General features: G+C 66.0%; 120 protein-coding genes, 1 tRNA gene and 4 pseudogenes (2 of these 125 cut by a window edge). 46 read left to right on the top strand and 79 right to left on the bottom strand.

Translation table 11 applies throughout. From position 1 onward, the window contains the following. Together ACQ858_RS19870 and ACQ858_RS19865 are read left to right on the top strand one after the other, a co-directional pair. Positions 1 to 236, top strand: partial view of a hypothetical protein gene (locus tag ACQ858_RS19870; RefSeq protein ID WP_431274278.1) — the 3' portion only. 16 nt of this gene lie to the left of the window's left edge; 236 of the gene's 252 nt are visible here — the last part of the coding sequence; its start codon lies beyond the left edge, outside the window; the stop codon is at positions 234 to 236. A gap of 33 nt (positions 237 to 269) precedes the next feature. Continuing rightward, positions 270 to 1,358, top strand: coding sequence for a serine endopeptidase (locus ACQ858_RS19865; RefSeq protein ID WP_431274277.1), 1,089 nt, complete (start codon positions 270 to 272; stop codon positions 1,356 to 1,358). Here the strand turns inward: ACQ858_RS19865 and ACQ858_RS19860 are convergent. Beyond that, positions 1,331 to 2,110, bottom strand: coding sequence for an SDR family NAD(P)-dependent oxidoreductase (locus ACQ858_RS19860; RefSeq protein ID WP_431274276.1), 780 nt, complete (start codon positions 2,108 to 2,110; stop codon positions 1,331 to 1,333). The two genes, ACQ858_RS19865 and ACQ858_RS19860, sit on opposite strands and share 28 nt — an antisense overlap. Positions 2,111 to 2,237: 127 nt before the next feature. Between ACQ858_RS19860 and ACQ858_RS19855 the strand changes: the two genes are divergently transcribed. Further along, on the top strand, positions 2,238 to 3,158 hold the full coding sequence (locus ACQ858_RS19855) for an aldose 1-epimerase (RefSeq protein ID WP_431274275.1): 921 nt from the start codon (positions 2,238 to 2,240) through the stop codon (positions 3,156 to 3,158). On the opposite strand, the gene tgt is transcribed toward ACQ858_RS19855, so the two are convergent. Next, positions 3,155 to 4,327, bottom strand: a complete 1,173-nt coding sequence (gene tgt / locus ACQ858_RS19850) for a tRNA guanosine(34) transglycosylase Tgt (protein WP_431274274.1) — start codon at positions 4,325 to 4,327, stop codon at positions 3,155 to 3,157. The genes ACQ858_RS19855 and tgt overlap by 4 nt on opposite strands. 82 nt (positions 4,328 to 4,409) lie before the next feature. Continuing rightward, positions 4,410 to 5,453, bottom strand: coding sequence for a tRNA preQ1(34) S-adenosylmethionine ribosyltransferase-isomerase QueA (gene queA, locus ACQ858_RS19845; RefSeq protein ID WP_431274273.1), 1,044 nt, complete (start codon positions 5,451 to 5,453; stop codon positions 4,410 to 4,412). Positions 5,454 to 5,633: 180 nt separating this feature from the next. Between queA and recG the strand changes: the two genes are divergently transcribed. The 3 genes from recG (at position 5,634) to ubiA (ending at position 9,740) form a co-directional block, all read left to right on the top strand. Beyond that, complete coding sequence (gene recG / locus ACQ858_RS19840) at positions 5,634 to 7,742, top strand: ATP-dependent DNA helicase RecG (protein ID WP_431274272.1); 2,109 nt, start codon at positions 5,634 to 5,636, stop codon at positions 7,740 to 7,742. A gap of 41 nt (positions 7,743 to 7,783) precedes the next feature. Further along, positions 7,784 to 8,749, top strand: a complete 966-nt coding sequence (locus tag ACQ858_RS19835) for a LysR substrate-binding domain-containing protein (protein WP_431274271.1) — start codon at positions 7,784 to 7,786, stop codon at positions 8,747 to 8,749. Between the two features lie 100 nt (positions 8,750 to 8,849). Next, on the top strand, positions 8,850 to 9,740 hold the full coding sequence (gene ubiA, locus ACQ858_RS19830) for a 4-hydroxybenzoate octaprenyltransferase (RefSeq protein ID WP_431274270.1): 891 nt from the start codon (positions 8,850 to 8,852) through the stop codon (positions 9,738 to 9,740). Between the two features lie 18 nt (positions 9,741 to 9,758). Here the strand turns inward: ubiA and proC are convergent, their stop codons facing one another. Continuing rightward, positions 9,759 to 10,616 (bottom strand): pyrroline-5-carboxylate reductase, encoded by an 858-nt coding sequence (proC, locus tag ACQ858_RS19825; protein ID WP_431274269.1) that lies wholly within the window; start codon positions 10,614 to 10,616, stop codon positions 9,759 to 9,761. Positions 10,617 to 10,803: 187 nt separating this feature from the next. Between proC and rplN the strand changes: the two genes are divergently transcribed. From rplN to ACQ858_RS19730, 19 genes are all read left to right on the top strand, one after another. After that, entirely contained in the window at positions 10,804 to 11,172 is a 369-nt protein-coding gene (gene rplN / locus ACQ858_RS19820; protein WP_068674584.1) for a 50S ribosomal protein L14, read from the top strand. A 13-nt stretch (positions 11,173 to 11,185) separates the two neighbouring features. Then, positions 11,186 to 11,503 carry a 50S ribosomal protein L24 gene (gene rplX, locus ACQ858_RS19815; RefSeq protein WP_431274268.1) on the top strand — a complete coding sequence of 106 codons (318 nt, stop codon included), beginning with the start codon at positions 11,186 to 11,188 and terminating at the stop codon, positions 11,501 to 11,503. A gap of 11 nt (positions 11,504 to 11,514) precedes the next feature. Beyond that, entirely contained in the window at positions 11,515 to 12,054 is a 540-nt protein-coding gene (gene rplE / locus ACQ858_RS19810; protein WP_286371087.1) for a 50S ribosomal protein L5, read from the top strand. A gap of 8 nt (positions 12,055 to 12,062) precedes the next feature. Then, positions 12,063 to 12,368 carry a 30S ribosomal protein S14 gene (rpsN, locus tag ACQ858_RS19805; RefSeq protein WP_088954788.1) on the top strand — a complete coding sequence of 102 codons (306 nt, stop codon included), beginning with the start codon at positions 12,063 to 12,065 and terminating at the stop codon, positions 12,366 to 12,368. Positions 12,369 to 12,388: 20 nt separating this feature from the next. Beyond that, on the top strand, positions 12,389 to 12,784 hold the full coding sequence (gene rpsH / locus ACQ858_RS19800) for a 30S ribosomal protein S8 (protein WP_093162403.1): 396 nt from the start codon (positions 12,389 to 12,391) through the stop codon (positions 12,782 to 12,784). Positions 12,785 to 12,807: 23 nt separating this feature from the next. Continuing rightward, a complete protein-coding gene (gene rplF / locus ACQ858_RS19795) occupies positions 12,808 to 13,341 on the top strand; it encodes a 50S ribosomal protein L6 (protein WP_431274267.1) in 534 nt (177 codons plus the stop codon). A 61-nt stretch (positions 13,342 to 13,402) separates the two neighbouring features. Further along, the gene (rplR, locus tag ACQ858_RS19790; protein WP_431276908.1) at positions 13,403 to 13,720 is read left to right on the top strand and encodes a 50S ribosomal protein L18; all 318 of its coding nucleotides are present in this window, start codon (positions 13,403 to 13,405) and stop codon (positions 13,718 to 13,720) included. Between the two features lie 18 nt (positions 13,721 to 13,738). Beyond that, positions 13,739 to 14,257, top strand: coding sequence for a 30S ribosomal protein S5 (gene rpsE / locus ACQ858_RS19785; RefSeq protein ID WP_431274266.1), 519 nt, complete (start codon positions 13,739 to 13,741; stop codon positions 14,255 to 14,257). Between the two features lie 15 nt (positions 14,258 to 14,272). Further along, the gene (rpmD, locus tag ACQ858_RS19780; RefSeq protein WP_130366860.1) at positions 14,273 to 14,455 is read left to right on the top strand and encodes a 50S ribosomal protein L30; all 183 of its coding nucleotides are present in this window, start codon (positions 14,273 to 14,275) and stop codon (positions 14,453 to 14,455) included. A 24-nt stretch (positions 14,456 to 14,479) separates the two neighbouring features. Next, on the top strand, positions 14,480 to 14,911 hold the full coding sequence (rplO, locus tag ACQ858_RS19775) for a 50S ribosomal protein L15 (RefSeq protein ID WP_431274265.1): 432 nt from the start codon (positions 14,480 to 14,482) through the stop codon (positions 14,909 to 14,911). 25 nt (positions 14,912 to 14,936) lie between these two features. Further along, on the top strand, positions 14,937 to 16,247 hold the full coding sequence (gene secY, locus ACQ858_RS19770) for a preprotein translocase subunit SecY (protein ID WP_431274264.1): 1,311 nt from the start codon (positions 14,937 to 14,939) through the stop codon (positions 16,245 to 16,247). Positions 16,248 to 16,254: 7 nt separating this feature from the next. Continuing rightward, positions 16,255 to 16,473: a translation initiation factor IF-1 gene (gene infA, locus ACQ858_RS19765; protein WP_086919801.1), complete on the top strand. Its 219-nt coding sequence runs from the start codon at positions 16,255 to 16,257 to the stop codon at positions 16,471 to 16,473. A 32-nt stretch (positions 16,474 to 16,505) separates the two neighbouring features. Further along, entirely contained in the window at positions 16,506 to 16,619 is a 114-nt protein-coding gene (gene rpmJ, locus ACQ858_RS19760; protein WP_068641696.1) for a 50S ribosomal protein L36, read from the top strand. Between the two features lie 24 nt (positions 16,620 to 16,643). Beyond that, complete coding sequence (rpsM, locus tag ACQ858_RS19755; protein WP_093162412.1) at positions 16,644 to 17,009, top strand: 30S ribosomal protein S13; 366 nt, start codon at positions 16,644 to 16,646, stop codon at positions 17,007 to 17,009. Between the two features lie 12 nt (positions 17,010 to 17,021). After that, positions 17,022 to 17,426, top strand: coding sequence for a 30S ribosomal protein S11 (gene rpsK / locus ACQ858_RS19750; RefSeq protein WP_009124825.1), 405 nt, complete (start codon positions 17,022 to 17,024; stop codon positions 17,424 to 17,426). A 127-nt stretch (positions 17,427 to 17,553) separates the two neighbouring features. Beyond that, positions 17,554 to 18,177 (top strand): 30S ribosomal protein S4, encoded by a 624-nt coding sequence (gene rpsD / locus ACQ858_RS19745; RefSeq protein WP_431274263.1) that lies wholly within the window; start codon positions 17,554 to 17,556, stop codon positions 18,175 to 18,177. A 125-nt stretch (positions 18,178 to 18,302) separates the two neighbouring features. Continuing rightward, a complete protein-coding gene (locus ACQ858_RS19740; RefSeq protein ID WP_088954779.1) occupies positions 18,303 to 19,292 on the top strand; it encodes a DNA-directed RNA polymerase subunit alpha in 990 nt (329 codons plus the stop codon). A gap of 108 nt (positions 19,293 to 19,400) precedes the next feature. Next, on the top strand, positions 19,401 to 19,799 hold the full coding sequence (gene rplQ, locus ACQ858_RS19735) for a 50S ribosomal protein L17 (RefSeq protein WP_431274262.1): 399 nt from the start codon (positions 19,401 to 19,403) through the stop codon (positions 19,797 to 19,799). Positions 19,800 to 19,817: 18 nt separating this feature from the next. After that, positions 19,818 to 19,894: transfer RNA gene (locus tag ACQ858_RS19730), tRNA-Met, on the top strand. On the opposite strand, the gene ACQ858_RS19725 is transcribed toward ACQ858_RS19730, so the two are convergent. The 22 genes from ACQ858_RS19725 to ACQ858_RS19620 all read right to left on the bottom strand — a co-directional run bounded on the left by ACQ858_RS19725 (position 19,851) and on the right by ACQ858_RS19620 (position 34,027). Beyond that, complete coding sequence (locus tag ACQ858_RS19725) at positions 19,851 to 21,449, bottom strand: recombinase family protein (protein WP_431276907.1); 1,599 nt, start codon at positions 21,447 to 21,449, stop codon at positions 19,851 to 19,853. The two genes, ACQ858_RS19730 and ACQ858_RS19725, sit on opposite strands and share 44 nt — an antisense overlap. A gap of 165 nt (positions 21,450 to 21,614) precedes the next feature. Further along, positions 21,615 to 22,196, bottom strand: a complete 582-nt coding sequence (locus ACQ858_RS19720) for a hypothetical protein (protein ID WP_431274261.1) — start codon at positions 22,194 to 22,196, stop codon at positions 21,615 to 21,617. Continuing rightward, a complete protein-coding gene (locus ACQ858_RS19715) occupies positions 22,193 to 22,357 on the bottom strand; it encodes a hypothetical protein (RefSeq protein WP_431274260.1) in 165 nt (54 codons plus the stop codon). The genes ACQ858_RS19720 and ACQ858_RS19715 overlap by 4 nt, the downstream gene beginning before the upstream one ends. Next, positions 22,354 to 23,553 (bottom strand): hypothetical protein, encoded by a 1,200-nt coding sequence (locus tag ACQ858_RS19710; protein ID WP_431274259.1) that lies wholly within the window; start codon positions 23,551 to 23,553, stop codon positions 22,354 to 22,356. Before ACQ858_RS19710 ends, ACQ858_RS19715 begins: the two co-directional genes overlap by 4 nt. Beyond that, the gene (locus ACQ858_RS19705; protein WP_431274258.1) at positions 23,553 to 24,053 is read right to left on the bottom strand and encodes a hypothetical protein; all 501 of its coding nucleotides are present in this window, start codon (positions 24,051 to 24,053) and stop codon (positions 23,553 to 23,555) included. Before ACQ858_RS19705 ends, ACQ858_RS19710 begins: the two co-directional genes overlap by 1 nt. Further along, positions 24,044 to 24,844: a DNA-methyltransferase gene (locus ACQ858_RS19700; RefSeq protein ID WP_431274257.1), complete on the bottom strand. Its 801-nt coding sequence runs from the start codon at positions 24,842 to 24,844 to the stop codon at positions 24,044 to 24,046. The genes ACQ858_RS19705 and ACQ858_RS19700 overlap by 10 nt, the downstream gene beginning before the upstream one ends. Then, a complete protein-coding gene (locus ACQ858_RS19695) occupies positions 24,841 to 26,679 on the bottom strand; it encodes a DNA cytosine methyltransferase (protein ID WP_431276906.1) in 1,839 nt (612 codons plus the stop codon). Before ACQ858_RS19695 ends, ACQ858_RS19700 begins: the two co-directional genes overlap by 4 nt. Before the next feature lie 566 nt (positions 26,680 to 27,245). Continuing rightward, the gene (locus ACQ858_RS19690) at positions 27,246 to 27,446 is read right to left on the bottom strand and encodes a hypothetical protein (RefSeq protein ID WP_431274256.1); all 201 of its coding nucleotides are present in this window, start codon (positions 27,444 to 27,446) and stop codon (positions 27,246 to 27,248) included. A 97-nt stretch (positions 27,447 to 27,543) separates the two neighbouring features. After that, on the bottom strand, positions 27,544 to 28,221 hold the full coding sequence (locus tag ACQ858_RS19685; protein ID WP_431274255.1) for a DUF4406 domain-containing protein: 678 nt from the start codon (positions 28,219 to 28,221) through the stop codon (positions 27,544 to 27,546). 5 nt (positions 28,222 to 28,226) lie between these two features. Continuing rightward, positions 28,227 to 28,499: a hypothetical protein gene (locus tag ACQ858_RS19680; protein WP_431274254.1), complete on the bottom strand. Its 273-nt coding sequence runs from the start codon at positions 28,497 to 28,499 to the stop codon at positions 28,227 to 28,229. Further along, on the bottom strand, positions 28,496 to 28,735 hold the full coding sequence (locus ACQ858_RS19675; RefSeq protein ID WP_431274253.1) for a hypothetical protein: 240 nt from the start codon (positions 28,733 to 28,735) through the stop codon (positions 28,496 to 28,498). The genes ACQ858_RS19680 and ACQ858_RS19675 overlap by 4 nt, the downstream gene beginning before the upstream one ends. Beyond that, the gene (locus ACQ858_RS19670; protein WP_431274252.1) at positions 28,732 to 28,878 is read right to left on the bottom strand and encodes a hypothetical protein; all 147 of its coding nucleotides are present in this window, start codon (positions 28,876 to 28,878) and stop codon (positions 28,732 to 28,734) included. Before ACQ858_RS19670 ends, ACQ858_RS19675 begins: the two co-directional genes overlap by 4 nt. Beyond that, positions 28,875 to 29,210, bottom strand: a complete 336-nt coding sequence (locus ACQ858_RS19665; protein WP_431274251.1) for a hypothetical protein — start codon at positions 29,208 to 29,210, stop codon at positions 28,875 to 28,877. Before ACQ858_RS19665 ends, ACQ858_RS19670 begins: the two co-directional genes overlap by 4 nt. Next, positions 29,207 to 29,380, bottom strand: coding sequence for a hypothetical protein (locus ACQ858_RS19660; protein WP_431274250.1), 174 nt, complete (start codon positions 29,378 to 29,380; stop codon positions 29,207 to 29,209). Before ACQ858_RS19660 ends, ACQ858_RS19665 begins: the two co-directional genes overlap by 4 nt. Then, positions 29,377 to 29,649 carry a hypothetical protein gene (locus ACQ858_RS19655; protein WP_431274249.1) on the bottom strand — a complete coding sequence of 91 codons (273 nt, stop codon included), beginning with the start codon at positions 29,647 to 29,649 and terminating at the stop codon, positions 29,377 to 29,379. Before ACQ858_RS19655 ends, ACQ858_RS19660 begins: the two co-directional genes overlap by 4 nt. A gap of 24 nt (positions 29,650 to 29,673) precedes the next feature. Further along, entirely contained in the window at positions 29,674 to 31,803 is a 2,130-nt protein-coding gene (locus tag ACQ858_RS19650) for a replication endonuclease (protein ID WP_431274248.1), read from the bottom strand. Positions 31,804 to 31,811: 8 nt separating this feature from the next. Then, complete coding sequence (locus tag ACQ858_RS19645; RefSeq protein WP_431274247.1) at positions 31,812 to 32,174, bottom strand: hypothetical protein; 363 nt, start codon at positions 32,172 to 32,174, stop codon at positions 31,812 to 31,814. A gap of 4 nt (positions 32,175 to 32,178) precedes the next feature. After that, positions 32,179 to 32,790 carry a hypothetical protein gene (locus ACQ858_RS19640; protein WP_431274246.1) on the bottom strand — a complete coding sequence of 204 codons (612 nt, stop codon included), beginning with the start codon at positions 32,788 to 32,790 and terminating at the stop codon, positions 32,179 to 32,181. A 104-nt stretch (positions 32,791 to 32,894) separates the two neighbouring features. Then, on the bottom strand, positions 32,895 to 33,305 hold the full coding sequence (locus ACQ858_RS19635; RefSeq protein ID WP_431274245.1) for an ogr/Delta-like zinc finger family protein: 411 nt from the start codon (positions 33,303 to 33,305) through the stop codon (positions 32,895 to 32,897). Continuing rightward, a complete protein-coding gene (locus ACQ858_RS19630) occupies positions 33,302 to 33,511 on the bottom strand; it encodes a hypothetical protein (protein ID WP_431274244.1) in 210 nt (69 codons plus the stop codon). Before ACQ858_RS19630 ends, ACQ858_RS19635 begins: the two co-directional genes overlap by 4 nt. Positions 33,512 to 33,557: 46 nt before the next feature. Further along, positions 33,558 to 33,767 carry a hypothetical protein gene (locus tag ACQ858_RS19625; RefSeq protein ID WP_431274243.1) on the bottom strand — a complete coding sequence of 70 codons (210 nt, stop codon included), beginning with the start codon at positions 33,765 to 33,767 and terminating at the stop codon, positions 33,558 to 33,560. A gap of 35 nt (positions 33,768 to 33,802) precedes the next feature. Further along, on the bottom strand, positions 33,803 to 34,027 hold the full coding sequence (locus tag ACQ858_RS19620; RefSeq protein WP_431274242.1) for a hypothetical protein: 225 nt from the start codon (positions 34,025 to 34,027) through the stop codon (positions 33,803 to 33,805). 71 nt (positions 34,028 to 34,098) lie between these two features. On the opposite strand from ACQ858_RS19620, the gene ACQ858_RS19615 reads away from it, so the two are divergent. Next, the gene (locus ACQ858_RS19615; RefSeq protein WP_431274241.1) at positions 34,099 to 34,509 is read left to right on the top strand and encodes a helix-turn-helix domain-containing protein; all 411 of its coding nucleotides are present in this window, start codon (positions 34,099 to 34,101) and stop codon (positions 34,507 to 34,509) included. A gap of 198 nt (positions 34,510 to 34,707) precedes the next feature. On the opposite strand, the gene ACQ858_RS19610 is transcribed toward ACQ858_RS19615, so the two are convergent. The 23 genes and pseudogenes from ACQ858_RS19610 to ACQ858_RS19500 all read right to left on the bottom strand — a co-directional run. Further along, complete coding sequence (locus tag ACQ858_RS19610) at positions 34,708 to 35,859, bottom strand: contractile injection system protein, VgrG/Pvc8 family (protein ID WP_431274240.1); 1,152 nt, start codon at positions 35,857 to 35,859, stop codon at positions 34,708 to 34,710. 16 nt (positions 35,860 to 35,875) lie between these two features. Further along, positions 35,876 to 36,358, bottom strand: coding sequence for a phage tail protein (locus ACQ858_RS19605; RefSeq protein ID WP_431274239.1), 483 nt, complete (start codon positions 36,356 to 36,358; stop codon positions 35,876 to 35,878). A 9-nt stretch (positions 36,359 to 36,367) separates the two neighbouring features. Next, entirely contained in the window at positions 36,368 to 39,040 is a 2,673-nt protein-coding gene (locus ACQ858_RS19600) for a phage tail tape measure protein (RefSeq protein ID WP_431274238.1), read from the bottom strand. 9 nt (positions 39,041 to 39,049) lie between these two features. Next, on the bottom strand, positions 39,050 to 39,175 hold the full coding sequence (locus tag ACQ858_RS19595) for a GpE family phage tail protein (protein ID WP_431274237.1): 126 nt from the start codon (positions 39,173 to 39,175) through the stop codon (positions 39,050 to 39,052). 8 nt (positions 39,176 to 39,183) lie between these two features. Then, positions 39,184 to 39,543 (bottom strand): phage tail assembly protein, encoded by a 360-nt coding sequence (locus ACQ858_RS19590; protein WP_431274236.1) that lies wholly within the window; start codon positions 39,541 to 39,543, stop codon positions 39,184 to 39,186. Between the two features lie 56 nt (positions 39,544 to 39,599). Continuing rightward, positions 39,600 to 40,124 (bottom strand): phage major tail tube protein, encoded by a 525-nt coding sequence (locus ACQ858_RS19585; RefSeq protein ID WP_431274235.1) that lies wholly within the window; start codon positions 40,122 to 40,124, stop codon positions 39,600 to 39,602. Positions 40,125 to 40,158: 34 nt separating this feature from the next. Next, positions 40,159 to 41,355 carry a phage tail sheath protein gene (locus tag ACQ858_RS19580; protein WP_431274234.1) on the bottom strand — a complete coding sequence of 399 codons (1,197 nt, stop codon included), beginning with the start codon at positions 41,353 to 41,355 and terminating at the stop codon, positions 40,159 to 40,161. Positions 41,356 to 41,417: 62 nt separating this feature from the next. Then, a complete protein-coding gene (locus ACQ858_RS19575) occupies positions 41,418 to 41,909 on the bottom strand; it encodes a tail fiber assembly protein (protein ID WP_431274233.1) in 492 nt (163 codons plus the stop codon). Next, entirely contained in the window at positions 41,910 to 43,481 is a 1,572-nt protein-coding gene (locus ACQ858_RS19570; protein ID WP_431274232.1) for a hypothetical protein, read from the bottom strand. Beyond that, complete coding sequence (locus ACQ858_RS19565; RefSeq protein ID WP_431274231.1) at positions 43,481 to 44,062, bottom strand: phage tail protein I; 582 nt, start codon at positions 44,060 to 44,062, stop codon at positions 43,481 to 43,483. The genes ACQ858_RS19570 and ACQ858_RS19565 overlap by 1 nt, the downstream gene beginning before the upstream one ends. After that, positions 44,055 to 44,957, bottom strand: coding sequence for a baseplate assembly protein (locus ACQ858_RS19560; RefSeq protein WP_431274230.1), 903 nt, complete (start codon positions 44,955 to 44,957; stop codon positions 44,055 to 44,057). Before ACQ858_RS19560 ends, ACQ858_RS19565 begins: the two co-directional genes overlap by 8 nt. Continuing rightward, positions 44,954 to 45,298, bottom strand: a complete 345-nt coding sequence (locus tag ACQ858_RS19555; RefSeq protein WP_431274229.1) for a GPW/gp25 family protein — start codon at positions 45,296 to 45,298, stop codon at positions 44,954 to 44,956. Before ACQ858_RS19555 ends, ACQ858_RS19560 begins: the two co-directional genes overlap by 4 nt. After that, on the bottom strand, positions 45,295 to 46,092 hold the full coding sequence (locus ACQ858_RS19550; protein WP_431274228.1) for a phage baseplate assembly protein V: 798 nt from the start codon (positions 46,090 to 46,092) through the stop codon (positions 45,295 to 45,297). Before ACQ858_RS19550 ends, ACQ858_RS19555 begins: the two co-directional genes overlap by 4 nt. 105 nt (positions 46,093 to 46,197) lie before the next feature. After that, positions 46,198 to 46,662, bottom strand: a complete 465-nt coding sequence (locus tag ACQ858_RS19545; RefSeq protein WP_431274227.1) for a phage virion morphogenesis protein — start codon at positions 46,660 to 46,662, stop codon at positions 46,198 to 46,200. After that, positions 46,659 to 47,147, bottom strand: a complete 489-nt coding sequence (locus ACQ858_RS19540) for a phage tail protein (protein WP_431274226.1) — start codon at positions 47,145 to 47,147, stop codon at positions 46,659 to 46,661. Before ACQ858_RS19540 ends, ACQ858_RS19545 begins: the two co-directional genes overlap by 4 nt. Positions 47,148 to 47,150: 3 nt before the next feature. Then, positions 47,151 to 47,681 carry a hypothetical protein gene (locus ACQ858_RS19535; protein WP_431274225.1) on the bottom strand — a complete coding sequence of 177 codons (531 nt, stop codon included), beginning with the start codon at positions 47,679 to 47,681 and terminating at the stop codon, positions 47,151 to 47,153. Continuing rightward, positions 47,678 to 48,304 carry a glycoside hydrolase family 19 protein gene (locus ACQ858_RS19530; protein WP_431274224.1) on the bottom strand — a complete coding sequence of 209 codons (627 nt, stop codon included), beginning with the start codon at positions 48,302 to 48,304 and terminating at the stop codon, positions 47,678 to 47,680. The genes ACQ858_RS19535 and ACQ858_RS19530 overlap by 4 nt, the downstream gene beginning before the upstream one ends. Before the next feature lie 7 nt (positions 48,305 to 48,311). Further along, on the bottom strand, positions 48,312 to 48,818 hold the full coding sequence (locus ACQ858_RS19525) for a hypothetical protein (protein WP_431274223.1): 507 nt from the start codon (positions 48,816 to 48,818) through the stop codon (positions 48,312 to 48,314). A 41-nt stretch (positions 48,819 to 48,859) separates the two neighbouring features. Then, entirely contained in the window at positions 48,860 to 49,072 is a 213-nt protein-coding gene (locus ACQ858_RS19520; RefSeq protein ID WP_431274222.1) for a tail protein X, read from the bottom strand. 2 nt (positions 49,073 to 49,074) lie between these two features. Continuing rightward, entirely contained in the window at positions 49,075 to 49,572 is a 498-nt protein-coding gene (locus ACQ858_RS19515) for a head completion/stabilization protein (protein WP_431274221.1), read from the bottom strand. Between the two features lie 108 nt (positions 49,573 to 49,680). Continuing rightward, positions 49,681 to 50,568: a phage terminase small subunit gene (gene gpM, locus ACQ858_RS19510; protein ID WP_431274220.1), complete on the bottom strand. Its 888-nt coding sequence runs from the start codon at positions 50,566 to 50,568 to the stop codon at positions 49,681 to 49,683. A gap of 85 nt (positions 50,569 to 50,653) precedes the next feature. After that, complete coding sequence (locus tag ACQ858_RS19505; RefSeq protein ID WP_431274219.1) at positions 50,654 to 51,673, bottom strand: phage major capsid protein, P2 family; 1,020 nt, start codon at positions 51,671 to 51,673, stop codon at positions 50,654 to 50,656. 157 nt (positions 51,674 to 51,830) lie between these two features. Next, positions 51,831 to 52,568, bottom strand: a pseudogene (locus tag ACQ858_RS19500) (GPO family capsid scaffolding protein); the annotation flags it as partial. A gap of 320 nt (positions 52,569 to 52,888) precedes the next feature. Between ACQ858_RS19500 and ACQ858_RS19495 the strand changes: the two are divergent. After that, positions 52,889 to 54,640 carry a terminase large subunit domain-containing protein gene (locus ACQ858_RS19495; RefSeq protein ID WP_431276905.1) on the top strand — a complete coding sequence of 584 codons (1,752 nt, stop codon included), beginning with the start codon at positions 52,889 to 52,891 and terminating at the stop codon, positions 54,638 to 54,640. Beyond that, positions 54,637 to 55,704 (top strand): phage portal protein, encoded by a 1,068-nt coding sequence (locus ACQ858_RS19490; protein WP_431274218.1) that lies wholly within the window; start codon positions 54,637 to 54,639, stop codon positions 55,702 to 55,704. Before ACQ858_RS19495 ends, ACQ858_RS19490 begins: the two co-directional genes overlap by 4 nt. A gap of 400 nt (positions 55,705 to 56,104) precedes the next feature. Here ACQ858_RS19490 and ACQ858_RS19485 read toward each other — a convergent pair whose 3' ends face one another. From ACQ858_RS19485 to ACQ858_RS19440, 10 genes are all read right to left on the bottom strand, one after another. Beyond that, the gene (locus tag ACQ858_RS19485; RefSeq protein ID WP_431274217.1) at positions 56,105 to 56,665 is read right to left on the bottom strand and encodes a hypothetical protein; all 561 of its coding nucleotides are present in this window, start codon (positions 56,663 to 56,665) and stop codon (positions 56,105 to 56,107) included. A gap of 2 nt (positions 56,666 to 56,667) precedes the next feature. Next, positions 56,668 to 57,777 carry a glycosyltransferase family 2 protein gene (locus ACQ858_RS19480; RefSeq protein ID WP_431274216.1) on the bottom strand — a complete coding sequence of 370 codons (1,110 nt, stop codon included), beginning with the start codon at positions 57,775 to 57,777 and terminating at the stop codon, positions 56,668 to 56,670. After that, positions 57,774 to 58,865: a DegT/DnrJ/EryC1/StrS family aminotransferase gene (locus ACQ858_RS19475; RefSeq protein WP_431274215.1), complete on the bottom strand. Its 1,092-nt coding sequence runs from the start codon at positions 58,863 to 58,865 to the stop codon at positions 57,774 to 57,776. The genes ACQ858_RS19480 and ACQ858_RS19475 overlap by 4 nt, the downstream gene beginning before the upstream one ends. 92 nt (positions 58,866 to 58,957) lie before the next feature. After that, positions 58,958 to 59,599 (bottom strand): acetyltransferase, encoded by a 642-nt coding sequence (locus ACQ858_RS19470; RefSeq protein WP_431274214.1) that lies wholly within the window; start codon positions 59,597 to 59,599, stop codon positions 58,958 to 58,960. A 169-nt stretch (positions 59,600 to 59,768) separates the two neighbouring features. Beyond that, positions 59,769 to 60,164 (bottom strand): RidA family protein, encoded by a 396-nt coding sequence (locus ACQ858_RS19465; protein WP_184530114.1) that lies wholly within the window; start codon positions 60,162 to 60,164, stop codon positions 59,769 to 59,771. Beyond that, a complete protein-coding gene (locus tag ACQ858_RS19460; RefSeq protein WP_431274213.1) occupies positions 60,161 to 61,780 on the bottom strand; it encodes an AMP-binding protein in 1,620 nt (539 codons plus the stop codon). The genes ACQ858_RS19465 and ACQ858_RS19460 overlap by 4 nt, the downstream gene beginning before the upstream one ends. Next, positions 61,777 to 63,054, bottom strand: coding sequence for an acyl-CoA dehydrogenase family protein (locus ACQ858_RS19455; RefSeq protein WP_431274212.1), 1,278 nt, complete (start codon positions 63,052 to 63,054; stop codon positions 61,777 to 61,779). Before ACQ858_RS19455 ends, ACQ858_RS19460 begins: the two co-directional genes overlap by 4 nt. A 3-nt stretch (positions 63,055 to 63,057) precedes the next feature. Beyond that, positions 63,058 to 63,912, bottom strand: a complete 855-nt coding sequence (locus ACQ858_RS19450; RefSeq protein ID WP_431274211.1) for an enoyl-CoA hydratase family protein — start codon at positions 63,910 to 63,912, stop codon at positions 63,058 to 63,060. Then, positions 63,909 to 64,385, bottom strand: a complete 477-nt coding sequence (locus tag ACQ858_RS19445) for a MarR family winged helix-turn-helix transcriptional regulator (protein ID WP_431274210.1) — start codon at positions 64,383 to 64,385, stop codon at positions 63,909 to 63,911. The genes ACQ858_RS19450 and ACQ858_RS19445 overlap by 4 nt, the downstream gene beginning before the upstream one ends. Further along, positions 64,385 to 66,745 (bottom strand): bifunctional salicylyl-CoA 5-hydroxylase/oxidoreductase, encoded by a 2,361-nt coding sequence (locus tag ACQ858_RS19440; protein WP_431274209.1) that lies wholly within the window; start codon positions 66,743 to 66,745, stop codon positions 64,385 to 64,387. Before ACQ858_RS19440 ends, ACQ858_RS19445 begins: the two co-directional genes overlap by 1 nt. Before the next feature lie 107 nt (positions 66,746 to 66,852). Here ACQ858_RS19440 and ACQ858_RS19435 point away from each other — a divergent pair, with 107 nt between their 5' ends. Together ACQ858_RS19435 and ACQ858_RS19430 are read left to right on the top strand one after the other, a co-directional pair. Next, a complete protein-coding gene (locus ACQ858_RS19435; RefSeq protein WP_431274208.1) occupies positions 66,853 to 68,121 on the top strand; it encodes a class I SAM-dependent methyltransferase in 1,269 nt (422 codons plus the stop codon). Positions 68,122 to 68,134: 13 nt separating this feature from the next. After that, positions 68,135 to 68,458, top strand: a complete 324-nt coding sequence (locus ACQ858_RS19430) for a DUF1840 domain-containing protein (protein ID WP_431274207.1) — start codon at positions 68,135 to 68,137, stop codon at positions 68,456 to 68,458. A 105-nt stretch (positions 68,459 to 68,563) separates the two neighbouring features. On the opposite strand, the gene ACQ858_RS19425 is transcribed toward ACQ858_RS19430, so the two are convergent. From ACQ858_RS19425 to ACQ858_RS19410, 4 genes are all read right to left on the bottom strand, one after another. Further along, positions 68,564 to 69,580: a Bug family tripartite tricarboxylate transporter substrate binding protein gene (locus ACQ858_RS19425; protein ID WP_431274206.1), complete on the bottom strand. Its 1,017-nt coding sequence runs from the start codon at positions 69,578 to 69,580 to the stop codon at positions 68,564 to 68,566. Positions 69,581 to 69,667: 87 nt separating this feature from the next. Then, the gene (locus ACQ858_RS19420; protein ID WP_431274205.1) at positions 69,668 to 70,132 is read right to left on the bottom strand and encodes a MarR family winged helix-turn-helix transcriptional regulator; all 465 of its coding nucleotides are present in this window, start codon (positions 70,130 to 70,132) and stop codon (positions 69,668 to 69,670) included. 2 nt (positions 70,133 to 70,134) lie between these two features. Then, positions 70,135 to 71,142 carry an alpha-ketoacid dehydrogenase subunit beta gene (locus ACQ858_RS19415; RefSeq protein ID WP_431276904.1) on the bottom strand — a complete coding sequence of 336 codons (1,008 nt, stop codon included), beginning with the start codon at positions 71,140 to 71,142 and terminating at the stop codon, positions 70,135 to 70,137. Continuing rightward, complete coding sequence (locus ACQ858_RS19410) at positions 71,139 to 72,155, bottom strand: thiamine pyrophosphate-dependent dehydrogenase E1 component subunit alpha (protein WP_431274204.1); 1,017 nt, start codon at positions 72,153 to 72,155, stop codon at positions 71,139 to 71,141. Before ACQ858_RS19410 ends, ACQ858_RS19415 begins: the two co-directional genes overlap by 4 nt. A gap of 192 nt (positions 72,156 to 72,347) precedes the next feature. Between ACQ858_RS19410 and xylF the strand changes: the two genes are divergently transcribed. From xylF to ACQ858_RS19385, 5 genes are all read left to right on the top strand, one after another. Beyond that, a complete protein-coding gene (xylF, locus tag ACQ858_RS19405; protein WP_431274203.1) occupies positions 72,348 to 73,370 on the top strand; it encodes a D-xylose ABC transporter substrate-binding protein in 1,023 nt (340 codons plus the stop codon). Positions 73,371 to 73,494: 124 nt separating this feature from the next. Further along, positions 73,495 to 74,685, top strand: coding sequence for a sugar ABC transporter permease (locus ACQ858_RS19400; RefSeq protein ID WP_431274202.1), 1,191 nt, complete (start codon positions 73,495 to 73,497; stop codon positions 74,683 to 74,685). Further along, on the top strand, positions 74,682 to 75,449 hold the full coding sequence (locus tag ACQ858_RS19395; protein ID WP_431274201.1) for an ATP-binding cassette domain-containing protein: 768 nt from the start codon (positions 74,682 to 74,684) through the stop codon (positions 75,447 to 75,449). Before ACQ858_RS19400 ends, ACQ858_RS19395 begins: the two co-directional genes overlap by 4 nt. Before the next feature lie 18 nt (positions 75,450 to 75,467). Further along, a complete protein-coding gene (locus tag ACQ858_RS19390) occupies positions 75,468 to 76,118 on the top strand; it encodes an ROK family transcriptional regulator (RefSeq protein ID WP_431274200.1) in 651 nt (216 codons plus the stop codon). Continuing rightward, positions 76,040 to 76,621 carry an ROK family protein gene (locus ACQ858_RS19385; RefSeq protein WP_431274199.1) on the top strand — a complete coding sequence of 194 codons (582 nt, stop codon included), beginning with the start codon at positions 76,040 to 76,042 and terminating at the stop codon, positions 76,619 to 76,621. The genes ACQ858_RS19390 and ACQ858_RS19385 overlap by 79 nt, the downstream gene beginning before the upstream one ends. Before the next feature lie 5 nt (positions 76,622 to 76,626). Here the strand turns inward: ACQ858_RS19385 and ACQ858_RS19380 are convergent, their stop codons facing one another. Beyond that, complete coding sequence (locus tag ACQ858_RS19380; protein ID WP_431274198.1) at positions 76,627 to 77,850, bottom strand: helix-turn-helix domain-containing protein; 1,224 nt, start codon at positions 77,848 to 77,850, stop codon at positions 76,627 to 76,629. A gap of 131 nt (positions 77,851 to 77,981) precedes the next feature. Here ACQ858_RS19380 and ACQ858_RS19375 point away from each other — a divergent pair. Then, positions 77,982 to 80,089, top strand: a pseudogene (locus tag ACQ858_RS19375) (PQQ-dependent dehydrogenase, methanol/ethanol family). Between the two features lie 72 nt (positions 80,090 to 80,161). Here ACQ858_RS19375 and ACQ858_RS19370 read toward each other — a convergent pair. Together ACQ858_RS19370 and ACQ858_RS19365 are read right to left on the bottom strand one after the other, a co-directional pair. Continuing rightward, on the bottom strand, positions 80,162 to 81,139 hold the full coding sequence (locus ACQ858_RS19370; RefSeq protein WP_431274197.1) for a tripartite tricarboxylate transporter substrate-binding protein: 978 nt from the start codon (positions 81,137 to 81,139) through the stop codon (positions 80,162 to 80,164). Between the two features lie 103 nt (positions 81,140 to 81,242). Beyond that, complete coding sequence (locus ACQ858_RS19365; RefSeq protein ID WP_431274196.1) at positions 81,243 to 82,571, bottom strand: NAD(P)/FAD-dependent oxidoreductase; 1,329 nt, start codon at positions 82,569 to 82,571, stop codon at positions 81,243 to 81,245. 164 nt (positions 82,572 to 82,735) lie between these two features. On the opposite strand from ACQ858_RS19365, the gene ACQ858_RS19360 reads away from it, so the two are divergent. Next, positions 82,736 to 83,479: an SIR2 family NAD-dependent protein deacylase gene (locus ACQ858_RS19360; protein WP_431274195.1), complete on the top strand. Its 744-nt coding sequence runs from the start codon at positions 82,736 to 82,738 to the stop codon at positions 83,477 to 83,479. A 112-nt stretch (positions 83,480 to 83,591) separates the two neighbouring features. Beyond that, entirely contained in the window at positions 83,592 to 84,032 is a 441-nt protein-coding gene (locus ACQ858_RS19355; RefSeq protein WP_431274194.1) for a CBS domain-containing protein, read from the top strand. Positions 84,033 to 84,140: 108 nt separating this feature from the next. Here the strand turns inward: ACQ858_RS19355 and ACQ858_RS19350 are convergent, their stop codons facing one another. From ACQ858_RS19350 to ACQ858_RS19340, 3 genes are all read right to left on the bottom strand, one after another. After that, positions 84,141 to 84,734: a hypothetical protein gene (locus ACQ858_RS19350; protein ID WP_431274193.1), complete on the bottom strand. Its 594-nt coding sequence runs from the start codon at positions 84,732 to 84,734 to the stop codon at positions 84,141 to 84,143. Between the two features lie 153 nt (positions 84,735 to 84,887). Beyond that, positions 84,888 to 86,225 carry a cytosine deaminase gene (locus tag ACQ858_RS19345; protein ID WP_431274192.1) on the bottom strand — a complete coding sequence of 446 codons (1,338 nt, stop codon included), beginning with the start codon at positions 86,223 to 86,225 and terminating at the stop codon, positions 84,888 to 84,890. A gap of 40 nt (positions 86,226 to 86,265) precedes the next feature. Beyond that, positions 86,266 to 87,135 (bottom strand): penicillin-binding transpeptidase domain-containing protein, encoded by an 870-nt coding sequence (locus tag ACQ858_RS19340; RefSeq protein ID WP_431274191.1) that lies wholly within the window; start codon positions 87,133 to 87,135, stop codon positions 86,266 to 86,268. Between the two features lie 81 nt (positions 87,136 to 87,216). Here ACQ858_RS19340 and ACQ858_RS19335 point away from each other — a divergent pair, with 81 nt between their 5' ends. Then, positions 87,217 to 88,275, top strand: coding sequence for a DnaJ C-terminal domain-containing protein (locus tag ACQ858_RS19335; RefSeq protein WP_431274190.1), 1,059 nt, complete (start codon positions 87,217 to 87,219; stop codon positions 88,273 to 88,275). A gap of 124 nt (positions 88,276 to 88,399) precedes the next feature. Here ACQ858_RS19335 and ACQ858_RS19330 read toward each other — a convergent pair whose 3' ends face one another. The 7 genes and pseudogenes from ACQ858_RS19330 to ACQ858_RS19300 form a co-directional block, all read right to left on the bottom strand. Further along, positions 88,400 to 89,647, bottom strand: a complete 1,248-nt coding sequence (locus tag ACQ858_RS19330; RefSeq protein ID WP_431274189.1) for a phenylacetate--CoA ligase family protein — start codon at positions 89,645 to 89,647, stop codon at positions 88,400 to 88,402. Positions 89,648 to 89,782: 135 nt separating this feature from the next. Next, positions 89,783 to 90,595, bottom strand: a complete 813-nt coding sequence (locus ACQ858_RS19325) for an ABC transporter ATP-binding protein (RefSeq protein WP_184530051.1) — start codon at positions 90,593 to 90,595, stop codon at positions 89,783 to 89,785. 30 nt (positions 90,596 to 90,625) lie between these two features. Then, the gene (locus tag ACQ858_RS19320) at positions 90,626 to 91,951 is read right to left on the bottom strand and encodes an ABC transporter substrate-binding protein (protein WP_431274188.1); all 1,326 of its coding nucleotides are present in this window, start codon (positions 91,949 to 91,951) and stop codon (positions 90,626 to 90,628) included. A 182-nt stretch (positions 91,952 to 92,133) separates the two neighbouring features. Beyond that, positions 92,134 to 93,198 (bottom strand): branched-chain amino acid ABC transporter permease, encoded by a 1,065-nt coding sequence (locus tag ACQ858_RS19315; RefSeq protein WP_431274187.1) that lies wholly within the window; start codon positions 93,196 to 93,198, stop codon positions 92,134 to 92,136. Between the two features lie 134 nt (positions 93,199 to 93,332). Beyond that, entirely contained in the window at positions 93,333 to 94,262 is a 930-nt protein-coding gene (locus tag ACQ858_RS19310; RefSeq protein ID WP_431274186.1) for a branched-chain amino acid ABC transporter permease, read from the bottom strand. 330 nt (positions 94,263 to 94,592) lie between these two features. After that, the gene (locus tag ACQ858_RS19305) at positions 94,593 to 95,378 is read right to left on the bottom strand and encodes an ABC transporter ATP-binding protein (protein WP_431274185.1); all 786 of its coding nucleotides are present in this window, start codon (positions 95,376 to 95,378) and stop codon (positions 94,593 to 94,595) included. Continuing rightward, positions 95,375 to 97,334: pseudogene (locus ACQ858_RS19300) on the bottom strand (AMP-dependent synthetase/ligase). The gene ACQ858_RS19305 and the pseudogene ACQ858_RS19300 overlap by 4 nt, the downstream one beginning before the upstream one ends. Before the next feature lie 85 nt (positions 97,335 to 97,419). Here ACQ858_RS19300 and ACQ858_RS19295 point away from each other — a divergent pair. After that, complete coding sequence (locus ACQ858_RS19295; protein ID WP_431274184.1) at positions 97,420 to 98,154, top strand: Crp/Fnr family transcriptional regulator; 735 nt, start codon at positions 97,420 to 97,422, stop codon at positions 98,152 to 98,154. Here ACQ858_RS19295 and ACQ858_RS19290 read toward each other — a convergent pair. Then, positions 98,151 to 98,765, bottom strand: coding sequence for an SOS response-associated peptidase family protein (locus ACQ858_RS19290; protein WP_431274183.1), 615 nt, complete (start codon positions 98,763 to 98,765; stop codon positions 98,151 to 98,153). The genes ACQ858_RS19295 and ACQ858_RS19290 overlap by 4 nt on opposite strands. A gap of 107 nt (positions 98,766 to 98,872) precedes the next feature. On the opposite strand from ACQ858_RS19290, the gene ACQ858_RS19285 reads away from it, so the two are divergent. Continuing rightward, positions 98,873 to 99,631, top strand: coding sequence for an SDR family NAD(P)-dependent oxidoreductase (locus ACQ858_RS19285; RefSeq protein WP_431274182.1), 759 nt, complete (start codon positions 98,873 to 98,875; stop codon positions 99,629 to 99,631). Between the two features lie 121 nt (positions 99,632 to 99,752). Here the strand turns inward: ACQ858_RS19285 and ACQ858_RS19280 are convergent, their stop codons facing one another. Next, on the bottom strand, positions 99,753 to 100,718 hold the full coding sequence (locus ACQ858_RS19280; protein WP_431274181.1) for a Bug family tripartite tricarboxylate transporter substrate binding protein: 966 nt from the start codon (positions 100,716 to 100,718) through the stop codon (positions 99,753 to 99,755). Positions 100,719 to 100,833: 115 nt separating this feature from the next. Then, positions 100,834 to 101,097, bottom strand: coding sequence for a hypothetical protein (locus ACQ858_RS19275; protein ID WP_431274180.1), 264 nt, complete (start codon positions 101,095 to 101,097; stop codon positions 100,834 to 100,836). Between the two features lie 346 nt (positions 101,098 to 101,443). Between ACQ858_RS19275 and kdpF the strand changes: the two genes are divergently transcribed. From kdpF to ACQ858_RS19250, 5 genes and pseudogenes are all read left to right on the top strand, one after another. Further along, positions 101,444 to 101,542, top strand: coding sequence for a K(+)-transporting ATPase subunit F (kdpF, locus tag ACQ858_RS19270; RefSeq protein WP_093162476.1), 99 nt, complete (start codon positions 101,444 to 101,446; stop codon positions 101,540 to 101,542). 2 nt (positions 101,543 to 101,544) lie between these two features. After that, positions 101,545 to 103,347 carry a potassium-transporting ATPase subunit KdpA gene (gene kdpA, locus ACQ858_RS19265; RefSeq protein ID WP_431274179.1) on the top strand — a complete coding sequence of 601 codons (1,803 nt, stop codon included), beginning with the start codon at positions 101,545 to 101,547 and terminating at the stop codon, positions 103,345 to 103,347. 8 nt (positions 103,348 to 103,355) lie between these two features. After that, the gene (gene kdpB / locus ACQ858_RS19260; protein WP_431274178.1) at positions 103,356 to 105,449 is read left to right on the top strand and encodes a potassium-transporting ATPase subunit KdpB; all 2,094 of its coding nucleotides are present in this window, start codon (positions 103,356 to 103,358) and stop codon (positions 105,447 to 105,449) included. A 10-nt stretch (positions 105,450 to 105,459) separates the two neighbouring features. Continuing rightward, a complete protein-coding gene (gene kdpC, locus ACQ858_RS19255; protein WP_431274177.1) occupies positions 105,460 to 106,038 on the top strand; it encodes a potassium-transporting ATPase subunit KdpC in 579 nt (192 codons plus the stop codon). 158 nt (positions 106,039 to 106,196) lie between these two features. Further along, positions 106,197 to 108,223: pseudogene (locus tag ACQ858_RS19250) on the top strand (DUF4118 domain-containing protein); it runs 708 nt beyond the window's last position.

Raw genomic sequence — 108,223 nt, 5'->3', positions numbered from 1 at the left:
CGAACTTCGGCCCCTACGAGCGCGAATTCCAGGCCCGCGTTTCGCGCTTGCGCCGCCTGCTGAAGGGGGTGGTGCAAGCGATCCTGGCGGCGGCCGCGGTCACCCTGGCCGGCGTGTTCCTGTTTCCGCTCAACGCGCATGCGCAGCAGGTGCTGGGGTCGCTCGACGGGCCCCCGGCGCGCATTGCCCGGCTGCACACCGAGGGCTATGCGCCGGTCGTGCTCGACAAGCGCTAGACCAGAATCTGCAAACTTCAGAGAAGGACCTCCATGAGCAAATCCCTGCGTCTGTCCGAAAAGTGGTTTCGCCGCGGCCTCTGGGTGGTGGCGGTGGTCTTCGCGAGCTTCCTGATCGGACTGGGCAGCACCATCGTCGGCGACCTGCCGCGGGTCGAGCACCGGATCGAACTGGACGATTTCATCGACCGCGCCGCCGCCGAACCGCTGCGCAACACGGTGCGCAGCGCGGAGCGCGCCGAGCAGGAAGCCGTACGCGATCGCGAACAGGCCGACCTCAAGCTGCTCGCGGCGCGGCAGGCCAGCCGCGCGGCCAGGGAGACCTTCTCGAACTGGCTCGCGACGCGCCATGCAACGGCGCAGCCGGACCAGGACGCCGAGCTCATTGCGCGCACGAAGGCGCTCGACGCGCTCAAGCAGAAGGAGGACGAGGCCGAGCGGGCTGTCGGCGCGCAGCGGCAGATCGCGCTCGACGCGCGCCAGTCGCGCCAGCGTGCCGCGGAGCAGCTCGCCAAGCTGGAGGACGAGGCGCGCGCGCGGATGGACACGGAGAACCGCCGCGTCGAGTTGCGTGTCTTCCTCTATCGACTCGCGCTCACGCTGCCGCTCCTGGTGATCGCGGGCTGGCTCTTCGCGAAGAAGCGCAAGAGCACCTGGTGGCCCTTCGTCTGGGGCTTCATCTTCTTCGCGCTGTTCGCGTTCTTCGTCGAGCTCGTTCCGTATCTGCCGAGCTACGGCGGTTACGTGCGCTACGCGGTGGGCATCGTGATCACGGTGCTCGTGGGGCGCTATGCGATCGTCGCGCTCAACCGCTATCTCGAGCGCCAGAAGGCCGCGGAATCACAGCCCGACACGGTGCGCCGCAACGAGTTGAGTTACGACACCGCGCTCGCGCGGCTCGCCAAGGGCGTGTGTCCGGGCTGCGAGCGGCCGGTGGATCTGAAGAACAGCGAGATCGACTTCTGCCCGCACTGCGGCATCGGCCTCTTCGACCACTGCCACGCCTGCAAGACGCGCAAGAGCGCATTCGCGCGCTTCTGCCACGCCTGCGGAACCGGTGCGACGGCGCAGGCGCCGCGCGATCCTTCGTTGCCTCAGGTCCAGCCGGCGTCCACCACGTAGTCCTGCGCGGTGCACATCTTCGAATCGTCGGCGGCAAGGAACAGCGCCATGCTGGCGATGTCCTCGGCCATCACGCGGCCGGGGAGGCACTGCGCCGCATCGATCTCCGCATGCGACTCGGGCTTGACCCAGAGATTGAGCTGCCGCTCGGTCATCACCCAGCCGGGCACGAGCGAGTTGACGCGGATGTTCTCTTTGCCGAGATCGCGCGCCAGGGCCCGCGTGAGCCCGCGCGCGGCCGACTTGCAGGCCTGGTAGACCGGGTAGCCGCGGCCCTTGATCATCCAGCTCACCGAGCCGAAGTTGATGATCGATCCGCCGCCGGCCGCGCGCATGTCCTCGGCCACGGCCTGCGCGGCAAAGAACTGGTGCTTGAAGTTGACCGCGGCGAGCCGGTCGAAGTCCTCGCTGGTCACGTCTTCCATCTCGTGGCGACGGTCGTTCGCCGCGTTGTTGAGCAGTACGCGGATCGGGCCGAATTGGGCGCGCACCGCGGCGATGGTGGCTTGCAGCGCGGCCACGTCCGTGACGTCGCATGGCAGGAAGAGCGGCGCGTTCTCGCCACCCAGCACGGCGGCCAGCGCGCGGCCGGCATCCGCGTCGATGTCGCAGAACCCGACGCGCGCGCCCTGCGCGTGAAAGGCGCGCACCAGCGCTTCGCCGATCCCCGTCGCGCCGCCGGAGATGAAAACGGTACGGCCCATCAGGGACGGATAGCGCGCCGAAGGCGAGGGAGAGGTCGAGTCGGTCATGTCGGGTTCCCATGAAAGATGAGCCCGGACGATGGGCCGGGCTCGCGCGATTTTGACGCGCGGTTGTGCCCTGTGTCACCCGTGTGAACGAGAATGCCGCGATCCCGGCGTACCGTGGTGCGATTCGATGAATGACAACGAGACAGAACGTGTTCGGCTCGAAGCAGGCGCTTTGCGCCTGGAACTGGCACCTGCGATCGGTGGGGCGGTCACCGCGCTTTACGACGTCGAGGACGGTGCCCGCTTCGACTGGCTGCGTCCCGCGACCGACGACGCGCTGTCACGCCGCGATCTCTTCGCGATGGCGAGTTTTGCGCTTCTGCCGTGGTGCAACCGCATCCGCGAGGGCCATGCGCATTTCGGCGGCCGTGGGATCGCGATTCGTGCAGGGCATCCGGCCGGGCCCTCGGGCAGGCATCCGCTGCATGGCATCGGCTGGATGCGCCCGTGGCGTGTCACGCAGGCCTCGGCGACGCGGGCTTTGCTCGAACTCGCCGTCGACGCCGACGCGCAGTGGCCCTGGCGATTCGAGGCTTCGCAAAGTTTCGAGCTCGATCCGTCGGGACTTCGCTGCAACGTCACGCTGACCAACCGCGATGCGGCGCCCATGCCCGCGGGGATCGGGCATCACCCGTACTTTCCCCATCGCACCGGCACGCGGCTCCAGACCGCGACCGCTGCGATGTGGCGCGGTGATCCGGAAGTGATGCCCGTCAGCCTCGAAGCCACTGCCGAGGTGGCCAAGCTTCGCCATGGTGTGCGCTTGTCCGAACTCGACCTGGACAACAACTTCACCGGCTGGCAGCACGCCGCGCGCATCGACTGGCCCGCGTCCTCACGCGCGCTGGTGATGTCGGCCGAACCGCCGCTCGATTTCTTCGTGCTGTACTGTCCGAGCGGCGCGGATCACTTCTGCGCCGAGCCGGTCAGCCAGTGCACCGATGCGATCAACCTCGCGGACCGCCATGGCCCGGCCGAGTTGGGCGGCGCGGTGCTGGCGCCCGGCGAAACGCTCTCTGGAACCTGGGCCTTGCGTTCCGTGCGCTAGACGCCGCGTGCGCGGTCGGCCTTGAACTGCGCGCGGAATTCGCCGAACCGTCCCGCGTCGAGCGCCTCGCGGATCTCGCGCATCAGGTTCAGGTAGTAGTGCAGGTTGTGGATGGTGGTGAGCATCGGCCCGAGCATCTCGCCGCAGCGGTCCAGGTGATGCAGGTAGGCGCGGCTGAAGCCCTCCCGTCCGCCTTCGTTCCACGACACACCCGACGCGCCCGCGCAGGCATGGCAGGTGCAGCTCGGATCGATCGGCTGCGGATCGCTCTTGTGGCGCGCGTTGCGCATCTTGAGGTCGCCATAGCGCGAGAACAGGGTGCCGTTGCGCGCATTGCGCGTGGGCATCACGCAGTCGAACATGTCGACGCCTTGCGCCACGCCTTCGACGAGATCCTCGGGCGTGCCGACGCCCATCAGGTAGCGCGGCTTGTGCGCCGGCAGCCGGTGGGGCGTGTGCGCCATGATGCGCAGCATCTCGTCCTTGGGCTCGCCGACGCTCACGCCGCCGATGGCGTAGCCCGGGAAGTCCATCTCGACCAGCTTCGCGAGCGATTCTTCGCGCAGGTTCTCGAACATGCCGCCCTGCACGATGCCGAAGAGCGCGTTGGGGTTTGCAAGGCGCGCGAACTCGTGCTGGCAGCGCAGCGCCCAACGCAGGCTCAGTTCCATCGACTTGCGCGCTTCGGCCTCGGTGGTGATGTGGCCCTGCGTCTCGTACGGCGTGCATTCGTCGAACTGCATGACGATGTCGCTGTTGAGGATGGTCTGGATCTGCATCGAGACCTCGGGCGTGAGGAAGAGCTTGTCGCCGTTGACCGGTGACGCGAACCTCACGCCTTCCTCGCTGATCTTGCGCATCGCGCCGAGCGACCAGACCTGGAAGCCGCCCGAGTCGGTGAGGATGGGCTTGTTCCACTTCTCGAACTGGTGCAGCCCGCCGAAACTCGACATCACGTCGAGGCCCGGGCGCATCCACAGGTGGAAGGTGTTGCCGAGGATGATCTGCGCACCCATCTCGTCGAGGCTGCGCGGCATCACGCCCTTGACGGTGCCGTAGGTGCCCACGGGCATGAAGATCGGCGTCTGCACCACGCCGTGGTTCAGCGTGAGCTTGCCGCGCCGCGCGTGGCTCGACGGGTCGGTGGCGAGGAGTTCGAAGTTCAGCATGATTCAGTGCCCGTCCGGCCGCCCGAAGGGCACTGAGCGCCCCCTCGGGGGGCAGCGATACACGAAGTGATGAGCGTGGGGGTCATATCAGTTTTCTCTCGAGCAGCATGGCGTCGCCGTAGCTGAAGAAGCGGTAGCGCTCGCGGATCGCGTGGGCGTAGAGCGCCATCACGTGCTCGTAGCCCGCGAAGGCGCTCACCAGCATCATGAGCGTGCTCTTGGGCAGGTGGAAGTTGGTGATGAGCACGTCGACGTGCTCGAAGGCGAAGCCGGGCGTGATGAAGATGCTCGTATCGCCCGAGGATTCGCCGCTCTTCGCCCACGATTCGAGCGTGCGGACGGTGGTCGTGCCGACCGCGACGATGCGGCCGCCGCGCGCCCGGGTCTCGGCGATCGCGCGCTGCGTGGCTTCGGGCACTTCGTAGCGCTCGGCGTGCATCGTGTGCTCGGCGATGTTCTCGGTCTTCACCGGCTGGAAGGTGCCGGCGCCGACGTGCAGCGTCACGTTCGCGCGCCGGATGCCGCGCGCTTCGAGTTCGGCCAGCAGGGCGTCGTCGAAGTGCAGCGCGGCGGTCGGTGCCGCGACCGCGCCGGGCACACGCGCGAACACCGTCTGGTAGCGGCTTTCGTCGTCCGCCGAATCGGTGTGCGTGATGTAGGGCGGCAGCGGCACGTGGCCGCAGCGTGCCATCAGCGCATAGGGGTCTTCGCCCGAGGGGCTCTCGAAACGGAAGCGGAAGAGGGCGCCGTGCTCGTCGGGCCAGCGGCCGAGGAGCGTGGCGCTGAAGCCGCCGGTCATCGCGAGCGTGGTGCCGACCTGCGGCTTCTTGCTGACCTTCATGTGCGCGACCACCTCGTGGTCCTGCAGCACGCGTTCGACCAGCAGTTCGAGCTTGCCACCCGTCGGCTTTTCGCCGAAGAGACGCGCCTTGACGACGCGCGTGTCGTTGAAGACCAGGAGATCGCCGGGCCGCAGCAGCGAGGGCAGGTCCCGGAAGATCCTGTCGACCGGTATGTCGCCCGTGCCGTCGAGCAGCCGGGAGGCGCTGCGTTCCGCGGCGGGATGCTGCGCCACCAGTTCAGGCGGCAGATGGAAATCGAAATCGGAAAGCGTGAAGTCGCGCATGTTGTTGAGGGCTGGACAGACCCGTGCCAATGGGGCCGCACGACCAGGTGATCCCTTTTCGGGAAATACCGCGGAACCGGCTCTGCCGGGCCGCTGGTATTGCCCCTGCAAGGGGTTGGCGAAGCGACACGAAGTGCGCGCAGCCTGGGGGTGTGCGTAATCACCGGGCAGAATTGTCCCATGCCTGCCGCTGCCAAGTCCCCGCCAACGGAAAAGCCCGTACCCGCGCCGGCGCCCGGCACCGGCATGAGCGCGGTGCAGCGCGCGCTGCGCAAGCTGGGCCTGCTGCGGGACATCGATTTCGCGCTCTATCTGCCGATGCGCTACGAGGACGAGACGCGCATCGTGCGCCTGGCCGACACGCGCGATGGCGAGATGGCGCAGATCGAGGCCGTGGTGACCGAAAGCGAGGTGGTCTATCGGCCGCGCCGGCAGTTGATCGTCACGGTCGACGACGGCAGCGACACCTGCCAGCTTCGCTTCTTCAATTTCTATCCGTCGCAGCTAAAGCAGCTTGCCGTGGGCGCGCGCGTGCGCATCCGCGGCGAAGTGCGAGGCGGCTTCGTCGGGCGGCAGATGATGCATCCTGCCGTCAAGGCGGCGGGCACCGCATTGCCGGAGGCTTTGACGCCGGTCTACTCGACCATCGCAGGGCTGGCGCAGCCGGTGCTGCGCCGCGAAGTCCGTTCGGGGCTCGCGCGCGCGGTGCTCGACGAAACGCTGCCGCCCGGCGCAGCGCCATATGGCACATGGGACCTGCGCCGCGCGCTGGACTTCCTGCACTACCCCGCGCCGGATGTCGCGATCGCCACGCTCGAAGACCACAGCCATCCCGCATGGCAGCGGCTCAAGGCCGACGAGCTGCTGGCGCAGCAACTCTCCCAGCTGCAGGCGCGGCGCCAGCGCGCGGCACAGCGGGCGCCGGTGCTCGAGGTGGACTCGGCGGGCGGCAAGCTGCACAAGGATCTGCTCGGCGCGTTGCCGTTTGCGCTCACGGGGGCGCAGCAGCGTGTGGGCGAAGAGATCACGCGCGATCTGGCCCGCGAAGTCCCGATGCATCGGCTGCTGCAGGGCGACGTCGGCTCGGGCAAGACCGTGGTCGCCGCGCTCGCGGCGGCGCGCTGCATCGACGCGGGCTTCCAGTGCGCGCTGATGGCGCCGACCGAGATCCTCGCGGCGCAGCACTTCGGCAAGCTGGTGAACTGGCTCGATCCGCTGCTCGCCGAGCGCGGCCTGCGGGTCGCATGGCTCACCGGCAGCCAGAAGAAAAAGGAACGCGACACCATGGCCGCCGCCGTCGAAAGCGGCGAAGCGGCGCTGGTGGTCGGAACGCATGCCGTCATCTCCGAGAAGGTGCGCTTTCGCCGTCTCGCGCTCGCGGTGATCGACGAGCAGCACCGCTTCGGCGTGGCGCAGCGGCTCGCGTTGCGCGGCAAGGCCGGCGAGGATGTCGAGCCGCATCTGCTGATGATGAGTGCCACGCCGATCCCGCGCACGCTGGCGATGAGCTATTACGCCGACCTCGACGTCTCCACGCTGGACGAACTGCCGCCCGGCCGCACGCCGATCGTCACGAAGCTGGTGGCCGACCATCGGCGGGATGAAGTCATCGACCGCATCCGTGCCCAGCTCGAACAGGGTCGGCAGGTCTACTGGGTCTGCCCGCTGATCGAGGAAAGCGAGGCCGTCGATCTTCGCAACGCCACCGAGACGCGCGACGAACTGGCCGAGGCCCTCGGCGAACAGGTCCGCGTCGGCCTCTTGCATTCGCGGATGCCGACGGCCGAGAAGCAGTCGGTGATGGAGGACTTCACCGCCAACCGGCTGCAGGTGCTGGTGAGCACGACCGTGATCGAAGTCGGCGTCGACGTGCCCAACGCCTCGCTGATGGTGATCGAGCACGCCGAGCGCTTCGGCCTCTCGCAACTGCACCAGCTGCGCGGTCGCGTGGGTCGCGGCGCCGCGGCTTCCGCGTGCGTGCTTCTCTATTCGCCGAATGAGGGTGGGCGCGTCGGCGAGGCAGCCCGCGCCCGCCTCAAGGCCATGGCCGAAACCAGCGACGGCTTCGAGATCGCGAGGCGCGACCTGGAGATCCGCGGCCCCGGCGAATTCCTCGGCGCCCGCCAGTCGGGTGCACCGCTGCTGCGCTTTGCCGACCTGACCAACGACGCCTTGCTCCTGGACTGGGCTCGCGAGCTGGCTCCGAAGATGCTCGACCGCCACCCCGATCTGGCAGCCCGCCACGTCGATCGCTGGCTGGGCAGCAAGGCCGAGTACCTCAAGGCATGAACAGAGCCCCGAGCCGGGGCGAGCGATAATAGGTTTTCGCTATGACACTCACCGAACTCAAATACATCGTTGCGGTCGCGCGCGAGAGACATTTCGGAAAGGCCGCGGAGGCCTGCTTCGTGTCGCAGCCGACCCTGTCCGTGGCGATCAAGAAGCTGGAGGACGAACTCGAGGTCAAGCTGTTCGAGCGCAGCGCAGGCGAAGTCACCGTGACGCCGCTCGGCGAACAGATCGTCCAGCAGGCGCAGAGCGTGCTGGACCAGGCCGCGAGCATCAAGGAAATCGCCAAGCGCGGGAAGGACCCGCTCTCGGGGCCGCTGAACCTCGGCGTGATCTACACCATCGGCCCCTATCTGCTGCCCGACCTGGTGCGCCAGAACATCGCCCGCACGCCGCAGATGCCGCTGGTGCTGCAGGAGAACTTCACCGCCAGGCTGCTCGAGATGCTGCGCTCCGGCGAGATCGACTGCGCGATCATGGCCGAACCCTTCCCCGATACCGGCCCGGCCATGGCGGCGCTCTACGACGAGCCTTTCATGGCCGCGTTGCCGGCCCACCATCCCCTGGCGAGCAAGGAGTCCGTCACCTCCGACGAGCTCAAGAAGGAGACGATGCTCCTTCTGGGCACCGGCCATTGCTTCCGCGACCACGTGCTGGAGGTCTGCCCGGAATTCGCGCGCTTCTCCAGCAATGCCGAGGGCATCCGCAAGAGCTTCGAAGGCTCTTCGCTCGAAACCATCAAGCACATGGTCGCCTCGGGAATGGGCGTCACGCTGGTGCCGCGCCTGTCGGTGCCGGCCGATGCGCTCAGGCCCAGGTCGAAAGGCCGCAGGGAGCCGGAGCAGATCGTGCGTTATCTGCCGGTGCGCGACGCGCAGGGAGGCGATCCGCCGACCCGGCGCGTGGTGCTGGCGTGGCGCCGCAGCTTCACGCGCTACGAGGCCATTGCCGCGTTGCGCAACGCGATCTATGCCTGCGAGCTGCCGGGCGTCAGGCGCCTCTCCTGAAAGACGCGCCATCGGCCTACGGATCGAAGGGCGGTCTCGCGCGATGGCTGCGCTAGAGTGCAGTCTTGCCGCCAACCAACGGAAGAAAGAGCTCACTGCCATGGCCGCCACGGGGTCGCTCCAACCCACGCCCGCACCCCGCCGCGGGCGTTTTGCCCTTTATCTCGACCTGATCCGCTGGAGCCGGCCGGCGGGGTGGCTGTTGCTGCTCTGGCCCACGCTGGGCGCGTTGTGGTTCGCGGCCGGAGGCTGGCCGGGCTGGCATCTGCTGGCGGTGTTCGTGATCGGCACGATCCTCATGCGCAGCGCGGGTTGCTGCGTGAACGACGTCGCCGACCGCGACTTCGACCGGCATGTCAAACGGACCGCGAAACGGCCGGTCACCAGCGGCGAAGTCTCGGTGCCCGAGGCGCTCGCAGTGGGCGCCGTGCTGGCGCTGGCCGCGTTCGCGCTGGTGCTGACCACCAACCGCCTCACCGTCCTGATGTCGTTCGCGGCGCTCGCGGTGACCTTGATCTATCCATTCGCCAAGCGCTTCGTCTCGGTGCCGCAGGCGGTACTCGGCGTTGCCTTCAGTTTCGGCATTCCAATGGCATTCGCCGCCGTTCGCGGCAGCGTGCCGGCGGTGGCGTGGTGGCTGCTGGCCGGCAATCTGTTCTGGGTGCTGGCCTACGACACCGAGTATGCGATGGTCGACCGCGACGACGACCTCAAGATCGGGATGAAGACCTCGGCGATCACCTTCGGCCGCCTCGATGTGGCGATCGTCATGTCGAGCTACGCGATCTTTCTCGCCGTGTGGACCGTCATCGGCACCGCCGCCGGACTGGGCGTGGCGCTCTACCTGGGGATCGGCATCGCCGCGGCGCAAGCTTTGTGGCACTGGCGGCTGATCCACGACCGCACGCGCGACGGTTGCTTCAAGGCCTTCCGGCTCAATCACTGGCTCGGCTTCGCCGTATTCGCCGGGATCGTCGCCGGGTATCTATGAGCCCGACCGGGCGCGAACTCAAACCCCGCCGAACTCCTTGCCGAGTTCGGCCGCGCGCCGATGGGCCGCGCGGATCGCGGTCTTGAACTTCGCCTTGACCTCGTCGTTCTCCATCGAAGTGATCGCCGCGTAGGTGGTGCCGCCCTTCGACGTCACGCGCTCGCGCAGGACGGCGGGGGGCTCGGTCGCGTTGGCGGCCAGCGCGGAGGCGCCGGTGAAGGTGCCCACCGCGAGTTGATACGCCTGCTCCGGCGTCAGGCCCAGCTCGATGCCGGCTTCGGTCATCGCCTCGATGAAATAGAACACGTAGGCCGGGCCGGAGCCCGACACCGCGGTCACGACGTCGAGTGCCTCCTCGGCGTCGACCCACATCAGCTCGCCGGTCGCGCCGAGGACCTGCTCGATGAGCTTCCGGTCGGCGATGTCCGCCGCCTCGCGCGCGAAAAGGCCGGTCATGCCCTGGCCGACGAGCGCTGGCGTGTTCGGCATGGCGCGGACGACGCGCTCGGTCCCGAGCCAGCGCGCGATGCTGCCGGACGGGATGCCGGCGGCCACGCTCAGGTGCAGCGCGTCGGGCGCCAGTCCGCGCACCGGCCGCGCCGCCTCGGCGAAGCTCTGCGGCTTGACGGCCCACACGATCACCTCGCACCGGGACAGTGCGGGGCCCGCCGCGGGCTGCGCGGTGATGCTGAAATCGTTGGCGAGCCGGGCGCGCGCCTCTGCTAGCGGTTCGACGACTTCGATGCTGGCGGGCGGAACGTCCTGCTTGAGGAGCCCGCCGATGATGGCGCTGGCCATGTTGCCGCCGCCGATGAAGCCGATGGGCGGGAGCGGGGTCGGTTCCCGCCGGGGCAGGAAGGTGACTGCGATATTCATGATCAGTTGTTGACGGGGAATGGATCGTGTGCCAGAATATCAGGCTTCGCTTCAAAAAGGCGAGGCTTCTGCCCAGCGGAAGCACACCGAAGTGGTTTCGGTGTGTGGACGACGGGCCCAAGACTGATCGTTTGGTCGCCCTGGGTTGGCCCGGGTGTCAAGCGGTACAAGTTGGGAATATCACGAAATGATCCAAACTGAATCCCGGCTCGATGTGGCCGACAACACGGGCGCGAAATCCGTCCTGTGTATCAAGGTGCTCGGTGGCTCCAAGCGGCGCTATGCCAGCGTCGGTGATGTCATCAAGGTCTCCATCAAGGAAGCCGCTCCGCGTGGTCGCGTCAAGAAGGGCGAGATCTACAGCGCTGTGGTCGTCCGCACTGCCAAGGGCATCCGTCGCGCCGACGGCTCGCTCGTCAAGTTCGACGGCAATGCCGCCGTGTTGCTCAACGCCAAGCTGGAGCCGATCGGCACCCGCATCTTTGGACCGGTCACGCGCGAACTGCGTACCGAGAAGTTCATGAAGATCGTGTCGCTGGCCCCCGAAGTTCTCTAAGGACAACAACGCCATGAACAAGATTCGCAAAGGCGACCAGGTCATCGTGTTGGCCGGGCGCGACAAGGGCAAGCGTGGCACCGTCTCGCTGCGCAAGGACGACTCGCATGTCGTCGTCGAGGGCATCAACCTCGTCAAGAAGCACACCAAGCCGAATCCCCTGAAGGGCACGACGGGTGGCATCGTTGAAAAGGCCATGCCGATTCACCAATCCAACGTGGCGATCTTCAATGCCGCGACCGGCAAGGCCGATCGCGTGGGCATCAAGGTCACGGACGGCAAGCGCGTGCGCGTCTTCAAGTCCAGCGGCGAAGAAATCAAGGCCGCCTAAGGGGTACTTACATGGCACGTCTCCAACAACACTATCGCGAAAAGATCGCGAAGGATCTGACCGAAAAGTTCGGCTACACCTCGCCGATGCAGGTCCCGCGTCTGACCAAGATCACGCTCAACATGGGTGTGGGCGAAGCAGTCGCCGACAAGAAGGTGCTCGACAACGCCGTCGCCGATCTGACGAAGATCGCCGGCCAGAAGCCCGTGGTGACCAAGTCGAAGAAGGCCATCGCCGGCTTCAAGATTCGCGAGAACCAGCCGATCGGCTGCATGGTCACGCTGCGCGGCGTTCAGATGTACGAATTCCTCGATCGCTTCGTGACCGTCGCGCTGCCGCGCGTTCGCGACTTCCGCGGGATCTCCGGTCGTGCGTTCGATGGCCGCGGCAACTACAACATCGGCGTCAAGGAACAGATCATCTTCCCCGAGATCGAGTACGACAAGGTCGATGCCCTGCGTGGTCTGAACATCAGCATCACGACGACGGCCAAGACCGACGAGGAAGCCAAGGCGCTTCTCGCCGGCTTCCGTTTCCCGTTCAAGAACTGAGGTGGTTTGTGGCTAAAGTAGCTTTGATCGAGCGCGAGCTCAAGCGAGAAAAACTGGTCGCAAAGTACGCCGCCAAGCATGCGGAACTGAAGGCGATCGCCAACGACGCAAAGAAGAGCGACGAAGAGCGCGCAGCTGCCCGCCTGGCTCTGCAGAAGCTCCCGCGCAATGCGAATCCGACGCGCCAGCGCAATCGCTGCGAAATCACGGGTCGTCCGCGCGGCACCTTCCGTCAATTCGGTCTGGCCCGCGCCAAGATCCGCGAAATGGCTTTCAACGGCGACATCCCCGGTGTCACCAAGGCCAGCTGGTAAGCCAGGCAGGAGCAAACAACATGAGCATGAGTGATCCCATTGCCGACCTGCTGACGCGTATCCGCAACGCGCAGATGGTGGCGAAGCCCACCGTGTCGGTTCCGTCTTCCAAGGTGAAGGTTGCAATCGCACAAGTCCTGAAGGACGAGGGCTACATCGACGGCTTCAAGGTCAAGACCGAAGCCGGCAAGAGCGAGCTCGAGATCTCGCTGAAGTACTACGCTGGTCGCCCGGTCATCGAGCGCATCGAGCGCGTGAGCCGCCCCGGCCTGCGTGTCTACAAGGCCAGCGCCGCGATTCCGCAGGTCCAGAACGGCCTCGGCGTTGCCATCGTCACCACCCCCAAGGGCGTGATGACGGACCGCAAGGCACGCGCCGCCGGTGTCGGTGGCGAAGTCCTGTGCTACGTCGCCTAACCGAGACATCAAGGAGAAACTGAATGTCCCGCGTAGGAAAAATGCCGGTTGCCATCCCCGCTGGCGTGGATGTGTCGATCAAGGAAGACCAGATCAGCGTCAAGGGTTCGGGCGGCACGCTCAGCCTTGCGCGCAATGCGCTGGTCAACATCGTCAACAAGGACGGCAAGCTGAGCTTCGAGCCCGCCAACGATTCGCGTGAAGCCAACGCGATGAGCGGCACGGTTCGCCAGCTGGTGAACAACATGGTGGTCGGTGTGACCAAGGGCTTCGAGAAGAAGCTCAACCTGATCGGCGTGGGTTACAAGGCCCAGGCGCAAGGCGCCAAGCTGAACCTGTCGGTCGGTTTCTCGCATCCGGTCAACAAGGACATGCCGCAAGGCATCACGGTGGCAACGCCCACCCCGACCGAAGTCGTGATCAAGGGTGCCGACCGCCAGCGCGTCGGCCAAGTGGCCGCTGAGATCCGCGCCATCCGTCCGCCCGAGCCTTACAAGGGCAAGGGCATCCGCTACGCGGACGAGAAGGTCGTGATCAAAGAGACCAAGAAGAAATAAGGGGCAGCAAAATGATGTTGACCAAAAAGCACAGCGTCTCCGCCGCTCGCGTCAGACCCGCATCCGTATCGCGACGCAAGGCGTGGCACGTCTGACCGTGAACCGCACCAACCTGCACATCTACGCCACCGTCATCTCCGGCGACGGCGCGAAGGTGCTTGCAAGCGCCTCGACCGCAGAAGCCGAAGTGCGCGCCGCCCTGGGCGGCTCGGGCAAGGGTGGCAACACCGCTGCCGCGACCGCCATCGGCAAGCGCATCGCCGAAAAGGCGAAGGCTGCCGGCGTGGAAAAGGTTGCCTTCGATCGCGCAGGTTTCGCATACCACGGCCGCGTCAAGGCGTTGGCGGATGCGGCCCGCGAAGCCGGCCTGCAGTTCTAACCGGACACGAGATTCAAAATGGCAAAGATTCAGGCAAGAACGCAGAACGAAGGACCCGAGGACGGTCTGCGCGAGAAGATGATCGCGATCAACCGCGTCACCAAGGTGGTGAAGGGTGGTCGTATTCTGGGCTTCGCAGCGCTCACCGTGGTGGGTGATGGCGACGGCCGCGTCGGCATGGGCAAGGGCAAGTCCAAGGAAGTGCCCGCCGCCGTGCAGAAGGCGATGGAAGAGGCCCGCCGCAACCTGTTCAAGGGTGCGATGAAGAACGGCACGCTGCACCACGAAGTGCATGGCCACCATGGTGCCTCGTCCGTCGTGATGTATCCGGCCCCCAAAGGTACCGGCATCATCGCCGGCGGCCCGATGCGCGCCGTGTTCGAAGTGATGGGCATCACCGACGTCGTGGCCAAGAGCCATGGCTCGTCGAATCCCTACAACATGGTTCGCGCGACCCTGAACGGCCTGCGCAACGCGACGGCGGCTTCCGAAGTCGCGGCCAAGCGCGGCCTGACGGTCGAGCAGCTGTTCGCCTAAGGACGGAGCATCCAAATGACGCAACAACAAACCGTCAAGGTGCAATTGGTCAAGAGCCCGATCGGCACCAAGCAATCGCATCGCGCCACCGTTCGTGGCCTGGGCCTGCGCAAGCTCAACAGCGTGAGCGAGCTGCAGGACACGCCCGCGGTCCGCGGCATGATCAACAAGATCAGTTATCTGGTCAAAGTGCTCTAAGCAGAGTCACTGAGAGAGACGCATATGGAACTCAATGGCATCAAGCCGGCAGCTGGCGCCAAGCACGCCAAGCGCCGTGTCGGCCGCGGCATCGGCTCCGGCCTTGGCAAGACCGCAGGTCGCGGTCACAAGGGTCAGAAGTCGCGCGCGGGCGGTTTCCACAAGGTGGGCTTCGAAGGCGGCCAGATGCCGCTGCAGCGCCGCCTGCCGAAGCGCGGCTTCAAGTCGCACCTGCTGAAGTTCAACGCCGAAGTGACGCTCGCCTCGCTGGAAAAGCTGGGCCTGGCGGAAGTCGACGTGCTGGCTCTCAAGCAAGCTGGCCTGGTGGCTCAGATCGCCAAGGTCGTCAAGGTTGTGAAGTCGGGCGAGATCACCAAGGCCGTCAAGCTGACGGGCGTCGGTGCAACGGCCGGTGCCAAGGCGGCGATCGAAGCTGCCGGCGGCAGCGTCGCCTGAACAAACGGACTGAAAGAAGTTCTTCGTGGCAACCAACGCGGCAACGCTCGCAAAGACAGGCAAGTTCGGTGACCTGCGTCGCCGGCTTGTCTTTTTGCTGCTCGCTCTCGTGGTCTATCGCGTCGGGGCTCACATCCCGGTGCCCGGCATCAATCCGGACCAACTGGCGCAGCTGTTCCAAGGTCAGCAGGGCGGCATCCTGAGCCTGTTCAACATGTTCTCGGGCGGCGCGCTGTCGCGCTTCACCGTGTTCGCGTTGGGCATCATGCCTTACATCTCCGCGTCGATCATCATGCAGCTGATGACCTACGTGGTTCCGACCTTCGAGCAATTGAAGAAGGAAGGCGAGGCGGGCCGCCGCAAGATCACCCAGTACACCCGCTACGGGACGCTGGCCCTTGCGCTGTTCCAGTCGTTCAGCATCGCCGTGGCGCTCGAGTCCTCGCCGGGTCTGGTTCTGGCGCCCGGGTTTGGCTTCCGCCTCACCGCGATGGTCAGCTTGACTGCAGGCTCGATGTTCCTGATGTGGCTCGGAGAGCAGATCACCGAACGCGGCCTGGGCAACGGGATTTCCATCCTGATCTTCGCTGGTATTGCCGCGGGCCTGCCGAATGCGATCGGTGGCTTGCTCGAGCTGGTTCGCACCGGCGCCATGAACGTGCTGGTGGCACTGTTCATCGTGGCGGTGGTTGTTCTGGTGACCTACTTCGTCGTGTTCGTCGAGCGCGGTCAACGCAAGATCCTCGTGAACTATGCGCGGCGCCAGGTGGGCAACAAGGTGTACGGCGGTCAGTCGTCGCACCTGCCGCTCAAGCTGAACATGGCCGGCGTGATCCCGCCGATCTTCGCGTCGTCGATCATCCTGCTGCCGACCACCATCGTGGGCTGGTTCAGCACCGGTGAGAGCTCGCGCTGGATCAGGGACATTGCGAGCGCTCTGCACCCGGGTCAGCCGATCTACGTCCTGCTGTACGCCAGCGCGATCGTGTTCTTCTGCTTCTTCTACACGGCGCTGGTTTTCAACAGCCGCGAGACCGCAGACAACCTGAAGAAGAGTGGCGCGTTCATCCCGGGCATCCGTCCGGGTGATCAGACTGCACGGTATATCGACAAGATCCTGGTTCGCCTGACGCTGGCTGGCGCGGTGTACATCACCTTCGTCTGCCTGCTGCCGGAGTTCCTGATCCTGAAGTACAACGTGCCGTTCTATTTTGGCGGCACCTCCCTGTTGATCATCGTGGTCGTCACGATGGACTTCATGGCCCAGGTGCAGAACTACATGATGTCTCAGCAGTACGAGTCCCTGCTCAAGAAGGCCAACTTCAAGACCTCGTAGGCATGAGATGTCGAAGGACGATGTCATCCAGATGCAAGGGGAGGTTCTGGAGAACCTGCCCAATGCGACATTCAGGGTGAAGCTCGAAAACGGGCACATCGTTCTCGGTCATATTTCCGGAAAGATGCGGATGCACTACATCCGCATCCTTCCAGGTGACAAAGTCACCGTTGAGTTGACGCCCTACGACTTGAGCCGGGCGCGCATTGTGTTTCGGGCGAAATGAGTCGCCGGGTTGAAGAGATTTAGGAGAATGAAATGAGAGTTTCGGCTTCGGTCAAAACCATTTGCCGTAATTGCAAGATCATCCGCCGCAAGGGTGTGGTGCGTGTGATCTGTTCCGACCCGCGCCACAAGCAGCGCCAGGGTTGATTGATAGAGTACTAGAGGACGCACATGGCACGTATTGCTGGCATCAACATTCCGCCGCACAAGCACGCTGAAATCGGCCTGACGGCTATTTTTGGCATCGGCCGCACGCGCGCTCGCAAGATCTGCGAAGCGAGCGGCATCGAGTACTCGAAGAAGATCAAGGATCTGACCGACGCCGATCTCGAGAAGATCCGCGACCAGATCGCGCTCTTCACGATCGAGGGCGACCTGCGCCGCGAAACGACGATGAACATCAAGCGCTTGATCGACATCGGCTGCTACCGCGGTTTTCGTCATCGTCGCGGCCTGCCGATGCGCGGCCAGCGTACGCGCACCAACGCCCGCACTCGCAAGGGTCCGCGCAAGGCTGCGCAGTCCCTGAAGAAATAAGGATAGACCAGCATGGCTAAAGCTCCTGCCAATAACGCCGCACAGCGCGTTCGCAAGAAGGTTCGCAAGAACGTCGCGGACGGTATCGCGCACGTGCACGCTTCGTTCAACAACACGATCATCACGATCACGGACCGCCAGGGCAACGCCCTGTCGTGGGCCTCGTCGGGTGGTCAGGGCTTCAAGGGTTCGCGCAAGTCGACGCCGTTCGCTGCGCAGGTCGCCTCTGAAGTCGCCGGCCGCGCCGCGGTCGAGCAAGGCATCAAGAATCTCGACGTCGAGATCAAGGGCCCCGGCCCGGGTCGCGAATCGTCGGTGCGCGCGCTGGCCGCACTCGGCATCCGGATCAACTCCATTGCCGACGTGACCCCGGTGCCGCACAACGGCTGCCGTCCGCAGAAGCGTCGTCGCATCTGAGGCGATGGCGTTCGGCGCAGACCGCTTCACGGCGGCTGCGCATTTTGTTTTTTAACAAGCCCACCGCCGTCCGCACACGCTGATGGCTCCCGCAGTCCGCTGCGGTAGATGAACAAAGGAAGATCAAGTGGCACGCTACCTCGGCCCCAAGGCCAAACTTTCCCGCCGCGAAGGCACCGACCTGTTCCTGAAGAGCGCGCGTCGTTCGATCCAGGACAAGGCCAAGTTCGATTCCAAGCCCGGCCAGCACGGCCGCACCTCGGGTCAGCGCACCTCGGACTTCGGTCTGCAACTGCGTGAAAAGCAGAAGGTCAAGCGCATGTACGGCGTGCTCGAAAAGCAGTTCCGCCGCTACTTCGAAGAAGCTGACCGCCGCCGCGGCAACACGGGTGCCAACCTGCTGTTCATTCTCGAGTCGCGTCTGGACAACGTCGTCTATCGCATGGGCTTCGGCTCGACGCGCGCGGAAGCCCGTCAGCTCGTGTCGCACAAGGCGATCACGGTCAACGGCCAGTCCGTGAACATCCCGTCGTACCTGGTCAAGACCGGCGACGTCATTGCCGTCCGCGAGAAGTCGAAGAAGCAGAACCGTGTCGTCGAAGCGCTTCAGTTGGCACAGCAAGTCGGTATGCCGGCCTGGGTTGAAGTGAATGCCGACAAGGCCGAAGGCACGTTCAAGAAGGTGCCCGATCGCGACGAATTCGCCTCGGACATCAACGAGTCGCTGATCGTCGAACTGTATTCGCGTTAAACGGGCGATCACGAGCCGCCTTGCGGCTCGTACTTTTGATTTTTGTTCCCGCCGGGAGTCGTCCCGCCGGGTGCTTCACCAGCCTTACCGGTGTAACGAGCCGGGGGTATTGAGAGGAAGTCTGCATGCAAACCACCCTGCTGAAACCCAAGACCATCCAGGTCGAGCAACTCGCGCCCAATCGCGCGAAGGTCACGCTCGAGCCCTTCGAGCGCGGCTATGGCCATACGCTCGGCAACGCGCTGCGTCGCGTTCTGCTGTCTTCGATGGTTGGCTATTCGGCGACGGAAGTCACCATCGCAGGCGTGCTGCACGAGTATTCGTCCATCGATGGTGTGCAGGAAGATGTGGTCAACATCCTCCTGAACCTCAAGGGCGTGGTGTTCAAGCTGCACAACCGCGACGAAGTGACGCTGAGCCTGCGCAAGGACGGCGAAGGTGCCGTCACTGCGTCGGACATCCAGACGCCGCACGACGTGGAGATCATCAATCCCGATCACGTGATCGCTCACCTGTCGCAGGGTGGCAAGCTCGACATGCAGATCAAGGTCGAGAAGGGCCGCGGCTACGTGCCGGGCACGATGCGCCGCTATGCGGACGAGCCGACCAAGTCGATCGGCCGTATCGTTCTGGATGCATCGTTCTCGCCGGTCAAGCGCGTGAGCTACACGGTGGAAAGCGCCCGCGTGGAGCAGCGCACCGACCTCGACAAGCTGCTGGTCGAAATCGAGACCAACGGGGCGATCACGGCAGAAGACGCGGTTCGCGCCTCGGCCAAGATCCTGGTCGAACAACTGGCAGTGTTCGCTCAGCTCGAAGGCGGCGAACTGGCCGCGTTCGACCAGCCGGCGCCGCGCAGCGCTCAACAGTTCGATCCGATCCTGCTGCGCCCTGTCGATGAGCTCGAACTCACGGTTCGCTCGGCGAACTGCCTGAAGGCGGAAAATATCTACTACATCGGCGACCTGATCCAGCGCACCGAGAACGAGCTGCTCAAGACCCCTAACCTGGGTCGCAAGTCGCTCAACGAAATCAAGGAAGTGCTCGCCTCGCGCGGCCTGACCTTGGGCATGAAGCTCGAAAGCTGGCCGCCGGCCGGCTTGGACAAGCGATAAACGGAGGATAACGAGGCCACCGTCGGCGGCCTTGTACTTCTGTTTTGTTGGTGAACACCGGGTACCTGATACGGCCTGGTGCATTTAAAAGGTAAAGGAAAACACACCATGCGTCACGGACACGGACTCCGCAAACTCAACCGCACCAGCTCGCACCGCCTCGCGATGCTGCAGAACATGATGAACTCGCTCATCGAGCACGAAGTCATCAAGACCACGGTCCCGAAGGCCAAGGAACTGCGTCGCGTCATCGAGCCGATGATCACGCTGGCCAAGAAGCCGACCGTCGCCAACAAGCGCCTCGCTTTCGATCGCCTGCGCGATCGCGATAGCGTCGTGAAGCTGTTCGGCGAACTCGGCCCGCGTTACCAGGCGCGTCCTGGTGGCTACACCCGCATCCTGAAGATGGGCTTTCGCGTGGGCGACAACGCGCCCATGGCGCTGGTCGAATTGGTCGACCGTCCTGAAGTTTCCGAGGCTGCTGACGAGCAAGCTGCCGCGGAATAAGCTATAATTTAAATCTGCCGCGCGATGGAGCAGCCTGGTAGCTCGTTGGGCTCATAACCCAAAGGTCGCAAGTTCAAATCTTGCTCGCGCAACCATCATTAGAGACGTCCCGCCAGCCACTGCGACAAGCAGTTGTTCGGCGGGATTTTTCATTTGGGCCCAGCTTTCTCCTGTGACTGGGTCTCGCTTGAGCGTCACCGAGCCCAGTAGGCCGGCAATCACGGGCCGAGCCTCTGTCACGGTGCTCGCATCGCCGCTCAACGTCTCTTTCAAGTTCATCACCAGCTCGCGATAGCGCACAGCAATCTCGCTTGCGCTGGCTAGCGGCGTGGGTGCTTGCGCGAGAGTCGCCTCGATTGCTTTCCGCTCGAGCTCGGCTGACCGAAGGCGCGCTGCCAGGGCTTCGCTTGCACCGACAGTGACGATCGCGTCGACGATGCGTTGAATTTCCTTGTCCAGTTCCACGCCGCGCCGGCGCGCCGCAGCTTGGGCGCGCTCGTGGCCACCATCCAGCTCGGCCAGCAGGCGGCGCACGGTGGACTGAACTTCAGCAATGGCCTCCTGGCTCAGAAGGTCTGCGCGCAGTTCGGAAAGAAGCCGTTGATCGACATCCGTCCGCCGCCACGTGGCCGCGTTTGCGCACGACGTTGGGCCCTTGTCCTTATGGGCACTGCAGCCATAGCGGCTTCCGTTGATGGCAATGATCGGTCCGCCGCATGCGTCGCAACGAAGCAGGCCACCGAATAGCGTTCCATGCGGTCGGCCGCGCGTCGGGTTGCCCCGCTTGAGCTGCTGCGGCCGAGTTTGGTCCCAGAGATCCTGGTCGACGATGCGTAGCTCTGGAGCCTCGCGCACCATCCATTCTTCGCGCGGGCGTGCGACAGGCAAACGCTTGCCGGTGTCCGGGTCTTTCATCCACTGGCGCCGGTTCCAGATCACGCGGCCAATGTAGATCTCGTTGTTCAGGAGCCCATCGCCCATAGCGGCATTGCCCACCAGCGCGCTCGCCGCCCAGCCGTTGCCGCGAGGGCTGGCCACACCGCGAGAGTTCAACGTGTAGACGATGCTGCGAAGGGTCGCGCCGGCGGCGACCTGCTCATAGATCCACCGGACATGCTTGGCCTGCTCTTCGTCGATGACGATGCGGTTGCCGCCTTCGACTTGCACGCTCGTGTAGCCGTAGGTTCGACCTCCCGCAGCCATTCCGCGCTCGAACTGGCCCTGTAGCCCTCGGTGGGTTTTCTTGCGCAGATCGTCGAGGTAGAGCTCGTTGACGAGCCCGCGCGCGATTCGCATCACCTTGCGCCCGTCTGCCTGCGTGTCATATCCATCGGCTGTACCGATGATGCGAATGCCGCGGTGTTCCAGCCGCTTGATCGTTCGTTCTTGCTCGGCCAGGTCGCGGGTGATCCGGTCGAGACCTTCGACGATCAGCACATCGAAGCGGTCGGCCAACGCGTCAGCGAGCAGCGCTTTGCCGCCGTGGCGGAGCGCGACAGGCGTGGCTCCGCTGATGCCTTCGTCGGCGTGAACCATGGCGATGGTCCAACCCTCGCGCGCGGCGCGCTCGCGGCCGGCGCGCAGCTGGTCGGCCACGCTGTTCTGGCTCTGGTGATCAGTGCTGTATCGGGCGTACAGACAGACTCGCATTGCGCTCCTGAATCGATTGGTGAATGAGCTGGCGGGCAATGATCTCGATCAGGCGCGCGCGCGCGGCCGACCGGTCAGCGTGGGGGTGGATAGTAGTAGCGTGCTCTGCCTGGCCTGGCTGGCGCGTGCTTTCGTCGGCGAAGTGTCTGCCCATGCTGTGACCCTTCATGCCCGGCGGACCTCGATGACCCACACCCAGGGGTTGGCTTCCCAAGAGCTGGCGCCGTTGATCTCTTCCCAGAGCCTGCCGAACTCTTGGCGGTAGCTCCAGAATTCTGGCGGCGTGGGTGTCCCATCTGGCATTTGCACACCTTCGGCCTTTGCGTCCGCCTCGCTGATGTCCTGCAGCCGCTCGACGCGCACGCCGGTGACTTCGAGGTTGATGCGGCTGGCGTGGCGCGGCATATGGATGGAAGGCGTCCAGCGCTTATTGATGCCCAGGCGGTCGCCCAAGCGGTCGCCGTGTGTGTATGTGGCGCGGTAGTCCGTCTCGATCCACGGCCGGGTTTGGCCGTCGATCCGTGCGAACGTCTCGCGCACCCACAGTCGATCGCCGGCCCGGCCGTAGGGGCACGAGAACACCGGCATGTCACCTTCCTCGTTGCCCCAAGTGCCGTCTTGGCAATCGACTACGTAACTCAGACCTTGCGCCTCGGCCGGCTTGCAGATTCGGCGCGTCTGCGTCTTCGTGCCGGCAAGGATCGCGCGCACCATTGGCGCGCTGAAGAGGATGGGGCGTTCCTTCATGCCTCACCGCCTTCAGCAGCCTGAGCGCTGCCGGACTCATCGTTGAACCACTGGTAGCAGCAACCGCCCTCGACGGTGTAGCTGTAGGCGCCACCCTCGCAGTCCCCGCTTTCGAGGAACGGGCAACTGCCGATGTACTCGCAATGCTGACACTGGCTCATGCGTCCACCTTGGCCGCAGCCTGTGAGTGGGTGAACTCAATGTGAGCCTTGCAATGCTGGCTGTAGTGCGGGCATCCGGGTCCGGCACGGCATCCTGTCTGCAAGCACACGCAGCGGGCGCCGGTGTACTCCGTCGCCGCCTCAACGGCTGCGCCCTTGGGTGCTGCATAGACTGGCATGCGCCATCCGGCGCGGGTTGATTCGGCACGAAGGCTGCTATCGGCTACAGCGTTGTTCCATGTCCAGTAGCCGTCATCGTGCAGCGTGGCGATGGGCTTTTGCTCCACCGGTTGCGTAGCTGGTGCTGCGCTTGCGATGACACCTTGCTGTGGCACCTTTGCCGGCTCGCCGTAGAGCGGCAGATCTGCAGCGGCCAAGATCTCGTTGGCGTCGCCAATAGCCTTAGCGGCGCGAAGACATCCATCGCACGCGCACATCTGACCGTCGCACTTTTCGCATCTCGTGCGCTCCTGATGTGCATCGAGCATGTCCGCTTCACTGGGGTAGCGCTGGATATGCAAGCAGTTCTGGCACAACGCGTGGAAGCACACGTGCTCGGCGGCGTCGGGACCGGGCGCGGAGAGAGTCAGCAGCGAACGCGCCGCATTGATGATGGCCGCCGCCTTCTTTGGGTAGTTGCGTGAGTGGTGCTCGGTCCACTCTTGGTCCAGCGCAAGAGGTCGGTAGGCTTCGCGCAATGCTTCCACCCTCACCCGGGGCGCTGCTGGCGCTGGTGAAATGGCGGCAGCAAAGACAGGCTCGACGCTCACGCCGCCGATCTCGAACGTAACGCGGTACTCGCCCTTGTCCTCAATCTCGTCGCTGACGTTCACCATGATCTCCGGCAGGTCAGGCGCGTCTTTGTCGCCGAGCCATTGGTCGATGATGAACTGCCGAACGCCATCCATGCTGGCGACGATGCTCGCAACGGTGTGATCCGTCTCACCCCACGCTCGGCAGAGGTAGCCGTCGAATTCCTCGCTCGGCTCGATGCCCTGCGCTGCAGGCAGCTTGCTGGCAGGAGGCACGGAAAGGGCCTGCACCTGCACCGCAATGGCCTTCACGACTGCATCGGCGGTCACATCCTCCGGGCGCTCGTGGTACGCCAGCAGGCAATCACGCACGTAGGGCATCGAGTGGATCGCGTGCGCTTCCGCATCGCTGATGGGCTGACCAATCTTGCTGTTCGCGCTCATCATGCGCCTCCTGTTTCAACGCGCACGTTCGATGCGCAGAATCGCTCAACGCGGCGGATAAGTTCCATCCATCCGGTGGACTGCCAGTGCTTGTGCTCCCAAGCCGGGTCTTCATCGGCCTGCATGGCGCGGTCGAGTTCTTCCTCCTCGGCAACGCACATCACGCGGATGCCGCCGGCGGTAGGGATGCCGGTCGCGGTGCTCCACTCGTCGACCTCGAAGCAGACGCGACCACCGCATTCGGGGCACTCGAAGTGCTGCGGCAGGCGGTAGTGCTTCCAGCCGGTCAGCATGATCGGCGGCAGGCCGCGATCGCGACGCGCGCGCTGAAAGCCCGCGGTGATCTCGGCCTTCGCAATCTCGGCACGCTCTTCGATGAAGGCAGCGATGCGGCGCATGGCGGCGCTGCAGCGGCGGTCGATGTTGAAGACGGGGCGAGGCTTCGCGAGGGCGCCGAGTTGGCGATCGCGTGGCGCGCTGGTGGTGTTGACTACTTGCATGCGACGGTCTCCAGTCCGAGTTGCACCGGTCGGCCTTGCTCTTTGGCGAAGATGCTCTCGAGCGCTTCCTCCATGCGGCGGCACGCAATATCGAAGTACTGCGGGCTCTGCTCGCAGCCGATGAAGCGGCGCCCGAGCTGCAACGCAGCGACGCCGGTTGTGCCGGAGCCCATGAATGGATCGAGCACCAGCCCGCCCGGCTCGCAGATCTCGACCATCGCAGCCATGAGTGGTACCGGCTTCTGGTTGACGTGCTCACGGTCGGCCGGTACGTGGAATTCATAGAAGCCCGGCAGACAACCGACGCCGCGATCGGGCGGCATTGGACCAGCCGAACCCCAGACCACGTACTCGGCCGCCGACGTGAACCGGCCCATCTGCGGCCTCGGGGAAGTCTTGACCCATGGCACGACACCGCGCCAGATCCAGCCACCGGCCTGCAGGTAGTCGGTGGAAATCGGAAGCTGTCGCCAATCAGTGAAGAACAGTCCCGGTGCGCCTGGCTTCGCTACGCGCAATGCTTCAGATGACCAAAGCGCCGACCAAAAATGAAAAGAACGCTGGTCGCGGCTGTCGCCGCCGAAGTTCGACACCTTGCCGATGTTTCCCGAGCTGCTGCTCAGGTACTTCCGTCTCGTGTCCGAGGTGCGATCGTCTCGGAATGCACCTCCGCTCGAATACGGTGGATCGGTGATCACCGCGTCGGCTGTGCCAGCTTCCAGAGCCTGCAGTACTTCGAGCGCTTCGCCTCTGTAGAGCGTGGCGCTCCCTATGGTTACCGAATGGATCATGCGCGCCCACCTGCGACCGTCAACGCCACCGCCACATTGCGGACCCAAATCGGCGTGCTGCCCAGTGCAAAGGTCTCTCCGCTCCAAGCCAGCATCAGCGTGCGGCCCATCTCTTCGGCGATTGCCGTGGCTGCAGCGGGCGGTACCGCGTTGCCAATGCGCTCACGCCATGCCTGATCGCTCAGACCATCCAGCTCCATCTGTTCCTCGGGGTCGACGAGCGATTGCAGTGCGGCAAGCTCCAGCGTGGTGAACGGCCGGTGCCAAGTTCCATCCAACGAGCGAATGCGGCACACCAGCTTTTCAGCCGGCGCCGGCATGGGACGAGGGTCTGCGACGCTCCATCGGCCGTTGTCGTGGCCAGCAGCTGCGCTCACTGCACCGGCCGGCTCCTGCCACGGCACCACGCCATAGTGACCTGCCGTCAGGTAGTTGTCGCCCTTGCCGCGCTGGATTCCGCTGCGCGGATCTGCGACAGACAGGTACCCGCCTTGGACGCCCTTTCCGCCTGCAGTGACGGTGCGGCTCGCATGTTCCCAATCTGCGACATGCAGGTGACCATGGCGCCCGTCCCAGTCGGGGCGCGGATCTGCAACACCCTGACCGGTGCCATGTGCGCTCGTGACAGCGAGGCTCGCCCGATCCCACGGGACGATTCGAAACTCGTTGCTGTGCTTTGCCGGCCCGGTGTGGCGCGGGCCGGCGATGGTGTATGCGCCCTGGCCAGGGTTCTGCTGGCCGCCGATCGTGCCCATCGGTGTATCCCAGCGGCGCACGCCGTACGCCTGTCCATCCTTCCAGAGATCGGACTGCGCGAAGCGTGGGTCGGCCACGCTGAAGCGGCCGTTGCTCGGCAGTGACTCGCCAGCGACAGCGCCCGTCGTTTCGTTCCAACGCGTCACGCCGTAGCCAGCCGAGTAGACCTGCTGGCGAGGATCGGCGATCGAGAGCGATTCACCATGCGTCTCGGGCGCGATCATGTAGTCACGCAGGTGGCCGTTCTCGACGGCGAGCTTGTTGAGGCTACGCCAGTCGCTGCCGGCCTCGACGAATGCGAGACGAACCCATGTCTTCCATTGCAGCGAAGGCACGCGGTGCATCGGCCCGGCGCGGAGGTCTCCGGGCAGCAGCATGCGGCCGAGCACATCGCCGACCGCGCGCAACTGCTTCTTCGGTGGTTCGTAGAGGAATGGTGGCACCTTCTCGATGTGGCGTGCGACCAGCAGGAAGCGCTTTCGGCTTTGCGCCAGTTCGGCGAGCTGTCCGCAGTCGTGCGTTGTCTCGGCCACCGCGTAACCGTAGGCGCGCAGCAGGTCGCCGATCTGGTCGAGCAGGTGGCGGCCGCGCGTGGCGATGCGTGGCACGTTCTCGAACAGCAGCATCTCGACCGGATCATCTTTGTAGGCTTCGAGCAGCAGCCAGATGCCGCGCAGCGTGAGGCGGTTCAGCGCCTGGTACTTGTCGGTCTTGCTCTTGCCCTCCGACAGCAGTCCGCTGAAGCCCTTGCACGGCGCTGACAGGAAGACGACGTGCGGGCGCTCGTGGTGGAACGCGGCATGAATATCTGCCGGCGTAGCCTCGCGCCAGGTGGCCGGCGGCTCGGCACCGTGAAAGGCCGTGTACTGGCTGCGGTCGAACATGTCGAGCACGGTGCCGGCGACGCCCGCAGCGCGGGTGAAGTCGCGAATGGCGGCCGGATCGTTGTCGATGCCGCCGACGCAGCGAAAGCGCGCTCGCTGCACTCCGAGGGCAGGCCGCGCGGCGTTGAAGCCTTTCGCGCCGCCGCCCAGGCCGCAGAACAGGTGGCCATGGCGGATCTCGATGGTGGTGGGCATCAGCATTCGCTTTTCCTCCCCACGATGACGAGACACAGGATGACGGCTCCGACGCAGGCGCCGAAGATCGCGCCGCCGGCGAAGATCAAAAGTTCGCTCATTGGTGAGTTCCTTCAAGTTGGGGGAATAGATCTCGGCGCCGGCCACGTCGTGGAGACGCGCGACACCGGTGCGGATGCGAGAGGCGATCCAGTCGGCGCTGTCGATCAGTTCCACGCCGATGTGCGCGTGGGCGATCAACAGTTCCTTTGACTCATTGGCGGCATCGCACAGACGGGGCGCCTGCGCGGACTGCCAAGCGTTGTCCATGCTCATCTGCACTACCGTGCGCAGCGCGGCGTGCAGGCGCTTCGTCTGCGGCGAATCGAGCGACACGCGCGCTGCGATCTCGGTGCCGATGGCCAGCATCCAGCCCAGATGCGAGATCAGCTCGCGCTCGGGCTCGCCGGCGACGGCCATGTAGATGGCAATGCTCACCGTCGTCATGTGCGAAGTCATCCGTTGCTTGGCGACGGCGGTAGCCACTGGGCTACCGCTAACGCGTTGGGTTCGCGCACGTCGGACAGTCACGCGACGCCCCTCAAGGAAAGAGCGGCTTGCATTGCGCGCGCGCCGGCGGCCAGTCCCGCCAGGTCGATCGCGCGGCCGGTGGCGTCCGACAGTGCCTTTGCCACGGCCTCCTGATTGCGTTGGTCCAGCTGGTAGGCGATCCATGCCATCGTGGCCGCCACGTCCATGCCGGCGAGGTCGGCGGCCTTGCCCGCCACGTACGCTTCGGTGTGGCCGAGGCCGGCCGGATTCGGAGAGCACCTTGACGATGAGCTGCGCCAGCGGGTTGAGCTTCTGACTCTTCTTCGGCATGGCTCATCCCTCCGCGCGCGACGCGATGCGCAGGGCTTCGACGCAGCGCTGCGCACCGAGGTACTGATAGCCGTGCGCCTGGGTGACGGCGGTGTGATAGCCGTGCTCACCGACGCTGGCCTTGAGCTGCTGCTGGTGGTAGTCGGCCACTTGCTGGCAGATGGCGACGGCGGCTTCGTGTCTGACGTTTGTCACGGCGGCCGTTGGCTGGGAGCCGCCCTCCGCGGCCTTCGCGGCGCGATTGAGGAACTGGCTCACGAAGTCTTCCGGGCTAACAGTGCTTGGGCAAGTGAGCGTGAGGAAGTGATCGGGCGCGGTTTCGGCGCCTTCGGCGAGCGTGACCAGCAGGCCCAGCGCCCTGCCGATGTGGTGCTCCAGAGTGGCGCCTCGGCTCTTGCTCCAGCCGGGTAGCAGGTGGATGCGGTCGCACTTCACCAGCTCTGCGATGTCGGCGCGCATGCACGCGCTCCAGCCGGTGGTCGGGTCGACGTTGATCTCTGCGGGATTGACGACATCGAGGCCCGCCGTGCGCAGCGCTGCGGCTTCGAAGTGGAACGCCGGGAAGTTGAGTTCGGCATAGCCGCTCATGGGGCCGGCGATGTAGACGCGCTGCGCGAGCGTGGTGCTCGGTCCGGCGGCGTAGTCGACGCCGATGAAGTCGGGGGCCAGTTGATTGGTCATGGTCTTCAGTTGCTGGGGGTGGAGGTGGCGGCGATATCCGCGGTGTGGTGCTCAGTGCAGAGCGGCAAACTCAGAGGGGCGCATGCGCGCGCCAGCGCGACGACGACGACGGTGATGACGACGGCGAACACAGCAGCGCTCCAGCCGGTTCCGCCGCGTCCGCTCGCGGCAGAGCGCGTGCGCTCCGCGAGCCTGTCGTGGTTCGCGCGCAGGTCGGCGATGTAGCCGGTGTTGGCCCACTGCTCGCGGTCGTGCGGGTAGAGGTCGGGGCGGCTCACGATGCCCTCCCTGTGATCTCGGCGACGGCGGTGCGGCGCAGGCGCCCACGGACGGCGACGAGGCTCCCGAAGTCGTCGACGACTTGCACCAGATGCCCGAAGTAGCCGCCCTGGCGGTGATGCCACCGAGCGCCACCGCGCCAGTGCTGAAATGCCGCCGTGTTCATCGCGGGACAGCCCTTGGCGTACACGTTGGCGCAATGGATCGCGCGGCCCTGCGTGTGCGGTGCGCTCATAGCGGCCTCCGGGCGCCGGCATTCCAGACGTTGAGACATCCGTAGCCGATGCCACCCAAGATCGCGAGGGCAATGGCGGGCACGATGGCCAGGACGATGGCACCGATGCCGACGAGGAGGGCGACGAAGCGAACCGCCTTCACGATGCGCTCCCGGTGGCCTTGGCGATGGCGGCGTAGGTGATGCGCCAACGGGGCGCCTGTTCTGATCGACGTTCGATCAAGCCAGCCTTGATGAGCGAATTGACCGTTCCCGTTGTGATGCTGGCATTGCGATAGGCAACCCGCTCGGCAGGGCCGTTTGCTTTGAACCAATCCAGCGCCCATTCTTGGGTTCCGGATAGCTTCGGCCCCGGCGTGTGCTGCGCGCTCATGTTGTTGAACGGCAGATCCTCCAGACCATCGTGCTTCGAGACGGTCTCACCGATGCTGTTGGTCTTCATGGCGTTGCGCCCCGACGTGTGCTGCTCGCTCATTGCGACAGTCCTCCCATCAAACCGAGCGCGACCAGTGCCACGAGCGCGAGCGCGCTGCCCACCAGCGTGATGCGATCGGCGCGGCGGTTGGCCTTTGCCTTCTTCCTGGCGCGCGCGTTGAACGCCTCGATCGCCTGAATGTCGTGATGGTTGAGGCGGTGCGCAGTCATGCCGCCCTCCGTTGCTGCACTGCGGCCATGCACACGACGGTGGAAGGGAACATGTCGGCTTGCTGCTCGGGCAGCGTGGCGACGCGACGCGTCCGGCGCCGGCGGGCGGCCTGGGCGTCGAGCTGGGCGTGAACGCGCTCGATCGTGGCGCGCACATTAGTGGCGCAGGCCGGCACGTAGGGCACGGGGATGCGGACCTTGTGCGCGAGCGGCGGTGCATAGGGCTTGTGCTGCGCGATCAGCGCGGCGACGTCGGTGGGGCGTGGCATGTGGTGCGGCTCCTTGGTGGTAAATCAGTGGCTGGCGGCGGCGAGCGCGCGCAGGCGGGCGGCGCCGGCCTTCACGCGAGCGGCGAAGGCGGCGAACTCGGGGGATGCGATGTCATCGATCGCGCGAGGCGCCGGTACCGCGGCAGCTGCCGCCGGCGGACGCACTTCGGCCTGGCGGATCAGTGCGGCGGCTGCGGCGATGCCCGGGTCTGGCATCCGGAAGGTCGTGCGCTCGCCGGCGATGACATAGATCGGCTCTGCCGGCGGTGCCGGTGGCGGTTTTTTGCTGGCCAGCGGCAGGATTTCGTCCGTGTCGTGGACCTTTGGCCACGGCAAATCGCCGTGCGTGAGCTGTCGAAGCGGCTCACGCGTGATGCGAGCCGTACAGTTATTGAAACGAGTCCAAGGGCGGCCCAGCGCTGCGCGCTGCGCCTTGTCCTGCTCGGCTTCGCCTGCGCAGGATTTCCATGCCTGACGGCGGCTCACGAGCCAATGCCCGATGCGCGTTTCGACGCCGACGACGGTCTTGCGCGTGATGGTCTCGCCGTAGACGTTGGTGCAGCCTTCGGTCACTCGCGTGGCAGTCCGCAGCATCCAGTCGCGTCGCTTCTTGCACATGCCGCCTTGTGCGCGCACGTACCGGTCCCACGACGCTTTGATCGCGCTCGGCCCCTCGCCGAACTTCTGGCAGGCATACCAAGCCTTCACGGCAGCTGTGTCGCCGAAGTCGAGGCGCAGCTGTGCCCGGTCGATCTGATCTTTGGTGACGCGGCGCATCTCGCGCCACACCGTCACGCTCGGCTGACCGATGGCCTGGAACTGGCGGATGCCCCAAATGCTTGCCCAGGCGTCGACGCGCTGCCAGCCCTTGAACTCGCGCGTGTCCATGACGTGCTCGAAGCCGTCGATGGTGTCGGTGTGTTGACCCACGCCGACATCGCCGCCATCTTCCGCGCCGATGTTCTTGGCCACGTACTTGGCCACGTATCCCGCGGCGCCGCCGCGCGTCATGGCGATGAACTTGCAGCGGTTGCGCACGGCGCCGGCTTCGTCGCCTGCGTCGCTGAGCCAGTAGCCGCTGATGATCTGCTGCGCTTGCTGGGCCTGCTCTGGCGTGTGAAACCACAGCAACGCGTGCCAGTGTGGGCATCCGTCGTGATGCGGCTCGGCCACGCGAAAGCCGTAAGCCTGGATGCCCTTGCGGGCCATCTTGGCGCGGGCTTTGGCCCACATGTTGCACAGCCACTTCTGCGCGTCGCGCGGCGAGTCGCCCTCGAACTTGTCGTTCTTGCGCGGCTTGGCCCAGCGTGACTTTCCGCCCGACAGCACAGCGTGGTAGCGGCTCGGGCACGTCAGCGTGAGGAAGAGCCCTTGATGCCCGTTGGCATCCGCATATTCCTCGCAGCCGCGAATGCGCGTCATCAGCTCGCCGCGTCGGATGTCGCGATTGCTTGGCGATAGTGCAGCCAGTTCGGCGAGGCTGTAGACCTGGCCGGCTTCATTGCGCATCTTCACGCGCTTCAAGAGGTCGGCATTGCGTTGGTTCTGATCGATGCGCCGGCGACAGGCTTCATCGCTCGCATAGCCGCCGTTCTTGTGGTGCACCACGGCCAGCTTGATGGCGGCCAGCTCGACGGTGCGCGCAACCTTGCGACGCAGGGCCCGGCGCCACCATTGCTCATTGAGGGCGCGGGCGATCAGTCCCTCCGGCGTTTGGGCGACGGGCTTGTCGACGCCGACGCGGTCGCAGTAGTCGAGCACCACGTCTAGCCTGTCCTGCCGGCTCATGGGCAACGCGTGTCCGTTGAGCATGTCGTCGACGGTGCCGGCGCAGCGGCGTGCGCGCGCGCAGACCTCGCCGTCGTCAACTGCCCAGTGCAGGATGTCGTGGTGCTCCCATTCGAACGCGCGCATCGCATCGACGCGCTCGATGTCCCAACGGGACCACTCCGCACCGATGGCGCTTGCAACCGGCTTCTTCGGCATCACGATGTCAATCGCGGTGCCCCATTGCTGCGGCATCTCGCGACGCAGCCTTGCCTCCATCCGCCGGGCAACCCAGCGGATCTGCTGATCCGACGACAACGTCGTCGGCTTCATGTTCATCCAGAAGGATATGGGTGGCGTCTTGGCGCGCGGGGTGACGAAGCGCATGGCTGGGCCTACAGGGTCAGCACGCAGAGCGAGCGAAGGGCTCGCAGCCAGCTACGCAGCGTTGCGCGGATGGCCTGGCGCTCGGCGTCGGTGTATTCGCGCCAGCGGCGAGGCAGCATGTCGTCGGGCTCGGACATGCCGCTGTCGGTGAGGGCATAGAACCGCAGCATTTGCGGCATGGCATCCCAATCGGCCTCTTCCTGCAGCACGATGCGCTGGCCGTGAGCGCTGACCACGAACTCCTCGCGCAGCTGCGCGAGGCTCGTCTTGTGAGGCAGGTAGAACGGATTGGGCTGGCCATTGGGGATGCGAGTGATGGGCTTGGGCGGGCCGTGGATCTCGTCGGGTGTTGGGGACTCGGCGGGCGGCATTCAGTCAGGCGCTGGCGGTGGCCCCCGCGGTGCTGGCGGCCAATGGCGTACCGGTATCTGCGGCCGGGTGTCGGCCTTGCGTGGCGGCCGTGATTTCGCCCGCCTCGATCGCGTCGAGCACCCACTGGCGCATGCAGGTGGTTTCGACGGCGCGGCGTCCGTGCATGAAGACAACCCGGTCGAGGCTGAGCGTGCTGCCCTCGGCGCTTGCGAATACGATCCGCCAGCCTGACGCGAGCAGCGCGTTTGCCACGGCGTTTTGCACCGTAGGCCGGCGCCACGCGGAGATGCTTGAGTCCTGCGCACGCAGCACTACGGCATAGACGCCACGGTCATTGCTTGAGGCGCTGTAGCGGCTGATGCTCAGGCTCACCTGCTCGAAGGCGATGTATGCCCCATCTGCAGTGGCTGCGCGCACGATCTCGTCCAGTGCTCCCAGCTTGTCGGCGACCGTGCGGATGCTGGCCAGGCGGCCGGCGTGGCGCTGGTGCTCCTGAAGCAGCATGCGGTCGAGCAGCGGCAGGCGCTCAGCTTCCTCACGGGTGAGCATCTGCGTCTTCGGCACGTTGATGCGCTGTGATGGCTTTGCGGCGAAGCGCTGTGCGGTGAGTGACATGGCGTGCTCCTTTGGCGGCAATAGGCGTGAGAAGGGCCGCACGCCCTGAAAAAGGCGCGTGGCAATGGGTTGGGCGGGGGGCGCGCTCGAAGGCGCGAGGGGCATCAGCCCGGTGGGGCGGCGGGCATGGCGGCGTCGTTGTGGCTGCTGCTGGTGCCCCAGTCGTTCGTGGGCGTGTGCAGGTTGGCCATGTAGGCGGTCTCGTCGTCGGCGACGTTTCCTTCGTCGGCCAGTGCCAGCGCGAGCTGGCCTCGTTTGATGTGGCGCGAGAGCGGCAGCGAAACGTCTGCCGCTGGAATGCTGGAGAGGACGAGCACGCGCTGGAATTCCAGCGTGGCGACACCTGTGAAGCCGCAACGCCAGTTGCGGCAGCGATAGGTGATCTCGCGCATCGTCTTGCTCATGGCACGGCTGTCGCACGCCACGCACCGAGTTCCGCAGTGCGGGCACTCGATGGTTATGCGCATGTAGCGGTTGTTGGCCTCTGCCGCCTGATCGCTGTCGTAGGTGCTCATTGCGGCTTTCCTCCCGAGGTGGCCAACCGTGGGCCGCGACGGCGGCCGGTGATGTTTCCAACGCCCTTGCGCAAGCGAACCTTGGCGAGCCAGACGACGACGTCGGCAATGCTGTCCAGACCCTGCACGCGGCGCACCCGGTCGAGCACTGCGTGCTCGGCGTCGGTGAGGTCGATCTGGTGACACGTCATCTTTTCGTCTGACATTCGTCGGGGGTATGGCTGGCTGCAAGCCGCTGATGAGCGGCTGGCGTCAGGCCGCGGTGCGCGGCAGACTGCCTTCGGGCAGTGGGTCGCGACTGACGCCGAGCAGTTCTTCGGCTTGGCGCAGCGCCAAGTCGCGGATCAGCGTGGTGGGCTGCTCGCCGAGGTAGTCGGCCAGTGCGCGTAGCAGCTTTTCCTCGTAGTCGTCAAACCGCACGGTGAGGCGGTTGTCGCGGACGCGCTTGGGGTCGGGGTACATCGTTAAATTCCTTCGGGCAAAGGAGTGGATGGGAATCAGGCGTTGGTGGTTGTGCGGGCCAGCTCGGCTTCGTATTGCGCAAGACCCATCAGGTAGACGCGCCGCGCGAAGTTGGCTAGGGACCGGCCTTCGCGGTCGGCATGCTCTTTGGTGCGCCGGTGCTCAGCGGGCGGCAGACGCAGCGCGACTGGCAGGTCATTGACAAGGCGGTGCTCCGGCGGGAGTTCCGGTCGACCTGGGCGGCGGGCGATATGAGCCATGGCTATTAATATGCGAACTGTTTACTGTGTGTTGGGCGGAATGTAGCACGGAAATCCGTGCGTCAACAAGTATGAGTACGGAAAACCGTGCGTTATTTGCAGCGCGATTAAAGGAAGAGCGCGAGCGTTTAGGGCTTTCTCAGGTGGAAATGGCTGAGCTGGGCGGTGCGAAAGCGCGGACCTATCAGGACTGGGAACGGGCGATCGCGACCGTGAGCGCGGAGTTTCTTTCCGTCGTTGGCGACAGGTCGGAGTTCGACGTCCTCTTTGTGCTGACGGGCGTGCGCTCGCCTGCTTCTGGCGGCCCTTTCCCGGGGAAAGTTGGAGTACCTGCGCCCGTCGCCCCTGGGTCGGTGCAGCGCTATGTCACGCCCGAGGAAGCGGCCCTGCTCGACAACTACGAGGCGGCTGATGAGCGAGGGAGAGCCGCCGCGCGCAGCGTTCTTGATGCGCTCGCGCAACCCAAGAGAGCAACGGGCTAGTGTTTGGCAGCGGGCGACGCTGCTGGCCAGATTGATCTGGAAACGTAAAGGCGAGGCCGCAAATGCGGCGCGATGGAGTGAAACGTTGACAAGCGTTTTCTTGGCGGTCGCGCTTGCCGCCAGTCTCGTCGCCCCGGATGCAGAAGCCCAGGATGCGGATTTGCTCGACGAGCCTGGCCGGCGGAAAGGCAGGGCGGCTCAGTCCTCTTCGCTCGCGCCTTCCTGTCCCTCGACGCCTTCTTCCTGCTGAGTCTCCAGCGTGAACGCGCTCGTGTAGCCGCTCCCGTCGATCGTGTGGCGCACGTTGGCAACCATCCAGGGTGTTGCGTCGATCTGGCGCTTGAAGCCCGCCACACGCGCCGGACGCTGCGGGATGACGTCCGCGCGCCCATAGGCGAGGGTGATCTCGAAGTCGAAGATCCCGCGCTGAATGCGCAGCCACTCAGCTCGCGCGGCGGCCAGCGCATCCTGTTCGCTGGCATAGACGGTGCGGAGATCCTTGGCCCGACCGCTTATGCCGGCGACGACTGCGCGGCGCTTTCCGGTCTTGATGTTGTTGAACCACGCACGCACACCGCTGTAGGCGTCGCGGTCGGCCCGACTCCAACGGTGCCGGTCGCCGTTGCTGCGGGTGATGATGACGGGCGGCAATTCCTTGCCGGTGGCAGTGCGACCTTTGCGCTTCTGGCCGAACAGGAGCTTGCCGTTCTTTACGGTGCAAAAGCAGTCGTAGGTCTGGGCCAGCCGACGCAGGAAAGACGCATCGGATTCGCTGAGCTGGTCGGCGTGCTTGACCTTTCGCACAGCGACTTCCTTCTCGACGGTGGCCTCGATGCGGTTGCGCTTGGCGATGCTGGTGACGATGGCGCCGACGGTGGTGGTGTGCCATGACTGATCGCGCAGCCCGCGCAGGGAATCGAGCATGTTGGCCGCTCGCGCGCGGATCGTGATGATGTCCGGCGTGCCCGAGTGCTCGACGGCCTGCACCGTGTAGCTCCCCTTGTCGATGAGCCCAACAGGAAATCCCATTTCCTCGCTGGTGAACTGCCGGTACGGCGCGGCCACTGCCTCGGCTTTCCAGCCGATGGCCACGGTGACGGTGTCTCCCGTGTCCGGTAGTTCGACGAGGCCATCGTGGTCGCTCACGACCAGCTCGATTTCATCGGCATCTTCGCCACGGTCATCCGTGATGTGCAGGCTGACAAAGCGCGGCGCGATGCGGTCGCTGACGTTGTTGCCGTTGACCGCAATCCTCCAGATAGGCGTGAGATGCGCGGCCGGGCGCCGCTTGCTGCCGGTGTTGACGGTGACGGTCGGCAGCGAGGCGGCGATCGTGTCGGTGTCAGACATGAGGATTCGCCCTCTCTCAGCCGACCGTTGCGCCGCCGCCCACGCCCAGGTGCGCGCCGGTCTCGCCTGTGCCGTCCTGCAGCAGGGTATCGAGTTCGCCGAGCTGCTTGGCCACGTCGTTCACATCCTGGTCGACGCGCTGCAGCGTGATGCCGAATTCGATGCGCCTGGCCTCGCCGTCGACGTAAAAGAGGGTGCGTGTTTCCTGCAGCTCGGTGATCACGAATGCGCCATAGATGACGCCGGTTCCTTCCACCAACACCCAAGCCGATCCGGCGTCGGCCATGCTGCGCAGTTGGTCGAGGCTGGCCGGTTCGCCTCTGAATTCCGGCAGCACCACGCCATTCAATGTGATGGTGTCGTCGCCCGGGCCCAGGTACTGGCTGGCGTTGCGCGCCCCCACCAGCGCCTGCGACGCGTGCTTCCAGCTGCTGCGTCGCTGCAGCTCCTGATAGCTCAGGGAGTCGAGTTCGAAGACGAAAAGGCCGAGGCAGAGCATGGCTGGTTTTCAGTTGTCGTAGTCAAAGAAGGCGCCGCGCGCGCGGGCGCGCTTTGCAGCGTCTCGGCGGTCCAGCTCCGCACTCACGGCGCTGGCAATGCTCTGCGCGTCGCTGCCGGGTTGAGCCACGATCTGAATGGTGATCGTGTCACCCTGCACGATGACAGATCCACCGGCGCGACCTGCCGATGCGGCGGCCAGCGGAGGCCGCGTGTCGAAGCCGCTTGCCGCCAGCGGAAACGCCCCCGCCATCGCGGGCATCGCCGCGGTGGTGGCGCCGGCCAGGCCGAGCGCTGCCGCTCGCAACATCGGCAGGGTGCGATCGATGCCGATGGCAGCGCCCTCGCCGATGTTGGCTCCGGCGTCCATGAAGACGCGCGAAGGGCTATGGATGCCCAGCTTTTCCTTGAACCATCCGATCGTCGAATCGGCGGCGCCGGCGATGGCGTCTCTCACGCCACCGAGCGCGCTGCTGATGCCGTTGACCAAGCCCTGCATGATCTGCGACCCGAACGTCGTGAACTGCGCTGGCATGTCGACGCCGAACCATCGCAAGACGCCTGCGAATGCCTGATAGAACAGTCCCATGGGTGACCAGTTGAGGATGGCCGCTCCAATCGTCGCGAGTGCGGCCGGCACCGATCCGCCGAGGTACTGCCAGAACGAGGAGAACGCACCCTTCGCGCGCTCCCATACGCTTCCGAAAAAGTCGCTGATCGGTCCCCAGTTCTTGTAGATGAGGTAGGCAGCTGCGGCGATCCCGGCCACAGCGGCGAGGAACCAGCCGACAGGGGTGGTGAGCAGCATCAGGCCGAAGCGAGCGAGCATGCCGCCGGCGCCCAGCAAGGCCGAACCTACGCGACCCACGATGCCGATCAGGCTGAAAGCCTTGATGCCGAACAGGCCGAGGCCGTAGCGCATGACTGCGAACGGACCCAGCGCTGCTGCGGCGGCGAGCGAGAGGCCACCCAGACCAGCGGCCAGCAGGCCCACCCACAGCACTGCCTTGCCGATGTAGGACGCGAGTACCGGGTTCTCCTTTGCGAAGTCGGTGACGCGCTGGAGCGCGCCGCCCGCCGTTTCGAGCAGGCTGATGTACGTTGGCAGCAGGGCGGTGCCGGCCTCGCGCATGGCATCGTGGAACTTGGCCATGGCGGCGACTTCGCGGCCGCTGACGATGTTGCGTGCCTTGTCGTCGAGCTGTTGGATGCCATCGGCGCCGGCGTTGAGCTTGGCGTTCTTGTGGATCTGATCGCGCTGCAGATACATCTGCGAAAACAGGTTCGATGCGGTTCGGTTGCTGAAGATGCCCCCGATGGTGTCGAGTACCTGTTCTTTCTCGGTGATGCCCTTCTTGGCCAGGGCTGGCAGCAGCACCTGTTCCATCCAGTCGAATTGACTGGTGCGAAACAGGTCGCTGCCCTTCAGCGCACCCGGGTCCAGAAAGGAGACCTGCCCGGCCTTGTCGTGCTGGACCTTCGAAGGATCGCCGATCAGGCCAAGCGCCTCGATGTTCTTGGCCGCCCGCTTGGTGGTGCGCCCCTGATAGAGGTTCTGGTACGCCGACATGGTGGCCGTGCCAACACGGTTACCACCCATTTCGCTCACCAGCGCTTCGAGCTGGTAGTACATCGACGCATCGCTCAAGCCCTTGGCCGCAACGCCGCCGGTCTTGATGAAGTTCAGCCACTCTTCCGGCCCTACGCGACCACCGGTCGCGGTGATGACGCGTTGCACCTTGTCGGCCTGATCCTTGAAGTTCTGCTCGCTCGACAGGCCGCCGCGCAGCTCGATGACGCGCAGCATGTCCATGAACTTGCGTTCGTTCTCGCCGCCCTTCTCGTCGCCGAACATGGCCTTGTTGGCGAACTTCATCTTGGCCAAGGTGGGCATCACCATCTCTGCGTGGTGCACGTCGGCGAATGCGGTGGTGGCATCGAGCATCAGCGACATGTTGTCGTTCATGCTGGTGCCGACGGTCTTCATGCGCTTGGCGTAGTCGATGGCCTTCTTCGTGTCTTCGTCGCCCAGCCCGAGCGCGGCGATGCGGCTCGTGGTGGTGTCGTACTCCCGCACCTGATGCAGCGGCTCGGTGAGGGCGCGCTTGATGCCATAGGCGGTGCCCGCGCCGGCGGCACCGGTCATTGCCGGGTTGCCCGCCATGGCGCGGGTGCGGTCGAATCCCTCGCGCAACTGTGCCTTGCGCCCGCTGATGTGGGCCAGCGCTTCGAGCCGAGCCTTCTGCTGGCTGATGGCGCTGTTGGTCGAGGCGATCTCGGACTTCAGGCGGGATTGATCGGCGGCGAGGTTGCCGATGCCGCTGGCGGTGGCCGCGGTGCGCAGTTGCACCAGCGCGTGGCGTTGCTTGTCGTATGCGGCACTCGTCTTGTCGACTTGTGCCTGCAGGGCGCGCGCCTGATCGCTGTTGGCGCCGTAGGTGCGCGTGACGCTATCGAGGTTCGTCCGCAGCACCTTGAGGCTGTCGCTCTGCTTGGCCAGCGCAGCCTGGGCCTGACGGATGCCGCCGAGCTGGCCCATCTGCGCATTGAGCAACTTGAGCGCGTCGCGCGACTGTTTCAGCCCTTCCGCGGTGGCGCGGCTTTGCTTGTCGAGCGGTTTGAGTTCGGCCACCGCCTTTGCGGCGCCGGCGAGGATGAGCTGCAGATTGAGCGGATTGGACATGCCGGTGTGTCAGTCGTCGTGCTTGCTGGGGGCGTAGCGCTTGCGGGCGCCCTCGCGCCTGTCCATCAGTTCGGCGAGGCTCATGCAATCCATGTCGACCGGGCGCCAGTGGAAAACAAACGCCAGGTCATCCATGGCGTCTTCTACGTGGTCGACAAGACCACGTCCCTCACGGACTTCTTGAGCAAAAAACTGATGATGTGCCCCCCGAACTCGGAGAGGTCAGCGGGGTCGAGCTCCGCGCACTCCGGCGGCGTGAGCGTCGGCGAGCTGATGCGCGGCAGCAGTTTCATGATCTCGTCGGCATCGGCCTGGTGCAGGCGCTGCAGCGACAGGCCGCGCAACTCGCCCGAATTGGGCTTGCGCAGGGTGATCTCGGTAATGGTCGTTGCGCCGCGTTGGATGGGCGTGTCGAGCACGACGGTGTTGGGTGCGGCGGCCTGGGTGGCTGCACCGTCGGTGTTGTCGGCCTGGGCGTTGGGCTGATGGTCTTTGGTGTTCATGGCGATGTTTCAGTGTTGAGCGATGGGTGGGCGTTGGGCGAAGGTCGAGCGATGCGTCAGAAGCTGCTGAGTGCCAAGCCGAGAGCGGCGCGGATGTCGCTGTAGCGGTCGGTGCCGGCAACCTTGAAGATCATTCCGGTCACATCGATCTCCAGCAGCTCGGCCCCGTCGACGATCACCCTGTAGTAGCTGAGTGCCACCTTGAACTCGTGATCGTTCTTGGAGCCGGCCTCGGCATCGTTGGGGTTCCACTCGCTGACTCGCCCGCGGGCAATGACTTCGACAGCAGACACCAGACCGGTGGAATCGTCCTGATAAGCGCCAGCGAAGCGGAAGATATTGGCGCCGACCGTCTGCGAGCCGAGCATGCCAATCAGCTGCGTCTTGAGGCCGCCGGCCTTGATGCTCATCTCGAGCTTTTCGTGGCCAAGTTCGATCTCGACGGGGCCGTGCATTCCGCCGGCGCGATATTCCTCCATCTTCTTGGTGATGGTGGGCAGCGTGACGCTGGGAATCTCGCCGAGCCAGCTTTCGCCGTCGCCGAACATCGCGAAGTTCTTGAGAGTTCTGGGGAGGCCCATGGTGTGCTCCTATGCGTTGTGTGGGTACTGCGCTTCACGCGGCCTGCACGGCGGCGGCGAAGGTGGCGAGGAAGTCGTCGGTGATGGTCTGGTTAAAGCCCAGGTCTTCCAGCGGCGGAACCGGCGTGTAGCGGTAGCTGATGCGCAGGCGGCCTTGGGCCAACTGGTCTGCAGAGTTGAGATCCGGGTTGATGAAGGCTTCGAAGCCGATGAGGTAATTGCCCTTCACGAGGTCGCCGCCGGTGGCGTTGATGCTGGCGAGCATGTCTTTCACCAGCGACGGGTACATCGTCTTGTCAACGAACGTGAAGTGCGCTTCGGCCATGGTGTCGGCGAGCACCTGCGCGGTACGGGTGTAGTTCTCAAAGAAGAACTTGCCGCCCTGCGCCTCGGTCGTGCGGTTGCCCCAGAAGCGGTAGCCGCTGCGGTTGATGATCGTGGTGACTTCCAGCGCGTTGAGGTACGTGGTGTCGCTGCTCGAACTCTGCAGGTCGAAGAACACGTCGGCCGTCATTCCCTGCGGGCCATTGACGACGATGTTTGAAATGGTCTTATGCCAGCCGATCTGCTGGTCGAGCTTGGCGCGCAGGCCGAGCGCATAGGCGGTAGCCGGCATCGGCTCCGGCTCGTTGGTGGTGGTGTCCCATGCCAAGAAGTTGGGCCACATGACCATCAACTCACGCTTGCCGAACTTGGCGCGATAGGTGGTGGCCTCTTCCTTGGTGGTGGCGTAGGCGATGCCATCGGCCTTGCGTGCGGCGATATAGCCGAATGCGCGCAGCTGCTCGGCCACTACGCCCAGCTCGATGGCGACAGGCTCTGTGTCCAGGAAGGGCGCACCAATGATGCGCGGCTTGTAGCCCAGCTGGCCTTGTGCAGCCAGCAGAGCCTGCAGGCCCGTCTTCTGGCCGGTCTCGGTGGTGGTGCCGATCACGTTGCTGGTGGTTTCCGCATCGTCGTCACCGGGTTCGACGCGCACGACGATAGTGACGGCTTGCGCCTGCTGGCTGATCGCTTTCAGCGCCTTCGCCAACGTTCCGGTGGCGCCTGCCTTGCCGATGCTGCCGCCTGGGTTGGTCAGGAGCACAGGGGTGTTGAGAGGGAATGCCTCTGCATCAGCGAGGGGAGCCGTCGCGACGAGGCCGATGATGGCCGTGCTGACGACGCGGATGGTGGCGCCGCCTTCCTCTACTTCGAAAACTCGTACGCCGTGGTGGTATTCGGTGGGCATGGTTACGTGCTCCTGTGAAAGATTTAGCCGATTCGTTGGTGGGTTGGTCTGGCCGACTGCCTTCAGGTCAGCGCCGGATCTGCAGCAGGAGAGCCCGGCTTGATGGGCCAGACCACGCTGCTCGGAAAGCCTTCTTGCTGTTCGATGCGGTTGAGGGCCATGCGGTACTGCTTCCAGCTCTTCAGGCTGGCCGTCTCTTCCTCAGTTGCCATCGCCAGTTCGACCGCATCCTCCAATGGGGCAATGCGCAGCGTGGCCTCGGCCAGCAGCGCATCGCGCTGCCCGAGTACCTGAGCAGGCGTGAGTGCCGGAGGCGCAGGCGGCGGGCCGAAGGAATTTCCGTTGTAAGAGTCTCCGGGCTCGACGGTGATGCCTGCAGGGACGCGCACGAGCGTCGCGACGAAGTCGGGGTGGAATCTCTCGGCCAGCGGTACCTTGCGAACGACTGGCTCCGGGCTGGGATTCTCTTCGGTAGGCGTTCCAGGACACTCGACTTCGATGGTCTCCTCGACAATCTCACGGACGAGGTTGCCTTGGATCAGTGCGTAGTTCATTTATGAATGCTCCAAGATGATGACCTGGCCATCCGCCCCATTGCCACCGGCAAACGGACCAAAAGTGGATGTAGTTGCGGACGCCCCGCCCCCAGAGCCCGGCGTTTTTGCTGCAACCGGGACACCGTTGAATGCGCCCGACCCACCAATACCGTAAACAGATCGCCCCCCGGGCCCCGGAAGAATGCCGGCAGTGGTCCCGGCATTGATGATGATGCTCGATGTATCCACGCCACCTTGAACTGACAACAGATTTGCACCGGTCGGCGCTCCCGACAAAACACTGTTCCCATTCGCCAGATTTCCCGCAGGAAAGTTGTTCAATGCGTTTCCGCCAACACCGCCCGGGCACGTCAACAGCGACCCGAACGAACTCGATCCACCGCCATTGCCGTTAGCCCCTGCTACTCCGGTGCCGCCAAGACCAGCCGTTATCGCTTGGCTTGCACCAATCGCGGCGGCCAGAAAAAGGCCTCGACCGAAAGAACCCGCTCCGCCAGGGGCACCCATGCTGATGTTTCCGGATGCCGGGTTGCTTGCTCCACCGCCCGCCGCCCCAGCGCCCTGCACGTCTACGATCGCGAACGACATGCCCACGCCCGGCGTATAGATCCCCGCCCCCGTTGTCGTAGGGGCGCCGCCATTGATGCTGACGTACTGCACGCCGGCAATGCGTGTGTAGACCAACGTGCGCAGCAGGCGCCCTGTTGCTTGGCCGAACTGCATCGCATGCTGGCTCAGCGTCGCAGGAGCCACCTGAAGCGCGGCGCCTGTGCACTCCACGAGCACGAAGGCATTGAGAGTGGCGCTGTAGATCAACTGGCATCGGCCGTTGGCGATGATCTCTCCGCCTTGCAGGGCTGCGTGCCCCGCACCGGTCACAGGCACCGTGCCAAGTGCGTTCACCTTGATCGTCGTCGCGCCGGTGTTGGCGGCCTTCGCTTTGACCCACAACACCATGCCGTCGACCAGCGCGGTAATCGCCGGCGTGTAGGCCACCACCATCGCGTTGGCTGCTCCGGTGTCCTCGCCAAACAGAAGGCCATTGCTGCGCATGGCAACGAGGAGTTGATTGGCGGTGTTCCGGTCTGGCGCTGTACCCGTGGCCGAAATGATCAGACGCAGCGATTCCCACAATGCATAGGGCGCGTGCGGATCAGCTGCGGCAGCGTGTGCACCTAGCGCGGCGGCGAGTTCGGAATCGAGCGCGTATTGGGCGTGCGGGTCAGCTGCAGCGAGGTGAGCGCCCATCTGGCCAGCCAGCCGCGCGTTCAGTTCGTCCTCGGTGTGTCCCCAGCGAACCCACTTGGTGCCATCGCTGCCAGGCTCGACGCCAGTGTTCGCCAACAGGCTCTTCCACGTTGTCCCGCTATGGGAAACGTATGCTTCTGCCGGATATTCGAAAGTCGCGACCCATGGCGTGACGTTGCGCAGGCGCTGATAGCGCGCGCGACTTGCCAACTCACGAGGCGGCCGGTTGTCGATGCCGGTGGGGCCTCCGAGGACTGGGTCATCTTCTTCCCACTGGTAGATGCCTTCCGGCCAGGTGTCAGTTTCGTTCAGGTCTGCCATCAGGCGCTTCCGCGGTTGTAGGTGCCATCACGTCGAATGGCACCGTTGTGGCTGTTGGCCACCGTTGCATAGCGCAGGCCGACGAGATGGCAACGCGCAGGTGCGACGGATGGGAGGAGATTGCGCAGGCGCTCAGCCTGTGCGTTGGTGATCGGCCGCTCGAACACAACCTTGTAGGTGGCCCAGGACTGCGACAAAGGCGCACGCGGAAACTCGCCGTTGCGCCGGATCTCTCCGTTGTGAAGGCGGCCACCGACGCGCTCGATGATCTCGACCTCGCCAAAGCCAAGAGAGCGGATCAGCAAGCGGATCGCCCACGGCGTTCCCTTGCGGCGGTGAATCTCGATGCTGTTGAGGATCAGTTGGCGCCGGGCCTCGTCGGATTTCGCCTCGTGCCATGCCTCGACGGACAGCGTCCACGACAGCCATGGCAAGGCCGCTTCTAGGCAGTGCATGGCACTCCACAGGTGGCGCAGGCCATCGGTCGAGAGGGCAAGCGACGCCATCACGCCGGCGAGTGCGGATTCGAGCGGCGTGCGGTCGGGTGGCAGCAGGCGCTGCGCGGGCAGCAAGCTAGTCATCGTCCTGCACCACTACTTCGGTGAGATTGATCCCGGTGACGCGCACCCATTGGTTCCACGCGCTGACGATGTCCTCGGCTGGCGAGTCGATGACGACGCGGTGCATGCCAGGCTGATGCAGCGCAGCGTCGATCCCTGAGCGTGCCAAGCCCTCGCCCTGTCGACGGATGGAGAGCAGCCACTTGTTGAGCGCCGCGCTGGCCGCTTCGGCTGCGACTTCTCCCGCCGGTCCCGACTTTCGGTAGAGGGTTGCGGTGATGGGCGATTCGATGATCTCGACCGCTCGCACGTTGACCAGATCGGTCAAAGGCCGGACTTTCTCTGCACTGAGAGCGTTGCGAACGGTGTCGAGCAGCGCGGCATCAGGTACGCCGCTTGGATCCACTGCGAGGATGGAGACGAGCACCGCCCCTGGGACCAGACTCTCGACCCCCACATCGGCGACCTGTCCGCTGGCTGTGAGCGCGTGGAATCGGTAGCTCGCGCGCGATCCCGCGGTGGTGAGTCCTTCGAGCGCGAGCTGGGCGCGTTCGCGCAGCCGGTCATCACTTTCGTAGACCGCATCTACAGGCGGCACGGCCGCCGGATCGGCCGGAGTGACCAGCAGGCGCACAACCCCAAGGTTCGCCGCCAGATTGTCGAGGTCGGTCCCCTTGGCGTAGGCCAGCATCGACGCCTTGGCCGCATCGTTGATGCGTTGCCGCATCAACATTTCGTCGTAGGCGCAGAGTTCCAGCAGCTTGGTGACTGGATCGGACTCCAGCATCAACGTGTAGTCGACGCCGGCCTCGGCGCACAGCGCCTGAAACTTGGTCTTCTTGGCCTGCAGGATGGTCTCGAAGTCGAGCACTTCGATAACCTGCGGAGCCGGCAGCAGCGTCATGTCGAGGCTCATGCGGCGCCTCCAACGTTGACCGTGGACATGACGGTGTCGGCGCTGTCGGTGTCGCGGCGCACGATGGAAAGCTGGCACTTGCCTTGCGCGTTGAGTCTGACGCCGACACGCAGCACGCGGGTGCGAGGCTCCCATTTGATGATGGCCTGCGCCGTCGCCGCGATGAGGCGCAACCGATTGGCGTCAGTCGCGGGGTGGTCGACGAGCTGCGGCAGATAGCTGCCGTAGTTGCGACGCATGAGGCGCGTGCCGATGGGCGTGGTGAGGATGTCGGCGATGGACTGCCCGATGTGTTCGCGACGCGAGAGCATGGCGCCTGTTCCGTTGGACATGCCGCTCATGGCGTCGGCTTCCCGCTGGTGCCGCCGCCGGGCTCGACTTCGGACGTGAGGTGGTTCTGCAGGCTGATGTCGCCGGCGACGATGTCGCCTCCATCGGTAGACAGTCCGTGGCCGTTGACGACTTCCACGTCGACGTTGAGCCGGGCCTTGGCGCTCCCGCCTGGGCCCGTGCTGTTGACAGTGAAGCCACCGTTGAGAGTTGCCAGTTTCTCGACGATCAGTTCGCCTGTGACGTGAGTGCGCGGAGAGTCGAGCGTGATCAGATCATCTGCCTTGACGGTGGCCTGCTGCGTGTTCACCGTGACGCTTTCGTCGGCTGTGACGTCGGCGGTCTTGCAGTGGACATTGATCGAGTCGGGCACGTCGATGTCGGCGGTACCACCAGCGGGCAGAGTGACCTTGAGCGCATGAGCGCCGTGGTCGTATTCAACGATGGCGCCGTCGGGGTACTTCGTGACCGTCTTGTTCGGGTCGCTGCTCGGTGTCGGATGGCTGTCGGTTGGAATGCCGGGGAGTGCAAAGCCGGCCTCGGTCAGGCCGCCGGGAGAGATCAGCAGCACGCACTCGCCGACCGTCGGCGGGTTCCACGTTCCGGTGTCACCAGCGCGCCGCTCGATGTAGGGGCGCCAGTCGCTGCGCGCATTGTTATGGTCTTCGTCGTCGGTGAGCTGCACGCGCACAAGCGGCGGTGTGTGGCCGTGGTCGACTTCGGCGATGGTGCCGACGCGCACGAGGTTCGCGACCTGGCGTTGCAGGTCGGAAAGAAGCTGTTGCGGATCGGTCGGGCCGGGCATGCACTCACTGTGCCGAAGGGCTCGCGCGAGGGCGAGCGGCGGCGTAAGTGCGTGTGGCGGGGACTGATGCGGCCACCATCTGCGCCGCGCGCAGGCCGAGATTCGTCAGCGTCCTGCGGTGAAGTGATGCAGCAGGATGTCGGTGATGGCGCCTTCGTCTGCGGACGTGAAGCCCAGCAGCTCGCGCCGAGCGTACTGCACTTCGAGCGAGTTGGGACGGCGCCAATCGACCTTGTCGCGCAGTCCGTACTGGTGCACCCGCGCGATGCGCGCACTGCGCCCACCGATGGAGATGGTGGCGCTGTTGGCGGTCGCTTGCTTTCGCAGATGCTTGGCCGTGCGCAGCTTCTCGAACATCTTGCGGCGGATGGAGCCCTTCTTCTTTCGCAGCCTCGGCTTGCGTGGCTCGTATGGCGTGCCATCGGGGTTCAACTGCGCGGCGATGCGTTGCGAATTGCTGCGGCGCATGTATGTCGCGACCTGCACCATCGCCGCGCGGCGGCGCTCGGGCGAGAGGGCGACCAGTAGGGGCGCAACCCAGGTGGCGAGCCTGTTGAGCGCGTCGCTCATGCTTCTTCGTCGAGGTTCTTGACGCGCCACTCGGCCTGCAGGTCGAGCGTCGATTCGACGGGTTCAAAGCCAGCCAGAAGCGGCTCGCCGACATGCCGCGTGGTGAGGCGGTTGATGCCATCGATCGTCATGCCCTCGACAGCCACGGACTCTCGCAGGTCGATCTCGATCCCAATGTCGGCTTGGTTGTGGTCGATGACTTCGGACTCGAAGCGAAAAGCCTTCTCGCGCCGCTCGGGGTTGTCGAAGATGTCGGGCTGGTGCTTCTTCAGCCACGCGACGATGGGGACGATGAGCACGTCGGTGCTGCCGGCCCAGTCGATGACGACGATATTGAGCGTGTAGCGGTACTCGAAGGACAGCGCGGGTGTGCCGGTGTGCACGATGGTCCCGCGCTCGATGAAGACGGTCAGTCTTTCCGGGTTGATGGCCAGCTCTGGGCAGGCATTCGTGATGTGGTCGCGCAGCAGCTGGGGTTTCTTCATAGCTCAGGGGATTGCGTTGGTCCCGCCGCCTGGCTCCGCGAGGGCGCGATCAGCGGTGATGATGGCGCCGAGTAGTTGGAGCTGCTGATCGCGTTCGACAACAGTTGCCCGGAGCTGTTCAGCCACGATTCGGCCTGCTGCAAGACTGCTGTCGAGTTCGGCCGCATGGCTTGCGAGACGATCTCGCTCAGCGGCGCCGGCCTTGGACAGATCGCGATATCGAATGGCGCGCTCTTCGGCGGCGCGCTGCAGGCGCTGAGCATCAGCGATGCGAGCAGCACTGTCATCAGCGGCAGGAGCGCGCGCGGCCTGGTAGGTGTCGATGGCCTGGGTGACGGTGCCGGCATGGGTGGTTTCCTTCTCGCGAGTGGTGACGATTTGGGCTGTCTTGTGTTCGGCCTGATTGGCGGTGGTGTTGTCCCAAGCCTGCTGCACCCTGGCGGCGCCATGGCTGTCGCCGACGAAGTAGGCCGGGATGGCCGATGCGGCGGCAACTAGGACGGCCGGGGCCAGAGTGACGAGCAGGCTGTTCATGCCGCGATGGCTTCGGTGATCGCTAGGAAGGCGCGATTGCATCGCTCGACCCGGTCGGAGCGGCCCGCCATGGCGGCGCCGTTGATGCCACGGGTGATCCCGTCCAGCTGCCATAGGTCGGCGAGCGCGTTGAGGCCGTTCGTGCGCCAGTACCACGCCGCGGTGATGGCCGCGCCGGTGGGCTCGGCAACGATGTCGGGCTGTGCTTCGCATGGCAGTCCCGTGCCTTCGCCGGCGCGTCGATAGTTGCCCCTGCCGGTGATGCCGATGAGGCCGCGACCCCGGTAAGTCCAACCATCGCCGGACTCGGGTGTGCCGTTGCCATTGCGGCCCGCGTAGACGATGTTGGCCATGGCCTTGGGCTGTCGGACGTAGTTGCGCGCCTTGTCGATCTGGCGCAGGGCGCTGAACATCGCCGCGATACGGGCCGGATCGGTGTAGTAGAGGTTCTCTTCCAGGCGCGTGAAGGCGCTGGACTCGTGGCTGCACTGGCCGATGAAGGCGGCGATGCGGCGCGGGTTGTTGATCTCGAAGCGGGTGAAAGCCTCGATCAGACCGGGCAGGAAGGTGCGTGCCACGGTCGGCGTGATGCCGGCTGCGATGAGTTGGGCGAGAGTGAGCATGGTGATGTCAGGGCTTGGCGGTTGGCATATCGACGGCGCCGGCCTGCGCGTCGAGCCCAGGCGTTCCAGTGGCGTTCTGCTTTCGCATCTCGGCGCGGATCTCGGCGGCTATCTCCGCGATGTCGTGACCCTTTCGGCGCTCCAGCCAGAGGAAGACGGCGGCCACGATCCATGGGCCCGGGATGCTGCTGACGACGAACACGCATCCGGTGATGACGAAGAAGCCGGCTTCGGGCGGAAAGGAGGCGATCTGCGCGAGTGAGGCGCCGGCCTCGAAGATGCTCGGCTTGTGGTTCATGAGCAGCACCAGAGCCGTCGTACCGACGATGAATGAGCTGACCAAGCAGGCGATGACGCGATTGATGAGGTCGTGCCAGGAATGGCCCGCGCGCAGCGGCACGAATCGGATGCCGAGCCAGAAGGCGATCAGGCTGGCGACGACGGGCAGCGATAGAAGAGCCAGCTTGTAGCCAGCGGTACCGGCGGCTGCAGCGGTGGTGGTGGGTTCAGTCATGGCATGGTGGCGAGTGATGGAGAGGGGCATGGCGGCGGCTCCTAGTCCCACAGCTGCACGGTTTCGACGCGCGCCGTAGTGGCGGAAAGATCGGGCAAGACGACGGCGCGGCCGAGGGGCAGGATGGGGCCGATGTCAGCGAGCCCGGGATTGAGGCGATACGTGGCTTCGGTGACGCCGGCCGTGGCGCCGAGGTGGCGCAGGCAGAGCAGGTCGACGGTGTCGTGCTGCTGCGCGATGACGGTACGCGGCATGGCTAGATCAGCTCCACGGTGAGGCGCGAAACGCCCAGGATGTCGCGCACGGCGAACGTGGCATCGCGGCGATGTTGTTCGGCCTGGTCATCGCGGGTGTCTTCCTGATCCTTCCGGCGGGCGCGGCCGGTCGTGTCGTAATCGCTGTATCGCTCGAGCAAATTGGCCTTGGCGTGGCAGTAGACGGCGCGGCGGAAACGCTGGACGAGGATCGATTCATTGTCGACCTTGAGCGCGGGCACGTCTTCGAGCGATGCGTGGCCCTGCTGCTCGCGCGTCGATGCCCAGGTGGCCAGCTGGCTGATGGTGGCGGCGACGGCTTCCTGCGTGGCGTGCAGCAGGCGATCGGGCGTTATGGCGCCATCGAGGCGCATGGCGTCGCGCAGGTCCGCCAGGTCGATCTCTGGCCACCAGACGCCGGCCGAGACACGACCAAGCGGGGCCGGATCTTCGGGCGGCGTGGTGCGCACGAGGGGAGGGGCGGCGGCGATGAGTGACATGGTCTGCTCGGCGGGTATAGGTGGGCGGTGGCCGTGGCGCGTTGTGGTGAGGGGTCAGCCTTTCACGCTGCGCCACGGGCCGCCCGGCACGCGGGGTGCTCGGTTGCGCTACTTGCGAGGCGGGCGCTGGCGTGCAGGAGACGCGGCCTTCTTGGCGGCGGGGGTCTTGCGCGCGGGCGCCGCCTTGGCGGCAGCGGGTTGTTGGGTTGGCGGCGACGCGTCCGCGTTGCCGGTCTTGGCCAGGACGCGCTCAAGGCGCTCGATGTCCTTCTTCACGCCACAGTTGCTGTCGAGCGTGAGGGCGCGCTGGAGTACCTGCAGCGCGGAGCGCAGCTCCCCCGGCTCGATGGTGGTGAGGTCCGGATCTTCGGCGGTCTGCACCTTACCCATGGCGGCGTAGGCGATGGCCTTGAGCAACTTCGCGCGGGCTTGGTCCGGAGCATCCTGCTCGGCGGTGAGCGCATAGGCTTCGGCCAGCGTCGCGGCCGTGTGGTCGCGCTGCTTGCCCGGCTCAACGATTGCGGGCGCCAGCTGCCGCGTGTCGTCTTCGCCGGCCTGCACGTCGAGCGGCTTCCACTGGCCTTTGAGGTAGGCGTTTGCCAGCTCGTCGATCACGATGGCTGCAGCGCTCCGCTTGTACTCGTCGGCCATAGGCATCTTGTGGCGGATGACATAGGAGGCGATGCGAAGACCCAGGCCGTAGGCACCGGCGTCGAAGCACCAGACCATGACGGTGGTGAGCACCTGATCCTGCGCGCCCGTGCCCTTGACGGCGGTCTCGATCCAGTCGAGGTATTCGGGCAGCAGCTTGGCTTTCATCTCTGCGCGTCGCTCGTGCGACTGTGTCGCGCTCAGACGTGCCTTGTCCTGCGAGAGCTTGATTCGCATGAGGCCGTAGGCGTCACCTTGGAGTTCGGTTCCATACGGGCTGGTGGCTTGGGCTTGTTCCTGCAGGATGCGTGCGCGATGGCGCTGAGCTGGGCTGAGTGGGCGCATGGTGGTGTTCCTGGCTGGTGGGTGATGCGCAGGCCCGCTGGCGGGGCCTGCGCGTCGGCTTTTCGGCTGACGTTTGGCGCCTGGGTTAGGCGGCGATCTCGATGTTCTCGATCAGCGCGGCGCGGCCGTAGTCCTCGACGACGTACGCATCGTTGGACGACTCGTAGTTCTCGATCTGATCGCGCTCGGGCACATCCTTGAGATTGCGGCGGCGGCCTTCGATCTGCCAGTACAGCGACAGGTTGTCGAGCGTGGTGATGAGCACCTTGCCATCGGGGAAGAACGGCACGGTAACGGCCTGCAGCCCACCAACGCGCTTCTGGCTGATGACGATGTCGGCGGCCAGGCTTTCGGTTGGCGGCTGATCCTTGTTGACCAGCGGGAAGTACTTGTCGTGCATCAGGCTGCGGCCGACCACGGCCACGAGGCCCGGGTTCTGCTGGTGCCAGGGGTCGAGCAGCGTGATGCCGTCGAAAACGACCGCATCGAGATTGGCGTAGTCGCTGGTGGCCGCGTTGGCGCCGACGATGACTTTGCCGGGTTGCTTGCTGCCTTGAGTGACGACATTGGCGGGGGCGTTCTCACGCATCTGCTGCAGCCATCCCTTGTTGACGTCCTGCAGCAGCGGGTTGGCGACGATGTCGGTGGTGGCCGCAATGCTGACGCCGTTGAAACCGACTGTGATGCGGTCGAGCGCTTGGCGCTGCAGGATGGAGTCGCGGATACGGGTCTGGAAGTCCGGGAAGCCGGCCCACGCATCGAGCAGCTGGTATTTGATGGACGTGTCGAAGTTGGTCTGCACGCAGCGGTAGCCCTTTTCGTCGAGCGCCGCGACATTGCGCGGCTTGCGGGTGCCGTTGCCGCTGGTGTCCGTGCGGCCCGCGATGGGGCCAGTGACGCCTACGCCGACTTTGGCGCCCATCTGCTCGACCACGCCGATGACGTTGATGCGTCGGAGAAATTCGCTCGACTCTTGCATCTTGGTTTCGAGCGTCTGCTGCACGCGCGGGTTGACGTTGAAGCGCTCGATGACGCTGGCGACGCCGTTGAGCGTGGCCAGCTGGGACAAGTAGGCGTTGAATGCGAGGCGGGTAGGGTTGCGCATGGTGTTGCTGCCTGTGGGTGATGTTGCGGAGGATGGTGTCGGGTGGGCGACTGGAATCAGCAGTCGGTCTTGACGGCGCTGTTTCCGCCGGTGGCAGGGGGCGCTGCGTGCCCGCGGGCGTGGAGTCGATGGCCGAATACTTGGCCTGCAGGTCTTTGAGTTGGCCCTGCAGCTCGCCGATGGTCTTGTCGCTCGCGGCCAGCTTCGCGGCGGTGTCGGTGACGTGCGCGGCGAAGACAGTGCCCAGTTGCTCGAATCCCTCTCCGATGGCGGCAAAGCGCGCGTCGTCGGTCGCGCTCTTGGCGCCGAACTTGGCCAGCGCCCCAGCGATCACGGTTTTGAATTTGCTCAGGGCGCTGTCGTCGGCCGCATCCTCGAATTCGAGGGTTGCTTCTTCAGCCTCGGTGACGACGTTGTCTTTGTCGGTCTTGCGCGCGGCCCAGGGGTTGGCGGCCGGCTTCGACGCAGCGAATTCGAGCGCATCGGTCCCCAGGCTGGCGGGGTTGTCGGTGACTGCCAGGCCAACGAGGTACGCCTTGCCGGTGTCGGCGAACTTCGCGTTCACCTCCATCGAGGTGTAGATCTTCTGGCGCTTCTTCGCGAGGTCGATCAGGTCGGCGGTGGGCTCGATCTGCGCGAAGAGGGCCATCTTCTTCTGACCTCCGATCTCGACCTCTTCGGCCTTGAGGGCGATCACGTCACCGTAGGCGCGGAAGGGACCATCGGGGACGATGCCCTTGTAGTGCTCCAGATTGATACGCGCGCCGTAGGTGCTGCGGTTGTACTGCTCGGCCATCTGCGTGAGCCAGTCGCGTTCGATGCGTCGGCCATCGGTGGTGGCGCCTTCGACGCCGATGCGGAAGAACTTGGACTGCTTTTTCGCTGGAGTGGACATTGGCTTTGCTCGCTGCTGGTTGAGTGGTGATCGCGAGTGGTCGCGACGAGATGAGCCAATGGTGTCTATGCGCGCATGCAGCCTCAAGCCGCTGCAAATGTGGCAGTGGCGGGGACGGTTTGACGTGATGGCGGCTCTTCGCGCGCGCGGGCAACCTTGGCGGCATGCCCGTGAAATCCGCTGCGCCCGGCCGTGCTCGCCGAGCTGTTTCTGTCGCTGTGAAAGCCGCGCCGCGCAAGCGTGGGCGGGCTCGATGCGCTACTGCGCCGGTGGCAGATGTGGCTCCGTCGGTCAGCGTTGCGGGCACTGAGGCAAGCCAGATTGCCACGTTGACGCCGGACGCGCAACCCCGAACGGCTGCTCGTTTTCTGTATTGGACCGGTTGGAAGTGCAAGCAGATCGCAGAGCACCTGGGCGTGCCCGCGTCGACCGTCTACGGGTGGAAGGATGCCGAGAAATGGGATGACGCACAGCCGCTCGATCGCGTCAACGGAGCGCTTGAAGCGCGCCTCGTGCAACTGATCCTGAAGGCAGACAAGACCGGCGGCGACTACAAGGAAATCGACCTGCTGGGGCGCCAGCTGGAGCGAACGGCTCGCGTCGAAAAGTACCAGCAGACCGGGCGCGAAGGCGACCTGAATCCGAATATCGCCGCGCGCAATGCGGCGCCGAAGCGCAAGCCTAAACGCAACGAGTTCAGCGAAGACCAGATCGCGCTGCTGGAGTCGAAGCTACGCGAATCGAACTTCCCGTTTCATCAGAACTGGTTTGAGCAGCAGCTACAGCGCACGCGCCTGGTGCTCAAGTCGCGGCAGATCGGCGCGACCTACTATTTCTCGCGCGAGGCGCTGCTGTCAGCGGCAAAGGAGGCGCGCAACAAGCTTTTCCTGTCGGCCTCGAAGGCACAGGCGCACCAGTTCCGCAGCTATATCGTGGACTTCGCGAAAGAAGTCGACGTCGAGCTCAAGGGCGAGAACATCAAACTGTGGAACGGTGCCGAGCTGATCTTTCTCGGCACCAACGCCATGACGGCCCAGAGCTATCACGGCGACTTCTACTTCGACGAATTCTTCTGGGTTCCGCGCTTCCGGCTGATCAACAAGCTGGCCAGCGCGATGGCGTCGCACAAGCACTGGCGCAAGACGTATTTCTCGACGCCATCGGCGATGTCGCATGAAGCCTATGGCTTCTGGACCGGTGACGATCGGAACAAGGGGCGGGCGAAGAAGGATCGCGTTCACATCGACACGAGCCACAAGGCACTGCGGGGCGGCATGCTGGGCCTCGATCGCAAGTGGCGGGACATCGTCACTGTGGAAGATGCCGTTGCGCTCGGCTTCGACCTGTTCGATATCGCCGAGCTGCGCGATGAGTACAGCCTCGACGAGTTCGCGAACCTCTTCATGTGCCAGTTCATCGACGACAGCCTGTCGCTGTTCTCGCTGGCGCAGATGCAGGCGTGCATGGTCGACAGCTGGGAGGCATGGAGCGATGTAAAGCCGCTGTGGCTGCGGCCCTATGCCAACCATCCTGTGTGGGTCGGCTACGACCCATCGGACAAGGGCGATGCGGCGGCGCTCGTGGTGGTGGCGCCGCCGCGCGTGCCTGGCGGCAAGTTCCGCTTGTTGCACCGCGAGCAGTTCAAGGGGTCGGACTTCGAGGCGCAGGCCGAGGCGATCAAACGCATCACGCAGCAATACAACGTAGTGCACATCGGCATCGACAAGACGGGTCTTGGTGAGGGCGTCTTCCAGATCGTCAAGAAGTTCTTTCCCCAGGTGAAGGGCTACCAATACAGCATCGAGGTGAAACAGCGCCTGGTGCTCAAGGCGCAGCAGGTCATCCACAAGGGGCGGCTTGAGTTCGATGCCGGATGGACTGATGTCGCCGCCGCGTTCATGGCGATCAAGCGTGTGCTGACGGCGAGCGGGCGCAACGTGACCTACGACTCGGGCCGCTCGGAAGAAACGGGGCATGCGGATCTGGCATGGGCCACGATGCATGCGCTCGACAACGAAACACTCGCCGGCGACGTGATCGGCGGCAACTCTCGCATGGAGATCTTTGGATGAGCAAAAACAAGCGCGGCGCGGTGCGCCAGTTGTCTCGCACGGGGCCGGTGGCCACTGCCACGCCGCTGTTGACGCAGAGCGATGGCTCTGTGGTCGAAGCGTTCACATTCGGCGATCCGGAGCCGGTGAGCCGCATTCAGCTGCTGGACTATGTCGAGAGCATGTTCAACGGCCGTTGGTATGAGCCTCCGCTGCCATGGGAAGGGCTGGCCAGCGCGTTCCGCGCGTCGCCGCATCATGGCTCTGCGATCTACCTCAAGCGCAACCTGCTGAAATCGATGTTCGTGCCGCATCCGCGTCTATCGAGCGCGACCTTTGGAGCGTGGGCCCTCGACTTTCTTGTCTTCGGGAATGGCTACCTTGAGCAGCCACGCTCGATGACGATGCGGGCGTTGGAGCTGCGGCACTCATTGAGCAAGTACACGCGCCGCGGTGAAGAGGCGGGCAGCTACTTTTTCGTGCGTGGGTGGCAGCAGGAGCACGAATTCCCGCAAGGCTCTGTGTTCCATCTGCGCGAGGACGATATCAACCAAGAGATCTATGGTCTGCCGGAGTACATCAGCGCGCTGCAGTCGGCCTGGCTCAATGAGGCCGCGACGATGTTCCGGCGCAAGTACTACGCCAATGGCTCGCACGCCGGGTTCATCCTGTATCTCACCGATGGCCAGGTGGACAACTCCGACGCGGACGCGCTGCGCCTGGCACTGAAGAACGCGAAGGGGCCCGGCAACTTCCGCAACCTGTTCCTGCACATGCCCGGCGGCAAGTCTGACGGGTTGAAGCTGATTCCGGTCAGCGAGGTGGCGGCGAAAGATGACTTCGCCGCGATCAAGAACGTCAGCAAGGACGATGTGCTCGCGGCGCATCGTGTGCCGCCCGGACTGCTCGGCATCGTGCCGACGAATGCCGGTGGCTTCGGCAACGCACCGGACGCGCTACGGGTGTTCGTCGACAACGAGATCCGGCCGCTGATGCAGCGCTTCCGCGAACTCAATGAATGGGCGGGCGAAGAGCTGGTGCGGTTCATCGTTCCGCCTGGCTTGGACTCGGCCCCCGCTGGCTGAAGCCTCAACCTCGAACCAACCACAAGGGCGCGCATGGCGCCCTTTTTCTTGCCCGCTGCCTCCGCGCCCTCGCGTGACGCGTTCGGCGCAGCCACGGGCCTGCCAGTGGCTTCCCTGCACCCATCCTGTGGCGTCGCATCCCCCGCCGCCTCCAGGACGCCCACCGCACCCACCCGCGCGCGGTCTAACCCCCACCGAGCCCGCGCGCTTCGGGTAGTTGTTTTTACGAGGTGGTCGGCACTGTCCCGAGCCGCGCCGCTACTGGGGGCGCGTGTGATCTCGTGGCGGTTTTCTTATTCCGGATTTTTACGGATTTCTAGTGGCTATATGCGCCATTGATGCTGTTCCAGTCATCGGGGATCGATCCAGCGTCCTGATGACCGGTGGCGCACTCGCCGGCCTATGCTGCCAATCTTGAAATCGCCGTAGCGTAGCTGTCAATGAGCACCGGCCTGTCGTTCGATTCGCGCGATCTCGCTTTCGCTACGAATTCAATTTTTCCAGCTGCTTTAGGCGAAGAGCGCTTGATGAAGTCGAACATGAATTGGCTCTCCACAAGAATTCCGTCAAACGCATCTTCGACTAGAAAGTGCTCTTGTGCGTAAACCAACTGATTGAAAAGGACGTCGACGAGCCGTATACCCGGTGAACTTTCCTTGACGTAAGGAAGGATTCGATAAAGGTTCGCGGCACCAAATTGAAGGATCACATCAATCTGGTTTTCCACCACAAAGCCCTTAATGGCCTCAAGTCGCTCAGCCTCTGACTTGCTTGACAGATCCATCAGTCGCTCATCGGATTGAAAGACTCCTCGGCTCTCTCTCTCATAGATCGCCGGCGGCGCTGCACAGAATGCAGCGCTCATCACAAACCCTCGGCCCTCTAAGCCGAGTGCGACGGCAGTCGCCAACGAGCCTTTGGCCGCGAATGGAAGTAGCACAAGGATTTTGAGTGGTTTCATCTTCAGGACGGCTGGGCGCTCGGGCGCGTGTTTTTTACCTTCGACTCAAGGTAGCGATATTCCCGCTCCCACGATTCGCTTTGCGTTTTGAAATGGTCGACGGCGGAACGGTAAGCCTCGACATCTTCTAGCAATTTCCCAACTTCTTGGTATTCGTCGATCCTCGGCCCTAAAAAAGCCAAGGTGCGACGGCCAATTGCAGCAAGCTTGTCATGATCGGTCGCATCGTTGATAAGCGACATGAAGCTCGTAAACCCGTTGGCCGATGTCGGGGCCATCAAGGCCCCAATTAGCCGATGCGCGCTCCCACGTGGCAAGCCTTCGAATGATGGATGCTTCGCCACCCAGGCAACCATGCGCGTGAACGACAGATTTAGCGATCGCTCTTCCGCGAGTGGTGCGAGGTTTCGCTGCATGGCGTAGCTCATCTCCATGAGCGTGCCGATGGGGTGCGCGTGGGTCACCCCTTGAGAGTGCATGCGCATGAACGTCAACTGCTCGGGAACGAGCGCAAAGCGACACCCCTCACGCAGCGCCCGCGTCCAAAGCTCATAGTCCGGCGCGCGAACCATCGTTGGATCGTCAAGACCTATGCGCCTGTGTGCCGCTGCTCGGACCATCGTGGACGACCTGCACAGATAGTTTGCACCGATCCAAGTGTCCACCAGATTCAACGCATGAGGCTTATTCATTGCCTCCTCATGCGATTGCCCCGCTGGCAGTACCGAGTCGTTCTCGTCTCGGACCGCAATGTACGAACCAATGATGTCGAGAGTCGGGTCCTGTGCCACCGCCTGCAATTGCTTCTCCGCTTTCAGCGGATCAATCCAGTCATCGGCATCGAGGTTGACCAGCCACTCTCCACGCGCTTCAGTGACGGCCCGGTTGTAACTTGCCGCGCCGCCCATGTTCTTTTCGTTGACGTAGAGGCGAATGCGTTGATCGTTGATCGCTTCGACAACTGCAACCGAGCGGTCTGACGAGGCATCGTCGACGACGATGATCTCAAAGTCCTGAATGGTCTGCGAAAGGATGCTTCGCAGCGTCTTTTCGATGTAGCGGTCGTAGTTGTACGACAGGACGATGTAGGAAAGGAGCGGGGCCTGATTCATTTGAGGCAGTGCGCGACGCGATCCAAATGAGCGGGCGACAAGCCGTCATGGAATGGCAACCCGATCACTCGCGGCGCCAAGGCGTCGGTGACCGGCAAGTCTAACCGCGGGGCATCGGCAAATGCGGGATGCTTGTGGCACCCGGGGCCCCACCATCGCCGCCACTCAACCTTGGCTTCATCAAGCCTCTGGATGGTCGGCGCGACCTCTTCCGGTTCCACGATGACGTTCAACGTCATGGTCACCCACTCGGTCCCTGCCCCTCTCTGCAGTCGGGCCGCCTTGCCCGCTAGGCGGTGCGCATACGCTGCCGTCAAGTCACGCATTTGCGCCAATCTCGTGGGTAGCCCATCAAGGGCCGCCAGTCCGACGGCGGCGGTGTATTCCGAGATCCGGTAGTTGCCACCGCGGAGTGTCGAGACCCGCTCGACGCCCTCGAACCCAAATCCGGTCATCGCCTTCGCGCGCGCCGAGAAGTCGGGGTCAGCGCTGAAAATCGCGCCGCCTTCGCCGATTCCCAGTGCCTTTGTCGCATGGAGACTCACGCACATCGGCTGCTCGCGAATCCCGGAGAGGGCGGTGCAGGCTGCGGCCGCGTCGAAAACGACCGGAATGCTGGTCCGTCGCTCGAAATCGGCCCAGGCAGTGATGTCCGGTGGCGCGCCGAACGCGCTGACGACCAAGACGGCGCTGACCTTCTCACTCGCCAAGGATAGTGCCGCCTCAGCAATTTTCGGAGTGAGCGTCAGGGACTGCTCATCCACATCGAGAAGGAACGGCGTGAGCCCGGCATTGCAGACCGCGTGCGCGCTCGCGATGAAGGTGAACGCTGGCATCAAGCATAGGCCGGCCGAATGTTTCGCGCGCAGCCGCAACGCGAGTTCGATTGCTGTCGTGCCGTTCGACGTGAGCGTCACATGACTGCCCCCGACCAGTTCGCCGAGGCGCCGTGTGAATTCAGCGTTCAGCGGTCCGTAGTTACTGTAGATCCTGGAATCGTCGATGCGCTGGAGGTATGGCGCGAGCGCCGCTGCCTGCGGCAGTCTCGGGCGCAAGACTCTGATGATGTTGTCGGCTTCGGAGGTCATGAGCTAAGGGGCGATCGGGCGGCTGATTGCGAGGGACGGACCCTAGCATAGTGCCGCCGCTAGGCACGCCGCCTGCATGCCGGCACGAAGCTTCAGAATCGAGCAGGAATTCCTACAGCAACTGCATCGCCTGGAATATCTTTTGTGACCACCGCACCTGCGCCGACTCTCGCCCAAGGCCCCACGGAGCGCTTCTCGAGAATCGTTGCATTCGCACCTACGAGCGCGCCCGGCCCGATTTCGGTATCACCACTTACGGTTGCCCCGGGCATGACGCTCACGTAGTCCCCCACGACGCAATCGTGGCCGATGATGCTCCCTTGGCCTAGGTACACATGCGCCCCGACCTCTGAACCTGGGCTGATGCACGAGCCGGCCAGCACAACCGAGCCAGGTCCGATTGGCACTCCGGGATGAACCCATGCACGAGGGTGCACAAGCGTCAGCGCCTGAAGACCGCTCTGAGCCGCACGTTCGACTACGGACCTTCGACTTTTGGGATAACCGACGCAGGCGACGTAGTGCGAGGCATCAATTCGCCCCATGTCATCGATGCTGCCGATCTGAGTCACGCCGCGCGCCGCGAAGCGACGCATATCGATGTCAGCATCAGCGAGGATGCCTACAACCGTGTACGCCACACCGGGTTGCATTGGCGAAAAGGCCTGAAGAGCCTCGATTGCGCCAAGTACATCGCTCGCGTGGCCGCCGCCGCCCAACAAAACTATGCGCATGCTTGAAAGGCTACCACGGCGCAGCCGCCGTGCATCTGGTTAGCGCAGCTGGCGGCGCTTGCTCGCGCTAGGGATCTGAACAAGTCTCTGCTGTCCAAATCCCCCTCGCGCAACCAAATAAAAACGCCCACTTTTTCAAGTGGGCGTTTTCTTTTGTGGGTCGCCCGAATCAATCGGGGATGACAGCCGTGACCTCGATTTCCACCTTGGCGCGCGACTCGACCAGCGCCGCCACCTGCACGCAGGTCATCGCGGGAAAGTTGCGACCCATGGCGTCGCGGTACACCGGTCCGAGTTCGCCCAGGCGGCGGTTGTACTCATCGCGATCCGTCACGTACCAGGTCATCCGCACCATGTGCTCGGGCCCGGCGCCGGCCTCGCGCAAGACCTCGACGATGTTTCGCAGGGCCAGCCCCGTCTGCTCGATGAAGTCGTCGGATTCGAATTGCTGCTGGGCATTCCAGCCGATCTGTCCGCCCACGAACACCATCGTGCCGCGTGCGGCGACGCCGTTCGCGTAGCCTTTCGGAGGGGCCCAGCCAGGAGGTTGGAGGAGTTTGATCATGCGAGTTGCCTCAGTTTGAATCGTTGGAGTTTCCCGGTTTCGGTACGTGGCAGGCTCGCCACGAACGCGACCTCGCGGGGATATTTGAAAGGCGCGATGGTCGCCTTGACGTGATCCTGCAGCGCCTTGACCAACGCTGCATCGCCTGCGTGTCCGGGCTTGAGGACGCAGAATGCCTTGACGATCATGCCGCGCTCCTCATCCGTCTTGCCGATGACAGCGCATTCCGCGACGGCGGGGTGCTTGAGAAGCGCGTCTTCGACCTCGGGGCCGCCGACGTTGTAGCCCGCGGTGACGATCATGTCGTCGGCGCGCGACTGGTAGAAGAAGTAGCCGTCCTCGTCCTCGACGAAGGCATCTCCGGGATAGTTCCAGCCGTCCCTGACGTAGCTGGTCTGGCGCGGGTCGTCCAGGTAGCGGCAGCCCACAGGCCCGATGATGGCCAGCTTGCCGACCGTGCCGCGCGGAACTTCGTTGCCGTCGTCGTCGACGATCCTGGCGGTGAAGCCGGGTACGGCCTTGCCGACCGCGCCGCGGCGCACGTCTGCGCCGGCCGCGGAGATGTAGATGTGAAACACCTCGGTGCCGCCGATGCCGTCGAGCATCTCGATGCCGGTCGCCTGCTTCCACATCTGCCGCGTCGCGTCGGGGAGTGCTTCACCGGCGCTGACACTGATGCGAAGACTCGGCACGCCGTGCTGCTTCGCAAACGCGGTCATCTGGCGGTAAAAGGTCGGCGCCGTGTAGCAGATGGTGGCGCCGATGTTGCGGATGACCTGAACCATCGATTCCGGCGAGTACGAGCTGTCGTGGAAGTACACCGAAGCGCCCGCCCACATGGGGAAGATCAGGAGGCCGCCCAGCCCGAAAGTGAAGGCCAGCGGAGGTGATCCGATCACGATGTCGTCGCTGCGCGCCTTCAGGATATGGCGAGGCCATGTCTGGCACATCGCGAGCACATCCCGGTGCGTCGTGACCGGCGCCTTCGGCTTGCCTGTTGTCCCCGAAGTGAAGGCCAGCAGCGCAATGTCGTCCGCGGACGTGGGGCACGCCTTGAACACACCGCTCTTCGATGCAGCCCGTGCCGACAACGAATCCGGCGCGTCCGGCTGATTGAACGCGACGATCGTCTTCAGAACCGGATGCGCCTGCTGCGCCGTCTGCAGCTCATCCAGCAGCTTCCCGTCGCACAGTGCGGCCGAGGGCTGCGACTTCTCCAGGATCTCGCCCAGCTCCTTGGCCCGAAGCAGGGGCATGGTGGCAACCGCGATCATGCCGGCCTTGACCACCGCGAGCCAACCCAAGGCCATCGGGATCGAATTGCCGCCGCGCAGCAGCACGCGATTTCCGGGCACCAGCCCCAGGTCCTCGGTAAGCACCTGCGCGATCCGGTTGACCTCGACAGCGGCCTCGGCGTACGTCAGCGTCCGCCCCGGCGAGCGCAACATCGGCTTGTCCGCGAAGCCCTTGTCGGTCGCCCTGTCGAGCAACTCCTCGACCAGATTCAACTGATCAGGCAGCTGAAGCTCAGGCAGGTCGTACCGAAAGATCGGCAGTTGATCGGCCGGCGGCAGGCGGTCATGCACGAAGCGGTCGATTTGCGCACTGGCGGTCATGGTCGTTCCTTCTGCCCCCACGCTCCGCGTTGCGCGTCGTCGCTGCCTCCCGAAGGGGCAGTGCCCGCCTTGGGGCGGCCCGGCGCCGGGCGCAGCACTGACTTGCCGATGATGAGCTGCTGAACCTCCGTTGCGCCTTCGTAGATGCGCAGGGAGCGGATGTCGCGGTAGAGGCTCTCGACCTTGCTGCCGACCTTGACGCCGAGGCCGCCGTGCATCTGCAGTGCCATGTCGATCACGCGGCTCGCGTTTTCGGTGGCGGTCATCTTGGCCATCGCGGCGGCCGCGGTCAGGTCGCCGACGGCCGGCACGCCACGACGCTCGCTGTCATCGCGCATCCAGGCCGCGCGATAGGTCAGCAGGGCGCCGGCGTCGATCAGCGCGGCCATCTCGCCGAGCTTGGCCTGCGTGAGCTGGAAGTCGGCGAGCGTCTGACCGAACATCTTCCGCTTCTGCGAGTGCTGCACGCCCTCGGTCAGCGCGCGGCGTCCCATGCCGAGCGCGGCGCCGGCGACCGAGGCGCGGAAGATATCGAGCGTGCGCATCGCCAGCTTGAAGCCGCCATTCAATTCGCCGAGCTGGGCGCTCTTCGGAACCACGCAGCCGTCGAAGCGCAGCGTGGCCAGCGGGTGCGGCGCCATGACGTCGATATGCGACGAGGTGTCGAGCCCCGGCGTCTTCGCATCGACGATGAACGCGGTGATGCCGCGCGAACCGGCGGCCGGGTCGGTCTTGGCGAACACGCAGTAGAAGTCCGCGAGGCCGCCGTTGCTGATCCAGGTCTTCTCGCCGGCGAGGCGCCAGCCATCGGCAGTGGGCTCCGCGCGCATCGCCATGGCGCCGACATCGGAGCCGGCGTCGGGTTCGCTCAGCGCGAAGGCCGCGATCTTGTCGCCGCGTCCCACGGGCGCCAGATAGTTCGCGTGCTGCTCGGCAGTGCCCGCGAGCGTGATCGCGCCACTGCCCAGCCCCTGCATCGCGAATGCGAAGTCAGCCAGCGGCGAGTGGAAGGCCAATGTCTCGCGCAGCACCACGAGGGCGCGCGAATCGAGCCGATCGAGTGCACCGCCCGAAGCGGCGGGCACGCAGTAGCGCAGCCACCCGGCATCGCCGAGGCGCCGGACCCAGTCGCGGCAGGCGGCACGATCGTCGCGCTCGTCCACCGATTGCGCGCGCGCCCACGGCAGCAGATCATGCGCGAGCGCGCGATGCGCTTCGTCGAAGAAGGGCAGTTCAAGGTGGGTCGTCGAAGGATCGACAGCAGACGCGGCCATGGATCAGTCCCCCTCGAACACCGGCTTGCGCTTGGCCGCGAAGGCCTCGAAGGCGCGCTTGAAGTCCTCCGTCTGCATGCAGATGGCCTGTGCCTGCGCTTCGGCCTCGATGGCCTGGTCGATGGTCATGGCCCATTCCTGCGAGAGCATGGTCTTTGTCATGCCGTGCGCGAAAGTCGGGCCTTGTGCGAGCTCGCGCGCCATCGCGGTCGCGGCGTCGAGCAGGCCATCGCTCTCGTGCAGCGCGTTGAAGAAGCCCCAGGCCAGCCCTTCCTGTGCGTTCATTGCGCGGCCGGTGAAGAGGAGCTCCGATGCGCGCCCCTGGCCGATCACGCGCGGCAGCAGTGCGCAGGCCCCCATGTCGGCGCCCGCGAGTCCGACGCGCGTGAAGAGGAACGCGGTCTTCGTCCCCGGCGTTCCATAGCGGATGTCGCAGGCCAGTGCGATCATCGCGCCGGCGCCGGCGCAAACGCCGTCGATCGCGCCGACGATCGGCTGCGGGCAATGGCGGATCGCCTTCACCAGGTCGCCGGTCATGCGCGTGAACTCCAGCAACTCGGGCATTCGCATCTTGGTGAGCGGGCCGATGATCTCGTGCACGTCGCCGCCCGAGCAGAAGTTGCCGCCCGCGCCGACCACGACGATCGCCTTCACGTCGGTCGCGAAATACAGCGCGCGGAACAGGTCGCGCAGCTCCGCATACGAATCGAAGGTCAGCGGGTTCTTGCGCTCGGGCCGGTTGAGCGTGACCGTGCCGACGCCGTCCTTGAAGGACCAGGAAAAGTGCGTGGCCTCGTAGCCCGCCTTCGGATCGAACTGGGCGCGCATGGGGTTGTCAGCGCCGATGTAGTGTTTCATAGAGTCTCCGCCAATTGTTGATGTGAGTGCTGCTTGACCTTGCCGAGCAGCTTGTGAAGTTGCGCGATCTCCTTGGGGTTCAGCGCGGAGAACGCCTCGCAGATCCATGCCTCGTGCTGCTGCGCCATGTCGTTGAAGAGCTTGCGGCCGCGCGCGGTGAGGCGCACACGCCGGGCGCGGCGGTCGCCTTCGACGTCGACCCGCTCCACGAGGCCTTCGGACACCAGCTGGTCGGTGATGCCGGTGACGTTGCCGCCGGTGACCATCATGCGGCGCGAGAGCTCGTTCATCTTCAGCCCCTCGGGCGCGCGCTCGAGCTGAGACATGAGGTCGAAGCGCGGCAGCGTGGTCGCGAACTGCTCGCGCAGTTCGTTGCGGACCTGCTTCTCGATGAGCTGGGTGCAGGTCAAGAGGCGCAGCCAGAGGCGCAGCTCCTCCGGGTGTTCGCTGTGGGCGCGGGCCTCCAGGTCCATCAGTGGCTCTCTTCGGCCGCGGGGCGCTGCCCCGCGGCCATCGCGGCAGCGAGTTGCTGCTGCTTTGCGATCTCGCGGTACATCTGGTCCCGGCCGCTCAGGTACTGCTTCGGCCAGTCGACGTCACGGTTCTGCAGCTTGGCGGTCTCGTGCAACGTCCAGGCCGGGTCGGCGAGGTGCGGCCGCGCCAGGGCGCACAGGTCGGCGCGGCCCGCGGCGATGATGCTGTTCGCCTGGTCGGCGTCGGTGATCGCGCCAACCGCGATGGTGGAGATGCCGACCTCGTTGCGGATGCGGTCCGCGAACGGCGTCTGGTACATGCGGCCATACACCGGCTTGGCGGCGCGCGTGGTCTGGCCCGAAGACACGTCGATGAAGTCGGCGCCGGCCTCCTTGAAGGCGCGCGCCATCTCGACCGCATCGTCGGCCGTGTTGCCGCCCGGCGCCCAGTCGTGCGCGGAGATCCGCACGCTCATCGGCCGTTCCTTCGGCCATGCGGCACGCATCGCCCGGAACACTTCGAGCGGATAGCGCAGGCGGTTTTCGAGACTGCCGCCGTATTCGTCCGTGCGCAGGTTCGTCAGCGGGCTCAGGAAGGACGACAGCAGGTAGCCGTGCGCGCAATGCAGTTCGAGCCAGTCGAAGCCCGCCTCGGCGGCGCGCTTCGTCGAGGCGACGAACTGATCGCGCAAGAGGTCCATGTCGGCGCGCGTCATCTGCGCGGGCATCTGGTTCTGTTCGCCGTAGGGCAGGGCGCTCGCGGAGAGCAGCGGCCAGTTGCCTTGCGGCAGCGGCTCGTCGGTGCCTTCCCAACCCACCTGCGTCGAACCCTTCGGGCCGCTGTGGCCGAGCTGCATCGCGATCTTGGCGGTCGACTGCGTGTGCACGAAATCGACGATGCGCTTGAAGGCCGCCTGCTGCGCGTCGTTGTAGAGCCCGGTGCACCCGGGTGTGATGCGGCCTTCGGGCGTCGGGCTCGTCATCTCGACGAAGACCAGGCCGGCGCCGCCGAGTGCGCGTGCGCCGAGGTGCACGAGCAGGAAGTCCTGCGGCACGCCGTCGATCGCGCTGTAGGTCGCCATTGGCGAGACCACGATGCGGTTCTTGAGCGTCAGTCCGCGCACGGTCAGTGGCATCAGCATCGGCGGCAGCGGCTTGCCGCCCGCCAGCCATTGCTCGTAGCCGTTGAGCCAGGTCGCGTCGCGCAGGCGCAGGTTCTCGTGGCTGATGCGCTGCGAGCGCGTGAGCAGCGAGTACGCGAACTGCTCGATCTCCATGCCGGTGTAGCGCTCCACGTTCTCGAACCATTCGGTCGAGTTGCGCGCCGCGTTCTGGATCTTGAGCACTTCGACGCTGCGTCGTGCCTCGTAGGCGGTCAGTACCGCGTCGATGGCGTGGCCGGTGCCGAATTCATTCGCGAGGTCGATCGCATCTTCCAGCGCCAGCTTGGTGCCGGAGCCGATCGAGAAGTGCGCGGTGTGCGCGGCATCGCCCATGAGCACGACAGGCACCTTGCGGCCGTTCACGTCGATTCGGTGCGTCCAGTTCTTGCAGATGACGCGCGGAAAGCGGATCCAGTTCGCCGACCCGCGCAGATGCGTCGCGTTGCTGATGAGCTGATGTCCGCCGAGGTACTTCGCGAACATCTTCTCGCAGAAGGCGATCGCCTCCGGTTGCTCCATCTTGTCGAGGCCGTGGGCCTTCCAGACTTCCTCGGGTGTCTCGACGATGAAGGTGGAAGTGTCGTTGTCGAACTGGTAGGCGTGCGCCTGGAACCAGCCGTGCTCCGTCTCTTCGAACGCGAAGGTGAAGGCGTCGAAGGTCTGGTGCGTGCCAAGCCACACGAAGCGGCACTCGCGCAGGTCGATGTCGGGCTTGAAGACGTCGGTGTAGCGCTGGCGGATGCGGCTGTTGAGGCCGTCGCTCGCGATCACCAGGTCGGCGTTGTACTGCGCGGCGAGCGCCTGGTCGTCCGTGACGTCGGTCTCGAACACCAGCTTGACGCCGAGCGCGAGGCAGCGCTCCTGCAGGATGTTCAAGAGGCGCTTGCGGCCGATGCCGCAGAAGCCGTGTCCGCCGGAGCGCACCTGCCGGCCCTTGAAGAACACCTGGATGTCGTCCCAGTGATGGAACTCTCCCCCGATGAGCTTCGCCGTTTCCGGGTCGGCCGCGACCAGGTTGTCGAGCGTCTGGTCGCTGAGCACGACACCCCAGCCGAAGGTGTCGAAGGGGCGGTTGCGCTCGACCACGGTGATGTCGAGGGCCGGCTGCCGGGCTTTCATCAAGAGCGCGAAATACAGGCCGGCAGGGCCGCCGCCAATGCACAACACGCGGTGAAGGTTCGGGGTTGAGCTATTCATGGATAAATAGTTTAGACATAAACGATCTGGTGTCAACCCATGCTCGCACCGGGTTTGTCCGGGTACCCCAGTTGACGCGGTCGCGCGCGCTCGCAAGAATTAGTAACATGCAAAGCCTGTTACCGAAGATCGAGTCCCAGCTTTCCGCCCTGTCCGTCCCCATCACGCTGCGACTGCCAGACGGTCGGCAGGTTGCCAAGCCCGGGTCTCGTGTCACCCTGGCTTTTTCCGAGTGGTCCGCGCTCGCCAAGCTCGCGACCCGGCAAGTCGGCGCCATCGGCGAGGCCTATGTCGAAGGCCGCGTCCAGATCGAAGGCGCGATGCGCGATCTCATCGACGCCACCGTCAGCCTGCTGCCGGGCAATCCGGCCGAGACCAGCACCTCCTGGTGGAGTCGCCTGCAGCGCCGCGCCAAGTCGCACGGCGCGCACTCGCTGGGCAAGGACGCCCGGCAGATCGAGTTCCACTACGACGTCTCCGACGACTTCTACGCGCTGTGGCTCGATGCGCGCCGCGTGTATTCGTGTGCCTACTTCCGTGACGCGGCGATGACGCTCGGCGAGGCGCAGGAGGCCAAGCTCGACCACATCTGCCGCAAGCTGATGCTCAAGCCCGGCGAGCGCTTCCTGGACATCGGCTCAGGCTGGGGCGCGCTGCTGATGTGGGCGGCCGAGCACTACGGCGTGGACGCGACCGGCATCACGCTGTCGAAGAACCAGCATGCGCATGTGCAGCGGCTGATCGAAGAGAAGGGCCTTCAGGGCCGCGTGCGCGTGGAGCTGCGCGACTACCGCGAGCTCGATCCCGGCAAGCCCTTCGACAAGATCTCGTCGGTCGGCATGTTCGAGCACGTCGGCGCGGCGAACATGCCGGTCTACTTCCGCAAGATTCATTCGCTGCTCGTGCCTGGCGGCATGGTGCTGAACCACGGCATCACCTCGGGCCAGCTCGACTACAGGCAGCTCGGCGCCGGTATGGGCGACTTCATCGAGAAGTACATCTTCCCGGGCGGCGAGCTGCTTCACGTGACCCACGTGCTGCGCGAGACGGCGGCGGCGGGACTGGAGATGGTCGATACCGAAAACCTGCGTCCGCACTATGCGCGCACGCTGTGGGCGTGGTCGGACGCACTCGAGTCGCAGCTCGACAAGGCGCGCGAAGTGCTCAAGGGCGCCGGCGGCCGGCAGGGCGAAAACGCCGAGCGCGTCCTGCGTGCGTACCGGCTGTACCTGGCGGGTTCGGCGATGAGCTTCGAGCAGGGCTGGATCGCGCTGTACCAGATGCTCTCCGTCAAGCCGGACGGAGAGATCGGCGATGGCCCGATCCGCGGCGCGCAGTCGCCCTACCCGTTTGTCCGCGATTACATCTACAAGTAAAGAGAGGCAGGCCATGCTGTATCGATTCAACTCCCGTGCGACGCCGCCCTTCGTGATGCTCGAAGTCCACGCGCGCCAGCTGTTCGACATCATCGGCAAGGCGCCTGCGCCCAAAGGCGTCATCACCGTGGAACAGATGCCCGCGGCCATCACTGCGCTCGAGGCGGCGATGCGGCGCGAGGCGGCCAATGTCCACAACGACGACGACTACGCGGTCGAAGGACATGACAACGAAGCCGAGAAGCAGCACATCGGCCTGCGCCAGCGTGGGGCGCCGTTGCTCCACATGCTCAAGGACTCGCTCGCGGACAAGAAAGACGTGACCTGGGACGTTTAGCGGGCTCTCCCCCAGCCTCGCTCACTTCGTGTAGCTCTGCACCCCCTGCCGGGGGCAATGCCTGCGGCCCGGCGAAGCCGGTTCCGCGGCATTTCTGGCCTTTGGCTAGTCCACTTTTGCCCCGGACGCCTTGACGACCTTGGCCCATTTTTCGTGCTCGCTGGCGATGAGCTTGGCGAACTCGGCGGGTGTGTTGCCGCTTGGGATGGCGCCCTGGGCTTCCATCTTCTCCTTGATTGCCGGCGTCGAGAGCGATTTGGCGACTTCGTGCTGGATGCGGTTGATGATGTCCGGCGAGGTGCCGGCGGGCGCGAGCAGACCGAACCATGAGCTGGCTTCGTAGCCCTTGAGCAGCGGGCCGCCGGCTTCTTCGACGGTCGGTATGTCGGGCAAGGCCGGGGAGCGCTTCGCGCTCGTGACGGCCAGGGCCTTGAGCTTGCCGCCCTTGATCTGCTGCATCGACGAGGGCAGGTTGTCGAACATCACGTCCGCATTGCCCGCCACCATGTCCATGAGTGCCGGACCGGAGCCGCGGTACGGGATGTGCGTCATGTAGCTGCCGGTCATGCTCTTGAACAGCTCGCCCGCGAGATGGATGGAGGTGCCGCTGCCGCTCGACGCCATGTTGAGCTTGCCGGGGTTGGCCTTCGCGTACTTCACGAAGTCGGCCACGCTGTTGATGCCCAGCGCCTTCGCCTTGTCGACGTTCATTTCCATCACGTTCGGCACCGCGGCAACGAGCGTGATCGGCGCGAAGTCCTTGATCGGGTCGTACGGCAGCTTGGGGTAGAGCGCGCGGTTGATGCCGTGCGTGCCCACCGTGCCCATCAGCAGCGTGTAGCCGTCGTTCGGCGACCTCGCGACGATCTCCGCGCCGACGTTGCCGCCCGCGCCCGCCCGGTTGTCGACGATGAACTGCTGGCCGAAGGCCTTCGACAGCTCGGGCGCGACCGCCCGCGCGAGGATGTCGGTGGTGCCGCCGGGCGCGAAGGGCACGACGATACGCACCGGCTTGGTCGGCCAGGTGGACTGGGCGGCGGCGGAGCCTGCAACGAGGGTGAATGCGGCCAGTGCGGCGAGGTTCAGCGCGGTGCGGCGGCGCAGCGGAAAGGAATGGGACATGCGGGTTCCTGTGAATCGGATGCGGCCTCTTTTACAGGGGAAGAGCTTCCTTCGTCGCCGGTGGAAACCCCGGGCACCCGATGCAGTTCAGTCGGATGAGTCGGCGCTGCCCGCGACCGATGCGATGAGCTTGTCGAGCACGGCGTCGAGTTGCCGCAACTCGTCCGGCGCCACGCCGGCGAACAGTTCCGCCTCGCGCACGCGCGCTTGCGCGCGGACGGTGGCGAAGAGCACCTTGCCGACGTTGCTCAGATAGAGCCGGGTACGGCGCAGATCGGTCGGATCTTCGTGCCGGTGGAGCCGCTTGTGGCGCTGGAGGCCCGCGAGCGCGCGGCTCACCGCCATCTTGTCGAGCCCCGTCAGGTCTGCGAGCTGCGTGGCGGTGAGGCCCGGCCGCGCGCCCAGCAGAGCCATCGCGCGCCACTCGTTGAGGGTGAGCTGGTGCTGCCGCCCGACGCGCTGCTGGAACGGGCGTGCCGTCAGGTTGACGACCCGCACGAGCTTGAAGAAGACCGAGTCCGCCGAATCGTTCGGTTGCGGCGTGGCGGCCATGGTCATTCGCGCAGCGAACGCGCGACCTGCGCGATGCGCTCCGCGCTCACGCGCGATTGCGCTTCGAGCACCGGCGCATAGCCGACCGGGATGCGCGGCGCACCGAGGCGCGCGATGCGGCAGCCGGTCGCTTCCGCTGCTGTCGCGGCGATCTCCGCGCCGAAGCCGGCGGCCTGCACCGCCTCGTGGGCCACGAGCAGTCGGCCCGTGCGCGCGCAGGACGCGAGCACCGCCTCGCGGTCCCACGGCCAGAGCGTGCGCAGGTCGATCAGATCGACGTCGAGGCCCTCGGCGGCCAGCGTGTCGCACGCGGCGACGCATGCTTGCAGCTGCCGGCTCCAGCTCACCATCGTCAGCGCGCTGCCGCGGCGCACGTGCGCGGCCTTGCCGAGCGGAACCTCCAGCGAAGCATCCACCGGCCCCCGCGTGCCCCACAACGTCTTGTGCTCGATGTAGACCACCGGATCGCCGCAGCGCAGCGCGGCGCGCATCAGCGCGTGGTTGTCCTGCGGCGTCGAGGGGCACACCACCACCACGCCCGGCAGATGTGCGAACCAGGCCTCGAGCGACTGCGAGTGCTGCGCCGCCGAGGCATCCCAGATGCCGCCCGGCATGCGCGCCACCAGCGGCACGCGGCCCTGGCCGCCGAACATGAAGCGGTTCTTCGCCGCCTGGTTCACGAGCTCGTCCATGCCGCAGAGCGCGAAGTCGACCACGCGCATCTCGACCACAGGCCGCAGCCCCGCGAGCGCCATGCCAACGCCGGCGCCCATGATCGCGGCTTCGGAGATCGGCGTGTCGATCACGCGGTCGCTGCCGAAGGCCTGCTGCAAGCCCTTGTACTGACCGAAGATGCCGCCGCGTCCCACGTCTTCGCCGAGCACCACGACGCGCGGGTCGGCGTCCATCTCGCGCCGCACCGCGAGCGCGGCGGCTTCGGCGTAGCTGAGCTCGACGATCGCTTCGGAGCCCGCGCGGCCGCCGCCCTCGTCGCTGCCCATGTCCATCATGTCCACTGACCTTCTCCGGTGGTTTGAACGTCGCTGAAGGCGGCGGCGGCCTCGGGCCAGGGCGCGGCATCGGCGGCGGCGAGCGCGGCTTCGACTTCCGCGTGCGCCTCGTTCTCGATCGTGTCGAGCACGACGGTGTCGATGCTGTCCGCGAGCAGCGCGCGTGCGTGCGCGATCGGGTCGGTTTCGAGCGCGGCCGCGAGCTCGGCTGGATCGCGGTAGGCCGCGGGGTCCACCGAGACGTGGCCTTTCACGCGATAGGTGAGCGCGTGCAGAAGACGCGGCCCGCCTCCGGCGCGCACCTCCGCGACCAGCCGGCCCGCCGCCGCATGCACCGCGAAGACATCGTTGCCATCGACCTGAGTGGCCGCGATGTCCATCGCCTGCGCACGCGCCGAGGCGCCGTCGCCCGCGGTCATCGGGCCACTCGCGGTGGTGGCGCTCCAGCGGTTGTCCTCGCAGACGAACAGCACCGGCAGCCCATACACGCGCGCCCAGTTGAGCGATTCGAGAAACGGTCCGCGATTGATCGCGCCGTCGCCGAAGAAGCAGACGGTGATCGCGTCCTTCCTGAGCAGCTTCTGCGCATGCGCCGCGCCGATCGCGATCGGCAGACCCGCCGCGACCACGCCGTTGGCGCCGAGCATGCCGACCGAGAAGTCGGCGATGTGCATCGAGCCGCCCTTGCCGCCGTTGAAGCCGCACGCCTTGCCGAACAGCTCGCACATCATGCGCACGAGATCCGCGCCCTTCGCGAGCGTGTGGCCGTGGCCGCGGTGCGTGGAGGTGAGGTAGTCGGCCACCGCGAGGTGTGCGCAGACGCCGGCCGGCACCGCTTCCTGTCCCGTCGAGAGGTGCAGTGGCCCACGCACCTTCGCGGCGCCGGCCGCCTGCTGGCCGTAGGCGCTCACGCCGCCCTGGCTGGCCGCCTCGGCGGCGTTCTCGAAGGCGCGGATGCGCACCATCGTGCGGTAGAGCGCAATGCGCTCGGGCACCGGAATCGCAGTCTCCATATCGTCCCCAGCCCGCGCAGGGCATGCATTTGCGCAGAAATCGTATCGGCCGTGACCAATCCGGAAGTAGCGCATTTACCCGCAGGGATAGTCCCGATGCCGCTCGCGGCGCCGGGCTGCGATAGTTAGTTCGGCCCTCGAACTAACTATTTCTTCGAGCCATACCAACCCATCACAAGCCTGGAGACCCGCATGAAGCTCGCCCGCACCCTGACCTCCCTTGCCTTCGGACTGACCGCCATCGGGGCCTCTGCCCAGACCGTGGTGGGCGTGAGCTGGTCCAACTTCCAGGAAGAGCGCTGGAAGACCGACGAGGCCGCGATCAAGGCGCAGCTCGAGAAGCTCGGCGCGAAGTACATCAGCGCCGACGCCGGCGGTTCGCCCGAAAAGCAGCTCGGCGACATCGATGGCCTGATGTCGAAGGGGGCGAAGGCGCTGATCGTGCTGGCGATGGACAAGGACGCGATCCTCCCCGCCGTCAACAAGGCGCTCAAGCAGAAGGTGCCGGTGGTCGCCTATGACCGGCTGATCGAAGCGCCCGGGGTGTTCTACATCACCTTCGATAACGTCGAGGTCGGCCGCATGCAGGCGCGCGCGGTCTACAAGCTCCAGCCCAAGGGCAACTACGTGATGATCAAGGGCTCGCCGACCGACCCGAACGCGAATTTCCTGCGCGCGGGCCAGCAGGAGGTGATCGACGAGGCGGTCAAGAAGGGCGACATCAAGATCGTCGGCGACGAATACACCGAGGGCTGGAAGCCTGAAGTCGCGCAGAAGAACATGGAGCAGATCCTCACCAAGGTCGGCAACAAGGTCGATGCGGTGGTGGCCGCGAACGACGGCACGGCGGGCGGTGCGGTCGCGGCGCTCACGGCCAAGGGCATCCGGGGCATTCCGGTGTCGGGGCAGGACGCGGACTTCGCCGCGCTCAACCGCGTCGCGCTCGGCACGCAGACCGTGACCGTGTGGAAGGATTCGCGCGAACTGGGGCGCGAAGCCGCCTCCGCGGCCGTCGCGCTGGTGCAGGGCAAGCCGGTCGAGAAGGCCGCCGAATGGAGCGCCGGCGAGAAGAAGATCCCCCTGTCGTCGCGCCTGCTCACGCCGGTGCCGATCACGCGCGACAACCTCGACGTGGTCGTGAAGGCGGGCTGGATCAAGAAGGACGAGCTCTGCAAGGGCGTCCAGGCCGACAAAGCTCCCGCGGCCTGCAAGTGAGGCACACCCCCAGGCTGCGCGCACGGCGTGTCGCTTCGCCAACCCCTTGCAGGGGGCAACACCAGCGGCCCGGCGCAGCCGGTTCCGCGGTGTTTCACGCATCGAGGCCTAACCGTTCAACACCATGACATCGTCTCCTTCTCTCTGGCGCCGGACCGGCGTCGACCTCCGGCTGCTGCTCATGGGCGTGCTGCTCGTGGTGATGGCGGTCGTGTTCCACGTGCTCTCGGGTGGCGTGTTCCTGTCGCCCGAGAACCTCTACAACATCGCGCAGCAGACCGCGGTGGTCGGCATCGTCTCGACGGTGATGGTGCTGATCATCGTGGCCCGCCACATCGATCTTTCGGTCGGTTCGGTGATGGGCTTCGTCGGCGTGCTGGTGGCGTACCTGCAATACACGTCAGGCTGGTCGTGGCCGGCCGCGAGCCTCGCGGGGCTCGCGGTGGCGCTGCTGGTGTCGCTCTACCAGGGCGGGCTCACCGCGGTGCTGGGCGTGCCGTCGTTCGTGGTCACGCTCGGCGGGCTGATGTCGTTTCGCGGCGCCGCCTTCCTGGTGGCGGACGGCAAGACGCAACCGGTGAACGACGAGTTCTTCCAGCGCCTGGGCGGCGGCTACGACGGCGGCATCGGCACGACCGCGAGCTGGGTGCTCGCGGTGCTCGTCGCCATCGTTCTCTTCGCCCGCATGCTGCAGAAGCGCCGTGCGCGGCAGCGCCACGAGATGCCGGTCGAGCCGCTGTGGATCGAGATCCTGCTCACTGCGGTGCCGGCCGTGATCGTGCTCGGCTTCGCGGCCGTCATGAACAGCTACCAGATCGCCTCGAAGACCGAGCCGCAGGGCATGCCGATCCCGGTGCTGATCTGGGCGGCGGTCGCGGTGACGTTGTCGTTCATCGTGCACCGCACGCGCTTCGGGCGCTACGTGTTCGCGATGGGCGGCAATCCGGATGCGGCGGCGCTGGTGGGCATTCCGGTCAAGCGCGTGACGCTGATGCTGTTCGCGCTGCTCGCGGTGCTGGTGACCATCGCGGCCATCGTCTCCATCGCGCGCCTGAACGCGGGCACCAACTCGCTCGGCATCGGCATGGAGCTCTACGTGATCGCCGCGGCCGTGATCGGCGGCACCGCGCTCGCGGGCGGCAGCGGGTCGATCCTCGGCTCGGTGCTGGGCGCGCTGATCATGCAATCACTCGACAGCGGCATGCTGCTGCTCGACGTGGCGATCGGCAAGCGCATGGTGATCATCGGGCAGGTGCTGATCGTGGCCGTCGTGTTCGATGTCCTCTATCGCAAACGCTTCGGAGAAACATCTTGAGCGCGCCGCTTGTCGAACTGCGCAACATCCGCAAGGCCTTCGGCGGCGTGAAGGCGGTGGACGACGTCAGCGTCAATCTCTATCCCGGCGAAGTGGTCGCGCTGCTCGGGCACAACGGCGCGGGCAAGTCCACGCTGATGAAGATGCTCGCAGGCGCGTACCCGATCGATTCGGGCGACACGCTGATCGCGGGCGAGAAGGTCAACATCCGAACGCCCTCCGAAGCGCAGGCGCAGGGCATCGAGACCATCTACCAGACGCTCGCCCTCGCGGACAACCTCGATTCGGTCGCGAACCTCTTCCTCGGCCGCGAGAAGCTCACGCCCTGGCGCACGCTCGACGACCACTTCATGGAAGGGCAGGCGCGCAAGGTCTTCCAGCGCCTCAACAAGAACTTCACCAACATCCGCGTGCCGGTGCGGCGGCTGTCGGGCGGGCAGCGACAGGTGGTGGCGATCTCGCGCGCGCTGTACTTCAACGCGCGCATCCTGATCATGGACGAGCCCTGCGCGGCACTCGGGCCCGAAGAGACGGCGATGGTCGGCGCGCTGGTCAAGCAGCTCAAGGCCGATGGCGTCGGCATCTTCCTGATCACGCACGACATGCCCGACGTGTTCGGCCTGAGCGACCGGCTCGCGGTGATGAAGAACGGCAGGCTGGTCGGCACCTACCGCACCGCGGACGTGACCGAGGACGAAGTGCTGGGAATGATCATTGCGGGCAAGCGTCCCGACGGCAAGGCGCAGGCCGAGCACGCGACATGAACGCGGCGTAGGCGCGGCATGAAGACCAAGGGCGACCAGCAACTGGTCAAGCGCATCAACCGCAGCGTGCTGCTGCGCCCGGTGCGCGCGCAGCCGGGCCTGTCGCGTGCGCGGCTGGCGGCGGAAAGCGGGCTGACCAAGTCCACCGTGAGCCTGCTGGTGCGCGAGCTGCTCGACGACGGCTGGCTCGAAGAGGCGGGCGCTTCGGTCGCCGACGGCATGGGGCGGCCCTCGACGCCGCTGCACATCAACGTCGGCGTGCGGGCGCTGGTCGGCGTGGAGATCGCGATCGAGGTGCTGCGCGTGGTGTGCGTCTCGCTGCAGGGCGACGTGCTGCATTCCGATGCGCAGCCGCTGGCCGATCACACGCCTGCGGTGGTGTGCGCGCAGGTGGCCCGCATGGTCGCGGCCGCCCATCGTCATCTGCTCGCATCGGGGTTGCGGCTGTCGGGCATCGGCGTCGGCGTGCCGGGAGCGGTGCACGATGCGACCGGCGTGGTGCGCTTCGCGCCGAACCTCGGCTGGCGCGACGTCGACCTGCTGCCGCAGCTCTCGGGGCGCTCGCGCGCGAAAAGGTCCCGGATGTGGCGGTGCAACTGCAGAACGATGCCGATGCGGCGGTGCTCGGCGAGTTCGAGTTCTCGGACGGCGAGGGCGAGGACCCCTTGATCTTCGTGAGCTGCGACGTCGGTGTCGGCGCCGGCATCGTGCTCAACGACCGGCTCTTCATCGGCGCGCAAGGCATGGCCGGCGAGATCGGCCACACCGTCCTGCAGATCGACGGGCCGCGGTGCTCGTGCGGTCGCCTGGGCTGCGCCGAGGCTTTCATCAGTTCGCGCGCGCTGGAGCAGGCGGGCGGCGACACACGCCGCGCCGCGCGCTATCTCGGCGTGCTGCTCCAGAACCTCTGGGTGACTTTCGAGCCGCGCGCGATGGTGGTTGGCGGCAAGTCGTGCGAAGCGCATCCGGAGTTCCTTCGCGGCGCGATCGACACCGTTGCCCGCTACGCGCAGAGCGCGGGGCTTGCGCCGCCGGTGATCCGTTCGCCGCGGTATGGCGCGTGGACGCCCGCGGTCGGCGCTGCCGCACTGGCCTTGCACGAATACCTGCGGCCCTTGCGCACGGACGCTCAGGCGCGGCGCGTCCGCCCGGCTGCGGAATCGCTGGCCTGAATCCATCAGCCCGCGTCGCGTTCGCGCAGGCTGTTCAGGTGTCGGTACAGCGTGCCGCGCGACACGCGCAACTGGCGCGCGGCGTGCGAGATGTTGCCGCCATGGAGGGCCAGCGTGTCATCGATCAGTTTGCGGCTGTGTCCGCGCAGCGTTCCGTCTCCGCCGTGCGTTGATGGCGGCGCGTCGACTGTCTGTTGCGGCGGTGCGTCCGCCGCTCGGGCCTTCTCATCCGGCAGCGGCATGGCGACCGCATGGCCGAAGTCCACGCCGTCGTGCCCCTGCAGCCGCGCCTGCAACCACACGCCGAGCCCGCTCGCGAGACGCACCGGCTGCGCGACTTCCCTGCGCGTCAGGCGCAGCAGCGCGGCGAGGTCGAGGCCGAACAGCATCTCGACATCGCACGGGCCCGCCTCCGGCACGCCGCCGATCAGTCGTGCGCCCGCCGCATTGAGCCACTCCACGGTGCCGTCCGGCGCGATGCCGGCGAGCGCCTCGATCGGCGTTCCGAGCAGAGCGGCGCTGGCCTGGAAGCGCAGCACGAGCCGATCGGGCGATTGCGCGAGCATCAAGCGGTTCTCGATCGTGGTCGCATAGAGCGCGACCATCGACGCCGCATCGAAGCCGAAGCGGCGTGCCTCCACGGTGAGATCGAGCACGCCCGCGAGTTGTCCGCGCACATCGCGGATCGGCGCGGCCGCGCATTGCATGTGGTGCAGGTACTCGAAATAGTGCTCGGCGCCATCGACGGTGCAGGCCTGCCCGGTGGTCGCGACGATGCCGGGCGCGGTGGTGCCCACCACGCTTTCGGCGATGTTGACGCCGATGCGCGCGGTCTTGCGCAGGATCGGTTGCTCCACCGTCCCCGGATGCTGCGTGACGTGCACGATCACGCCCTGTCCGTCGGTCAGCAGCACGCGGCAGTCGGTGCCGGAGAGAGAGCTTTCCATGCCGACGAGTTCCTGCCGCGCGGCGTCGAGCAATTCGCGGTTGCGGCCCATCGTGGCGTGCAGCCGGCTCGGCGTCACCGCATCGAAGGCGATGACGCGCTGCCGGTCGGCGTGGATGCGGGTGCAGCGCATCCACGACTGGATGACCGCTTCGCCCACGAGCCCCGAAGGACGCACGCCCTCCTCGAAGAACTGCTGCCGCGCGAGCGCCACGCGCTCCGCGGGCGACCTTGCGAAAAGCTGTCGGGGGCCACCCGCCGGGTTGCGCGTCGACAAGGACACTTCCGTCTCCAGAGTGGGGAAAGATGCCGAATCTGTTCCGCAATGGAACAGTCGGGGTCTAGGGAAATCCCGAGGGTGAACAAAGCGCGCCGGCGGACCATTCTTCGGCCACAACGACTGGAGACGACACGATGACCAAGACTCACGCCCCGCTGGCGCTGGGCGCATTGCTGTGCCTGGGAGCCGCTGCAGCCGTGGCCCAGCCCGCGAAGGGATCTCCGGAGCACATCAAGGCCGCGACGCAGAAGGTGGACGGGGGCTTCATCCGCGCCAATGCCGCGAAGACGCCTGACTGGCCGAGCTACGGGCTCGACTACGCCGAGACGCGCTTCAGCAAGCTCGACCAGGTCAACGCGGCCAACGTGAAGGACCTCGGCCTCGTGTGGTCCTACGACCTGCAATCGACGCGCGGCGTCGAGGCCACGCCGCTGGTGGTGGACGGCATCATGTACGTCACTGCCTCGTGGAGCGTAGTGCATGCGATCGACGCCCGCACCGGCAGGCAGCTCTGGACCTTCGATCCGAAGGTCGATCGTGCCAAGGGCTTCAAGGGCTGCTGCGACGTGGTCAACCGCGGCGTGGCGATCTACCAGGGCAAGGTGTACGTGGGCGCGTTCGACGGCCGCCTGATCGCGCTGGATGCGGCCACCGGCAAGGTGGTCTGGGAGAAGGACACGGTCATCGACCATGCGCGCTCGTACACCATCACCGGTGCGCCGCGCGTGGTCAAGGGCAAGGTGCTCATCGGCAACGGCGGCGCGGAGTACGGCGTGCGCGGCTACATCACGGCCTACGACGCCGCCTCGGGCGAGCAGAAGTGGCGCTGGTTCGTGGTGCCCGGCGATCCGTCCAAGCCCTACGAAGACGCATCGATGGCCAAGGCCGCGAAGACCTGGGACCCGAGCAACAAGTACTGGGAATCGGGCGGCGGCGGAACGCCCTGGGATTCGCTCGCGTTCGACCCCGATCTCAACCTGCTGTACGTCGGCACGGGCAACGGCTCGCCATGGGCGCGCAGCCAGCGCAGCCCGAAGGGCGGCGACAACCTCTACCGGCGTCGATCGTCGCGCTCAATCCCGACACCGGCAAATACGTGTGGCACTACCAGGAAACGCCGGGCGACAACTGGGACTACACCTCGACCCAGTCGATGATCCTGGCCGACGTTAAGCTCGACGGCAAGCCGCGCAAGGTGATCCTCCATGCCCCGAAGAACGGCTTCTTCTTCGTCGTCGACCGGACCAACGGCAAGTTCATCTCCGCCAAGAACTTCGTCGACGTGAACTGGGCCACGGGCTATGACAAGAACGGCCGGCCGATCGAGGTCGCCGCGGCGCGCGACGGCACCAAGCCCAACGACACCATCCCGGGTCCGTTCGGCGCGCACAACTGGCATCCGATGTCCTTCAATCCGCAGACCGGGTACGCCTACCTGCCGGCGCAGCACGTGCCGATCAACCTCATGGACGACAAGGACTGGAAGTTCAACGAGAACGCCCCCGGCCGCCCGCATGCGGCGCTGGGCTGGAACCTCGCCAAGTTCGCCAACGTGCAGCCGCCCGAGAGCAAGCCGATGGGCCGGCTCGTCGCCTGGGACCCGATCGCCCAGAAGGCGGCATGGAGCGTCGACTACGTTTCGCCGTGGAACGGCGGCACGCTCACCACCGCCGGCAACCTCGTGTTTCAGGGCACGGCGGACGGGCGCCTCGTCGCCTACAACGCCAAGACCGGCGAGAAGCTCTGGGAGACGCCGACCGGCACCGGCGTCGTCGCGGCGCCCGCCACCTACATGGTCGACGGCAAGCAGTACGTCTCGGTCGCGGTCGGCTGGGGCGGCGTCTACGGCCTCGCGCAGCGCGCCACCGAGCGGCAGGGGCCGGGCACTGTCTACACCTTCGCGATCGGCGGCAACGCGCCGAAGCCGGCATTCGTCGAGTACCGCATGGGCAAGCTGCTGCAGGGCGTGAAGTACGACCCCGCGAAGGTCGAGGCCGGCACGATGCTCTACGTGAGCAACTGCGTCTTCTGCCATGGCGTGCCCGGCGTCGACCGCGGCGGCAACATCCCGAACCTCGGCTACATGGACCCGGCTTTCATCGAGAACCTCGACAAGTCGCTCTTCAAGGGCCCGGCGATGCAGCGCGGCATGCCCGACTTTACGGGCAAGCTCACGCAGGAAGACGTCGACAAGCTGAAAGCTTTCATTCAAGGGACTGCGGACGCGATACGCCCGAAGTAGGCATCAGCCCAAACAGAAAAGGCCCCGTGAGGGGCCTTTTCTTGTTAGCGAAACCTCCTTGGGGGTGGTCAATCAATCCGCATAAACGCCCGCAGCCTTGATGATCGGGCTCCACTTCGCAATCTCCGCCGCCACGAACTTCTTGTGTCCTTCGGGCTCGATGCGGCCGTCATTGGCGACCACGGCGCCCAGACTTTCCTGCCGCTTGATGAACTCGGGGTCCTTCAGGGCCGCTTTCAGCGCATCGTTGAGCTTCTTGGTGACGGCCGGCGGGGTGCCCTTCGGCGCATAGAGGCCGTGCCAGATCGTGACCTGGAAGTCCTTCAGGCCGGCTTCCTGCAGCGTGGGCAAGTCTTTCAGCAGCGGGGTGGTGAGCCGCTTGGACGTGGTCACCGCGAAGGCCTTCACCTTCTTGCCCTCGATATGCGGCGAGGTGTTGGTGGTCTGGTCGCACAAGAGGTCGATCTGGCCGCCCATCAGGTCGGTGATGGCCGGCGCGGTGCCCTTGTATGGCACGGGCGTCATCTCGGTCTTGGTGGCGCTCTGGAAGAGCAGGCCGCACAGGTGCGAGGCCGAGCCCACGCCCGCGTTGCCCAGGTTGATCTTGCCCTTGTTGGCCGCAATCCAGGCGGACAGTTCCTTGTAGTTGTTGGCCGGCAGGTTGGGCCGCGAGATCAGCGTCATCGGCACGTCGTTCACGATGCCGAGGTACTCGAAGTCGGTCTCGACCTTGAAGGGCACATTGCGCACCAGCGTCGGAATGGTGGACATGCCGATGTGGTTGAGCAGCAGCGTATAGCCGTCCGGTGCCGCGCGCGCGACCTTGGCGGCGCCGATCGAGCTGCCGGCGCCCGGCACGTTGTCGATCACGATGGTGGCGCCGCCCAGGGGCTTGCGCAGCGCTTCGGCCAAGTCGCGGGCCACGCGGTCGGTCGGGCCGCCGGCGGCGAATGGCACCACCATGGTGATGGTCTTGGAACCAGGGAAGTCCTGGGCATGGACGCCGGCGACGGCCGCGGCGATCGCCGCGAAGGCGAACAGTCTCTTCATAGTCTCTCCGAATGCGAATGGAGTCAGCAGGTGGACGGCAATGTTATCGACTGACTTGCCGCTGACTCATCGCGTTATCCCCCTAACCATGCCCTGCCGCGGGTCACTCGTTCCTGAGGACGGTCTCGCCGCGCAGCGGGCCCATGTCGCGGATGTTGAAGCGGTGCCGCTTCCAGCCGCCCACGGTGCGGCGCCAGTTCACGATCGAGATGAAGTAATAGAGCACCTTGAACATGAACAGCGACCGCCGGTAAGCCGGCCCGTGGTGGATGTCGGCGGCCAGCAGCGACATCAGCCCCTGCTTGGCGTTGAAGACATTGTTCGGGTGCATGAACATGTCGCGGATCGTCGGGTTGGTCACCCGGTAGATGAACCACGAATAGTCGCGCGGCCCGACGCGCATGCGCTTTTCAATCGCCTTGCGCGCCGCAGGCAGCTCGGCGGGACGGTCGAGCGCGGTCTCCACCAGCTTCGCGCCGTCGAACGCGCTCTGCATCGCGAGGAACACGCCCGAGGAGAACATCGGATCGATGAAGGTGAAGGCGTCGCCCACCATCAGGTAGCGGTCGCCGGTCGCGTGCGTGCTGGAGTAGGAGAAATTGCCGGTGGCGTGCACCATGTCGTCCACCAGCGTGGCGTCCCTGAGTCGGTCGTGCAACTCGGGGCACATCGCGATGGTGTCGAAGAAGTAGTCCTTGAGCGGCTTGTCGCGCGCCTTCAGGTAGTAGGCCCAGCACACCGCGCCCACGCTGGTGGTGCCGTCGGCGAGCGGGATGAACCAGAACCAGCCGTGTTCGAACCAGCAGATGCTGATGTTGCCCTCGCGCTTGCCTTCGAGCCGGCGCGCGTTGCGGAAGTGGCCGAAGAGCGCCGTGCTGTTGTGGTCGGGATTCTTGTGCTTGCTCTTGAGCTTGTTGGCGAGCACCGTGTCGCGCCCGCTCGCATCGACCACGAAGCGCGTGCGCCAGCTGCGGCGGGTGCCGTCTTCGAGCGTGGCGTGCACCGTCGCGCCGCCGTCGTCGAAATCCACCTGCCGGACACGGGCGCCTTCGAGCGTCACCGCGCCCTGTTTGGCCGCGTTTCGGAAGAGCAGCTCGTCGAGCTCCGAACGCCGCACCTGCCAGGCCGAATCCTTGCGCGGGTCCCAGCCTTCGGAGAAGTCGACGTAGCTGCGGTAGTCGAGGTCGGGCGGCACGAACTCGATGCCGAACTTGGGCATGCCGATCCTGTCGACCTCCTCGCGCACGCCGAGTTTCTCGAAGAGCTCCACATTGCCGGGCAAGAGCGATTCGCCGATGTGGAAACGCGGGTGATGGTCCTTCTCGAGCATCACGACGCGGCGGCCCTGCCGTGCCAGCAGCGTGGACATCGTCGAGCCCGCGGGACCTCCGCCGATCACGAGGACGTCGCAGTCTGGCTGGCTTGCTTGCATGGTCTTCCCTTTCCTGTTCGCGGTTGAAATCGTTGAAATGACGCGGGTGCGGATTGTGCCGCCGGCCCGCGCAGCACCTGCCCGCAGCGCCGCGCATTTTCGGCGATCGACCACGCGCGCCGCGTGCAAGAATCACGGCCCTGCCGGATGCCCTGAATCGAGCGATGACCGAAAGCCGTGAACCGATCGCGACCGCCATTGAGTTGCTGCGCGAGGCCCGGCGCATCGTCGTCCTCTCGGGGGCGGGGCTGTCGAAGGCCTCCGGCATCCCGACCTACCGCGATGCCGATGGCCTCTGGACGAGCCAGAACGCGCTGCAGTATTCGCATGCGGACGATCTCGCGCGCGATCCGGCGGGGTTCTCCAGGTTCTGGGCAGAGCGGCTCGCGGTCGTCGAAAGTGCGCGGCCCAATCCCGGCCATCTGGCGCTGGCACAGCTCCAGCGGCTGCGCCCGGCGACGCGGCTCATCACGCAGAACGTCGACGGGTTGTTGACCGTCGCGGGCTGCCTGGATGTCCTCGAGCTCCATGGCTCGCTGCGGCGCTGGCGCTGCGACCATTGCGGCAACCGCCGCGGCCCGTGGCTGCTCAACCGCTGCAAGCGCTGCGGCTCTCGCGCGCGGCCCGATGTCGTGATGTTCGGCGAGATGCTCAACCAGGGCGTGCTGCTGGATGCCAGCACGGCCGCGCAGGCGTGCGACGTCTTCATCGTGGTCGGCAGCACCGCGGTCGTCTATCCGGCGGCCGAGCTGCCGCTTGCGGCGCTGTCGGCGGGCGGCCGGCTCATCACGCTCAACATGGAGCCGCTGCACCTCGACGCTTCCGCCAGCGCCGTGTTGCGGGGGGCGGCCGAGGAGCTGCTGCCGCGGCTGGTGGCAGGGCTCGGTCATTCGGGCACAACGTCCTGAACTGAAAGTAGCACTCCCGTCGTAATCCCGGCATCGCCGGCGATGCATTGGCTTGTGAGCGCCGTGCGGGCCGCGCAGAATGGAAGCGCTTGCCATCCCGGAGGACGAAAGCATGAAAACAGTGGCTGAGATTCTCAAGGCCAAGGGCAGCTCGACGGTGCACTCGATCGCGCCGTCGGCGACGGTCTTCGACGCCGTCAAGCTGATGGCCGAAAAAAACGTCGGTGCGCTGCTGGTCATGGAGGGAGAACGCATCGTGGGCGTCGTGACCGAGCGCGACTATGCGCGCAAGGTCGTGCTGATGGCGCGTTCCTCCAAGGACACGCCTCTGCGCGACGTGATGACCACCGCCGTGATCTACGTGCGGCCGAGCCAGACCAGCGAGGAATGCATGGCGCTCATGACCGAAAGCCGGGTGCGTCACCTGCCGGTGCTGGACAACGGCAAGCTGGTCGGGCTGATCTCGATCGGCGACATCGTCAAGGGCATCATTTCGGAGCAGAGTTTCATCATCGAGCAGCTCCAGCACTACATCGCCGGAGAGCACAGCTGATCCGGCCACACCCCGCGCGGCCATGCATGACGCGAGCCCGAACTTCGCGGCCCTGCTCGACCGCATCGAGGCGCCTGCGCCTTTCATCCTGCTGGACTTCGGCTGCGCTCAGTCCGCCGCTTCGCCGCCCCTGATGCCAGGGCTGCGCGCCAGCAGCTGGCGCAGGCGATCGCGCAGCACGCCGATCGACCGGTCGGTCTCGACGGCGGCATCCCATTGCCGGTAGATCGCCCGCTCGCGCTCGAGGCAGTGGCCCAGCGCGGCGATGTTGCGCTCGTTGTAGGCCCAGACGCCCCGCACCACGAAATTGGCCGGCGTCCCGGAATCCGGGCGCGGCGAGACCGCCACCGCCTCGGCGCCGATCGCCTCCAGCAGCGCGGAACGCGCGAGTGCGACGTTCATGCCGTCGCCGTGCAGTTCGATCTCGCGGCTCAGCAGGTAGCTCACCGCCTGCAGCCCCTGGAACTGCTCGGCGAGGAAGGCGGTGACCTCGAGCAGCACGAGGGGGCCGAAATTCCGCTTCTCCTTCTTCACGAAGGCCGAAGGGAGAAAGCGCTGGATCAGCACTTCGGTGCCGTCCCGGTTGACGGTGACCGGGTCGAGCGTGCCCAGGAAGGTCCCGCGGTCATGGACCTCCAAGGGCTCGCCGAGCCTGTAGTGGCGACCGTCTTGTCCGGTGATCCGCAGTTTCTCAAAAGCCATCGTGTCTCGCGCCGCTCGGCGCATGCCTGTTGCGCGTTCGAGAATGCCATGGCGATGCGGTCCGCTGCCGCCGGCGGGGGTGCGCGGTCCGCCATCACCGTCAAGACCGCACGAAAGAGCGTGAAAGTTGCGGCGGACTGTTGCAATCCGTGATCAGGCCGTCATCAGATCGTCGAGCATCCGGTAGTCCGGCAAGGTGGTGTCGATAGCCCGGCCCGAGCGAACGACCGTGCGGTCGAACTGCGTGCGCGACAGCATCTCCGAGTAGTTGCGCGCCTTGAGCACGAGGAAGTCCGCGCCGGCGCCCGCCTTCAGCACGCCCCGGTCGATGCCCATGATCGCGGCCGGCGTCTCGGTGGCGGCCCGGATCCAGTCGCCCAGCGGGTGGTCCAGGTGCAGGATCTTCACCGCCTGCGTGAAGGTGTCGAGCATGTCGTGGTCGCCGTAGGCATAGAAGGGATCGCGGCAGTTGTCGCCCGCCACCGCCACGCGCAGGCCGCGGGCCTTCATCTCGTGCAGCACGGTCACCCCGCGCCAGCGCGGCGTCCGGCCGGTCTGGCTGCGGTCCTGCAGGTACATGTTGACGGTCGGCAGGCTCACGATGTCGATGCCGGCATCCCGGCATGCGTCGAGCGTCTCCTCGATGAATTCGTCGGTCTGCAGCGCCAGCGCGGTGCAGTGGCCGCAGAGGATGCGGCCCGCGAAATCTTCGGCGACCGCGGTCCGTGCGACGCGGATCAGGGCGCGCGCGTTCGGGTCGGTCGATTCGTCCACATGCAGGTCCAGGTCGAGCCCGCGCTCCGCCGCGAGCCGGAACACGCGCACCAGCGCTTCGTCCATGTCCGGCGGCATCGTTTCGGCCGGAAAGCGGCCCGAGCGCGTGACGCAGCCGAGCCGGCCGCCGCTCTCGGCCACGATGTCGGCGAGCTGGCGGCCCTCGTCCGCGAGGAAGATGTCGAGCGGCGCGATCGACGACACCTGCAGGTCGATGCGCCCCGCCCAGCGTTCGCGCACCTCGCGAAAGACCGGGAACGAGATCGACGCCTGCGGAGCCAGCGAATCCAGATGCGTGCGGATCGCGACCACGCCCTTGGCGTAGGCCGTCGCGAGGCCGAATTCCATGCGGCGGCGCACGTCGTCCGCGGTCCAGCGGGCGGTGCGGTCGCGCATCGTGGCGGCCGAGGCGCCCGCGCCGTCGCCGGTCGGGTTGGCCTGGCGCGGCCAGATGTGGCCCTTGTCGAGGTGGGTGTGGCAATCGACCATGCCGGGCAGCACCATCGATGCGTCGAGGTCGGGGCCGAGTTCCGCAGGCATCCGGCCCGCGGCGTCGATGGCGGCGATGCGCCCCTCGTCGACCAGCAGGTCGATGGCGACGAGATCGGCCGCGCCGTCGTCCGGCGGGAGATCGGCCTGCACGAGGCAGCGGGGCGCGCGCAGATTGCGCAGGGCGTAGCGGGACGCGGTGGGCGGCTGGAAGAACGAGTGGGTCATCGAGAAGATGCCGCAAGGACCATGCCCGCGCCCCGCCCGCTCAGTGCGCCGTGTACTCGTTGAGGATGCGCATCACGATCGGCTTCAGGACCCGGCTGCCCGCGGCGCGGTCGTCCGCGCCGGGCACCTGCCGGTCGGTGAGGTTGGCGACGAAGATGTAGTGCTCGCCACTGCCTTCGACGAAGCCGACGAACCAGCCGTCACGCAGCTTGCCCGGCGCCCGGTCGGTGGCGCGCATGCGGTGGCGGCCCGCGCCGGTCTTGCCGTAGATGTCGACGCCGTTCTCGAGCTTGCCGAGCGCCATGTTCTGGCGGGTCTGGTCAATGGCCTCGCGCGAGACGGGGAGCTGGTGCGCGTCCATCGCCTTCAGGAATTCGAGCTGCTCGTAGGCCGAGATCTGCAGGCTGCTGCTCAGCCGGGCATTGGTCAGCCCGTTGTTCTTGCCGATGTCGCCCGTGAAGTCGAGGTTGCCGTACCTGAAGTCGTCGAGGTACTTGCCGATGCGCGCATAGCCCAGCGAAGGCGCAACGTCCTGCGACACCCACACCACCGAATCCTGCATCCAGCTTCGCGGCGTCTGGTCGCGGTTGAGTTCCTGCCGGTCGTATTTCTGGCCGTTCCATTTGAAGACGGTGTGCGGGTCGATGAGCTTCTCGTTGAAGGCCATCAGCGACAACGGCACCTTGAAGGTCGAATCGGGCGCGATACGCTGCTTGCAGCGGCCGCCGGGGTTGTATTCGGCGACGAGCTTCTTCGCGTTCACGTCGTAGAGCAGGAAACAGGCGTCGAAGGCCTTGAAGGTTTCGTTGAAGGCGGGGGCTTGCGGGGCGGCCGTGGCGGTCGTCCACGGGCCGAGCAGGGCGGCCACGATGGCGAGCGAGGAAATGCGGAGTGTCTTCTTGATGTTCATGTTGGCGGCCTGGGGCCTCTGGTCCCGCGCTTCCGGCAGGAAGCGCTCAGGGATAATTCTCGCCGACGCGCGAGGACCAAATTGAGCACGAATAACGCTTTTTCCGAACTGGGACTGGGCTCCGACGCCACCGAGCGAGAAGTCAAGGCCGCCTGGCGGCGGCTCGTGTCGCGGTGGCACCCGGATCGCAACAACAGTGCCGACGCGGTGGCGCGCATGCAGCGCATCAACCGGGCCTTCGAGGAAATCCGCAATGCCGGATTCCGCGCGCAGCCCGAGGCGACAGAGCCGCCGGCACACGAGACCGCCCAACCTCATGCCGAAGAAGATTTCGCGGAGCCTCGGCGCCGCCCCATCCAGCGAAAGATCAAGCTGACCCTCGAGGAGGCCGCGGCAGGTTGTATCAAGGCGTTGCGCGGGCGGATGACGTTGACCTGCGCCACCTGCGATGGCGCAGGGCATCAGGTGCTCGGCGGCAATTGCGCCCAGTGCGGCGGATCGGGCGCGATTCCGAAGCGCAGCTTCTTCGGCTGGCCCGGCGGCATGACCGAATGCGCCGCCTGCCACGGTGGCGGCATCGCGCAGCGCACCTGCCCCGACTGCAACGGCGCCGGCACGCAGACGCGCACCTACCAGCTCAAGGTCCGCATTCCGCCGGGCGTGCGGCAGGGCGATCTGTTGCACGTCGACGGACGCCGCGCGCGCGGGAATCCGCCGCCGGCCGATCTCGAGATCCGCGTCGAGCTGCTTGCGCACGAATTCTTCGAGCTCGACGAGGACGGAACGATCCGCTGCGAGGTCCCGGTCGACGGATTCACGTGGATCGCCAACCGGACGATCGAGGTGCCCACGCTGATGGGCCTGAAACCGGTGGCGCTGCGTCGCGACCGCCTGAGCTACAGCCTGCCCGGGCTGGGCTTCCCGGCGACGCGGCGCGGTGCGAACGCCGACCACATCGTCATCGTGAAGCCCATCTTCCCGGAAGTATTGAGCGCCGAGCAGGAGCACCTGCTCAGCCATCTGATCGCCAGCGCATCGGACGTGGGCGGCGAGCCCACCGACAAGCGGCTGCGCGCGTGGAGCCGCAAGCAGCGCACCTGGGCGCGTGGCGCGGCGCGCGCTTCGAATAAGGAACAGTGACCGCAGGGGCTCGTGCGCGCGGCACGATGCCCGTCACTTCCGACCGCGGGCCTTGTCGTACTTGCGCCAGTACTGGAACTCGTCCTCGTGCACCTCGAACCGGCATTCTGCCGGCCCGGGCCGGTCAACGGTAGGAACGCAGATCCTCGATCACCTTGCCGTCGTTGGGCAGGCTGCCTGACGCGACGAATTCGACGCCGCCGCGCAGCTTGGTCACGTCGCGGATCGCCTCTCCAATGCGCTGTGCGAGCCCCTCCGGCGCATGCGCACATTCGAGTCTCAGCGTCATGCGGTCGTCGGCCATCTCGCCTTCGACCACCAGACGCGCGCGTTGCACTTCCGGAAAGCGCCGCGCGATCTCCGCGACCTGCCCCGGGTGGACGAACATGCCGCGCACCTTCGTCGTCTGGTCGGCGCGGCCGAGCCAACCCTTGATGCGCTTGTTGGTGCGGCCCGTGGGGCAGGGCCCCGGCAGCACCGCCGACAGATCGCCGGTGCCGAAGCGGATCAGCGGGTAGTCCGGATTGAGCGTGGTGACGACGATCTCGCCGACCTCGCCCTCGGGCACCGGGTCGCCTGTGCCCGGACGCACGATCTCCACGATCACGCCTTCGTCGAGCACCAGCCCTTCGCGCGCTGGAGTCTCGTAAGCGATCAGTCCGAGGTCGGCGGTCGCGTAGCACTGCATGCCGGCCACGCCGCGCTCGGCGATCCAGTCGCGCAGGCTCGGAGGAAAGGCTTCGCCCGACACCAGCGCCTTGGTGAGCGAGGGCAGCGCAACACCCTTTTCGGCCGCCTTCTCGATGATGATCTTCAGGAAGCTCGGCGTGCCCGCATAGCCCGCCGGCTTGAGGTCGACGATGGCCTCGACCTGCTGTTCGGTCTGCCCCGTGCCGCCGGCGAAGACGGTGCAGCCGAGCGCGTGCGCACCGCTTTCCATGATCGAGCCGGCCGGCGTCATGTGGTAGCTGAAGCAGTTGTGCACCAGCTCGCCGCCGCGAAAGCCCGCTGCATACAGCGCGCGTGCGGTCCGCCAGTAGTCGCGCGCCTCGCCCTCCGGCTCGTAGATGGTGCCGGGGCTGGCGAACACGCGCGTCATGCGCGAACCGAAGCGGATCGCCGAGAAGCCGCCGAACGGGTCGCTCGCGCGCCGCTCCTTCTGCAGCGCGAGCAGTTCCGACTTGCGCGTGACCGGCAGCTTCGCCAGCGCCTCGCGGCTCGCGACGTCGGCCGGCTTCACGCCATCGAGCAGCTTCGCGAAGGCCGACGTGGCCGTCTGCGCCCGCAGGATCTGCTTCGGCAACGCCGCGAGCAGATCGCGCTCGCGCACTTCGGGGTCACGCACTTCGAGTGCGTCGTAGTAGTCAGTCACGAACTGTTGCTCCCTTTCAAATCCGCTCGGCCAATGCCGGAGAGACCGCGGAACCGGCTTCGCCGGGCCGCTGGTGTCGCCCCCTCGAAGGGGGTGCAGAGCCACACGAAGTGGGCGAGGCTGGGGGTGGTGTCATTACGCCAGCCAACGCTTTCTTCGCTTGTAGCTCTTCACATCCCTGAAGCTCTTCCTGTCGGCGCCGCCGACGCCCAGGTAGAACTCCTTCACATCCTCGTTCTCGCGCAGGCTCTTCGCCTCGCCGTCCATCACGATGCGGCCGTTCTCGAGGATGTAGCCGTAGTCGGCGTAGCGCAGCGCCATGTTGGTGTTCTGCTCGGCCAGCAGGAAGGTCACGCGCTCCTTCTCGTTCAGGTCCTTCACGATGCCGAACACTTCCTCCACGATCTGCGGCGCGAGGCCCATCGAGGGTTCGTCGAGCAGCACCATGCTCGGGTTCGCCATCAGCGCGCGGCCGATCGCGCACATCTGCTGTTCGCCGCCCGAGGTGTAGGCGGCCTGCGAGGTGCGCCGCGTCTTCAGGCGCGGGAAGTAGGCGTAGACCTTCTCCAGCGTCTCGGCCACCGCGGCCTTGCCGTCGGTGCGCGTGTAGGCGCCGGTCATCAGGTTGTCCTCGATCGAGAGGTGCGCGAAGCAGTGCCGGCCTTCCATCACCTGGATCAGGCCGCGCTTGACCAGTTCGGCCGGCGAGAGCGCCTCGATGCGCTCGCCGCGCAGTTCGATCGTGCCCTTGGTCACCGCGCCGCGCTCGCCGGCCAGGAGGTTCGACACCGCGCGCAGCGTGGTCGTCTTACCCGCGCCGTTGCCGCCGAGCAGCGCCACGATGCCGCCTTCGGGCACCGTGAGCGACACGCCCTTCAGCACGAGGATCACGTGGTTGTAGATGACCTCGATGCCGTTGACGTCGAGAAGGACGTTGCGTTCGCTCATGGTGTCTCGAAGTGCTTCAACCGCTGAAGATCAGGCTCCGCAATCCGACGCGTCACGGCGATTGAGCTTCTTCTCCCCGGAGTACTTCTCGCCTGCCGCCTTCACCATCGGCTTGATGATCTGCTCATCGGCCTGGTACCAGTCGGCGCCCACGTTCCACTTGCTGCCGTCCCACGTCTCGATGCGCGCCCAGCTCGAACCCATGTGGTCCTGGCAAGAAGTGCTGATCGGCCGCAGCACGCCCGCGAAGCCCAGCGCGTCGAGCTTCTTCTGGTCGAGTGCGAGGTTCTCCAGGCCCCAGCGCACCTGCTCGCCGGTCATGACCTTGCCCTTGCCGAAGCGCTCCTGCGCGCGCCGCACGGCCTCGATGCCAAGCATCTGGATGATCACGCCGCGCGTGTAGAGCACCGAGCCCACCTCGTCGCGCGGACCCGTGCCCTGGCCCTTGTCGTGCACGTTCTTGAGGATGTCCTGGATCACCTTCGGCTCGGTGCCCGCGGTGTTGAGCGCGAGCGCGTTGTAGCCCTTGGCATTGGCCCCGACGTCCTTCACGTCGGGTTCGGCGCCGGCCCACCACACGCCGTACATCTTCTCGCGCGGGTAGCCGGTGGCGACCGCTTCCTTGAGCGCGGTCGAATTCATCACGCCCCAGCCCCACAGAAGCACGTAGTCGGGCCGCTGCTGACGCACCTGGAGCCAGGCCGACTTCTGCTCGATGCCCGGCGCGGCGACCGGGATCAGCGTGAGTTCGAAGCCGTTCATCTTCGCGCGCTCCTGCAGGAGCGGGATCGGCTCCTTGCCGAACGGCGAGTCGTGGTAGACCAGCGTGATCTTCTTGCCCTTGAGCTTGTCCGCGCCGCCTTCCTTCTTCGCGATGTGCTGGATCAGGATGTCGGCGGCGGTCCAATAGCTGCCCATCAGCGGGAAGTTCCACTTGAACACATTGCCGTCCTGCGAGGCCGAGAGGCCGTAGCCCAGCGTGAGGAGCGGGATCTTGTCGGCTGGCGCCTTGTCGGTGAGGGCAAAGGTGATGCCTGTGGCCTGCGGATCGATCAGCGTCGCGCCCTTGTCCTTCAGGCGCTCGTAGCATTCGACGCCCTTGTCGGTGGCGTAGCCGGTCTCGCACTCTTCATAGCTGATCTTCACGCCGTTGATGCCGCCGCTCGCGTTGATCAGCTTGATGTAGTCCTGCTTGCCGTTGGCCCACGGCGTGCCGTTCGGCGCGTAGGGGCCGGTGCGGTAGACCAGCAGCGGGAAGAACTGCTCCTTGGCCTGCGCCTGCACGAGCGAGGGCGCGAGCGATGCACCGACGGTGGTGGCCATCACTGCGGCCAGAGCGAGCGATTTCAGTTTCATGCCAGTCTCCTTGATATGGGCACGCAGGCGTGCAGGTTGAAATAGGGGCACACATTGATCGAAGCCGCGCGTTGCAGCGCGCCGCCAGAAGCACCGCGGAACCGGCTTTGCCGGGCCGCTGGTGCTGCCCCTGCAAGGGGTGGAGAGCGACACGAAGTGCGCGAGCCTGGGGGTGTGCATAGCTAGTGCGGGAAGGGCCAGAGGCGCAGCTTTTCCTTTGCCGTCGACCACAGTCTTGCGAGACCGTGCGGTTCGACGATCAGGAAGAACACGATCAGCGCGCCGAAGATCATGAATTCGAGATGCGACTGGAACGCGGTCGAGATCGACAGCCCGAACCACCCCGGCAGGTTGTTGAGCAGGATCGGCAGCAGCACGATGAAGGCGGCGCCGAAGAAGCTGCCCATGACCGAGCCCAGTCCGCCGATGATCACCATGAAGAGCAATTGGAACGAGCGGTCGATGTTGAACGCGGCCGGCTCCCAGGTGCCCAGGTGCACGAAGCCCCACAGCGCGCCTGCCACGCCGACGATGAAGGAGCTCACCGCGAAGGCCGAGAGCTTGGCGTACACCGGCCGGATGCCGATGACGGCCGCCGCCACGTCCATGTCGCGCATCGCCATCCATTCGCGGCCGATGGCGCCGCGTACGAGGTTCTTCGCGAGCAGCGCGAAGACGGCCAGCAGCGTCAGGCACAGCAGGTACTTCTGTTCGGCCGTTTCGACCGGAAGGCCGAACAGGTTGAGCCCGGACACCGACACCGAGCCCGACGAAGAGTTGTTCGTCAGCCAGTTGATGCGCAGGAACGCCCAATCGATGAAGAACTGCGCGGCCAAGGTCGCGACCGCGAGATACAAGCCCTTGATGCGCAGGCTCGGAACGCCGAACAGCACGCCGACCGCGGTCGAGCACAGCCCGCCGAGCAGCAGCGAGAAGATCAGCGGCATGCCCTCGATGCGCACGTGGAAGTTGTAGGCCGCGTACGCGCCCACCGCCATGAACGCGCCGGTGCCCAGAGAGATCTGTCCGCAGTAGCCCACGAGGATGTTGAGCCCGAGCGCCGCGAGCGACAGGATCAGGAACGGAATCAGGATCGCGCGGAACCAGTAGTCCGACGCGATCGCCGGCACCACCGCGAAGGCGACGACCAAGAGCGCGAGGATCGCGAAGCGGTCCTGCCGGATCGGGAAGATCTGCTGGTCGGCCCGATACGTCGACTTGAACTGGCCGTTTTCCCTATAGAGCATCGAGGCACTCCGTCATGCTTGCTGCGAGAGCCAGGAATCCCGCGGAACCGGCTTTGCCGGGCCGCTGGGATTGCCCCCTGCAAGGGGGTGTCCGAACCACACGAAGTGGGTGAGGCTGGGGGTGAGCAACATATCTATACCCGATCGATGATTTTTTCGCCGAAGAGACCTTGAGGGCGAACGAGAAGGAAGACCAGCGCGAGCACGTACGCGAACCAGATCTCGATGCCGCCACCAAGCATCGGCCCGAGATAGATCTCCGACAGCTTCTCGCCGACGCCGATCAGGAGCCCGCCGACGATCGCACCCGGAATTGAAGTGAGGCCACCGAGGATCACCACCGGCAGCGCCTTCAGCGCCACCAGCGACAGCGAGAACTGCACGCCCAGCTTCGAGCCCCAGATGATCCCGGCCACCAGCGCCGCGAAACCCGCGACCGACCAGACGATCACCCAGATGCGGCTGAGCGGAATGCCGATCGACTGTGCGGCCTGATGGTCATCCGCCACGGCGCGCAGCGCGCGGCCGGTCGAGGTCTTCTGGAAGAAGAGCGCCAGCACCACCACCAGCGCGGCGGCCACCAGCGCGGCGATCAGATCTTCCTGGCTCAGCAGCAGTCCGCCCTCGAAGATGTTCTCGAGCACCATCAGCGGGTCCTTGGGCATGCCGACGTCGATCTTGTAGATGTCGTTGCCGAAGATCGACTGGCCGAGTCCGTCGAGGAAATACGCAATGCCCAGCGTTGCCATGAGCAGCGTGATGCCTTCCTGGTTGACCAGCTTGCCGAGCACCAGCCGTTCGATGAGCCATGCCACCGCGATCATCACCGCCATCGCCGCGAAGAAGGCCAGCAGGTTCGCGAGGATCTGGTTGTCGAAGCCCAGCCACTTCGGAATCCATTCCGAGAAGCGCGCCATCGCGAGCGCCGCGAACAGCACCATCGCGCCCTGCGCGAAGTTGAAGACGCCCGAGGCCTTGTAGATCAGCACGAAGCCGATCGCGATCAGCGAATACAGCATGCCGACCATCAGGCCGCCGAACAGGGTTTCGAGGAAGAAGCCCATTTCAGTGCTCCGTTGCGGCGGTTGGAGAAAACTGTGATGCGTCGGGGGCGCGTGGCGAGGACGCAGGGTGGTCCCCTCCGCGAATGTCCCCCGGCTTCGCCTCCTCCTTTATTTCGCTGCGGGGACCACCCTGCATCCTCGCCACGGGAAACGGTGCGCTGTGCCGGTCGATCAACAACTGCCGTGACGGAGCGCGACGATGGTGCGCTCTGCGCAGCGAAGTAAAGGAGGAGGCCGAAGGCCGGGGGACATGAGCGGAGCAGAGCACACCGTCGGCGCGATCCCGCCCCCACCCGTCGAACCCGCAATTGATGGAAGCGATCGTCATCCCTAGTGCTCCGTTCCAAGATACGCCCGGATCACATCCGGATTGCTGCGCACTTCATTCGGCGTCCCGTCGCCGATCTTCTTGCCGTAGTCGAGCACCACCACGCGGTCGGAGATGTCCATCACCACGCCCATGTCGTGCTCGATCAGCACGATGGTGGTGCCGAACTCGTCGTTCACGTCGAGGATGAAGCGGCTCATGTCCTGCTTCTCCTCGACATTCATGCCGGCCATCGGCTCGTCCAGCAGCAGCACCTGCGGCTCCATCGCGAGCGCGCGGCCGAGGTCCACGCGCTTCTGCAGGCCGTAGGGCAGGCGGCCCACCGGGGTCTTGCGGTGCAACTGGATCTCGAGGAAATCGATGATGTGCTCGACGAACTCGCGATGCGCAAGCTCCTCGCGCTCGGCCGGTCTCCAGCGCAGCGCCTGTGCGAGCAGGCCGCTCTTCATCTTGAGGTTGCGGCCCGTCATGATGTTGTCGAGCACGCTCATGCCCTTGAACAGCGCGAGGTTCTGGAAGGTGCGCGCCACGCCCATCTCGGCGACCTGCCGCGAGTTCATGTGCTTGAAGTGCTGGCCGCGAAAGGTGATCGAGCCCTGCTGCGGCTGGTAGACGCCGTTGATGCAGTTGAGCATCGAGCTCTTGCCTGCGCCGTTCGGGCCGATGATCGCTCGCACTTCATGCTCGCGCACGTTGAAGCTGATGTCGGTCAGCGCCTTCACGCCGCCGAAGCTGAGCGAAATGTTCTGGACGTCGAGGATGACGTCGCCGATTCTTCTGCTGCTCATGCGGCCGCCTTCATCGGTGCGAAGCGTTTGGCATCGACGACCTTCAGCGTCGCGCTGACGCTGCCGGTCCGCCCGTCCTCGAACTTCACCTGCGTCTCGATGAACTGCTCTTTCTTGCCGCCGTAGAGTGCATCGACCAGCGCCGCGTACTTGCCGGCGATAAAGCCGCGCCGGACCTTGCGGGTGCGGGTGAGTTCGTCGTCATCGGGGTCGAGCTCCTTGTGCAGCACGAGGAAGCGCGCGATCTGCGTGTCCGCCATGCCTTCCTCGGCCGCGAGATCGGCGTTGACCTGCGCGATGCAGTCGGCCACCAGCGCCAGCACCTCCGGCTTGCCCGCGAGATCGACGTAGCCGCCGTACGGCAGCCCGCGCCGCTCGGCCCAGTTGCCCACGGCCTCGTAGTCGATGTTGATGAAGGCGCAGACCTCGTCGCGCTCGTGGCCGAAGCACACCGCCTCCTTGATCTGCGGGAAGAACTTGAGCTTGTTCTCGATGTAGTTGGGTGCGAACATCGCACCGGCCGTCGCACCCTGCGGCGCGGCCATGCGGCCCACGTCCTTCGCGCGGTCGATGATGCGCAGGTGCCCTTCGGCATCGAGCACGCCCGCGTCGCCGGTGTGGAAGTAGCCCTCGGCGTCGAGCACCTCGGCCGTGGCGTCGGGCCGCTTGTAGTACTCCTTGAGCACCGAGACGCCGCGCACCAGCACTTCGCCGTCGGGCGCGATCTTGAGTTCGATCCCCGGCGCCGCGCTGCCCACGGTCTGGAGCTTGACCTTGCCGTCCTGCTGCAGGCACACGTAGGCGCAGGTCTCGGTCTGGCCGTAGAACTGCTTGAGGTTGACGCCGATCGAGCGGTAGAAGCGGAACAGGTCCGGCCCGATCGCCGCGCCCGCGGTGTAGGCCACGCGGATGCGGCTCATGCCCAGCACGTTGCGCAGCGGGCCGTAGATCAGAAGGTCGCCGAGCTTGTAGAGCAGCCGGTCGCCGAGGCTCACCTGCGCGCCGTTGAGGATGTCCGCGCCCACGCGCCGTGCGAGCGCCATGAACTTCGCATACAGCCAGCGCTTGGGCGCGGCCGCGTCTTCCATGCGGATCGACACTGCGGTGAGCAGACCCTCGAAGGTGCGCGGCGGGCCGAAGTAGTAGCTCGGGCCGATCTCGCGCATGTCGTTCATGACCGTCTCGGCCGACTCCGGGCAGTTGAGCGTGAAGCCGCCCACCAGCCACTGCGCCACCGAGAAGAGATGGTCGCCGACCCAGGCCATCGGCAGGTAGCTCATGATGTTGTCGCCGGGGCCGAGCTTGTCGGTTTCCACCCCCGCGTCCTGCCGCGATGAAGCTCGCATGCGTCTGGCACACGCCCTTGGGGCGGCCGGTGGTGCCCGAGGTGTAGAGGATCACGGCCACGTCGGTCGGTTCGCCGGAAGCGACGGAGGCCTCGAAGACGCCGGGATGCGCCGCGTCCCACGCACGGCCGAGCTCGCAGAGCTTCTCGTAGCCCATCAGTCCGGGCTGGTCGTAGTTGCGCAATCCACGCGGATCGTCGTAGACGATATGGCGGATCGCAGGGCGGGCCTCGCGGCACTCGAGCAGCTTGTCCACCTGCTCCTGGTCCTCGGCGATCACGAACTCGATCGAGGCGTCCTCCAGCATGAAGACCATCTCGCCCGCCACCGCATCCTGGTAGAGCGGCACCGGCACGCCGCGCAGGCTCTGCGCCGCGACCATCGCCATGTAGAGATGCGGCCGGTTGGCGCCGACGATCGCGAGGTTGTCGCCGGCCTTGAAGCCCAGGCTCGCGAGCCCGCAGGCGATCTCGCGCACGTCGCACGCGACCTGCGACCAGGTCCAGGTCTGCCAGATGCCGAGGTCCTTCTCGCGCATGGCCGGCGCGTCAGGCTGCCGCTGGGCATGGCCTTGCAGCAAACGGGGAAAGGTGTTGGCTGTGGTCTGCACGATGGGGCGGACTGTAGAACCAACTTTGACGCCAACTTGTCGTTACGACGACAATCCTAGGGACACTACTCCCCGGAGTTTCCCGATGCCTCCTGGCAAGGAAAGTGGCGCCTCCACGTTGCGCGATCGCGTGCGCCCGGCCAGCGCCGAAGAGCTCGAAAACATTCCCTGGATGCAGACGCTCACGCCGGTCGAACGGCGCCGCGCCGAGTCCGCGGTGGTCGTCGGCGAGGCCGAGCCGGGCGATCTCGTCTGCCGCATCGGCCGGCCGCCGACCTACTGGTTCGGCGTGGTCGAAGGCCTGCTCAAGATGAGCAACGACAACGCCGACGGCACCTCGATGACCTACAGCGGCCTGCCGCCGGGCGGCTGGTTCGGCGAAGGCACGGCGCTCAAGCGCGAACCCTACCGCTACAACATCCAGGCGCTGCGACGCAGCGTGGTCGCGGGGCTGCCGGTGGACGACTTCCACTGGCTGCTCGACCATTCGATCGGATTCAACCGCTTCGTGATGAACCAGCTCAACGAGCGCCTCGGCCAGTTCATCGCGGCGCGCGAGGCGGACCGGCTCAACAACCCCGATGCGCGGGTGGCGCGCAATCTGGCGGCGCTGTTCAATCCGGTGCTGTTTCCCGGCGTCGGCGAACTGCTGCGCATCACGCAGCAGGAACTGGCCTATCTCATCGGCCTGTCCCGCCAGCGGGTGAACGAAGCCCTTCGCACGCTGCAGGCGCAGGGCGCGATCCGTGTCGAGTACGGAGGGCTCCGGGTGCTCGATCTCGCGGCGCTGCGCATGAACGGGATGAGCGGCAGGTCCTAGCGCGGCAGGACTTCGCGCACCAGTTTGTCGTCGGCGTAGGGCCGCAGATACGCGGCGGTTTCCTCGACGGGGCAGTGGATCCAGTCGTCGATCCAGGCGTCGCGCAGGATCGCGACGCGGCGCTGTTCAGGGCGCCCGGGCATGCCGAAGGTCAGCAGCGCGAAGCTTTCGACGCAATCGCCATTCGGTGCGCGCCAGCCGTTCCACAGGCCCGCCAGCGCGAGCGGCTCGCCGTCGGAGCGCGACACCCGCACTGTCGAACCGGCTTCCTCGCCATGCTGGAAGAGCGCATCCGCAAGGATCACGCAGCGATGGCCGCGCCTCCACGGCTGGTAGAAATTGCGTTCGGCGGCGGCGGTTTCGCTCCGTGCCTCGAAGGTCTCCTGGTCCTGTCCGTCCTTCGAGAAGAGCGGGATCAAGCCCCAGCGACCGGGTGCGACCTCGAAGCGTTCGAGCTGGGCTTTGCTGCCGGTCTCGGCGTCGGCGCGCGGCCGGCGTACGAAGTGGCCCTGCTGCCCGGGATGCACCGCCGACGATTGCGGCTGGAAGGAAATACCGAAGCGCCGCGCGAAATGGCTGGGATCGCTCGCTGCTTGGTAGTGCGTGGGCATGTTCTGTTCAAGAAAGCGCGCCGATTCTAGTCAGCGCCCGTCTCCGCGCCGATACCATCGCAAGCGCGGCAAATCCCGTCCGCAAGATGTTTCTCACGAAATCCGCCATGACTTCTTCGCATCTCACCGTCATCACCGGCGCATCCCGCGGTCTGGGCCGCGCCATGGCCGAGCAGCTTCTGCAACCGGGCCGGCGCCTCTTGTGCATCTCGCGTCACAGCGACGACCAGCTCGCGGTGCTGGCCCGCGAAGCGGGCGCCGATCTGGCGCAGTGGCAGCTCGATCTCGCGGAGCCGGTGGCCGCCGCCGAGCGGCTTTCGGCATGGCTTGCAACACTCGATGCCGCGTCCTTCGACAGCGCCACCCTGATCAACAACGCCGGCACCGTGGGGCGCATTCGCCCGTTGTCCGAAGCAGTGCCTGCCGAACTGTCGCAGGCACTGCGCGTCGGGCTGGAGTCGGCCATGCTTCTGACCGCGGCGTTCCTCGGCGCGACCAAGGGCTGGCGCGCTGATCGCAAGGTGCTCAACATCTCTTCGGGCCTCGGCCGCAATGCGATGGGAAGCCGGGCGCCCTACTGTGCCGCGAAGGCCGGCATGGATCATTTCTCGCGCGCTGTCGCTCTGGAAGAAAAAGGCCCCGGTGCCGCGAGGATCGTGTCGCTCGCGCCGGGCGTGATCGATACCGACATGCAGGTGGAACTGCGGGGTGGCGACCCGGACATGTTCCCGGACCGCGTGCGCTTCGAGCGCCTCAAGGCTGATGGAAAGCTCGACTCGCCGCAATCCGCCGCGGCCAAGGTCCTGAAGTACCTGGACCGCGCGGACTTCGGCAGCAACCCCGTCGCCGACGTCCGAGAGGTCTAAAGCCGAGCGGCCGGCGAAGCCAGGCCCGTTCCAGAAACCCCGCGGAACCGGCTCTGCCGGGCCGCTGGGGTTGCCCCCTGCAAGGGGGTGGAGAGCGACACGAAGTGCGCGAGCCTGGGGGTTACTCAATGGTTGCGCCGGAGGCTTGAACGATGCCCTTCCACTTCTGGTAGTCGTTCTTCAGCAGCGTGCCGAACTGCTCCGGCGTCATCGCCTGCGGCTCGGCGCCCTGGCCGATGATCGCGTCCTTCATCTCCTGCGTCGCGAGCAGCTTGTTCACTTCGGCGTTGACCTTGGCGACAATGTCCTTCGGCGTGCCGGCCGGCATGAAGAGGCCGTACCAGGTGCTGACGTCGAAGTCCTTGTAGCCCAGCTCGGCCACGGTCGGCACATCGGGCAGCGAGCTGCTGCGGCGCAGCGAGGTCACCGCCAGCGGGCGCAGCTTGCCCGACTTGATCTGGGCCATCGCCGATGGCACCGACGACACCATCAAATCGACGTTGCCGGCCAGCACGTCCATCATCGCGGCGTTCGAGCCCTTGTAAGGCACGTGCCGCAGCTTGATGTTGGCCGCGCTCTTGAAGATCTCGCCCGCGAGGTGAATCGTGGTGCCGTTGCCCGGCGAGCCGTAGGTGATCGCATCGGGCTGCGCGCGCGCCGCATCGACCACGTCGGCCAGCGTCTTGAACTTCGATTCGGTGCGGGTGACGATGATCACCGGCGTGTAGGCCACGTGCGCGACGGCGACGAGGTCCCTGGTCGGGTCGTAGCTCAGGTTCTTGTAGAGCCACGGCGCGACGACCAGGTTGTCCTTTTGGCCCATGACCATCTCATAGCCCGAGGGCGCGGCGCGCGCCGCTTCGGCGATGCCGATGGTGCCGCCCGCGCCGGCGCGGTTGTCGGCCACCACGGTCCACTTGCTGGCTTCGGTGAGCTTGTTGGCCACCAGCCGCGACAGGATGTCGGTGCCGCCGCCGGGCGGGAAGGGCACCACCAGGCGGATGGGCTTCGTGGGATAGGTGTCGGCGTGTGCGGTGGCGGCAAAGGCCAGCGCCAGCGCGCAGAGGGTGAGCAGCTTTCGGATCATGGGTGTCTCGTCGTGGATTGGCGCCGTGTTCCGGCGCACGAAGCGCCGGAGTGTGCCGGAGCGAGACCGCCCGAGCGCTCTCGATTCGAGATGGCCGCCGTCTCGAATCAAGAGCTCAGTGGATGGTCGGCGGGCCCAGATCCTCTTCGGGATCGACGTAGGCCGTGACGATCGGCGCGGCGCCGGGGTCCCCGCCACGCGCATCCGCTCGGCGCTGCAGCGCCTCGATGCCGGCCATCATGGCCGCGCCGTAGGTCGGCATCGGCCCCGCGGCCGCATCGACGGGCTTGCAGTCGGCGCCGTCCTGCTTCTGCAGCACCCAGTAGAAATGGCCGGCGATGGGTTCGTCGACCACCAGTGCAATCGCTTCGCTGTCCATGATGTTCCCTTTCCACAGGTCGCGGAAAGAGGTTGTACGCATCCGGCGGAGGACGGGGTATCAACGAAATCACACTCCCGCGCACGCCATTGCAACAGCGGCGGCTTGCGTGAAAAACGCAACGCACCGTCGGTACGCCCGCGCGGTATTTACGCTTTCTTTACGGGCCCGCGTCGAGTCTGTTCCCCCTTTTACGCACGCCTGCCGAGACTGACGGCCATGTCTCGCACAGAGGAGTGAATCGAATGGACATCGTGTGGTTGGCTGCGCTGGCGGCTTTCTGGGCCGCCATGGTGGCGATGGTGGCCGGGCTGATCCGGCTCGAAACGCCGCGGAGGGCGCGGCCATGATCAGCCTTGAAATCCTTTACGGGTTCGGCGGCCTCGTCGCCGTGATCCTGTTCGCGTACCTCGTGTTCGCGCTGATCTGCGCCGAGGAGTTCTGATCGTGAACACCTCCGCCTGGGCCCTGCTGGGCCTCTATCTCGTGGTGCTCGGCGTGCTGGCATGGCCGCTCGGGCGCTACCTTGCGGCCATGTGCGAAGGGCGGCTGCCGCGCTGGATGCAGGCGGCCGAAGCGCCGCTCTACCAGCTCGCGGGGACGTCGCCCGAGCGGTCGATGCACTGGCGCAGCTACGCCATCGCGCTGCTCGCCTTCAACACGCTCGGCGCGCTGGCGGTGTATGCGCTGCAGCGGCTGCAGGTCTGGCTGCCGCTGAATCCGGCGGGCATGGCGGCGGTATCGCCGGACTCGGCCTTCAACACCGCGGTGAGCTTCGTCTCCAACACCAACTGGCAGGGCTATACGCCCGAGTCGACGATGAGCTATCTGACGCAGATGCTCGGACTCGCGGTCCAGAACTTCTTCTCCGCGGCCACGGGCATCGCGGTCGCGTTCGCGCTGGCACGCGGGTTTGCGGCGCGCAGCACCGACGGCAAGGGCTTCGTCGGCAACTTCTGGGTCGACATCACGCGCATCACGATGTGGCTGCTGGTGCCGATCTCCTTCGTGCTCGCGATCTTCTTCGTGGGCCAGGGCGTGATCCAGAACTTCGATGCCTACAGGACGGTGACCACCCTCGAGGCCACGGCCTATCAGAACCCCAAGCTCGACGCTGCGGGCCAGCCGGTCAAGGATGCTGCGGGCAATCCGGTGACGGAAGATGCGACCACCGCGACGCAGACGCTCGCGATGGGCCCCGTGGCTTCGCAGGAGGCCATCAAGATGCTCGGCACCAACGGCGGGGGCTTCTTCAACGCCAATTCGGCGCACCCCTACGAGAACCCGACGGCGCTCGCCAATTTCGTGCAGATGCTGGCGATCTTCCTGATCCCGGCCGCGCTGTGCTTCGCGTTCGGCCGCGTGGTCGGCGACCTGCGCCAGGGCTGGGCGGTGCTGGCGGCGATGACGGTGATTTTCGTCGCCGCGGTCGTCGTGGTGATTCCGGCGGAAGAGGCCGGCAACCCACTGCTGGGTGTGCTCGGCGCGGACCAGGCGGCCAGTACATGGCAGTCGGGCGGCAACATGGAAGGCAAGGAGGTGCGCTTCGGCATCGCTGCGTCGGGCCTCTTCGCCGCGATCACCACCGCGGCTTCCTGCGGCGCCGTGAACGCGATGCACGATTCGTTCACGCCGCTCGGCGGCATGGTGCCGATGGTGCTGATGCAGCTCGGCGAAGTCGTCTTCGGCGGTGTCGGCACCGGCCTCTACAGCATGCTGATCTTCGCGATCCTCGCGGTGTTCATCGCGGGGCTCATGATCGGTCGCACGCCGGAGTACCTCGGCAAGAAGATCGAAGTCCACGAGATGAAGCTGACCTCGATCGCGATCCTCGTCACACCGATCCTCGTGCTGGCGGGCACGGCCATCGCGGTGATCGCGGATGCGGGCAAGGCGGGGATTGCCAATCCGGGGGCGCATGGCTTCTCCGAGATCCTCTATGCGCTCACCTCGGCCGCCAACAACAACGGCAGCGCGTTCGCCGGCCTGTCGGCCAACACGCCCTTCTATAACGGGCTGCTCGCGCTCGCGATGTGGTTCGGCCGCTTCGGCGTGATCGTGCCGGTGCTCGCGATCGCGGGCGCGCTGGCGGCCAAGAAGCGCATCCCCGTCACCGCCGGGACCATGCCCACGCATGGGCCGCTGTTCGTCGCGCTGCTGATCGGCACCGTGCTGCTGGTGGGCCTGCTCAACTACGTGCCCGCGCTGGCCTTGGGCCCTGTCGTCGAGCACCTGATGCTCTGGAAGTGATCAACGACATGAAAACGCAGACTTCCCTTTCCCTGTTCGACGCCGCGCTCGTCAGGCCGGCGCTCTGGGCCGCAGTCACCAAGCTGAGCCCGCGCGTGCAGTGGCGCAATCCGGTGATGTTCATCGTCTACATCGGCAGCATCCTCACGACGGTGCTGTGGGCGCACTCGCTGAGCTTCCCCGGCGACACCGGCATGCCGCCGGCCTTCGTGCTCGCGGTGTCGATCTGGCTGTGGTTCACCGTGCTCTTCGCCAACTTCGCCGAGGCGCTGGCCGAGGGCCGCAGCAAGGCGCAGGCGGCTTCGCTGCGCGGCCTGCGCAAGGACACCTGGGCCAAGAAACTGGCCGAGCCCGACCACGGCGGCAAGTGGCTGCCGGTGAAATCGACCGACCTGCGCCGCGGCGACGTGGTGCTGGTCGAGACGCACGACGTGATCCCGCTCGACGGCGAAGTGATCGAAGGCGTGGCCTCGGTCGACGAGAGCGCGATCACCGGCGAATCCGCACCGGTGGTGCGCGAATCGGGCGGCGACTTCTCGGCCGTCACCGGCGGTACGCGGGTCCTGTCGGACTGGCTGGTGGTGAGCATCAGCGTGAACCCGGGAGAATCCTTCCTCGACCGCATGATCGGCATGGTCGAAGCCGCCAAGCGCCAGAAGACGCCGAACGAGATCGCGCTGACCATCCTGCTGGTGGCCCTGACGATGGTGTTCCTGGTCGTCACCGCGACGCTGCTCCCTTACTCGGTGTTCAGCGTCGGCGCGGCGGGCGCGGGCACGGTGGTGTCGCTCACGGCGCTGGTCGCGCTGCTCGTGTGCCTGATCCCGACCACCATCGGCGGGCTGCTCTCGGCGGTCGGCGTGGCCGGCATGAGCCGCATGATGCAGGCCAACGTGATCGCCACCTCGGGCCGCGCGGTCGAGGCGGCGGGCGACGTCGACGTGCTGCTGCTGGACAAGACCGGCACCATCACGCACGGCAGCCGCCAGGCCAGCGCCTTCATCACCGCGCCCGGCGTGTCGCAGGAACGCCTCGCGCGCGCCGCGCTGCTGGCATCGCTGGCGGACGAAACGCCCGAGGGCCGCAGCATCGTGGAACTCGCGCGGCGCGGCGGCACGACCGACGCGCCGGTCGAAGGGGCGCATGTGGTCCCCTTCACCGCGCAGACGCGCATGAGCGGTGTCGATCTTCCGGCGGCATCGAACAGCCTCGACGTGCAGCCGATCGTGCTGCGCAAGGGCGCGGTGGATGCGGTGCGCCGCCACATCGAAGTGCTCGGCGGCGCGATGCCGGCCGTGCTGGCGGATGCGGCGGACGCGGTCGCACGGCGTGGCAGCACGCCGCTCGCGGTGGCCGAGGGCGAGCGCGTGCTCGGCGTGGTCGAGCTCAAGGACATCGTGAAGACCGGCATCCGCGAACGCTTCGCCGAGCTGCGCCGCATGGGCATCAAGACGGTGATGATCACCGGCGACAACAAGCTCACCGCCGCCGCGATCGCTGCCGAAGCCGGTGTCGACGACTTCCTCGCCGAAGCCACGCCCGAGGACAAGCTCAGGCTGATCCGCGGCTACCGTGCCGACGGCCGACTCGTCGCGATGACCGGCGACGGCACCAACGACGCGCCCGCGCTTGCGCAGGCCGACGTCGCGGTCGCGATGGGCAGCGGCACGCAGGCCGCGAAGGAGGCGGGCAACATGGTCGACCTCGATTCCAATCCCACCAAGCTGCTCGAAGTGGTCGAGACCGGCAAGGCGCTCTTGATGACGCGCGGCTCGCTCACCACCTTCTCGATCGCCAACGACGTCGCGAAGTACTTCGCGATCATCCCGGCGATCTTCATCTCGACCTATCCGCAGCTGGGGGCGCTCAACGTGATGCGGCTCGCGAGCCCGTCATCGGCGATCCTGTCGGCGGTGATCTTCAACGCGGTGGTGATCGTGTTCCTGATCCCGCTCGCATTGAAAGGCGTGCGCTACCGGCCGGTGGGTGCGGCGTCGCTGCTGCGCCGCAACCTCGCGATCTACGGGCTCGGCGGACTGATCGTTCCCTTTATCGGCATCAAGTTGATCGACTGGCTGCTGGTGGCAGTGGGCCTGGTCTGAGGACATTCAAATGAAAGACATCTTCCGTCCCACCGTCGTGCTCTTCGTGCTGCTCAGTGCGATCACGGGCATCGTCTATCCCCTCGCCGTGACCGGCGTCGCGCGCAGCGCGTTTCCCGAACAGGCGGCCGGCAGCCTCGTCGTGCGCGATGGCAAGCCGGTCGGCTCGACGCTGATCGGCCAGAACTTCACCGACCCGAAGCACTTCTGGGGGCGCCCTTCGGCCACCGCGCCGATGCCCTACAACGGCGGCGCATCGGGCGGCGCCAACCAGGGGCCGCTCAATCCGGCGCTGGCGGACGCGGTCAAGGCGCGCATCGAGGCGCTGCGCGCAGCCGACCCGGGCAACGACGTGCCGGTGCCGATCGATCTGGTCACCGCCTCGGCGAGCGGTCTCGATCCGGACATCAGCCCGGCCGCCGCGCGCTACCAGGCGCCCCGCATCGCGCGCGCCCGCAACCTGCCGGTGGAGCAGGTGCTGGCGATGATCGATGCGCGCGCCGAGAAGCCGCTATTCGGCCTGTTCGGCGAACCGCGCGTGAACGTCCTGGCGCTCAATCTCGCGCTCGATGCGCAACCTGCGCCTTGATGAAGCCCACCCCCAGCCTCGCCCACTGCGTGTGGCTCTGCACCCCCTCAAGGGGGCGCACCCCGCGGCCCGGCCAAGCCGGTTCCGCGGGTGCTCCCGCATGGCCTGCTCGGCTTGACCGGGTGCTTCGGTCGATGCGGTAACCTGCCATCGACCCCATGAACGACGACGCCCGCCCCGACCCCGACGTGCTGCTTGCGCAATGGCGCGCGGAAGAGGAGCGAGCGCGGCGCGGGCGGCTGCGCATCTACTTCGGCGCCAGCGCGGGTGTCGGCAAGACCTGGTCCATGCTCAGTGCCGCGCAGCGGGAGCGCACCGCCGGCCGCGATGTGGTGGTCGGTGTCGTCGAGACCCACGGCCGCAGCGAGACGGCCGCCTTGCTCTCCGGGCTGGAGGTGCTGCCGCTTCGCAGCGTGAGCCATCGTGGCCGCACGCTCGTCGAATTCGACCTCGATGCCGCGCTCGCGCGCAAGCCGGCGGTGTTGCTGGTCGACGAACTCGCGCACACCAACGCGCCGGGTTCGCGCCACGCCAAGCGCTGGCAGGACGTGGAGGAACTGCTCGCTGCAGGCATCGATGTGTGGTCGGCGCTCAACGTCCAGCATCTGGAGAGCCTCAACGGCACGGTCGGCGCGATCACCGGGGTGCGTGTGCACGAGACGGTGCCCGACTCGGTGCTCGACGAAGCCGACGAGGTGGTGCTGGTCGACGTCACGCCCGACGAGCTCACGGCGCGGCTCGCCGCCGGCAAGGTCTACGTGCCGCACCAGGCCGAGCGTGCGGCGCAGAACTTTTTCCGCAAGGGCAACCTGATCGCGTTGCGCGAGATCGCGCTGCGTCGCACCGCCGAGCATGTGGAGGACGACGTGCGCAACTGGCGCGTCGAGCAGTCCGGCCCGCTCGGCGAGTCGGGCCCGCCAGCCTGGAACACCTCCGGCGCGATCCTCGCCTGCGTCGGCCTGGACGAAGGCGCTGCGCAGACGGTGCGCACCGCTGCGCGGCTGGCCGCGCAGCTCAACGTGCGGTGGCATGCGGCGTATGTCGAAACGCCGCGCCTGCAGCGGCTCGACGCGGCCCGGCGCGACCGCATCCTCGCCGTTCTCAAGCTCGCCGAAGGGCTGGGTGCGGAGACCGCGGTACTGACCGGCGAGGACATCGCCGCAGCGCTCGCCGCACAGGCGCAGCGGCTCAACTGCGCGACGCTCGTGGTGGGCCGCAGGGCGTCCGCGACCGGCTGGGCGCGCTGGTGGCCGGCGCCTGCGCTCGCGCGCCGGCTTGCGCGCGACGCGCCGGGCCTGGACATCGTCGAAGTCGCGCGGGTCGAGAGTTCGCGGCGCCTGTCGAACGGGCCGGTGGGTGCGCGGCGTGCCGATTCGCCGATGGAAGATCGTCCGCGCGCACGCTGGCCCGGCTATGCGTGGGCGGTCGCGATCAGCATCGCGGTCACGCTGCTGGCGGCGCCGCTGGTGGGCGTGCTGGAGCTGGCGAATATCGTGATGCTGTTCCTGCTCGGCGTGGTCGGCGTCGCGATGCGCTTCGGCCGCGGTCCGGCGGCGCTGTCGGCGCTGCTCAACGTCGCGGCTTTCGATTTCTTCTTCGTTCCGCCGCGCCTGTCGTTCGCGGTGGGCGATCTCCAATATGTGCTGACCTTCGCGGTGATGCTCGGGGTCGGCCTGCTGGTGGGACAGCTCACCGCGGGGCTGCGCTTCGCCGCGAGCGTCTCGGCGAGCCGCGAGCGGCGTGCGCAATCGCTCTTCGAGCTCACGCGCGAGCTGTCTGCGGCGCTCGAAAGCAGCCGGTCGCGGCGCTCGGCGCTGCGGCGGTGCAGGGGCACTTCGGCGGTCGCGCGCTGGTGCTGGCGACCGACGCGAACGATCGGCTCGTGATGCCGCCGGATGCCCCGCCCGGCTTCGATGCCAGCGTGGCGGACTGGGCCTTCCGCCACGGGCAACCCGCCGGCCTCGCCACTGCGACGCTCGCCGCACAGCCCTGGCACTACGTGCCGCTGAAGGCGCCGATGCGCGTGCGCGGCGTGCTGGCGCTCGAACCGGCACAGCCGCGCTGGCTGCTCATCCCCGAACAGGCGCAACAGCTCGACACGCTCGCGCGGCAGATCGCGATCGCGCTCGAACGGGTGCACTACGTCGACGTCGCCCAGCAGGCGGTGGTCGAGATCGAATCGGAG

This window comes from Variovorax ureilyticus, assembly GCF_050632185.1.
Lineage (GTDB): Bacteria > Pseudomonadota > Gammaproteobacteria > Burkholderiales > Burkholderiaceae_C > Variovorax > Variovorax ureilyticus_A.
The sequence above is the reverse complement of the archived record's forward strand: the minus strand, read 5'-3'. Positions and strand labels throughout refer to the sequence as shown.

Coding starts and splice junctions, on each gene's coding strand:
- ubiA (WP_431274270.1), top strand. CDS start 8,850: ATGGCCGCCACGGGGTCGCTCCAACCCACGCCCGCACCCCGCCGCGGG.
- ACQ858_RS19285 (WP_431274182.1), top strand. CDS start 98,873: ATGACTTCTTCGCATCTCACCGTCATCACCGGCGCATCCCGCGGTCTG.
- ACQ858_RS19280 (WP_431274181.1), bottom strand. CDS start 100,718: ATGATCCGAAAGCTGCTCACCCTCTGCGCGCTGGCGCTGGCCTTTGCC.
- ACQ858_RS19565 (WP_431274231.1), bottom strand. CDS start 44,062: ATGACTAGCTTGCTGCCCGCGCAGCGCCTGCTGCCACCCGACCGCACG.
- ACQ858_RS19505 (WP_431274219.1), bottom strand. CDS start 51,673: ATGCGCAACCCTACCCGCCTCGCATTCAACGCCTACTTGTCCCAGCTG.
- ACQ858_RS19610 (WP_431274240.1), bottom strand. CDS start 35,859: ATGTCTGACACCGACACGATCGCCGCCTCGCTGCCGACCGTCACCGTC.
- ACQ858_RS19665 (WP_431274251.1), bottom strand. CDS start 29,210: ATGAGCGAGCAGCACACGTCGGGGCGCAACGCCATGAAGACCAACAGC.
- ACQ858_RS19590 (WP_431274236.1), bottom strand. CDS start 39,543: ATGAACACCAAAGACCATCAGCCCAACGCCCAGGCCGACAACACCGAC.
- ACQ858_RS19600 (WP_431274238.1), bottom strand. CDS start 39,040: ATGTCCAATCCGCTCAATCTGCAGCTCATCCTCGCCGGCGCCGCAAAG.
- ACQ858_RS19655 (WP_431274249.1), bottom strand. CDS start 29,649: ATGCCACGCCCCACCGACGTCGCCGCGCTGATCGCGCAGCACAAGCCC.
- ACQ858_RS19645 (WP_431274247.1), bottom strand. CDS start 32,174: ATGCCGCCCGCCGAGTCCCCAACACCCGACGAGATCCACGGCCCGCCC.
- ACQ858_RS19835 (WP_431274271.1), top strand. CDS start 7,784: ATGACACTCACCGAACTCAAATACATCGTTGCGGTCGCGCGCGAGAGA.
- rpsH (WP_093162403.1), top strand. CDS start 12,389: ATGAGCATGAGTGATCCCATTGCCGACCTGCTGACGCGTATCCGCAAC.
- ACQ858_RS19450 (WP_431274211.1), bottom strand. CDS start 63,912: ATGAAACACTACATCGGCGCTGACAACCCCATGCGCGCCCAGTTCGAT.
- infA (WP_086919801.1), top strand. CDS start 16,255: ATGTCGAAGGACGATGTCATCCAGATGCAAGGGGAGGTTCTGGAGAAC.
- ACQ858_RS19350 (WP_431274193.1), bottom strand. CDS start 84,734: ATGGCTTTTGAGAAACTGCGGATCACCGGACAAGACGGTCGCCACTAC.
- rpmD (WP_130366860.1), top strand. CDS start 14,273: ATGACGCAACAACAAACCGTCAAGGTGCAATTGGTCAAGAGCCCGATC.
- ACQ858_RS19595 (WP_431274237.1), bottom strand. CDS start 39,175: ATGGATGACCTGGCGTTTGTTTTCCACTGGCGCCCGGTCGACATGGAT.
- ACQ858_RS19345 (WP_431274192.1), bottom strand. CDS start 86,225: ATGACCCACTCGTTCTTCCAGCCGCCCACCGCGTCCCGCTACGCCCTG.
- ACQ858_RS19710 (WP_431274259.1), bottom strand. CDS start 23,553: ATGAGCGCGAACAGCAAGATTGGTCAGCCCATCAGCGATGCGGAAGCG.
- ACQ858_RS19490 (WP_431274218.1), top strand. CDS start 54,637: ATGAGCAAAAACAAGCGCGGCGCGGTGCGCCAGTTGTCTCGCACGGGG.
- ACQ858_RS19580 (WP_431274234.1), bottom strand. CDS start 41,355: ATGCCCACCGAATACCACCACGGCGTACGAGTTTTCGAAGTAGAGGAA.
- ACQ858_RS19615 (WP_431274241.1), top strand. CDS start 34,099: ATGAGTACGGAAAACCGTGCGTTATTTGCAGCGCGATTAAAGGAAGAG.
- ACQ858_RS19540 (WP_431274226.1), bottom strand. CDS start 47,147: ATGAAGAAACCCCAGCTGCTGCGCGACCACATCACGAATGCCTGCCCA.
- ACQ858_RS19535 (WP_431274225.1), bottom strand. CDS start 47,681: ATGAACAGCCTGCTCGTCACTCTGGCCCCGGCCGTCCTAGTTGCCGCC.
- ACQ858_RS19485 (WP_431274217.1), bottom strand. CDS start 56,665: ATGAAACCACTCAAAATCCTTGTGCTACTTCCATTCGCGGCCAAAGGC.
- kdpB (WP_431274178.1), top strand. CDS start 103,356: ATGAAAACGCAGACTTCCCTTTCCCTGTTCGACGCCGCGCTCGTCAGG.
- ACQ858_RS19295 (WP_431274184.1), top strand. CDS start 97,420: ATGCCTCCTGGCAAGGAAAGTGGCGCCTCCACGTTGCGCGATCGCGTG.
- ACQ858_RS19705 (WP_431274258.1), bottom strand. CDS start 24,053: ATGCAAGTAGTCAACACCACCAGCGCGCCACGCGATCGCCAACTCGGC.
- ACQ858_RS19305 (WP_431274185.1), bottom strand. CDS start 95,378: ATGAGCAGCAGAAGAATCGGCGACGTCATCCTCGACGTCCAGAACATT.
- ACQ858_RS19650 (WP_431274248.1), bottom strand. CDS start 31,803: ATGCGCTTCGTCACCCCGCGCGCCAAGACGCCACCCATATCCTTCTGG.
- xylF (WP_431274203.1), top strand. CDS start 72,348: ATGAAGCTCGCCCGCACCCTGACCTCCCTTGCCTTCGGACTGACCGCC.
- ACQ858_RS19715 (WP_431274260.1), bottom strand. CDS start 22,357: ATGAGCCAGTGTCAGCATTGCGAGTACATCGGCAGTTGCCCGTTCCTC.
- ACQ858_RS19440 (WP_431274209.1), bottom strand. CDS start 66,745: ATGAATAGCTCAACCCCGAACCTTCACCGCGTGTTGTGCATTGGCGGC.
- rplQ (WP_431274262.1), top strand. CDS start 19,401: ATGCGTCACGGACACGGACTCCGCAAACTCAACCGCACCAGCTCGCAC.
- ACQ858_RS19460 (WP_431274213.1), bottom strand. CDS start 61,780: ATGACCGCCAGTGCGCAAATCGACCGCTTCGTGCATGACCGCCTGCCG.
- ACQ858_RS19465 (WP_184530114.1), bottom strand. CDS start 60,164: ATGATCAAACTCCTCCAACCTCCTGGCTGGGCCCCTCCGAAAGGCTAC.
- ACQ858_RS19290 (WP_431274183.1), bottom strand. CDS start 98,765: ATGCCCACGCACTACCAAGCAGCGAGCGATCCCAGCCATTTCGCGCGG.
- ACQ858_RS19685 (WP_431274255.1), bottom strand. CDS start 28,221: ATGACCAATCAACTGGCCCCCGACTTCATCGGCGTCGACTACGCCGCC.
- ACQ858_RS19310 (WP_431274186.1), bottom strand. CDS start 94,262: ATGGGCTTCTTCCTCGAAACCCTGTTCGGCGGCCTGATGGTCGGCATG.
- ACQ858_RS19515 (WP_431274221.1), bottom strand. CDS start 49,572: ATGTCACTCATCGCCGCCGCCCCTCCCCTCGTGCGCACCACGCCGCCC.
- ACQ858_RS19545 (WP_431274227.1), bottom strand. CDS start 46,662: ATGAGCGACGCGCTCAACAGGCTCGCCACCTGGGTTGCGCCCCTACTG.
- ACQ858_RS19340 (WP_431274191.1), bottom strand. CDS start 87,135: ATGAACATCAAGAAGACACTCCGCATTTCCTCGCTCGCCATCGTGGCC.
- ACQ858_RS19355 (WP_431274194.1), top strand. CDS start 83,592: ATGAAAACAGTGGCTGAGATTCTCAAGGCCAAGGGCAGCTCGACGGTG.
- ACQ858_RS19470 (WP_431274214.1), bottom strand. CDS start 59,599: ATGCGCATAGTTTTGTTGGGCGGCGGCGGCCACGCGAGCGATGTACTT.
- ACQ858_RS19360 (WP_431274195.1), top strand. CDS start 82,736: ATGACCGAAAGCCGTGAACCGATCGCGACCGCCATTGAGTTGCTGCGC.
- ACQ858_RS19445 (WP_431274210.1), bottom strand. CDS start 64,385: ATGGACCTGGAGGCCCGCGCCCACAGCGAACACCCGGAGGAGCTGCGC.
- rpsK (WP_009124825.1), top strand. CDS start 17,022: ATGGCTAAAGCTCCTGCCAATAACGCCGCACAGCGCGTTCGCAAGAAG.
- rpsM (WP_093162412.1), top strand. CDS start 16,644: ATGGCACGTATTGCTGGCATCAACATTCCGCCGCACAAGCACGCTGAA.
- rplN (WP_068674584.1), top strand. CDS start 10,804: ATGATCCAAACTGAATCCCGGCTCGATGTGGCCGACAACACGGGCGCG.
- ACQ858_RS19475 (WP_431274215.1), bottom strand. CDS start 58,865: ATGACCTCCGAAGCCGACAACATCATCAGAGTCTTGCGCCCGAGACTG.
- ACQ858_RS19315 (WP_431274187.1), bottom strand. CDS start 93,198: ATGCTCTATAGGGAAAACGGCCAGTTCAAGTCGACGTATCGGGCCGAC.
- ACQ858_RS19660 (WP_431274250.1), bottom strand. CDS start 29,380: ATGACTGCGCACCGCCTCAACCATCACGACATTCAGGCGATCGAGGCG.
- ACQ858_RS19275 (WP_431274180.1), bottom strand. CDS start 101,097: ATGGACAGCGAAGCGATTGCACTGGTGGTCGACGAACCCATCGCCGGC.
- ACQ858_RS19860 (WP_431274276.1), bottom strand. CDS start 2,110: ATGACCGACTCGACCTCTCCCTCGCCTTCGGCGCGCTATCCGTCCCTG.
- ACQ858_RS19865 (WP_431274277.1), top strand. CDS start 270: ATGAGCAAATCCCTGCGTCTGTCCGAAAAGTGGTTTCGCCGCGGCCTC.
- ACQ858_RS19365 (WP_431274196.1), bottom strand. CDS start 82,571: ATGCAAGCAAGCCAGCCAGACTGCGACGTCCTCGTGATCGGCGGAGGT.
- proC (WP_431274269.1), bottom strand. CDS start 10,616: ATGAATATCGCAGTCACCTTCCTGCCCCGGCGGGAACCGACCCCGCTC.
- gpM (WP_431274220.1), bottom strand. CDS start 50,568: ATGCGCCCACTCAGCCCAGCTCAGCGCCATCGCGCACGCATCCTGCAG.
- ACQ858_RS19605 (WP_431274239.1), bottom strand. CDS start 36,358: ATGCTCTGCCTCGGCCTTTTCGTCTTCGAACTCGACTCCCTGAGCTAT.
- ACQ858_RS19585 (WP_431274235.1), bottom strand. CDS start 40,124: ATGGGCCTCCCCAGAACTCTCAAGAACTTCGCGATGTTCGGCGACGGC.
- recG (WP_431274272.1), top strand. CDS start 5,634: ATGCCTGCCGCTGCCAAGTCCCCGCCAACGGAAAAGCCCGTACCCGCG.
- tgt (WP_431274274.1), bottom strand. CDS start 4,327: ATGCTGAACTTCGAACTCCTCGCCACCGACCCGTCGAGCCACGCGCGG.
- rplX (WP_431274268.1), top strand. CDS start 11,186: ATGAACAAGATTCGCAAAGGCGACCAGGTCATCGTGTTGGCCGGGCGC.
- ACQ858_RS19420 (WP_431274205.1), bottom strand. CDS start 70,132: ATGGCCGCCACGCCGCAACCGAACGATTCGGCGGACTCGGTCTTCTTC.
- ACQ858_RS19400 (WP_431274202.1), top strand. CDS start 73,495: ATGACATCGTCTCCTTCTCTCTGGCGCCGGACCGGCGTCGACCTCCGG.
- ACQ858_RS19435 (WP_431274208.1), top strand. CDS start 66,853: ATGCAAAGCCTGTTACCGAAGATCGAGTCCCAGCTTTCCGCCCTGTCC.
- rpsE (WP_431274266.1), top strand. CDS start 13,739: ATGGCAAAGATTCAGGCAAGAACGCAGAACGAAGGACCCGAGGACGGT.
- ACQ858_RS19570 (WP_431274232.1), bottom strand. CDS start 43,481: ATGGCAGACCTGAACGAAACTGACACCTGGCCGGAAGGCATCTACCAG.
- rplF (WP_431274267.1), top strand. CDS start 12,808: ATGTCCCGCGTAGGAAAAATGCCGGTTGCCATCCCCGCTGGCGTGGAT.
- ACQ858_RS19520 (WP_431274222.1), bottom strand. CDS start 49,072: ATGCCGCGTACCGTCATCGCGCAGCAGCACGACACCGTCGACCTGCTC.
- rpmJ (WP_068641696.1), top strand. CDS start 16,506: ATGAGAGTTTCGGCTTCGGTCAAAACCATTTGCCGTAATTGCAAGATC.
- ACQ858_RS19740 (WP_088954779.1), top strand. CDS start 18,303: ATGCAAACCACCCTGCTGAAACCCAAGACCATCCAGGTCGAGCAACTC.
- ACQ858_RS19325 (WP_184530051.1), bottom strand. CDS start 90,595: ATGAGCGAACGCAACGTCCTTCTCGACGTCAACGGCATCGAGGTCATC.
- ACQ858_RS19455 (WP_431274212.1), bottom strand. CDS start 63,054: ATGGCCGCGTCTGCTGTCGATCCTTCGACGACCCACCTTGAACTGCCC.
- ACQ858_RS19560 (WP_431274230.1), bottom strand. CDS start 44,957: ATGAGCCTCGACATGACGCTGCTGCCGGCTCCGCAGGTTATCGAAGTG.
- rplE (WP_286371087.1), top strand. CDS start 11,515: ATGGCACGTCTCCAACAACACTATCGCGAAAAGATCGCGAAGGATCTG.
- ACQ858_RS19525 (WP_431274223.1), bottom strand. CDS start 48,818: ATGACTGAACCCACCACCACCGCTGCAGCCGCCGGTACCGCTGGCTAC.
- ACQ858_RS19695 (WP_431276906.1), bottom strand. CDS start 26,679: ATGCCCACCACCATCGAGATCCGCCATGGCCACCTGTTCTGCGGCCTG.
- ACQ858_RS19390 (WP_431274200.1), top strand. CDS start 75,468: ATGAAGACCAAGGGCGACCAGCAACTGGTCAAGCGCATCAACCGCAGC.
- ACQ858_RS19430 (WP_431274207.1), top strand. CDS start 68,135: ATGCTGTATCGATTCAACTCCCGTGCGACGCCGCCCTTCGTGATGCTC.
- ACQ858_RS19425 (WP_431274206.1), bottom strand. CDS start 69,580: ATGTCCCATTCCTTTCCGCTGCGCCGCCGCACCGCGCTGAACCTCGCC.
- kdpC (WP_431274177.1), top strand. CDS start 105,460: ATGAAAGACATCTTCCGTCCCACCGTCGTGCTCTTCGTGCTGCTCAGT.
- ACQ858_RS19320 (WP_431274188.1), bottom strand. CDS start 91,951: ATGAAACTGAAATCGCTCGCTCTGGCCGCAGTGATGGCCACCACCGTC.
- ACQ858_RS19480 (WP_431274216.1), bottom strand. CDS start 57,777: ATGAATCAGGCCCCGCTCCTTTCCTACATCGTCCTGTCGTACAACTAC.
- ACQ858_RS19675 (WP_431274253.1), bottom strand. CDS start 28,735: ATGAGCGCACCGCACACGCAGGGCCGCGCGATCCATTGCGCCAACGTG.
- kdpF (WP_093162476.1), top strand. CDS start 101,444: ATGATCAGCCTTGAAATCCTTTACGGGTTCGGCGGCCTCGTCGCCGTG.
- ACQ858_RS19700 (WP_431274257.1), bottom strand. CDS start 24,844: ATGATCCATTCGGTAACCATAGGGAGCGCCACGCTCTACAGAGGCGAA.
- ACQ858_RS19370 (WP_431274197.1), bottom strand. CDS start 81,139: ATGAAGAGACTGTTCGCCTTCGCGGCGATCGCCGCGGCCGTCGCCGGC.
- ACQ858_RS19575 (WP_431274233.1), bottom strand. CDS start 41,909: ATGAACTACGCACTGATCCAAGGCAACCTCGTCCGTGAGATTGTCGAG.
- ACQ858_RS19620 (WP_431274242.1), bottom strand. CDS start 34,027: ATGGCTCATATCGCCCGCCGCCCAGGTCGACCGGAACTCCCGCCGGAG.
- rplO (WP_431274265.1), top strand. CDS start 14,480: ATGGAACTCAATGGCATCAAGCCGGCAGCTGGCGCCAAGCACGCCAAG.
- ACQ858_RS19555 (WP_431274229.1), bottom strand. CDS start 45,298: ATGAGCGGCATGTCCAACGGAACAGGCGCCATGCTCTCGCGTCGCGAA.
- ACQ858_RS19550 (WP_431274228.1), bottom strand. CDS start 46,092: ATGCCCGGCCCGACCGATCCGCAACAGCTTCTTTCCGACCTGCAACGC.
- ACQ858_RS19855 (WP_431274275.1), top strand. CDS start 2,238: ATGAATGACAACGAGACAGAACGTGTTCGGCTCGAAGCAGGCGCTTTG.
- ACQ858_RS19530 (WP_431274224.1), bottom strand. CDS start 48,304: ATGCTCACTCTCGCCCAACTCATCGCAGCCGGCATCACGCCGACCGTG.
- ACQ858_RS19635 (WP_431274245.1), bottom strand. CDS start 33,305: ATGAGCACCTACGACAGCGATCAGGCGGCAGAGGCCAACAACCGCTAC.
- ACQ858_RS19415 (WP_431276904.1), bottom strand. CDS start 71,142: ATGATGGACATGGGCAGCGACGAGGGCGGCGGCCGCGCGGGCTCCGAA.
- ACQ858_RS19625 (WP_431274243.1), bottom strand. CDS start 33,767: ATGTACCCCGACCCCAAGCGCGTCCGCGACAACCGCCTCACCGTGCGG.
- queA (WP_431274273.1), bottom strand. CDS start 5,453: ATGCGCGACTTCACGCTTTCCGATTTCGATTTCCATCTGCCGCCTGAA.
- ACQ858_RS19410 (WP_431274204.1), bottom strand. CDS start 72,155: ATGGAGACTGCGATTCCGGTGCCCGAGCGCATTGCGCTCTACCGCACG.
- ACQ858_RS19630 (WP_431274244.1), bottom strand. CDS start 33,511: ATGTCAGACGAAAAGATGACGTGTCACCAGATCGACCTCACCGACGCC.
- ACQ858_RS19720 (WP_431274261.1), bottom strand. CDS start 22,196: ATGAAGGAACGCCCCATCCTCTTCAGCGCGCCAATGGTGCGCGCGATC.
- ACQ858_RS19640 (WP_431274246.1), bottom strand. CDS start 32,790: ATGTCACTCACCGCACAGCGCTTCGCCGCAAAGCCATCACAGCGCATC.
- ACQ858_RS19725 (WP_431276907.1), bottom strand. CDS start 21,449: ATGCGAGTCTGTCTGTACGCCCGATACAGCACTGATCACCAGAGCCAG.